At 71.2% G+C, this 114117-nt stretch carries 94 protein-coding genes and 9 pseudogenes (1 of these 103 only partly in view); 35 read left to right on the top strand and 68 right to left on the bottom strand.

Translation table 11 applies throughout. The features are described 5' to 3' along the window. The 5 genes and pseudogenes from OG736_RS04415 to OG736_RS04435 form a co-directional block, all read right to left on the bottom strand. On the bottom strand, positions 1-361 hold the 5' portion of the coding sequence (locus OG736_RS04415; protein ID WP_327181244.1) for a DUF5959 family protein. The gene continues 62 nt to the left of window position 1, outside the view; 361 of the gene's 423 nt are visible here — the first part of the coding sequence; it begins with the start codon at positions 359-361; its stop codon lies off the left edge, out of view. 193 nt (positions 362-554) lie between these two features. Continuing rightward, complete coding sequence (locus tag OG736_RS04420; RefSeq protein WP_327181245.1) at positions 555-1163, bottom strand: SMI1/KNR4 family protein; 609 nt, start codon at positions 1161-1163, stop codon at positions 555-557. Between the two features lie 18 nt (positions 1164-1181). Continuing rightward, the gene (locus OG736_RS04425) at positions 1182-11804 is read right to left on the bottom strand and encodes a LamG-like jellyroll fold domain-containing protein (protein WP_327181246.1); all 10623 of its coding nucleotides are present in this window, start codon (positions 11802-11804) and stop codon (positions 1182-1184) included. 330 nt (positions 11805-12134) lie between these two features. Beyond that, positions 12135-12272: a hypothetical protein gene (locus OG736_RS04430; protein WP_327181247.1), complete on the bottom strand. Its 138-nt coding sequence runs from the start codon at positions 12270-12272 to the stop codon at positions 12135-12137. Positions 12273-12988: 716 nt separating this feature from the next. Then, positions 12989-13180: pseudogene (locus tag OG736_RS04435) on the bottom strand (lamin tail domain-containing protein); the annotation flags it as partial. 856 nt (positions 13181-14036) lie between these two features. Between OG736_RS04435 and OG736_RS04440 the strand changes: the two are divergent. From OG736_RS04440 to OG736_RS04465, 6 genes and pseudogenes are all read left to right on the top strand, one after another. Further along, positions 14037-14474 carry a hypothetical protein gene (locus tag OG736_RS04440; RefSeq protein WP_327181248.1) on the top strand — a complete coding sequence of 146 codons (438 nt, stop codon included), beginning with the start codon at positions 14037-14039 and terminating at the stop codon, positions 14472-14474. After that, positions 14471-16549 carry an NACHT domain-containing protein gene (locus OG736_RS04445; RefSeq protein ID WP_327181249.1) on the top strand — a complete coding sequence of 693 codons (2079 nt, stop codon included), beginning with the start codon at positions 14471-14473 and terminating at the stop codon, positions 16547-16549. The genes OG736_RS04440 and OG736_RS04445 overlap by 4 nt, the downstream gene beginning before the upstream one ends. Positions 16550-16871: 322 nt before the next feature. After that, a complete protein-coding gene (locus OG736_RS04450) occupies positions 16872-17318 on the top strand; it encodes a hypothetical protein (RefSeq protein WP_327181250.1) in 447 nt (148 codons plus the stop codon). A gap of 165 nt (positions 17319-17483) precedes the next feature. Next, entirely contained in the window at positions 17484-19853 is a 2370-nt protein-coding gene (locus OG736_RS04455) for an NACHT domain-containing protein (RefSeq protein WP_327181251.1), read from the top strand. A 188-nt stretch (positions 19854-20041) separates the two neighbouring features. Next, a pseudogene (locus OG736_RS04460) lies at positions 20042-20263 on the top strand (NF041680 family putative transposase); the annotation flags it as partial. 43 nt (positions 20264-20306) lie between these two features. Beyond that, positions 20307-20795 carry a hypothetical protein gene (locus OG736_RS04465; protein WP_327181252.1) on the top strand — a complete coding sequence of 163 codons (489 nt, stop codon included), beginning with the start codon at positions 20307-20309 and terminating at the stop codon, positions 20793-20795. Here the strand turns inward: OG736_RS04465 and OG736_RS04470 are convergent. Beyond that, a protein-coding gene (locus tag OG736_RS04470) for an IS5 family transposase (RefSeq protein WP_442817157.1) occupies positions 20787-21622 on the bottom strand; the annotation gives its coding sequence in 2 pieces (ribosomal slippage) (positions 20787-21265 and positions 21265-21622; 837 coding nt in all). The genes OG736_RS04465 and OG736_RS04470 overlap by 9 nt on opposite strands. Before the next feature lie 39 nt (positions 21623-21661). Between OG736_RS04470 and OG736_RS04475 the strand changes: the two are divergent. Together OG736_RS04475 and OG736_RS04480 are read left to right on the top strand one after the other, a co-directional pair. Beyond that, a pseudogene (locus OG736_RS04475) lies at positions 21662-22422 on the top strand (transposase); the annotation flags it as partial. A gap of 8 nt (positions 22423-22430) precedes the next feature. Continuing rightward, positions 22431-22917 (top strand): annotated as a pseudogene (locus OG736_RS04480) (IS701 family transposase); the annotation flags it as partial. Here OG736_RS04480 and OG736_RS04485 read toward each other — a convergent pair. The 4 genes and pseudogenes from OG736_RS04485 to OG736_RS04500 form a co-directional block, all read right to left on the bottom strand. Next, positions 22901-23266 (bottom strand): VOC family protein, encoded by a 366-nt coding sequence (locus OG736_RS04485; protein ID WP_327181253.1) that lies wholly within the window; start codon positions 23264-23266, stop codon positions 22901-22903. The pseudogene OG736_RS04480 and the gene OG736_RS04485 overlap by 17 nt on opposite strands. Before the next feature lie 10 nt (positions 23267-23276). Beyond that, positions 23277-23918 (bottom strand): TetR/AcrR family transcriptional regulator, encoded by a 642-nt coding sequence (locus tag OG736_RS04490; RefSeq protein WP_327181254.1) that lies wholly within the window; start codon positions 23916-23918, stop codon positions 23277-23279. A 146-nt stretch (positions 23919-24064) separates the two neighbouring features. Next, positions 24065-24418: pseudogene (locus OG736_RS04495) on the bottom strand (helix-turn-helix domain-containing protein); the annotation flags it as partial. Positions 24419-24664: 246 nt separating this feature from the next. Continuing rightward, on the bottom strand, positions 24665-25138 hold the full coding sequence (locus OG736_RS04500) for an SMI1/KNR4 family protein (protein WP_327187515.1): 474 nt from the start codon (positions 25136-25138) through the stop codon (positions 24665-24667). On the opposite strand from OG736_RS04500, the gene OG736_RS04505 reads away from it, so the two are divergent. After that, complete coding sequence (locus OG736_RS04505) at positions 25022-25384, top strand: DUF6228 family protein (protein WP_327181255.1); 363 nt, start codon at positions 25022-25024, stop codon at positions 25382-25384. The two genes, OG736_RS04500 and OG736_RS04505, sit on opposite strands and share 117 nt — an antisense overlap. A gap of 131 nt (positions 25385-25515) precedes the next feature. Here OG736_RS04505 and OG736_RS04510 read toward each other — a convergent pair whose 3' ends face one another. From OG736_RS04510 to OG736_RS04530, 5 genes are read right to left on the bottom strand one after another with little or no spacing between them, the layout of a single operon-like run. Further along, positions 25516-25959: a DUF4279 domain-containing protein gene (locus tag OG736_RS04510; RefSeq protein WP_327181256.1), complete on the bottom strand. Its 444-nt coding sequence runs from the start codon at positions 25957-25959 to the stop codon at positions 25516-25518. Positions 25960-25969: 10 nt separating this feature from the next. After that, positions 25970-26380, bottom strand: a complete 411-nt coding sequence (locus OG736_RS04515) for a DUF4279 domain-containing protein (RefSeq protein ID WP_327181257.1) — start codon at positions 26378-26380, stop codon at positions 25970-25972. A 27-nt stretch (positions 26381-26407) separates the two neighbouring features. Further along, positions 26408-26878, bottom strand: a complete 471-nt coding sequence (locus OG736_RS04520) for a putative adhesin (RefSeq protein ID WP_327181258.1) — start codon at positions 26876-26878, stop codon at positions 26408-26410. 40 nt (positions 26879-26918) lie between these two features. Then, positions 26919-27755 carry a putative T7SS-secreted protein gene (locus OG736_RS04525; RefSeq protein WP_327187516.1) on the bottom strand — a complete coding sequence of 279 codons (837 nt, stop codon included), beginning with the start codon at positions 27753-27755 and terminating at the stop codon, positions 26919-26921. Then, a complete protein-coding gene (locus OG736_RS04530) occupies positions 27712-28101 on the bottom strand; it encodes a putative T7SS-secreted protein (RefSeq protein ID WP_327181259.1) in 390 nt (129 codons plus the stop codon). Before OG736_RS04530 ends, OG736_RS04525 begins: the two co-directional genes overlap by 44 nt. Positions 28102-28816: 715 nt before the next feature. Between OG736_RS04530 and OG736_RS04535 the strand changes: the two genes are divergently transcribed. Next, the gene (locus OG736_RS04535; RefSeq protein ID WP_327181260.1) at positions 28817-30559 is read left to right on the top strand and encodes an endo-1,4-beta-xylanase; all 1743 of its coding nucleotides are present in this window, start codon (positions 28817-28819) and stop codon (positions 30557-30559) included. Between the two features lie 361 nt (positions 30560-30920). Here OG736_RS04535 and OG736_RS04540 read toward each other — a convergent pair. After that, a pseudogene (locus OG736_RS04540) lies at positions 30921-31499 on the bottom strand (transposase). 72 nt (positions 31500-31571) lie between these two features. Here OG736_RS04540 and OG736_RS04545 point away from each other — a divergent pair. Beyond that, positions 31572-32219: pseudogene (locus OG736_RS04545) on the top strand (IS701 family transposase); the annotation flags it as partial. 26 nt (positions 32220-32245) lie between these two features. Here OG736_RS04545 and tnpA read toward each other — a convergent pair. The 8 genes and pseudogenes from tnpA to OG736_RS04585 all read right to left on the bottom strand — a co-directional run. Then, positions 32246-32494: pseudogene (tnpA, locus tag OG736_RS04550) on the bottom strand (IS200/IS605 family transposase); the annotation flags it as partial. Between the two features lie 39 nt (positions 32495-32533). Continuing rightward, a complete protein-coding gene (locus OG736_RS04555; RefSeq protein WP_327181261.1) occupies positions 32534-33454 on the bottom strand; it encodes an aldo/keto reductase in 921 nt (306 codons plus the stop codon). 52 nt (positions 33455-33506) lie between these two features. Then, complete coding sequence (locus OG736_RS04560; RefSeq protein WP_327181262.1) at positions 33507-34373, bottom strand: hypothetical protein; 867 nt, start codon at positions 34371-34373, stop codon at positions 33507-33509. Beyond that, entirely contained in the window at positions 34370-34936 is a 567-nt protein-coding gene (locus OG736_RS04565; protein WP_327181263.1) for a sigma-70 family RNA polymerase sigma factor, read from the bottom strand. The genes OG736_RS04560 and OG736_RS04565 overlap by 4 nt, the downstream gene beginning before the upstream one ends. Then, entirely contained in the window at positions 34933-35097 is a 165-nt protein-coding gene (locus OG736_RS04570) for a hypothetical protein (RefSeq protein ID WP_160160046.1), read from the bottom strand. Before OG736_RS04570 ends, OG736_RS04565 begins: the two co-directional genes overlap by 4 nt. Positions 35098-35382: 285 nt before the next feature. After that, complete coding sequence (locus OG736_RS04575) at positions 35383-36708, bottom strand: aldehyde dehydrogenase family protein (protein WP_327181264.1); 1326 nt, start codon at positions 36706-36708, stop codon at positions 35383-35385. 135 nt (positions 36709-36843) lie between these two features. Beyond that, positions 36844-38043: an RNA polymerase sigma factor gene (locus OG736_RS04580; RefSeq protein ID WP_327181265.1), complete on the bottom strand. Its 1200-nt coding sequence runs from the start codon at positions 38041-38043 to the stop codon at positions 36844-36846. Further along, positions 38043-38393: a YciI family protein gene (locus OG736_RS04585; RefSeq protein ID WP_327181266.1), complete on the bottom strand. Its 351-nt coding sequence runs from the start codon at positions 38391-38393 to the stop codon at positions 38043-38045. Before OG736_RS04585 ends, OG736_RS04580 begins: the two co-directional genes overlap by 1 nt. A gap of 97 nt (positions 38394-38490) precedes the next feature. Here OG736_RS04585 and OG736_RS04590 point away from each other — a divergent pair, with 97 nt between their 5' ends. Next, positions 38491-39519 carry an acyl-CoA dehydrogenase family protein gene (locus OG736_RS04590; protein ID WP_327181267.1) on the top strand — a complete coding sequence of 343 codons (1029 nt, stop codon included), beginning with the start codon at positions 38491-38493 and terminating at the stop codon, positions 39517-39519. 22 nt (positions 39520-39541) lie between these two features. On the opposite strand, the gene OG736_RS04595 is transcribed toward OG736_RS04590, so the two are convergent. The 7 genes from OG736_RS04595 to OG736_RS47220 all read right to left on the bottom strand — a co-directional run bounded on the left by OG736_RS04595 (position 39542) and on the right by OG736_RS47220 (position 45947). Beyond that, positions 39542-40612: a hypothetical protein gene (locus OG736_RS04595; RefSeq protein ID WP_327181268.1), complete on the bottom strand. Its 1071-nt coding sequence runs from the start codon at positions 40610-40612 to the stop codon at positions 39542-39544. Positions 40613-40840: 228 nt separating this feature from the next. Then, positions 40841-41281 (bottom strand): peptidoglycan-binding protein, encoded by a 441-nt coding sequence (locus tag OG736_RS04600; RefSeq protein ID WP_327181269.1) that lies wholly within the window; start codon positions 41279-41281, stop codon positions 40841-40843. A 157-nt stretch (positions 41282-41438) separates the two neighbouring features. Further along, the gene (locus OG736_RS04605; protein WP_327181270.1) at positions 41439-42584 is read right to left on the bottom strand and encodes an LLM class flavin-dependent oxidoreductase; all 1146 of its coding nucleotides are present in this window, start codon (positions 42582-42584) and stop codon (positions 41439-41441) included. Positions 42585-42689: 105 nt separating this feature from the next. Further along, positions 42690-43874, bottom strand: coding sequence for an SfnB family sulfur acquisition oxidoreductase (locus tag OG736_RS04610; RefSeq protein WP_327181271.1), 1185 nt, complete (start codon positions 43872-43874; stop codon positions 42690-42692). Positions 43875-43881: 7 nt separating this feature from the next. After that, positions 43882-44436, bottom strand: coding sequence for an NADPH-dependent FMN reductase (gene ssuE, locus OG736_RS04615; protein WP_020126164.1), 555 nt, complete (start codon positions 44434-44436; stop codon positions 43882-43884). Between the two features lie 161 nt (positions 44437-44597). Beyond that, on the bottom strand, positions 44598-45719 hold the full coding sequence (sfnG, locus tag OG736_RS04620; protein ID WP_327181272.1) for a dimethylsulfone monooxygenase SfnG: 1122 nt from the start codon (positions 45717-45719) through the stop codon (positions 44598-44600). A 144-nt stretch (positions 45720-45863) separates the two neighbouring features. Then, positions 45864-45947: a putative leader peptide gene (locus tag OG736_RS47220; protein WP_350760414.1), complete on the bottom strand. Its 84-nt coding sequence runs from the start codon at positions 45945-45947 to the stop codon at positions 45864-45866. 137 nt (positions 45948-46084) lie between these two features. Between OG736_RS47220 and OG736_RS04625 the strand changes: the two are divergent. Beyond that, positions 46085-46973 (top strand): annotated as a pseudogene (locus tag OG736_RS04625) (LysR family transcriptional regulator). Positions 46974-47266: 293 nt separating this feature from the next. Here OG736_RS04625 and OG736_RS04630 read toward each other — a convergent pair. Together OG736_RS04630 and OG736_RS04635 are read right to left on the bottom strand one after the other, a co-directional pair. Then, positions 47267-49393 carry an MMPL family transporter gene (locus OG736_RS04630; protein ID WP_327181273.1) on the bottom strand — a complete coding sequence of 709 codons (2127 nt, stop codon included), beginning with the start codon at positions 49391-49393 and terminating at the stop codon, positions 47267-47269. 174 nt (positions 49394-49567) lie between these two features. Beyond that, on the bottom strand, positions 49568-50074 hold the full coding sequence (locus OG736_RS04635; RefSeq protein ID WP_389047087.1) for a MarR family winged helix-turn-helix transcriptional regulator: 507 nt from the start codon (positions 50072-50074) through the stop codon (positions 49568-49570). A gap of 124 nt (positions 50075-50198) precedes the next feature. Here OG736_RS04635 and OG736_RS04640 point away from each other — a divergent pair, with 124 nt between their 5' ends. Both OG736_RS04640 and OG736_RS04645 read left to right on the top strand, forming a co-directional pair. Then, the gene (locus tag OG736_RS04640) at positions 50199-51716 is read left to right on the top strand and encodes an SDR family oxidoreductase (protein WP_327181274.1); all 1518 of its coding nucleotides are present in this window, start codon (positions 50199-50201) and stop codon (positions 51714-51716) included. A 103-nt stretch (positions 51717-51819) separates the two neighbouring features. Then, positions 51820-53193 carry a cryptochrome/photolyase family protein gene (locus tag OG736_RS04645; protein WP_327181275.1) on the top strand — a complete coding sequence of 458 codons (1374 nt, stop codon included), beginning with the start codon at positions 51820-51822 and terminating at the stop codon, positions 53191-53193. Between the two features lie 17 nt (positions 53194-53210). Here OG736_RS04645 and OG736_RS04650 read toward each other — a convergent pair whose 3' ends face one another. Beyond that, positions 53211-54158, bottom strand: coding sequence for a LysR family transcriptional regulator (locus OG736_RS04650; protein ID WP_442817158.1), 948 nt, complete (start codon positions 54156-54158; stop codon positions 53211-53213). 133 nt (positions 54159-54291) lie between these two features. Here OG736_RS04650 and OG736_RS04655 point away from each other — a divergent pair, with 133 nt between their 5' ends. Next, positions 54292-54987: a type 1 glutamine amidotransferase domain-containing protein gene (locus OG736_RS04655; RefSeq protein ID WP_327181277.1), complete on the top strand. Its 696-nt coding sequence runs from the start codon at positions 54292-54294 to the stop codon at positions 54985-54987. 109 nt (positions 54988-55096) lie between these two features. Here the strand turns inward: OG736_RS04655 and OG736_RS04660 are convergent, their stop codons facing one another. Beyond that, the gene (locus tag OG736_RS04660; RefSeq protein WP_327181278.1) at positions 55097-56062 is read right to left on the bottom strand and encodes a MerR family transcriptional regulator; all 966 of its coding nucleotides are present in this window, start codon (positions 56060-56062) and stop codon (positions 55097-55099) included. A gap of 139 nt (positions 56063-56201) precedes the next feature. Between OG736_RS04660 and OG736_RS04665 the strand changes: the two genes are divergently transcribed. The 3 genes from OG736_RS04665 (at position 56202) to OG736_RS04675 (ending at position 58292) form a co-directional block, all read left to right on the top strand. After that, positions 56202-56795 (top strand): sigma-70 family RNA polymerase sigma factor, encoded by a 594-nt coding sequence (locus OG736_RS04665; RefSeq protein ID WP_327181279.1) that lies wholly within the window; start codon positions 56202-56204, stop codon positions 56793-56795. A 163-nt stretch (positions 56796-56958) separates the two neighbouring features. Continuing rightward, positions 56959-57543: a sigma-70 family RNA polymerase sigma factor gene (locus OG736_RS04670; protein WP_327181280.1), complete on the top strand. Its 585-nt coding sequence runs from the start codon at positions 56959-56961 to the stop codon at positions 57541-57543. Further along, positions 57540-58292 (top strand): anti-sigma factor, encoded by a 753-nt coding sequence (locus OG736_RS04675; protein WP_327181281.1) that lies wholly within the window; start codon positions 57540-57542, stop codon positions 58290-58292. Before OG736_RS04670 ends, OG736_RS04675 begins: the two co-directional genes overlap by 4 nt. Positions 58293-58343: 51 nt before the next feature. On the opposite strand, the gene OG736_RS04680 is transcribed toward OG736_RS04675, so the two are convergent. The 5 genes from OG736_RS04680 to OG736_RS04700 are packed head-to-tail and all read right to left on the bottom strand — an operon-like array spanning position 58344 to position 63826. Next, positions 58344-59144, bottom strand: coding sequence for a DUF1295 domain-containing protein (locus OG736_RS04680; protein WP_327181282.1), 801 nt, complete (start codon positions 59142-59144; stop codon positions 58344-58346). Beyond that, positions 59141-60460 carry a class I SAM-dependent methyltransferase gene (locus OG736_RS04685; protein WP_327181283.1) on the bottom strand — a complete coding sequence of 440 codons (1320 nt, stop codon included), beginning with the start codon at positions 60458-60460 and terminating at the stop codon, positions 59141-59143. The genes OG736_RS04680 and OG736_RS04685 overlap by 4 nt, the downstream gene beginning before the upstream one ends. Continuing rightward, positions 60457-61743, bottom strand: coding sequence for a class I SAM-dependent methyltransferase (locus OG736_RS04690; RefSeq protein WP_327181284.1), 1287 nt, complete (start codon positions 61741-61743; stop codon positions 60457-60459). Before OG736_RS04690 ends, OG736_RS04685 begins: the two co-directional genes overlap by 4 nt. Beyond that, positions 61740-62507: a DUF1365 domain-containing protein gene (locus tag OG736_RS04695; protein WP_327181285.1), complete on the bottom strand. Its 768-nt coding sequence runs from the start codon at positions 62505-62507 to the stop codon at positions 61740-61742. The genes OG736_RS04690 and OG736_RS04695 overlap by 4 nt, the downstream gene beginning before the upstream one ends. Further along, entirely contained in the window at positions 62501-63826 is a 1326-nt protein-coding gene (locus OG736_RS04700) for an NAD(P)/FAD-dependent oxidoreductase (RefSeq protein ID WP_327181286.1), read from the bottom strand. Before OG736_RS04700 ends, OG736_RS04695 begins: the two co-directional genes overlap by 7 nt. 235 nt (positions 63827-64061) lie before the next feature. Here OG736_RS04700 and OG736_RS04705 point away from each other — a divergent pair, with 235 nt between their 5' ends. After that, positions 64062-64502 carry an SPW repeat protein gene (locus tag OG736_RS04705; protein WP_327181287.1) on the top strand — a complete coding sequence of 147 codons (441 nt, stop codon included), beginning with the start codon at positions 64062-64064 and terminating at the stop codon, positions 64500-64502. 99 nt (positions 64503-64601) lie between these two features. Here the strand turns inward: OG736_RS04705 and OG736_RS04710 are convergent, their stop codons facing one another. Continuing rightward, entirely contained in the window at positions 64602-65405 is an 804-nt protein-coding gene (locus tag OG736_RS04710) for an ArsR/SmtB family transcription factor (protein ID WP_327181288.1), read from the bottom strand. A 63-nt stretch (positions 65406-65468) separates the two neighbouring features. Here OG736_RS04710 and OG736_RS04715 point away from each other — a divergent pair, with 63 nt between their 5' ends. Continuing rightward, entirely contained in the window at positions 65469-66071 is a 603-nt protein-coding gene (locus tag OG736_RS04715; RefSeq protein ID WP_327181289.1) for a GNAT family N-acetyltransferase, read from the top strand. A gap of 25 nt (positions 66072-66096) precedes the next feature. On the opposite strand, the gene OG736_RS04720 is transcribed toward OG736_RS04715, so the two are convergent. The 3 genes from OG736_RS04720 to OG736_RS04730 form a co-directional block, all read right to left on the bottom strand. Continuing rightward, positions 66097-67539 (bottom strand): hydrolase, encoded by a 1443-nt coding sequence (locus OG736_RS04720; RefSeq protein ID WP_327181290.1) that lies wholly within the window; start codon positions 67537-67539, stop codon positions 66097-66099. 409 nt (positions 67540-67948) lie between these two features. Next, on the bottom strand, positions 67949-68725 hold the full coding sequence (locus tag OG736_RS04725) for a GNAT family N-acetyltransferase (RefSeq protein ID WP_327181291.1): 777 nt from the start codon (positions 68723-68725) through the stop codon (positions 67949-67951). Positions 68726-68765: 40 nt separating this feature from the next. Then, complete coding sequence (locus OG736_RS04730) at positions 68766-69164, bottom strand: MerR family transcriptional regulator (RefSeq protein ID WP_327181292.1); 399 nt, start codon at positions 69162-69164, stop codon at positions 68766-68768. 122 nt (positions 69165-69286) lie between these two features. On the opposite strand from OG736_RS04730, the gene OG736_RS04735 reads away from it, so the two are divergent. Then, entirely contained in the window at positions 69287-70498 is a 1212-nt protein-coding gene (locus OG736_RS04735; protein WP_327181293.1) for an MFS transporter, read from the top strand. Between the two features lie 34 nt (positions 70499-70532). Then, positions 70533-71009: a nucleoside deaminase gene (locus OG736_RS04740; RefSeq protein WP_327181294.1), complete on the top strand. Its 477-nt coding sequence runs from the start codon at positions 70533-70535 to the stop codon at positions 71007-71009. Between the two features lie 130 nt (positions 71010-71139). Here the strand turns inward: OG736_RS04740 and OG736_RS04745 are convergent, their stop codons facing one another. Further along, the gene (locus tag OG736_RS04745) at positions 71140-71847 is read right to left on the bottom strand and encodes a chaplin (protein ID WP_327187518.1); all 708 of its coding nucleotides are present in this window, start codon (positions 71845-71847) and stop codon (positions 71140-71142) included. 329 nt (positions 71848-72176) lie between these two features. Between OG736_RS04745 and OG736_RS04750 the strand changes: the two genes are divergently transcribed. Together OG736_RS04750 and OG736_RS04755 are read left to right on the top strand one after the other, a co-directional pair. Beyond that, on the top strand, positions 72177-73796 hold the full coding sequence (locus OG736_RS04750; protein WP_327187519.1) for an alpha/beta fold hydrolase: 1620 nt from the start codon (positions 72177-72179) through the stop codon (positions 73794-73796). Beyond that, the gene (locus OG736_RS04755) at positions 73797-75287 is read left to right on the top strand and encodes an FMN-binding glutamate synthase family protein (RefSeq protein ID WP_327181295.1); all 1491 of its coding nucleotides are present in this window, start codon (positions 73797-73799) and stop codon (positions 75285-75287) included. Between the two features lie 45 nt (positions 75288-75332). Here the strand turns inward: OG736_RS04755 and OG736_RS04760 are convergent, their stop codons facing one another. Next, positions 75333-76115: an alpha/beta fold hydrolase gene (locus OG736_RS04760; protein WP_327181296.1), complete on the bottom strand. Its 783-nt coding sequence runs from the start codon at positions 76113-76115 to the stop codon at positions 75333-75335. A 92-nt stretch (positions 76116-76207) separates the two neighbouring features. Next, on the bottom strand, positions 76208-76339 hold the full coding sequence (locus tag OG736_RS04765) for a hypothetical protein (RefSeq protein WP_327187882.1): 132 nt from the start codon (positions 76337-76339) through the stop codon (positions 76208-76210). Positions 76340-76482: 143 nt separating this feature from the next. On the opposite strand from OG736_RS04765, the gene OG736_RS04770 reads away from it, so the two are divergent. Both OG736_RS04770 and OG736_RS04775 read left to right on the top strand, forming a co-directional pair. Continuing rightward, a complete protein-coding gene (locus OG736_RS04770) occupies positions 76483-77577 on the top strand; it encodes a baeRF3 domain-containing protein (protein ID WP_327181297.1) in 1095 nt (364 codons plus the stop codon). 118 nt (positions 77578-77695) lie between these two features. Beyond that, the gene (locus OG736_RS04775; RefSeq protein WP_327181298.1) at positions 77696-78721 is read left to right on the top strand and encodes a Gfo/Idh/MocA family protein; all 1026 of its coding nucleotides are present in this window, start codon (positions 77696-77698) and stop codon (positions 78719-78721) included. A gap of 13 nt (positions 78722-78734) precedes the next feature. On the opposite strand, the gene OG736_RS04780 is transcribed toward OG736_RS04775, so the two are convergent. Next, positions 78735-79148 (bottom strand): SsgA family sporulation/cell division regulator, encoded by a 414-nt coding sequence (locus OG736_RS04780; RefSeq protein WP_327181299.1) that lies wholly within the window; start codon positions 79146-79148, stop codon positions 78735-78737. A 349-nt stretch (positions 79149-79497) separates the two neighbouring features. On the opposite strand from OG736_RS04780, the gene OG736_RS04785 reads away from it, so the two are divergent. Further along, on the top strand, positions 79498-80895 hold the full coding sequence (locus tag OG736_RS04785; protein WP_327181300.1) for a PP2C family protein-serine/threonine phosphatase: 1398 nt from the start codon (positions 79498-79500) through the stop codon (positions 80893-80895). A 24-nt stretch (positions 80896-80919) separates the two neighbouring features. Here the strand turns inward: OG736_RS04785 and OG736_RS04790 are convergent, their stop codons facing one another. Beyond that, the gene (locus tag OG736_RS04790) at positions 80920-82431 is read right to left on the bottom strand and encodes a DNA-binding protein NsdB (RefSeq protein ID WP_327181301.1); all 1512 of its coding nucleotides are present in this window, start codon (positions 82429-82431) and stop codon (positions 80920-80922) included. A 232-nt stretch (positions 82432-82663) separates the two neighbouring features. On the opposite strand from OG736_RS04790, the gene OG736_RS04795 reads away from it, so the two are divergent. Both OG736_RS04795 and OG736_RS04800 read left to right on the top strand, forming a co-directional pair. Further along, a complete protein-coding gene (locus OG736_RS04795; RefSeq protein WP_327181302.1) occupies positions 82664-83803 on the top strand; it encodes an aminoglycoside phosphotransferase family protein in 1140 nt (379 codons plus the stop codon). Positions 83804-84047: 244 nt separating this feature from the next. After that, positions 84048-85967, top strand: a complete 1920-nt coding sequence (locus OG736_RS04800; RefSeq protein ID WP_327181303.1) for an N-acetylmuramoyl-L-alanine amidase — start codon at positions 84048-84050, stop codon at positions 85965-85967. Positions 85968-85974: 7 nt separating this feature from the next. Here the strand turns inward: OG736_RS04800 and OG736_RS04805 are convergent, their stop codons facing one another. The 6 genes from OG736_RS04805 to OG736_RS04830 form a co-directional block, all read right to left on the bottom strand. Then, a complete protein-coding gene (locus tag OG736_RS04805; protein ID WP_062646030.1) occupies positions 85975-86472 on the bottom strand; it encodes a hypothetical protein in 498 nt (165 codons plus the stop codon). Between the two features lie 178 nt (positions 86473-86650). Beyond that, positions 86651-86893, bottom strand: a complete 243-nt coding sequence (locus OG736_RS04810) for a DUF397 domain-containing protein (RefSeq protein WP_327181304.1) — start codon at positions 86891-86893, stop codon at positions 86651-86653. 83 nt (positions 86894-86976) lie between these two features. Continuing rightward, a complete protein-coding gene (locus OG736_RS04815) occupies positions 86977-88143 on the bottom strand; it encodes a thiolase family protein (RefSeq protein WP_327181305.1) in 1167 nt (388 codons plus the stop codon). Then, positions 88140-89189: a thiolase family protein gene (locus tag OG736_RS04820; protein WP_327181306.1), complete on the bottom strand. Its 1050-nt coding sequence runs from the start codon at positions 89187-89189 to the stop codon at positions 88140-88142. The genes OG736_RS04815 and OG736_RS04820 overlap by 4 nt, the downstream gene beginning before the upstream one ends. After that, positions 89186-90127, bottom strand: coding sequence for a Zn-ribbon domain-containing OB-fold protein (locus tag OG736_RS04825; RefSeq protein ID WP_327181307.1), 942 nt, complete (start codon positions 90125-90127; stop codon positions 89186-89188). Before OG736_RS04825 ends, OG736_RS04820 begins: the two co-directional genes overlap by 4 nt. A gap of 154 nt (positions 90128-90281) precedes the next feature. After that, the gene (locus tag OG736_RS04830) at positions 90282-91082 is read right to left on the bottom strand and encodes a crotonase/enoyl-CoA hydratase family protein (protein WP_327181308.1); all 801 of its coding nucleotides are present in this window, start codon (positions 91080-91082) and stop codon (positions 90282-90284) included. 174 nt (positions 91083-91256) lie between these two features. Between OG736_RS04830 and OG736_RS04835 the strand changes: the two genes are divergently transcribed. Further along, positions 91257-92861, top strand: a complete 1605-nt coding sequence (locus OG736_RS04835) for an acyl-CoA synthetase (protein WP_327181309.1) — start codon at positions 91257-91259, stop codon at positions 92859-92861. Positions 92862-92887: 26 nt separating this feature from the next. Here OG736_RS04835 and OG736_RS04840 read toward each other — a convergent pair whose 3' ends face one another. Together OG736_RS04840 and OG736_RS04845 are read right to left on the bottom strand one after the other, a co-directional pair. Further along, positions 92888-94396, bottom strand: coding sequence for an esterase/lipase family protein (locus OG736_RS04840; protein WP_327181310.1), 1509 nt, complete (start codon positions 94394-94396; stop codon positions 92888-92890). Between the two features lie 44 nt (positions 94397-94440). Then, positions 94441-95310, bottom strand: a complete 870-nt coding sequence (locus tag OG736_RS04845; protein WP_327181311.1) for an alpha/beta fold hydrolase — start codon at positions 95308-95310, stop codon at positions 94441-94443. A gap of 209 nt (positions 95311-95519) precedes the next feature. Here OG736_RS04845 and paaK point away from each other — a divergent pair, with 209 nt between their 5' ends. Continuing rightward, positions 95520-96815 (top strand): phenylacetate--CoA ligase PaaK, encoded by a 1296-nt coding sequence (gene paaK, locus OG736_RS04850; RefSeq protein WP_327181312.1) that lies wholly within the window; start codon positions 95520-95522, stop codon positions 96813-96815. On the opposite strand, the gene OG736_RS04855 is transcribed toward paaK, so the two are convergent. The 4 genes from OG736_RS04855 to OG736_RS04870 all read right to left on the bottom strand — a co-directional run bounded on the left by OG736_RS04855 (position 96810) and on the right by OG736_RS04870 (position 102018). Then, the gene (locus OG736_RS04855; RefSeq protein ID WP_327181313.1) at positions 96810-98306 is read right to left on the bottom strand and encodes an acyl-CoA synthetase; all 1497 of its coding nucleotides are present in this window, start codon (positions 98304-98306) and stop codon (positions 96810-96812) included. The genes paaK and OG736_RS04855 overlap by 6 nt on opposite strands. 131 nt (positions 98307-98437) lie before the next feature. Next, positions 98438-99991 (bottom strand): acyl-CoA synthetase, encoded by a 1554-nt coding sequence (locus OG736_RS04860; RefSeq protein ID WP_327181314.1) that lies wholly within the window; start codon positions 99989-99991, stop codon positions 98438-98440. Beyond that, a complete protein-coding gene (locus OG736_RS04865) occupies positions 99988-101097 on the bottom strand; it encodes an NAD(P)H-dependent flavin oxidoreductase (protein ID WP_327181315.1) in 1110 nt (369 codons plus the stop codon). Before OG736_RS04865 ends, OG736_RS04860 begins: the two co-directional genes overlap by 4 nt. Positions 101098-101166: 69 nt before the next feature. Then, complete coding sequence (locus OG736_RS04870) at positions 101167-102018, bottom strand: helix-turn-helix transcriptional regulator (protein WP_327181316.1); 852 nt, start codon at positions 102016-102018, stop codon at positions 101167-101169. Positions 102019-102072: 54 nt separating this feature from the next. On the opposite strand from OG736_RS04870, the gene OG736_RS04875 reads away from it, so the two are divergent. After that, positions 102073-102906, top strand: a complete 834-nt coding sequence (locus OG736_RS04875) for an SDR family NAD(P)-dependent oxidoreductase (RefSeq protein ID WP_327181317.1) — start codon at positions 102073-102075, stop codon at positions 102904-102906. A 12-nt stretch (positions 102907-102918) separates the two neighbouring features. Here the strand turns inward: OG736_RS04875 and OG736_RS04880 are convergent, their stop codons facing one another. Together OG736_RS04880 and OG736_RS04885 are read right to left on the bottom strand one after the other, a co-directional pair. Further along, positions 102919-104535 (bottom strand): phytoene desaturase family protein, encoded by a 1617-nt coding sequence (locus tag OG736_RS04880; protein WP_327181318.1) that lies wholly within the window; start codon positions 104533-104535, stop codon positions 102919-102921. A gap of 42 nt (positions 104536-104577) precedes the next feature. After that, positions 104578-104739, bottom strand: a complete 162-nt coding sequence (locus OG736_RS04885) for a hypothetical protein (RefSeq protein ID WP_327181319.1) — start codon at positions 104737-104739, stop codon at positions 104578-104580. Positions 104740-104798: 59 nt separating this feature from the next. Between OG736_RS04885 and OG736_RS04890 the strand changes: the two genes are divergently transcribed. Beyond that, a complete protein-coding gene (locus tag OG736_RS04890; RefSeq protein ID WP_327181320.1) occupies positions 104799-105317 on the top strand; it encodes an NUDIX hydrolase in 519 nt (172 codons plus the stop codon). Between the two features lie 6 nt (positions 105318-105323). Here OG736_RS04890 and OG736_RS04895 read toward each other — a convergent pair whose 3' ends face one another. From OG736_RS04895 to OG736_RS04915, 5 genes are all read right to left on the bottom strand, one after another. Further along, on the bottom strand, positions 105324-107555 hold the full coding sequence (locus tag OG736_RS04895) for a serine/threonine-protein kinase (RefSeq protein WP_327181321.1): 2232 nt from the start codon (positions 107553-107555) through the stop codon (positions 105324-105326). Between the two features lie 223 nt (positions 107556-107778). Further along, positions 107779-109317, bottom strand: a complete 1539-nt coding sequence (locus OG736_RS04900) for a sensor histidine kinase (RefSeq protein WP_327181322.1) — start codon at positions 109315-109317, stop codon at positions 107779-107781. Further along, on the bottom strand, positions 109314-110057 hold the full coding sequence (locus tag OG736_RS04905; RefSeq protein WP_327181323.1) for a response regulator transcription factor: 744 nt from the start codon (positions 110055-110057) through the stop codon (positions 109314-109316). Before OG736_RS04905 ends, OG736_RS04900 begins: the two co-directional genes overlap by 4 nt. Positions 110058-110106: 49 nt before the next feature. After that, positions 110107-112308 (bottom strand): glycosyltransferase family 39 protein, encoded by a 2202-nt coding sequence (locus OG736_RS04910; RefSeq protein WP_327181324.1) that lies wholly within the window; start codon positions 112306-112308, stop codon positions 110107-110109. Positions 112309-112325: 17 nt separating this feature from the next. Continuing rightward, entirely contained in the window at positions 112326-113615 is a 1290-nt protein-coding gene (locus OG736_RS04915) for a bifunctional glycosyltransferase family 2/GtrA family protein (protein ID WP_327181325.1), read from the bottom strand. Positions 113616-113746: 131 nt separating this feature from the next. Here OG736_RS04915 and OG736_RS04920 point away from each other — a divergent pair, with 131 nt between their 5' ends. Further along, positions 113747-114028: a hypothetical protein gene (locus OG736_RS04920; protein ID WP_327181326.1), complete on the top strand. Its 282-nt coding sequence runs from the start codon at positions 113747-113749 to the stop codon at positions 114026-114028. Positions 114029-114117 lie beyond the last annotated feature (89 nt).

The raw sequence follows: 114117 nt of genomic DNA on the forward strand, positions 1-114117 counted from the left end.
AGCCCGAGGCGACGTCGATCGGTATACGCACCGCAATCTGCGTCGACGGCGAGTCGTGCACCGTCACCTCCACCGGGTCATCCGGAACCACGTCCACCCAGGCACTCCGGCCACCCGCCGGCCACTCGGCCCCCTCCTCAGCCTGAAGGGCATCGAGGCAACGCTCCCACTCGTCCAGATCCTCACGCGATACCTGCAGACGGACCCGCCCGTTGACGAAGCCGCTCTGCAGAACGATCTCGGCTGGGTAGTACCGCTCGTCACCCAACGTCAGAGGCGCACCGCAGCTCACCTCAACGGCGACACTCTGGGCCCGATCTGCGAACCGGAAGAGTTCGAACGTCTGCACTTCGTCAACCACAGCTGCCTCTTGAACGCGCTGGCCAAGACGACAGCCTCGGCCTGATATGCGGGACATCCCTTAACTTGATCTTTAACCTGTGCGGCGTGGTCTAGGCGCCGCCCTCAGGTGTGCTGACTCGTCGTTCACGATGCTGCACAAGGGGCGTTGACATGACTGCCGCCTCCGGGAACCGGCGCCCGGCATGCCTGTGTCAGTCGCCGAACATCCCTGCGTACGGATCCGGTTCCCCTGTCCAGGGGTCGAGACCGGAAGCACGCAGTCGCTGTTCCTCGTCTCGATGCAAAAAACGCGGCGCCGCGTTGCCCCAAAGTGTGAGTCCCCCGAGGGGACACTCGTCGAACTCCGCATCCAAAACACGATGGAGAAACTCGACCACACCGCACGGATACTCCTGCCAGACCACGTCATCCTGATTCCAGACCACGACAGGCCAGCCATCAGGATCGTCGCCCGTGATACGCCAGCACAGGATGTCCGCGCTGGAGTCCAAACCCCAGGCGATCACCCGATCACTACCGGCCCCTCCGGGACCTTTGGCACTCCAGAGCTGCTGCGCATTGAGCGTCTCCTCCTCCATCCCCTGGAAGGCAGGCTCCGCCCCGTCCTCGGCCCGGCACTCCGGCGAGAAAATGACCACATAGTCACTGATGGCTCCCGCTCCATAGCGGGCGATGAACTCTTTGTAGTCACCGGGGAACCGAGTTCCCCAACTCTGCTCCAACAGGCCCCAGTCGACTACGTCCCCGGCACCTGGGTGAGGCGGCATCAAGCGGGCGAGAAGTTCGATATTTTGTGTCATCTCGTGACTCCGGAGGGTTCAGGGCATCGAACCGGTGGGAACGGGATTGCCGTTGCGGCTGTCCGTGACAGTACCAAGGTTCTTCCAGCCTTTCTCAGGGCTGTAGATCGAATTGGGAACCGGCTGGCTGAAGGAAAGTCCGGCCGAACCGTCCGGCCACGTACCTCTTGCAGTCAGCTCGAAGGAGACAGGCACCGTCCGGGATCCGAGATAGCGGGGTGTCACCGCATAATAGACGACCTGCCCGGCGTCGACGGCGACCCTCACCTGTTCCTCATACGAGTACATGTGGTCATCGATCCTCCCTGTACCCCTTACGCTGGCGTTCGCCTGACGCGAGCAAGTGGCCAGGTTCCGCAGATCCGTTCCGGAGCCGCTCAGATCCTTTCCGAGCAGATGGCAGATGTTGATGGACGTCCGCGAGTCAAGGCCTCCAAGGTGCCCCACATAGCTCTTGCCCCAGAGATATCCCGGCGGCGAGACCTCCGACGGTTTGGTTTTCGTCCCCTCATTTTTCGGGTCGTCAAGATAGGCGCTGTCGAGACAAGATTCCATGCCTGTAGCCCGACCGCCGTGCGCGCTGTCTACATCGCCATATTCCACCCACCCCGCGCCGTCAGTCCGACAATCCCCACCTGTTCGACGACGCGTCACGGTTCCCGCCCCATCAGGCAGAAGTGCATTTGCAGCCACATTCCCAAGCGGGATAAATACGGTGAGTCCAGCCATGTCCGCTATCGCTTGAGAAGTCACCGTTCTACTTACGCCTTGATCAATTGTGTATGTAGCGTCCGTCTTCGCCCTCGGTACAGACCGTTTGGGTGCCGTCTTGGGACGCGGACCCTTGTTGGGGTTTTGCGGTGGGCGTGGCGTCCTGGGGGTCGTGGAGCCCTTGCCCTGCTTCGTCGTGGGAGTTGAACGCTTGGGAGCGGTGGGCTTTCCGTTCACCGGACGCCCGCTGGCTTTCCCCTTGACGGGGCCCTTCGGCGGCCGACCGTTGGTCGAACGGGTGGGGCCGCGGTTGGAGCCGAGGTTCATCTCTCTCTGCATTTTGCGGGCTTGTGCGCGGCTCGCGGTTCCTCTTCCCGTGCTACTGCTGCCGGCACGGCTACGTGAGGATGAGGAGCGGCGGGTGGTGAAGCGGCTGCTGCCGCGGAAGCCCATGGTTCCCGTGGAGCCCACTCCGCTTCCGATATCGCGTTGCCGTATGTGTCCCGTGGGGTCGGTCCCGTTCAGCGGTCCGCCGTTGACGTAGCCGTACCGGTTGGCTTCTCCGGAGGGTTCCGGGTCCAGTTGCCATGTGTCCCGCGATCCGAAGGACCCCGTCCCCGGCTGATACCAGCGGGCGGCCATGTTGACGTCCCCGCTCGCCGGGTCGGTCCAGCCGGACTGGTAGCCGACTGCCGGGGTGGAGCCGGTGGTTGCCGTCTCCTTGCCGAAGGGGTCGTAGGAGGTCGAGCCGCTGACCGATTTGCCGTCCGTGGTCAGGCCGGCGACCAGGTCGGTGTGCTGGTCGGTCAGGGCCCACTGCTTCGTTGTGCCGGTGGAGAGGGAGAGAAGGGTGCCGTCCGGGGCCCGGTTGTAGTCGGTCGTGCCGTCGCTTGCGAGGTTGTTGGAGCCTCCGTCGTAGGTGAAGGTCGTCGAGCCTCGGGTCTGGACGCGGTCCAGGGAGTCGTACGTGTACGTTGCGCCGCCGTCGGTGATCTTGCGTTCGAAGGCGTCGAAGGTCAGTGCACGGGCCGACCCGCTACCGGTACTGGTCGAGGACAGGGTGCCGCGTGCGGTGTACGTGTAGGTCGTCGTGCCGTCCGTCAGCTGGCGGTTGCGGGTGTCGAAGGTCGCCGTCATCGTGCCTGCTTTGGTGCGGTTGCCCGCCGCGTCCCACTCGTACGACGTGGTTGCCGTGGCGTCCTTCGTCCAGGACGTCATGCGGTTCGCGTAGTCGTAGGTGTAGGTGTTGGTGCCCGCGCCTGCCGTGCCCGTCGTCCTCTTCGACGTCAGGTTGTCGTCCAGGTCGTAGCCGTACGTCGTCGAGGCCACGCTGGTCGTGCCGTCCGCCGACGTGACGGCGTCGGTGTTCAGGCGGCCCAGTTCGTCGTAGCCGTAGGTGCGCCTGGCGGTGACCGTGTACGGCGCGGTGCCTGTCGGGCTGGTGGCGTACTGCTCCAGGCTGGGGCGGCCTGCCGCGTCGAAGTCGTACAGGACGTTGTTGCCGGTGATCGAGTCCCGGACGGTGTCGATGCGGCCGGCGGCGTCGTAGGTGTAGTCGGTGGTGCCTGCCGTAGTGGTGCGCTGCGTCATGCTGCCGTCGGCGTTGTAGGCGTACGCGGAGGTGCCGCCCGGGCCTGCGGCTGTGAGCAGCGCGCCTTGGTCGTTGTAGGTGTAGGTGTTGCGGGTCAGGCCGTCTGCGGTGCCGATCGAGGTCAGGCGGCCGGTCAGGTCGTAGCCGAGAGTGCGGGTCGCTGTCGTTGCCTCCGCGCCCGTGCCTGTCTCTCTCGTCAGGCGGCCGAGGCCGTCATAGGTGCGCTCACGCTTCACTCCGCCCGGCAGGAGCTCGGTCACCGGCTGGCCGGCCTTGTCGTAGACGGTCGTCCAGGTGCGGTCGGCGGTGTTCGGGTGTGCGGTCGTGGACGGCTCGATGGTCGATTCGGGCAGGCCCAGGCTGTTGAAGGTGTAGACGGTCTTGTTGCCGCGGCCGTCCGTCAGCCGGGTGAGGTTGCCTGCGGCGTCGTAGCCGAGTGTCGTCGTGATCGATGTCGTGGCGGTGACCGGTTCGGTCTGGGTCGTCGTGCGGCCCAGTGCGTCGTACGCGTACGTCGATCGGGCTTTGCTCCCGGCGGGGATCGCCGCCGTGCGGTTGCCTTCGACGTCGTATTCGGCGGTCGCCGTGCGCAGGGCGGTCGTGCCGGTGCCGTAGTCGGTGCTGGCCGTGATGTCGCCGAGGGCGTCGTAGGCCGTGGTCATGCGGCGGTTGGTCGCGTCCGTGGTCTCCGTCTGGCGGCCCAGGCCGTCGTAGTCGAACTTGGTGGTGCCGGCCGGGTCGGTCAGCGTTTTCGGCTCGCCGGCCGCGTTGTAGGTGCTCGTCGTGGTGATGCCCGCCGGCGTGGTCGACGCGGTCTGGTTGCCTGCGTCGTTCCAGGTGTAGCGGCTGACCAGGTTGGCGCTGGTCGGGTAGCGCTCGACGGTGGTTGCCGTCAGTTGGCGGCCCAGTTCGTCGTAGGTGGCTTCGGTGCGTGCGCCCATCGGGTCGGTGACCGAGAGCTGGAGGCCGGTGGGGGTCCAGGTGGTGCGGGTGACTCCGCCGCCGTCCGCGCTCTCGGGGTTGAGCAGGTCCGAGTCGGTTTCCGCCGCGACCGCTGTGGCGGCGTCGGCGGCCGGGTCCGTCTGGGCGGTCAGCTGCCCGAACTGGTCGTAGGCGTAGCGCGTGACGCGGCCCAGGGGGTCCGTCGCCGTCTGCGGCTGACCGAGCGCCGTGTAGGTGGTACGTGCAGTCGCTGTCAGGGCGGTCGAGGTGCCCGGCGGGGTGTAGTCGGGCAGGGTGACGGCGGTGGCGCGGCCGAGGCGGTCGACCTCGGTACGGGTCACCTTGCCGCGGGCGTCTCGTACAGCGGTGGCTTCGCCGAAGGTGTTGTATCCGGTGATCGTGGTCGGCTTTGCCGTGGTGGCTGCCGCGCCGTTCTCTTCGGTTTGGACGGTGGGGGCGGTCTGCTGCACCGGGCGGCCCAGCGCGTCGTAGCGGTAGGTGGTGGTGTATGCGGCCGGATCGGCGCCAGTGGCGTTGCCGCGCGGGCTGACCGATGTCAGCGGCAGGCTGCGGTCGTCGTAGGTGCCGGTGGTGATGTGGGTGGTGGTGCCGTCGGTGACGGTCTGCTTGGTGACGTTGCCCGCCGGGTCGTACTCGGAGGTCGTGGTGAGCTTCTTGGTCCCGGCGATCGTCTGGGTCTGTTCCTTGACGCGGTCGTCGCTGTCGTAGGTGTAGGTGGCGGTGCGGTTCAGGCCGGACGGGTCGAGCACACTCGTCTGGGTGCGGCCCAGAGCGTCGACCGTGAAGGTCTGGGTGGTCGTGCCGGCGCCGGTGACCTGCTTGGTGAGGTTGCCCGCCGGGTCGTAGGTGTCGGACTCCAGCACGATGTCGTGGCGGGTGCCGTCAGTCTGGGTGACCTGCTTGGCGGTGGTCGTGGCCGCGAGGCCGTCGTCGTAGTAGGTGTAGGCGGTCGTGGCGCCCATCGCGTCCGTGGTGGACGCCAGGCGGCCGGCCGGATCGTAGGCGTTCGAGACCAGCGTCAAGTCTCTGGTGGTACCGGACGGATCGCCTGTCCAGTCGTCCAGGACCGTGGTGGCGTGCTGGTCACCGGCCGTGTAGGTGTACGTGACGTGGGTGCCCGCCGGGTCGGTCGTGCCGACGGTCCGGCCCAGTTCGTCGTGCTCGTACTGGGTGGCGTTCTGCTCGGCGTCCGTGGCGCTGTCGTTGAGACCGTGGGCGTCGTAGTGGTAGGTGACGGTACGCTCCGGGTCGCCGCCGGTGGTGTCCTTCGTCGACTCCGACAGCAGGTTGCCGTCCTCGTCGTAGGCGCGGCTGGTCACGGCCGTGTGGGTGACCTGGGTGATCTCATTCTGTATGCCGGCGCCGGTCTCGGTGATGACGTGCGAGGCCGCGTCGTAGGCGTAGGTGGTGCTCACGCCGGTCGGGAAGGTGTCGGAGATCTGCTTCTCGGTGATCTGTCTGCCGAGTCCGTCGTAGGTGGACGACGTCACCAGCCCTGAGGGCGAGGTGACCTCGGCCAGGTCGCCGCCCGCGTAGTAGCGGTACGACGTCTTGGCGCCGCCCGGCGTCGTCTGCGTGAGCACCAGGCCGGCCGGGACCGTGCCGCCGCCGACTGCCGTCTCGGTGCCGACGGTGTAGGTCGTCGTCGCGGCCGAGGAGTCGGGGCGGGTCACCGTGGTGGGCAGGCCGAGCGTGCTGTAGGCGTACTGGGTGCGGTAGCGGGTGTCCTTGTAGTCGGTCGAGCGCTGGTCGCTGAGGGTCAGCGGTTTGTCGTTGCGCGGGTCGAGCGGGTCGCTGGCGTTGAGGTAGTAGGAGGAGAAGCTCGTCCAGCAAGAGTCGGCGTCCCGGCAGGTCGTGCTGGAGACGGCGTTGCCGCGTGCGTCGTGGCCGGTGACCGTGGCGTGCCCGTTGGGGTCGGTGACGGTGTGGAGGTTGCCGGCCGTGTCGTAGGCGTACGAGGTGAGCGCGCCGGTGGCGTCCTTCGCCGCGAGGACACGGTGGCCGCGCAGGGCGTCGTAGCTGGTGGTGCTGGTGTGCTGCTGCGGGTCGGTGACCTTGACCGTGGAGGTCAGGCCGGAGTCGGCGGCCTCGGCTTGAGCGCGGTAGTGGGCGGAGACCTGGTCGGCGGTCAGTGTGCCGCGGTAGAGGGCGGCTTCGTCGAGTTGGCCGTTGAAGTAGTAGGTGGCGGCGGGCTGATCCATCCAGCCGCCGTTGGCGTAGCCGCCGCCGAGGTAGGCGTAGGTGCGGCTCTGGTCGGCGACCGCGCCGTCGATCGATCCCAGCTTCACGCCGTCCAGGTAGAGGCTCTGGGTGGTGCTCGCCGCCGTCAGGACGACGTGGTGCCACGCGCCGTCGGTGACCGCGCTGGGCGAGGTGACGGGCGCGGGGAACACTCCACCGGTCAGATAGAACCTGCCGCGCAGTTTGCCCGCTCCATCGATGTTCAGCACCGGGAGAGCGGAGGTGGGTGTCTGACCGATGGTGGCGTTCTGGAAGGCGAGCAGGACGCCCGAAGCGGTGGTGGTGCGGAACCACAGCTCTGCGGACATGTCGGCGGTGCCCGCCAGGGTCGAGGCAGGCAGCTGCACGGTGCCGCCGCCGCTGAGTTTCACGGCCCGGTCGTCGCCCGCGCCGAACACGCCGCTCTGGTCGAGCTGCGAGGTGGCGCCGGTGTCCGGGCGGAAGGTGGCGTTCATGCCGGGGCCGCCGACCTCGCTGCCCAGGGCGGTGCCTTCGTCTTCGCCGAGGCGCCAGTAGGCGGCCGGGGCGTCGGCGAGTGCGACGCCGTCGTACTGGTCGCCGCGCCCGGCGACGAGGCTGCGGCGGGCCTGGATGTGCTGGTTGGGGGCGTCCGTCTGGCCCGCTGCCACGGGGACGTACTTCCACACGCCCGAGGTCTGCGTGAAGGTCACCAGCGGTTTGTCGTAGAAGGCGACTTCGTCGATCTGGCCGGTGAAGTTGCGGTAGCCCGAGACCTGGCCGTCCCAGCCGCTCGAGGAGTAGCCGCCGCCGACGAAGACGTGGGAGTAGCGGTCGGCTGGTACGCCGGTGGCTGTGGTGGTCTGGAGGGCGCCGTCCACGAACAGGGCTTGCATGCCGGCGTTGCCGGTGAGCAGGACGTGGTGCCAGGTGTCGTCGGTGAGGGTCTCCTTCGACAGCAGGCTGGTTCCGGTGCCCGAGAGACGGCCGCGGAGCTTGCCTGCGGAGTCGATCAGCAGCATGGGCCGCCAGCCGGTCGGGGTGTCGCCGAGGTCGGCGTCCTGGTTGCTGACCAGGACGCCGGGGCCGGCTGTCTTGAACCACAGCTCGAGCGACATGGCGGTGCTGGTGCCCAGCGATTCCGCCGGCATCTCGACCGCGCCGTCGCCGGTGAAGCTCGCCGCGGTGTCGTCGCCGTCGGCGAAGATGCCCGCGCTGCCGAGGTGTGTTCCGTCCAGGTAGCTGCCGGCCAGGTCCTCGCCCAGGGGGCTGGCGGCTTCGGCGCCGCCGCGCTCGCCCAGGCGCCAGTAGCCGATCGGGGTGCTGCGCTGGATGGTGTCCGCGTAGGTGGAGGAGGAGGTCGAGTAGGTGGGCGCGGAGACCTTCCAGGTGCCGCCGTTGTCGTCGGTGTGCTCGGTGAGGCGGCCGCTGACGGTGTCGTAGGTCGCGGTGGCGTGCTGTCGGCCGGACGGGAGCGTGACCTTCGTCAGCTGCCCCACGGAGGTGCGTGCGGCGTAGTGCTCGGCGACGGTCGCGGGGTCCAGGGTGTGGTCGTAGAAGGCCACTTCGTCCATCTGTCCCGTGAACGGGTACCAGGCGGCGGCCATGTCCATCCAGCCGCCGTTGGCGTAGCCGGCGCCGACGAAGGCGTACTCGCGGGACTGCTCGGCGATGACGCCGCTGATCGAGCCGAGCTTCACGCCGTCCAGGTAGAGGCTCTGGGTGTTGGCCGCGGCCGTCAGCACCGCGTGGTGCCATGCGCCGTCGGTGACCGCCTGCGGGGAGGTGATGGGGACCGCGGACGCGCCACCGGAGAGGTAGAAGCGTCCGCGCAGCTTGCCCGCACCGTCGACGTTCAGAACGGGCAGCGCCGTGGTGGGCTTCTCCCCCACGTCGGCGTTCTGGAAGCTGACGAGCACACCGGCCGCCGTGGTGGTCTTGAACCACACCTCGATGGTCGGGAAGGCGGACGTCTTCAGCGTGTCCGCCGGCAGTTCGACGACCGAGTCGGCGCCGTCGAAGCCCGCGGAGGTGTCCGCCGTGCCCGCGATCGCCGAGCCCGCGCCGAGCAGGGTGTCGCGGTGCACCGCGTCGTTCAGGCCGGTGCGTGAGACGGCCTCGCTGGCGGCCACGGAGCCCTCGGCCTCGCCGAGCCGCCAGTAGGACGTGGGAGCGGAGTCCAGCACGCCGCTGCGGTAGACCGAGCCGGTGGCGTACTCGTACATCGTGCACTTGGTCGTCGACGTCGGCGGGCACACCTTGGTGAGCTGATCACCGGTGTAGGTGTAAGACCAGGTCAAGCCCGGCGTGTTGGCGTCGATGGCGCTGGTGGTGACGGTGGTGACGTGCTGGCCGGTCCAGCCGAACGACAGGGAGCGGCCCGACAGGTCGTCCCTCACCTTCTTCACCGGACCGGCGGTCGCGGTCTCGTGCGTGATGCTCTGGCTGCGGCCCGCGACGTCGCTGATCTTGGTGAGGACGCCGCCGGCCAGGAAGCGGTAGGTGGCGCCGGAGCGTTCCCGCAGGATCCAGTCCGTGGACTGGCGGGCCAGGGTGAGCGAACCACCGGACGGGCCGGTGTAGGTGCCGTCGGCGTTCTTGCCGAACCTGGCCTGCGAGCCGTCGGACAGGGTGATGAGGACCGACGCGGTGGCCGGTTCCTCGCGCAGCTGCATGTCCCAGCGGGTGGACCAGCCGGTGCCGAAGGCTCCGCCGGTGCGCGGGTCGAGGGAGTTGTAGGTGCGGGTCAGCGACAGCTCGGGTCCCACGGTGGTCAGTGCGGCGTCGGTCGCGGCCGTGACGTAGTTGCCGTCACGGGTGCCGATCTCCTTGCCTTCGTCGGCGCCGCCGAGATGGCTTGTCACGGCGGGCTGCGGGACCTGTGTGGTCAGCAGCGCGGCGCCGGGGCGGGTGGAGGTGGCGGAGCCGTCGTAGGCGTACCCGTACCAGGCGTAGGTCTTGTCCCAGGACAGCCAGCCGGACGGCACCGCCCACTGCTGGCCGTCGCCGCGTGTGCCGGTCTTGCAGTTCTTGCGCAGGTTGCTGCCCTCGACCTCGCAGACCTCGAAGGAGTACTGGAGGGCGGCCTTCGGGTAGCGGTCCGCGTCGGTGGCCTTGGCCCACAGGGTCGGGGTGAGGGTGTTGACGGTGATGCCGCTGCCGGGCGATTCCGCCGTGAGCTGTGGTGGGATGTTCACTGCGGAGAGCCTGACCGCCGCTCCCGGTACGCCGGCGGCGGTGAAGCGGCTGACGCCGACTTCCTCCATGGTCCACTGGACGGTGTAGGTGGCGGGGGTCAGCAGGGCGACCTTCGCGTCCAGGGTGATGGACTCACCGGGCGAGATGGCCTGCGGCATCGCCGTCCAGCGGATCTTGGCGCTGTCGGTGATCTCCTTGCCCGCCGCGTCGAACAGGTTGTAGCGCAGCTTGTAGTTGCCGTTCGCGGGCCAGGTCGCCTGTCCCTGGTTGGTGACGGTGACCTTCTCGACGCCCTCGGTGGTGGCGGTGACCGGGGCGGTGAAGTCGCCGAGCGAGTAGGCGGCGCCGTACTTGGTCCAGGTGACGTCCAGGCTCGGCTTGCCGCCCGGGTAGTCGTCGGAGCCGAACTGCTTCCAGCTCTTGGAGTCGGTGGCCGACGCCTTCACGGCCAGGCCGTAGTTCTTCTTGCGGGCGTGCGTCCAGTCGTCGACCAGCTTGCGCCCCGCGGCGCCGAGCTTGATCGTCTCCCACGCGGCACCGCAGGACCACGTCTCCGCGCCCGAGGGCCGCCAGCCGTGCGCGAAGCTCTTCGACGCCAGCGAGGCACCCGTCGAGGGGCCCGGCCACTTCGACGTCGTGGACTCGGCCCAGTTCGAGGTGATCGGGTGCACGGTCACCGGCCGGGCGGTGCACGACTGCGACCAGGTGTTGTACAGCGCGAGGTTGGCGCTGACCACCCACGCGTTCTTCAGGGTGGTCTCGAGCCCCGCAAAGCGCAGGAACGCCGACGCCTTGTGGCTGCCTGCGTCGTAGGTGCCCACCTTCAGGACCGTGTCCGAGGCGAAGTTGGTGGTGTACGGATACTCCACGTACGTGCCCGAGGTGGCGGCCACACTCTGCACCGACGGGTCGACACGTACGGGAAAGACCCGCTCAGGCGCGGCCAGCCAGTTCTTGTCGAGCTTGACGACCAGAACCTGCCGACCGTCCTGAACGGCCAGGCTGTAGGTGACGCCGGAGGAGATCACGCCCTCGTTGGAGTCGGGGGCGAGGTTCGAGTCCTGCATCCAGCCGGCGGGGGTCCAGGCGCGGACGGCGCCCTCTGCGTCGACGAACACCACATTGCCCTGCGCATCGAGTTGCGCGGTGAGACCGTGCAGTTCCAGCGGGAAGCGCCACTCGGCGGGCGCGTCGGCGTCCTTGAGGACCAGGGTCTCCTTGACCGAGTCGCTGCCCGCGATGAACTCCACGTCCGCGTTGGGACGCGCGTTCTCGTAGGTGAGGGTGCTGTCCTCGGCCTGCCCGGCCACAGGGTGGGCGTCGTCCACGCCGTAGCCGACGGAGACCCCCTCGTCGACCTGCATCCGCACCACCGGGTCGGCGTCGGCCGTTCCGGCGAACTCGATCTGCGCCTCGGTCGAACCGGTCTCCCAGCCCTCCTCGCCCGCGCTCATCGTGCTGGGTCCTGATGACTCCTGGGGCACGAGAGTGGTGTCGATGGGCTTCCAGCTGCCGTCTGCGGCCTGGAAGTTGACGGGCTCCGTGTAGAAGCGGGTGGTGTACGTGCCGTCCGGGTTGAAATAGGTGCGCTCTCGCTCTGCCCGCTCCCCCACCACCTCTTTGCTGCGCTTGGCGTCGAAGCCCTGCGAAGTGACAGTTGCGGGCGACTCGACCTCGACGGCCGGTCCGGGCTGGGGTATCCGGGCGGTGCTGGGCAGACGCGTGACGCCGTCGGCCTGCTCGGCCGGGAGTTCACCCCGCCCGTGGAGTGCCCCGTCGCGCCCGCCTTTCGCGGAGGCGTCCGTCGCCTGCGCGGAGGCGGTGTGGCCCCGTCCCGCAGCGGAACCCCAGCGCTGGTCCGGAGCTTCCCCGGAACCGACACCCGCGGACTGACCTACAGCAAAAGCTACTTGCTCCGTCCCGGCCAACACCGCCAGGACGAAGACAACAGCAAGAACCAGCGGACGTGCCGGACGCACGGAATCCCCCCACCCAAAAGATCACGAGTGGGCAATTCCTAAAGGATCTCCAAACAAATCACAAGACATCCACAAGGCTTCACAAGGTCAAGTGAGCATGGTCACGCCACATTGCACGCAAAATGCGCTGGCCAGAGACCTGCGGTGCCATCACCAACTCGACACTCCCTGCGGGACGGCACGAAACTGAGCCGTTTCACCGAGATCCACCCGATCCGGCGCAACCGCAGATCGTTCGGCTCCGGAGGTCGACCTGCGCCCGACCACCGCGGAGTTGCCGCCGTACACATGGTGGTCGCGAGCTGATCATCAGCGGCACCAGCCGCGGACTCACTCCTTCAGATGCGGCGAGGCCCCTCCTGCTTCCGCGTACAGGTCCCGGACGTCGTCGGCGAGGCCTGCGTGGTCATGGAGGTCGATGTGGAGGGCATGGCCGATGAGGCCGAACAGCCCATACACGTACCTCACAGGCAAGAGCAGCCCGTGCGGCGGCCTGCCGCGCCTGAGCCTGGCCGCGTCGGCGCGACGGTTCCGCCAGGCACTCGACGAACTGCTCCGCCCAGCCCAACAGGCCGGCGGGGTCCGCACACTGACGTCAGCGCGGACGATGTCGCCGCGCTCACCGTCGGGTGCGCGACGATACGGGGCGCCCACCGCGACCGGAACAGCGGCACTCGCATGGTGCGCCTGGCGCTGGAGAGCCTGCGAAGTCCCGGATCCGTCACGGAAGGACGGGTGTTCGTGACGTGCCCGGCACGCTTCACGCGGCGCCACGGTGCGAGCAGTGCGGGGCCCGGCTCGACGCCCGGCCCACTGGCCGCCCGGCCCGCTACTTCGGAGCGACCTGCCGACAGCGAGCACGTCGCCGCCGTCTCGGACCGGCAAGATGCGGAGGATCGCTGGAATCGCCGAGAACCTCGGCGAAGGCGGCGGGGTACTCATCCTCGACGACACAGGTTTCATCAACTGCAGACAGGTACCAGATCGTGCGTTGGAGAGCGACCAGTGCCTTTGAGGCTGAGTCAGACAAGCGCGCGGTACGCCTGCGCTAACTCCCGCGCTCCGGTTGCGACGAGATCGAACGGTCGCGCCAACGAGAGCCGGATGAGGTGTGAACCGAGCGCCGGCTCGGCCCAGTAGAACCGAGCGCAGGGCAGCACGTGAACACCGCGGGCAAGTAGTTAATCCTTGTTCAGCGAGCGGTTCGAGCGGTCGTCGCGCCCCGGAGAGTCGTACTGGACGTCCGAGATCTCCTCCTTCGGGTGGTGCGGGCGGGCGTGGTCGGCCGCCGTCGCGGGCAGCGCCGCCACCGAGACCAGAGCACCGGCGGCGAGCGCGGCAGCGGCCAGGCGACGGGCAGTTGCAGAAGCGGTCAAGGAATCCCCCTGATGGCGCGGGCACCCTCCCGCCGGCGGCACACGCGGCCGGCGTGGAAGTCGGTGCGGTGTACGGGTGGCGACCGGACCGGCAGCACACCCACACTCTGTCCGCCCAGCGCAGGAATTGGCACGGAAAAATAGGCTATATTACTTATTGACCGTATTCCTGTAATTTTTGAATGCATCGTCCATTTATGCCGCGCATGCATGACGTTGACGCCCTGTCAGGGCAGGCATCCTTGCGGGCGCTGGCCGGGACGCCCTGCCTCACCCTGCAGCCACGCTGCGGGCCGACCCGGCCATCACTCGAAAGTGAGTAACACCGCGACGCCGCCGAGAACTCCGGACATCGGCGACCGGCCGGCCGGGCCCGCCGGTCACGACGATGACTTCCCTGGAATCGGACTGCTTGGCCTCCCTCACCCCGCGCATCACCAGCGAGTAGGCCACCTGCTGCTCATTGAGCAGGTTGACTGCGAGCGCTCCGAGCAGGGTGTGGGCGAGAGTGGGAAGACTGTTGCCCCACGACCGCACCGCTTCTCACTCGCCCCGGCCTCATAGCTGTAGGCGAAGCGAAAATGAGTCCCCAAACCGTCCACAAGCGAGCTGGCACTCGCCGCCTCAGCCAGAGCACGCGCACATACGCAGCAACGACACGAAGCAAGCTTGTCGTCGTGGCTCGTGCCAGCGGCTGCCAGTTGACGGGGCTCGGTACCCGCCGTGGTCGTCAAGTGGGGCGTGGTGCCCGGTCCGGGAATCGCGAAAACCATCTGGCTCGAGTGCGCGCCGCGCTAGGGTCCCTGTCCTGATTCAGGATGTTCAGGACGGTAAGGCTGGACTGGGGGGTTTGACGATGCTTGACGAGGTAATGACGGCGGCCGCCGCGGCCGGGGGTATCGCGGTGGTGGAGGCCGCCGGTTCGGACCTGTGGGCGTCGTTCCGGACACGGTGCGCCCGGCTGGTCGGCCGCGGTGACCCGGACCGGGAGGGTGAGGCGCTGGAGCAGCTGGACCGTACCGCCGCCAGGCTGGCGTCGGGCGAGGACAAGGGGGAACGGGAGTGGCAGCGCGAGGTGCAGGCACGCGTGTGGCGCGTGGAGTTCGCCGCGCTGCTGGAGAGTGTGGCAGCGGCGGAGCGGGACGAGCTGCTGGCCGGGCTTGTCGCGCTGCGGGCGCGGGCCGCGGCCGATGAGACCGGCGGGGCGGTGTCCGGGAACACCTTTCGCGGGCCGGTCGCCTTCCAGACGGGCGCGCGCTGCACCCAGGACATTCGCTTCGGGGCGGCGGGATGAGCGGGTCCGCTCCCGGGCCGGACGGGGTGAGCGGCAACGCCTTCCACGGGCCGGTCGCACTGCAGACCGGCGCCGGCAGCACGCAGCACGTACATCACCACCACGGCTCCGAGCCCCCGTCCCCGCTGGATGCCTCAGCCGACGAGCTGGCTCGCGCTGTGTGGACGCAGTGGCAGGAAGAGGCCGGGCTGCGGCAGCTGATGGAGCCGCCCCCGCTGCCGCCGCGCTGGCGGGTGACCGGCCGGGACCTGTCAGGCTCCTTGGGCGCGGCGACCGCCAAAGGTCGGTGGGCCCGGTTCGAACCGCTGCCCGGCCTGGCGGCGGTGACCCGGGAGCGGCTGCGGGCCGGCGGCGGACTGGACGAACTACACGCCGTTTACGGCGGGTTGGCCTCGGGCCGGCTGCTTCTGCTGGGTACGCCAGCGGTGGGCAAGACGGCCACCGCGGTGCTGCTGCTGCTGGCCGCGCTGCGCCACCGCGCCCGGCCGGACCTCAGTGCGAAGGAGCGGGCGCGAGTCCCGGTTCCGGTGCTGCTGACGCTCGACGGCTGGGACCCGGCCCGGGAGAAGCCGACGGAGTGGGCGGCGCAACGGCTGTCCCGGGAGTACACGCTGTTCGCTGGGCGGGGCGGGCGTGGGCGGGCCCGGCAGCTCCTGGAGTCAGGACGGGTGGCACTGTTCCTGGACGGGCTCGACGAGGTCGACGGCAACAAGCTGCGAGGCGCGATGGTGACCGCGCTGTCGCAGGCTCCGTGCCGGCTGGTGCTGGTCTCTCGGGCGCTGGAGGCCGTACTGACCGCGAAGAGGTCGGCCCGGCTGGGCAGCGCCGTGGCGCTGGAGATCCAACCCGTCGAGTCGGTCGAGGCCACCACATACCTGCTCGACCAGCTGCCCGATCCGGCGCCCGCCGCGTGGCGGGCGCTCACCGACCGGCTGCTGCACGCTCCTGACAGCGCGGTAGCCCGCGCCCTCGCCAAGCCGCTGGCGATCACCCTGGTGCGGGACATCTACGCCGACGACGGTCCGGTGGATGAACTCCTCGACAGCGCCCGCTTCAACACGTCCACCGAGGTCGAGAACCATCTGCTGGACCACGCCGTCACCGCCGCCTACACCCCGCGGCTCGGCACCCCCGCCCCAAGCTGGTCCGCAGAGACGGCGGAGCGGGCCCTGCGGTTCGTCGCGCGGCGCCTCGCCGACGAGGGGAGCCGGAACCTGCGATGGTGGCACATCACGGGGTGGGCTGAGGTCCGGCCCAGACGGCTCGCCATGTGGGCGCTAGTCAGCGTGGTGTGCGGGGTGCCTACGTTCGTCGTGATGTGGCTGGCCTCCCCCACTCTGTCCACCGTGCTGCTCGCGGTCCCGGGCGCGGTCCTGGGCGGCTGGGTGGCCGGCGACCGCTTCGCGGAACTCAGTGATCCGCAGCCGTTGCAGAGTGCCGGCTGGCGGGACATCTTCACTCCGGGAGCGATCGTCTCAGGCGTGGTGGAGTGGCTGGTCCTCGGCACCGCGGCGACACTGAGCGCCCCCTTGCTGCCGGGACCCGCGTGGCTCTGCTTCCTCACCACCCTGCCGCTCGGATACACCGGGATGCTGGTGACGGGCCGCGGCCACCAGATCGTGGCGGGCGTGCCGCTCCTGTCCGCCGGTGCGGGCTCCTGGTACGACGACGTACGGGAGCACTACAACCGCCCACCGTTGCAGGACACCCGTTCGGTCGGGCCCAGGGATGTGTGGCGGCACCACCTCGGACTGCGCCTCGTCCTCGGCCTGTTGACCGGGGTCGCGGTGGGACTGCTGGCCGGACCCCTGGTGGCCTGGTTCTTGGGCTCGCCCCTGGGCGCGCTGGCCGCGTTCTCGAGTGCGCTGCTGACGGCCGTCATGGCCGGCCCAGTCTGCAACACGGCCGTCGCCACCGCCGCCACCGCCCTTCAGCTCTCCGCCCGCGAGGGCACCCCGGTGCGCCTGATGGCGTTCCTGGAGGACGCCCGCCGCCGCAACCTGCTCCGGGCGACCGGCCCGGTGTACCAGTTCCGGCACGCCCGCCTCCAGGAACGCCTGGCGCGGCCTCGCTGATCAACTGGGTACTGGGTCCTTCACCGGCTGCTGGCCAGCCTCCAGTCCGATCCACAAGCGTCGTCGGAGCGGCTTCAAGCAGCTGCTTGCTTCGCTACTCGCTCAGCCCAGTCACTGACCGAATCGCCCGGACAAGGACGAGCCCCCGGCCTCCGCTCGAGGCCAACAGCACATCGAACTCTGGTTCCTCCACCATCCCCCCATCGGATGCAACCACACGGTCTGGTGGGCAGACCCCACCACGGGGTGTTGTTAGCTGCTCTGTGTCGATCCAGGCGGCGAAGTCAGGGAGATCGGTGCGGTCAAGATCGGCCAGTTCGGCATGACAGCACCGGCCAGGACGCCGCTACCGGACGACTTCGAGACCCTGGACGGAGACTTCTTCTCGCTCGGACTGAGGGACACCTACTACGAACAGCTGCGCGAGCTGGGTCCCGAGCTGCAGCGCACCGTCCTGCGGGCTCTCAACGACATCTCCTTCGATCTGGACCTCTTCTCCCGCGCCCGCACCGAGAGTGTGACGGGCACGTCCCTGCTCCGCACCGTTACCCCCGACACCGTCATCGGCCGCTTCAGGGGCGGCATCCACGCAGGACCATCGGCGACCATCACCGACGTCACCCGACGGCACCTGTTCGACGCGCTGAGCGGCACGGGGGCGAGCTGGTCGGGCAACCTGCACGAAGTCTCGTGCGCCACATCCGGTGCCAGTGTCGCGAACGGCACGCTGACGAGCAGAACACCGCCGCCCCCTGCGCCGCGGGCATAGGAGGATCACCGCACCCCCTGTACAACTGCGGTCCTGAATCGTCAGCCGTGGCTCCAACCAACCGCAACCGGGAGACGTCCCTGCCCATGCACCGTACGGCAGGCCGAAACTCGCACCCCTTCATCCCTTCTTCCCGATCGGTCATAAGTGACAAGCGTTTGATTCGTGAACCAGTATCGGCTTCTCGCCCGAAGCCGCATGGTGCGCGGGCACAATACCCGTATGTCGGGGGATTTTCGGTCGCGGCGTGCCGCGTGGGGGCGTACCACCGTCCTGCTGGCCGGCCTGGCGATGCTCGTCGGGCTCGCGATCTCTGTGGTCGTGGCGCTGTTGAAAGGGCCTGAGATCGGGGGGGTCGTGGCCGGGGTGGTCGCCACGGCATTGACATTCCCGGCGCTGGCCGTGTCCCTGTGGGCGTGGTGGCGTAGTGGTCTGCCCTCAGAATCAACCGCGCCGGGCCCAGTAGCCACGGTCAAGGAGCGGTTGGCGGGGATGGTGTCCGATGAGTGGTGGGAGGAGGAACGCATCCGGGAGCTGGACCGCCCCATGCCGGTTCGCTGGAGACTGATCTCCGATCCGGCGCTGACGGACCCCGCCGTCGCCGCTGACGGGACGGTCGCCTGGAGAGGGTCGAGTGACCGGCTAGCGGAACTGGCCGAGGGGTTCCGCGAGCTGCGACGCCGTCGCCTGGTTGTGCTCGGCGGCCCAGGAGCAGGCAAGACCACCTTGGCCACTCAGTTGCTCTGCGAGCTGTTGCGTGAGCGGCGCGGGGACGAACCGGTTCCTGTGCTCCTGCCGGTGGACAGGTGGGACCCTGCCGTACACCCTCGATTCCAGGACTGGCTGGCCGTCCGGCTGACTGAAGGGTATCCGTCGCTCCGCAGAAGAGGCGGAGGGCTGGAGACGTGCCGGGCGCTGGTCGACCGGGGAGACGTGCTGCCTGTGCTTGACGGACTGGACGAGGTGCCTCCGGCCGCACGCGTTGCGATCCTCGCCGCGCTGAAAAGGTCCTTGGGGCCCAAGGACCAGTTGATCTTGACGTGTCGCAAGGACGAGTACGCCCTGGCAGTCGCCGACGCGCATGTCCTGGCCTCTGCCACCGTGATCGAACCCGAGCCGCTGTCCCCCGCCGACGCAGCCGCCCATCTGCGCGCCTGCCTGTCCCCAGTTCCCTCTGCATGGCAGGACGTCCTGCTCCGGCTGAGCGATGGACGAGCGCCACGCCTGGCCGAGGCGACCGCCACGCCTCTCGGGCTGTGGCTCGTGCTCAAAACATACGTCGACACCGCCGCCGACCCGGTCGAACTCCTCGACTCAACCCGCTTTCCCACTGCCGCCGCGCTGCGCGGCCATCTGTTCGACCAGCTGATTCCGCAGATCATCCGCGCCTGCAAGGAGCACCGCTCCCGTCAACTGCGCCACTGCCGTGACGCAGAGGAGACCGCGCTGTGGCTCGGCCGTATCGCCGATCGCCTCCATCGCATTCCGGCCTGCGGCGAGCAGAGCGGCACCCGCAACTTCGCATGGTGGCACCTGGCCTGCCACTTCGCCGATCCGGACGCCTTGTGGCTTGCCTACCACCTCCTCGTTGGAGTCGGGCTGGGGAGCGTCGCCGGAACCATCACCGGCCTTATGACCGGGGCCATTGGGGGCTCCATCGCCGGATTCATAACCCTTAGCGCAGCCTTTGCTCTTCCTGCTCACGTCCGCGTGAGCGAAGCCGATACCGACACAGTCCCCGCTATCGCCTGGCAGTGCGACGATCCCGGCCACGCTGAGTTGACGCGTCGCGGCTGGTTCCCACGGATCAGAGCAGGCCGCCTGGGTGAACTCCTGACCGAAGCACTCGACGGAGACACGCCGACCAGCCTCTGGGCCGGCATGAGGGCTGACTTGTCGGTCGAGCTGTCACGCTTCCTTCGGCGCGTGAAGCGTTGGGCCAGTCTGTTGGGGGCATTGGCCTTGATCGCCGTTCTGGTAGGCCTTGTAGCAGACTTACTCGACTATGTCTTTAAGTTCCTGATCGTCTTGGTCGTGGGTTGCATCGTCGGTATCGCACTGGTGGCCTTCCTCTATGGGAGCATCCTGCTCCTGGGTGGTTCTGTAGCACTGTTATTCCTCGCCCCAGCGGCATGGTTGCCGACCTGGGAGGTTAGGAACGACAGGGCCAGCACCCCGATGGTCACCTGGCGCAGTGACAGAACGCTCAACCTCCTGCGGCCAGCTGTTCTTGGAAGCTTTGGAGCGTTCCTCGGCGGCCTGATCGGTCTCGTTGGTTGGACAGGGTTCTGGCTCGTGCTCGGGGTCACGGCCGGGTTGTTCACCAGCCTGGTGGTCAGCAAGCACCGTGCCTGGCTGAAATATCTGATGGTGACTGCTTGGCTCGCATACCGGCGAACCCTGCCCCGGCGGCTGATGCCGTTTCTCAACGAGGCACACCAGCTAGGCCTGCTGCGTGCAGTCGGCCCCGTCTACCAGTTTCGGCACTCCGAACTGCATGATCGTCTCGCGGCCCACGCACGCTCACAGCGCTGACCTTCGAGGACGCCCCTCTCACCTTGTCATGCAGGGCTCAGACACAGCGTCTGAGCTTGTCATCTAAGGTCCGGTGTCGAACGCGGCTCGAACTTGGTCGGTGTTTTCGCACAGCGGACGTGAGGGCGGCCTCCGTCTGATCCCTTGCTCCGTCACAGAGGCAGAGGAACAGTACGAAGGCCGTGGTCGTGAGTCTGGAGTACCCGGGTGTCCTGCGGGACGCGTTCGCGGAAGTGTCAGGCTTCCGGGCGGAGTTGTACGCGTGTCTGATCGCCCGGGGCGACGCACTGTTCGAGTTATGCGACGCCCCGTTGTGCACAGACGGGCCGGTGCGGACGCTCGTCGACCTGGCGCTCGCCCTGGAACATCGCCGCGGGCACGGGGCTCTCTACGGCGGCCTTAGAGGTCGTTTCTTTTGGCGGTTCTCGGGTCGAGCTGTGCAGGGATACTGCTGTGGTGCTGTTGACGTGGATTGCTGAGGTGGCGGACGAGCCTCTGGTGCTGGAGCCGGCTGACCGGCGGGTGGAGTGGGAGACCAACACCTGGTCGCTGGGGGCGGCTGACGAGGACAGGAGTTCGTTGTCCGTCGCCGAGGTGGTGGCGGCCTTCGAGCGGACTGCTGCTGCCATCCGGGAACGCATTCGCGATCTGCGCTTCTCCGGGCCGGCGACGTTCTATGTGTGGCACGACAAGCAGGCAGGACAGCTTCGGTGCTCGACCGGTTCTGTGCCCCCGGATGCGTTGCCGTTCAGCGGTAGCTATGTGGCTTCCGACGACCTCGGCTCGGTCGTCGAGGAATTTCTGGCCGACAGCGAGCCAGGCTTCATCGCCCGGTCGGACCTGGACGACGTGCAGAGCCTCTCGGAGCAGACCGAGACCGAGACCGAGCCGGAGATCAGGCCCTTCGGTGTCTGGGTCAGCAGTGTCGGAGCCTCACACTGACTGGTGATGCCCGTCCACACGGACGAGTCGGCGGTGACAGATGAGGGCTGCGGCTATGCCGGCGAAGGCGAGGAAATGTTCTGCCTTGCGTTCGTAGCGGCGGTGGAGCCGACGGCAGCCGGCGAGCCAGGAAACGGTCCTCTCAACAACCCATCGGTGGCGGCCGAGCCGCTGCGAGGACTCAATCCCTTTGCGGGCTATGCGGTGGCGGATGCCGCGCTTGCGGAGCCATCGGCGCAGGTGGTCATAGTCGTAGCCCTTGTCGGCGTGCAGCTTCGCCGGGCGGCGGCGACGGGGTCCGCGGGGAGAACGAATAGGCGGGATGCCACGCACGAGCGGCTGAAGATGACCCTGGCTGTCGTGCATGTTGGCAGCCGAGATACCCAGCGACAGTGGGAGTCCGTTCCGGTCCGTGATCAGGTGAATTTTCGATCCCAGCTTGCCGCGGTCGGTCGGATTCGGTCCGGTCAGTGGCCCCCTTTTGCTGCCCGGAGGCTGACGGAGTCGATCGCGCACCGCGACCAGCCGAGCTCGCCGCGGGCGCCGAGTTCGTCCAGGACGACACGGTGGAGCCTTGCCCAGACGCGGGCCCGGCTCCACTGAGCAAACCGTCGGTAGACCGTCTGCCAACTCGGACCGAACACCGGTGGGAGCTGCCGCCAGGTGCAGCCCGAAGTGGCCACGAAGATGATCGCGGCCAGCGCCTCGCGGTCACCGGCCCGCCGCCGGCCACCACCCTGCGGACGTATCACCTCCGTTGGCGGCACCACCCGCCGAAACAGCACCCACAACTCGTCCGGCACCAAACGCTCAACCAGATCCGTCATGCACGGTTCAACGAACGATCACGCCAAAAGAAACGATGCCTTAACCGGGGGCAGATCGACTTCGCCCCGCTGCGTCGAGCCCTGGTGTCGACGCCGCTACCGAGGGCTGCGGACGGCCGGATCGTGCTGGCCGCGGACGTCTCGCCGTGGCTGCGGCCAGACGCCAGCACCTGCCCTGACCGGGCCTTTTGCCACACCTTCGGCCGGGGCGAGGGCAAACACCAGATGGTGCCTGGCTGGCCGTATTCGATCGTGGCCGCGCTGGAGACGGGCCGCACATCGTGGACGGCGGTGCTGGACGCGGTCCGCCTGGAGCCCGGAGCCGACGTCGCCGCGGTGACCACCGTCCGGCTCCGCGAGGTCGTCGAGCAACTCGTCGAGGCTGGCCAGTGGAAGCCGGGCGACCCGCACGTCCTGGTCGTGCTGGACGCCGGATACGACGCGCCCCGCATCGCCCACCTGCTGGCCGACATGCCCGTCGAGATCCTCGGCCGACTCCGCTCGATCGGGTGATGCGGCGTCCGGCCCCCTCCCGTAAAGGGTTCGCCCTGGCCAATCCGAAAGGCGGTCGGCCGCCCAAGCATGGCGGCGAGTTCGTTTTCGGCGCCCCCTCCACCTGGGGTATCGAGCAGTCCGTGACGGTCACCGACACCCGCCTCTACGGCAAGGTAACCGCGCGGGCATGGGACCGGTTGCACCCGAGGCTGACCCGGCGGGCGGCCTGGATCGAGTACGACGGACCGTTGCCCCTCATCGAGGGCACCGTCATCCGCCTCGCCGTGGAGAAGCTGCCTTCCGGCGGGGCGAAGCCGTCATCGACCTCACCTATGCGGCACCGGGCCGCCACCGGCTGCTGATCCGCCGCAACCGCACCATAGGTGAACTCGCCTACTACCGCTGCCACTCCACCGCGCCGGCGTCCTTGGCCACTCTGGTCAAGGACGCAGGTTCCAGATGGCGGGTGGAGGAGACCTTCCAAAGTGAGAAAGGGCTGGCCGGGCTGGACGAGCACCAGGTCCGCCGCTACCCGTCCTGGGCCCGCTGGGTCACCCTCGCCATGCTCGCCCACGCATTTCTCGCCGTCGTCCGCGCCGACGAACACGCACACCGCCCCACACCGGACGACCTGATCCCGCTGACCTGCAACGAGATCCAGCACCTGTTCATCACTGTCGCTGTCCGACCCGATCACGGCCCGGCTCAGCTGGTCCGCCTGGCGGCGCCGCCATCAAGCCCGAGCCCGCGCCGGCCATTGCCGCCGACAAAGCCGGATGGCTCCTACCTGGGGGACATGACCTCGAAGAGGTTTCCGGCGTCATCGGTGAAGTACAGGCCGCGAGGGCACAACGGGTGGTCGATCCGGCCGTTGTCAGGCTCGCTGGGATCGTTGCCATAGGGCACCCCGGCGGAGTTGAGCCGGGCAAGGATCCCATCGAAGGACGACGGATCCACATCGAAGGCCAGGTGGTGGCCGACCGGATTCTCGACGGACATGAAGTCCAGCGTCAGGGAATTGTTGACCTGCACCGGCGCGAAATGCCGGTCTGCGCCTCGATAGTCCAGTCCCATGACGGAGGCGAAGAAGCGCGCTGCTGCCTCGTTGTCGACGGCTGGGACGATGGTGTGGTTCAGCGTGATGGACATGCGCTGTCTCTCAGATCTCGACTGGCAGGGACAGGACGCCGTGCAGGAAGACGTCGACGAGGTCGCGCACTCCCAATTGCGGCGCCGGATCCGTCGGCTCGCCTCCGGTTTGCGGCCTGCCGGCCCCGACGAACAGGAAACCCAGGAAGATCAATGCTGCCTGCTCGGGAGGCAACCGCAGCGACTCCCGCTCAGGCTCGAAGAGTTCGGCCAGCGCCTCCCGAACGGGCAGGGAACCGGCCGCACGATCAGGCGGGGTCCCTGCGCTGCCGGGACGACCGCTTCGTCCCCGCCCGCCCGTCGCATGAAGCGCCCCGACCACCGCGCCGACGCGGTCCAGGTGGGCGTGCAGCGCCGAGGCAGCCTCGGTCAGCCGGTCGGCAAGCGGCTGATCCATAGACACCAGAGCGAGTTCGTCGAGGGCGTGGGCCGGACTGAGCGCCTCGGTCACGCACGCGTCCAGGAGTTCCTCCTTGTCCGCGAAGACGCGGAAGATTGTGCCCTCCCCGATGCCTGCGGCCCGGGCGACCTGGCGTGTCGTCACCGCGCTGCCGTGCTCGATCACGAGCGGAAGCGCGGCACGAATGATCATCTCCCGGCGGCTGTCGGGGTCCATCGCCGGTGCTCTTCGTCGACTGGGTGCGGTCGTCATGGAGGCAAGTATCGGAGTGAGTGCTCACTCCGGTCAAGGTATCGCCGACGCGTAGCATCAACTCCGCTCGACCACGCTGCCGGACGTCTGAAGATCACGATCTACAGCTGGAGTATTAACGATCACGTTACCTACGGGGTGGCGGCCCTTGTGGAGTAGTCGGCCCGGCTGTCGCCGACTCGGTCACACTCTGCGAGCGTGCCGTCGAGCAGGACGTAGTCGGGGTCGGCTACACCGAGCACGCATCTCGGGCCGGGCGCACGGTCGACGAGCAGGCGGATCACCGCAGCGGTGTAGGCATGGGCCGTGCCGTCAGAGATGCCGAAGCCGGCGCCGATCTGGGCGAGAGTGTCGTGTCGGCGCAGGTACACCAGACCGACCACGGCACGCTGGAGCGGCGGGAGCTTGCAGCAGCGGTCACCCTCGCGGGTGACGATGAGCATGGTGACCCACTCGACCAGGGCATGGGGCAGGTCGAGTGCGGCAGGATGGAAGACCAACAGGTCTCCTGTGCCAGTGAGTTGAGACGTCGAACACCTCCCTCAACGACACGGGAGCCTTGTCTTTGCGTACGTCTACGTCGTCGCCCGATCAGACGCCACACTGAAAAGCCTCAGTGCCCAGAGTTCATCCGGCATGAACAGCAGTCTTGCCAATCCGGGAAGATCCGTTTCCCGAGCCGCCCAGATGCCCGCAACAACAGGTCGGCTGTCGAGACCTCTGCCCGCCACAAGCCGTCACCTACTTCACGGAGCGGCATCATAGAAGGGATCTGGAACCAGGTCGGCAATGGCGAATCCCTTCAACGTTGCATCAAAAAGCATCTCGTATGTGAATTCAGACATGGTCATCTCATACACCTTCCATTCACCACCCTCCTGCCGCGCCAGGACCGGCCAATCGCATGGCTGGATATCGTAACGAACGAGCCAGTAAAATTCGGCGGCCGTCTCCGAGATTCCCCAAGGAAGCAGCCCTCCTTCACCCGGGCGAAAGAGACCATACGGCTCGTAAACTCCTCGAACTACAGGATGCTGCTCCATAATTTGCCGGAAGCGGTCCAACCTTTCAAGGATTCCCAGATTATCTCCACCGGAGGATGAATGAACTTCAAGGTACCCACTGAACTGGCCGACCCCGAAGCACCGGCAGAAAGACTTAAAGTCCTCAGGAAGTTCGACGCCGAGACGCTGCTCGATCTCGCTCCACGAGATCTCCAGCTCCCTCGACTGCCACGAAACCCCTGCCGCAAGCCGATCAACCCAAACCATCATCCACTCCCAGCCTGTGTATTAAGGCACGTTATCCACCACTGGGGCGGCCATGTCCACCTGACCTGGGGCATTCACGACCGGCCCCTGTTCGAGGAGTGGCACATCAAGACCACCACGGTGCACGCGGCCGGCGAGGAGATGGGAAACCTTGCCGCCGAGATACTCACTTTCCTCACGAGCGTAGCGACGTAGCCGGAACTCATTCCCACGCTGGCCAGCAGCACGCGAGACCACGTCCTATGTGCGGAGTCGGCATGGAGAGCACCCTACTCGGCAAAGACCGCAGATTATGAGGCCGTAGCCGGGCTCAGCCACCCGGGGAGTCAGCCGAGCCAGGCGAGTGGGTCTTCCTCGTCCTCCCCGGATTCCCGGACCGTCGTAAAGGTGACAGGCACTCCCAACTCTGCAAGACCTGCGAGAACGGCTGGCGAGATGTGGAGCCCTGTACCTGATTCGGCGATGCCTGAAACATCGACCTTCACCGTTTTGCCCGCTTCCTTCAGCGCGTCGAGCGCCGGTTTGCGGGGGCTGAGGAGTCCGATGAGTTCCACGGCCTGTTCGTCGGCGCTTTCTGAGTGCCGCTCGTCAACGGTGAGTGTGGCCCAGCCGGGGCCGGAATAGATGTCCACACCGTCGGACGAAGAGAACTCCTGACTGGCGGCGAGTTGCAGCTCGGCAAAGAGAAGGGCGGAATCCACTTCCCGACCTGAGACAACCAGGGACGTGCTCAAGTTAGCCCACGGCTTCAAATTCGCTCCAGTTTCCATGACCGTTCTTTCAGCGTTCGTTCATATTGGCCGCGACCCGGAGAGGGAATCCCAGGAGTGCGATTCGCTTGAGTTCTTCCGGCTGGAGGGCGAGAGTACAGTCGTTCCCGGCGAATCCGTACACTTCGACGGTCACCTCATACCCCCGTCCGGCCAGTTGCGCGAGCTCGGTCCGCTTGCTTTCCATGATGGAAAGGATGTTGTTCATCTGCTCGTGAAAGTCCCGGCTGACGTGCTCGTCGCAGCTGATACTCCACAGTCCGTCGACGTCGCCCGGCCGAGCCCATTTGCTGGGACCCGGGTTGCGCACGCCAGTGGGCTCCAGCCCGAGAAGGGACGTCATCCCGGGCTGAAGACTTCCTCCACTGATCACGAGTGTCACATCCGTCAATACCCAGTCGCGCTTCTTTACTGCATCCATGTATGGCTCCTCACAGGTCGAGACGTCCTACTTGATCTCGCGGCATGCCGCCCAGTGAACATTTCCCATGCCTGGCTCCAATAGATCTTGCAGCGTGGCTCGTTGGCCGACGGTCGTCGAATTCTCAAACACACTGAAACCTCCGCCACCCATTGGAGCAGGAGGCCCTAGCGTGTAGTTCGGAATTACGTCTCCCGGTCCGAACGTCTCCACGTAACCTCCCGGGTAGACACCTCGCTCAACGGTAAGCCCGTTAAGTCCCGGAAGTGGGTCTCCGTGTTGCACGTAGAAAGATATATTGGTTCCCTCTGGTACCACGACGTCGCCGGCGTTGCGGGTGAGGTAGCCATGAACGGCGAAGACTTTCTCTCCGTCCGCGCGGCCACCGGCGAGACCCCGGTCCGCGTAGTAGCGGCCGTCAGTGTCCGGCCAGTCCTTCTTGACGACCTCCGGTTTGGAGTCACGCAGCGCCTGCATGACGTCGGCACGCTCGGGCATGGGGTCCCCGGCACCTCTGGCGGCCTGCCGCTCCAAGCCCTCACGCACTCCGCGTTGCGCCGCCGACTCCAAACCCTCTTTCGCCGCCAAACGCAGTCCGCCGCGGGCGAGGCCCAGCGCCTTTGGTGCCGATGAGTTCAGGGATGAGGCGGCCGACGAACTCGGAGGGGTCCTTCTTGAAGCCGTCGACGGCAGCCTGGACGACCCGTTCGGGATGTGAGGCGGTGGAGACCAGGCCGGCCAGCGTCATGTTCACGTTCTGCAGGTAGGCGGCCGGGTGGGTGAGGTTGTACGGGTCGGTGGGATTGAGGCCCCGGACGAAATTGAGCAGTCCGGCCGTGCCCTTGAGAGCGCCGCCGACGACATGCGTGAGTTCGGTGTTGACGGCCTGGTAGCCGTCCGCGAAGTCGTTGCCGAGGCGCTCCAGCGGCGGTGGTTCGGCGGGGGCGTGCGTGAGGGCCGCCTTCACCCTGCCCTGCGCCTCGGAGGCGGCCGTGTTGCGCTGCTTGCGAGCTTCGGCGAGCTTCTCGGCGGCGGCCTTGACGTCGGCCTTGCCGGGGTCCTTGAACGGTTCAGGCCTGGGCCCCGGGTCCTCGTTCGCCTTGATCCTGGCGTTGTACGCGTCGACCTTCTCGATATAGGCGTCGGCCGCGTCCTTGGACGCCTTCACGCCCTTCTTGTAGAGCTCCACGGCCTCCTTGGCCTGGCCCTGCGCCCACTTGACGGTACCCGCGTACGACTCCAGCGCTCCCGCCGCCGCCTCGCACGCCTCGGACGCCTGTACCCACTTGGCGGGATGGACGCCGAATTTCTCCCGGAACGCGTCGCCGCCCTCACCCAGCCAGCCAGCCAGCCAGCCAGCCAGCCAGCCAGCCAGAGGAGTCGACCTTCTTCAGTCCCGCATTCACCCTGTCGAAGGCGCCGTGGAAATCCTTCAGGTGCTTGGCACTCTCGCGGATCTTGTCCGGATCGCCGTGGACTAGCTCGTTGGCCTCCTCGGTCTGGCCGAGCTGCCGCTCGCCGGGGGTGGCGCCAAGGTCCGAGGCGACCTCGTCGCCCCAGTCCGCCACACTGTCGGCCCAGTCGTGCGCACCGACCTTGTCCAGGCCTTCGCCCAGTTTGTCCGTGGCCCAGTCGACGCCCGCGCCGAGCTTTTCCTTGCCCGCGTCGTAGAGGTCCTCCGCGCCGCCCAGGAGCGAGTTGGTGAGGTCTCCAAGTCCCATCAGCCCTCAGCGCCCTGCTGCTCGGCAGCCTCGGCTCGCTCCTCGGGAGAGGGACCGAAGGTGTCGTCCAGGAAACCGTCGTACTCCTGGTCCGACACGCCGAACGTGCCGTGCAGGTTCTCGGGGCGTTTTGTTCCGCCAGGGGCGTTTGATAAGGCGGCGAAGTTGAGTAGGTCACGGTCGCTCGAGAGGGTGGCATGTGGGATTCAATGCAGGTATGGAGAACGCCTTGTGGGATCGGCTGTCCGCGGCCGGAGCGGGCAGGAGCCTGCGATGCACCGAGCCTGCTTGGCGTTCTCGTCAGGCGTGGTGTCGGCGTGCAGGCAGTGCATCACCTATGTCGACACCAACAGCCCCGGCGCCGATCCCGGCCCGGTCGTCATCGCCTGTCACGACCAGCGCGTCAACTCCGTACGCTCAGCCTCGCTGAGTACCAGTTCTGACTTGTGGCGGCCCGGCCGCGGCTCGTCCGCCAGTCCCACCATCCGCCGGTCAGCGAACAGTGAGCGTACTTGCGTACCGTCTCCGTGGATACCCTGAAGTTCGCTGGCACACGCGTGTTTGATGCGCCTTCCGCGCAGGCCGCAACGATCCGGGCCCGCTTCGCCACACGAGCTGGGACGTGCCACACAAGGCCGCCGTACCTCATACGTGATGAACTGTGGCCCGGCTTCGAGACGTTGATCTCGTCTCGAACAAGAGAGTGGGAGGGACCGTGGACCTTGGTGGGGGGACGTGGCAGCGACTGACCGCCGTGGTGCTCGTCATGGCGGTGGCGGCCGGGTGTACGGGGCAGGGCGAAGGCGCGGGCGGCGGAAACGACGAAGACCTGCTGCGGAACCACGACTGGACGCAGATGCCGGGCACCACCGCGCGGAACGACATCCTGCGGGTCAGCGCATCGGATCGGTACATCGTGGAGCAGGACTCCTCCGGCGGCCAGCCCAACCCCCCGCTGAACCTGGCCGGCCCGCATCTTAGGTCCGATGGCGACTTCACCGTCACCGCGCGCATGTCCGGTGTGGGTGACGATGACGGCGACTCATGGCTGCGGCTGTACGGACGGGTACCGGTCATCTACGACGAGTGGCGGCAGGAGCGGCCCTCACTCCGTGTCGGCGTGACCGCCGACGGACGAGTGAAGGTACAGATATGGGACGGCGAGGGCGATGAGCCGGCCACCTCCAAGGATTTCGACTGCGGCTGCTCCGGGACGGTGACGCTCGCCGTGTCGAGCATCGGTGACACATTCCGCGTAAAAGCCGACGGGCGGCGGCTGGGAACCGTGCAGGACCCGGGGGTGTTCGCCGAGGGCACAGTCTGGTTCGGTCTGGAGGCGGACGCGGGCGAAGACGAGCGCCGCGAGGGATGGCGTCTGACGCAGCTGATCGCCCGGGCAGAGAGCGGTGACTCGCTCCGCGTGATCAAGGCGCCGCAGCTACGCCAGGAGCAGTCCGACGACTCGCTGCGTGCGCGGGCCGCAGACGTGGGGCGGCCGTTCGACGTCGGCACCGCCCTGGCCGAGAACCCGCTGCTCACCGACTCACGCTACCGGGCGCTCGCGGGGAGCCAGTTCTCCATGCTCACTCCGGAGAACGCGTTCAAGCCACAGTTCCTCCACCCACGCCGGGGCGTCTACGACTTCCGCGACGCGGACCTACTCGTACGCTTCGCCCGCGCAAACGACATGAAGGTGCACGCGCACACCCTCGTCTGGCACGAGGCTCTGCCCAACTGGATGCGGGAGAACGACGACCCCGAGGAGGTGCGCCGGACCATGCTCCGGCACATCGCCATGGTCGCCGGGCACTTCAAGGGAGAAGTCGCGGAATGGGATGTGGTCAACGAGCCCATGTCCGACGACGAGAAGAGCTACACCAACGGGGATCTCGGTCTGCGCTCCGAGCAGAGCCCGTGGTTCGAGGCCATGGGCGAGGAGTACATCGACGAGGCGTTCAGGGCGGCCCACCGGGCCGATCCGAAGGCACGGCTGTTCCTCAACGAGTACGGGGTCGAGGAGGAAGGCGAGCGGTGGGACGCCCTTTACGGTCTGGTCAAGCGGCTCAAGGAACGCGGCGTACCGATCGACGGCGTGGGTTTCCAGAACCATGAGTACGCACCCGGCGACCGCATCGACCCGGAGACCTTCCGCAGCCATGTGCGGGATCTGGCGGAGCTCGGGGTTCAGGCGCGGGTGTCGGAGATGGACGTCCCCATAGGTGAGGACGAGGAGGACGGGCGGCAGACCCAGGCTGATGAGATGGCGGGCAAGCTGCGGGTCTGCCTGGAGGAGCCGAACTGCACATCGTTCTCCACATGGGGATTCACCGACCGGTACGGTTCCACCGCCGACACCAAGATCTATCCTCCGCGCACGGCCGATTCCCTGCCGTGGGACGCGGCCCTGCGGCCGAAGCTGGCGTACGAGCGCCTGCTCGAGGCCTTTGACGAGGCGTGAGGAATCGAGGTGCGATCTCTCGGTTTGGTGTCGATGGTAGTGAGAGTCAAAGAGCGTCTTGTTCCGCCAGGGGCGTTTGATAAGGCGGCGAAGTTGAGTAGGTCACGGTCGCTCGAGAGGGTGGCACGTGGGAATCAATGCAGGTATGGAGAACGCCTTGTGGGACCGGCTGTCCGCGGAGGTCCGCCTGGAGGTGGACAGCCTCGTTTCGGCCGGTCGAAACGTGCAGGCCATTGCCCTGATGCGTGAGCATGCCGGCCTACCAACGCCGCATCTGCATGATTGCGTCGATGCAGTGGGCCAGCGATTCAGCGTATTGCGGCATAGGCCGGCGAGCTCGTGACAGTGCTTTACACCGTGGTCACGCGTGGCGCCAGTTCGGGGTCGATTCGCGAGTGAGCCTACGGCTCATGAGGCCGATCATGGCGAGGTGGACCATGGCTTCGGACCGGTGAGGGAGGGCCTCGTAGTCGCGGGCCAGGCGGCGGTGATGCATGAGCCAGCCGAGGGTCCGCTCGACAACCCAACGCCGCGGAATCACCTTGAAGCCCTTCTGGGCGGGATCGCGGCGAGTGACTTCCACATCAATGCCGAGGCGGGCACCATGGTCGATGACTTTGATCCGCTAGCCGTTGTCGACGACGAGGCGTCGGAGCAGGCCGTTGAGATGGTCGAAGACCGCGTGCTTCTGCCAGGCGGCGAAGTACCCGTAGACGGTCTCCCACGGAGCGAAGTCGTGGGGCAGATAACGCCAGGGAATTCCGGTCCGGTCGACGTAGAGGATCGCGTCCATGATCCGGCGCAGGTCGTGCTCGGGCGGCCGGCCTATGTCTAAGCCTTTCCCTCTGCGTTCGGCACGCCAGGCTGTCAGAGTGGGCTCAAGAAGTTCCCAACGGGCGTCGGACAAGTCACTCGGACAAGGCCGCTGCCGGCTAGACATGTCTCAGTAGTACTGATGCGCGTCGTCTCTCCATAGGGCGCAAACAGGGGTGACTGGGGGCATGTTGGGATTAGACAGGAGCGAAGGAGGCGAATGATCGGCCGGTTCCTCGACGCCGGACACCGCGTGGACTGGGTCACGGGCGACGAGGTCTACGGCGGCAACCCGCGTCTGCGGACCGCACTTGAAGAGCGTGGGGTCGGCTTCGTGTTGGCCGTCGCCTCCTCGGCGGACGTCATCACTGGTGCGGGCAGGTTCCGGGCCGACGCGCTGGCCGCGAAGGTGCCCAAGCGGGCCTGGCAGAAGCTGTCGGCCGGGGTCGGCGCCAAGGGGCACCGCTTCTACGACTGGGCGGTCATCGACTTGGCCGACTCCGGACCGATCCACCACCACCAACTGCTGATCCGCCGCAACCGCACCACCGGCGAACGGGCCTACTACCGTTGCTTCTCGCCCGTTCCGGAACCCCTTGCCACGCTGGTCCGCGTCGCCGGGTTGAGGTGGCGAGCCTTCCTGGCGGTCATCCGTGCCGCAGAACATGCGCGCCATCCCGCCCCGGACGGGTTGATACCGCTCACCTGCAACGAGATCCAGCGACTGTTCACGGCGCTCGTCGGACCCACGCCCGAGGCGGTCCACCGGCTGCGCTGGTCCCTCTGGCGGCGCCGCCACCAGGCCCGATCCAGGACCAGCCACTACCACCGACAGGCCGCCGATCGGACATCAAGATCACGATCTACAGCTGGAGTATTGACCAGGCTGGCAAGTGCGACCTTCGGCGGGTAGTGCACGAGCAGGTGGACGTGGTCGGTTTCGCCGTTGCACTCCTTCAGCTCTGCTTCGAAGTCCTCGCACACCTTGCGCATGACTTCTTCGCAGCGCGTCAGCACCTCGTCGTTCATGACTCCGCGCCGGTACTTGGTGACGAACACCAAGTGTGCGTGCAGGCTGTATACGACTGTTCGACCCCCTCCGGCGGGCAGCAGGGACAGCAGGGCGGCATGCCGCTCGTCGCGGATCAGTTCGTCGGTGGATCAGTTGGCCGGTGGGCCGTCGGCGCCGCGGTGCGTGGTGTTCAGGCGGTGGAGTTCTTCGGCCGTAAGGCGCAGCGCGCCCGCCGCGACGTTCTCCGTGAGGTGGCGGAGGTCTCCGGTGCCCGGGATGGCCAGCACATGCGGCCCCTGGGCGAGGGTCCAAGCGAGGCGGACAGCGGCGGGGGACGTGTCGTGGGCGCGGGCGACGGCGAGCACCGCCTCGTCGTGGGCGGTGGTGGCGCCCTTCGCTCCGCCGTCGCCCGCGATGGCGAAGAATGGCACGAAGGCGACGTCCTGTTCGCCGCAGACGCGCAGGAGTTCATCGGTCGCGGGGTTGTGGTGGCCGAGGCCGTAGCGGTTCTGCACGCTGACGACGGGGGCGATGGCCTGCGCCTCGGCGAGATGGCGGGGTTCGACGTCGGAGACGCCGAGGTGGCGGATCAGTCCAGCGGCGCGCAGTTCGGCGAGGGCGCCGAAGTGCTCAGCGACCGAGTCCTGGCGCATCCGGCGCAGGTACACCAGGTCGAGGTGGTCGCGGCCGAGTTGGCGCAGGTTCTCCTCCACGTGGCCGCGCAGGTCCTCGGGGCGGGCCGAGGTGCCCCACTCCCCCGACCAGTCGCGGAAGGGGCCGACCTTGGTGGCGATCAGCAGGTCGTCCGGGTACGGGGCGAGCGCGCTGTTGATCAGCTCGTTGGCGGAGCGGAGGGCGGAGAAGTAGAAGGCGGCGGTGTCGATGTGGTTCACGCCGAGTTCGATCGCCTTGCGCAGAACGGCGATCGAGCGGCCGCGGTCGCTCGGCGTGCCGAGGTGGAAGGCCGCGCTGCCGGTCAGCCGCATCGCGCCGAAGCCGATGCGGCCGACCGTCAGGCCGCCGATGTCCCAGGTGCCCGCGGCGTCCGCGGTGATCGTTGCGGAGGTCATCCGGGCAGTCTCGCACGCGCCGCGCAGCGGCACGAGCCGGTGTCACGGGCCCTCAACAGGCCACGGTCTCCTCACACTTGCGCAGCGCTTCCTGGACGTCGCGGCTCCAGGGCCGGGCCGTGCGCGGGGTGGCCGAGGACACGGTGTGCACGGCCGGCTCCCGGCGTTCGGGCAGCGCGCCGGACCTGGCGCGCCGGCGCTCTTTGGCGGGGGGTGTGCCATGGGCGACGACCTCCTCCACGATCTCGGCCAGATCGCCGTCGGGGAGGGGGAGTTCGAGGTCGTCGTCGACGAAGCCGACCACGGCCGGCACGTACTCGACGAGCGCCCGCAACGCCCTGGGCAGTCCTCTCCCGCCGCGGCGCAGACCGCTGAGCACATGCAGCGCCGTGGCGATCTCCAGTTCGGTGGCCTCCCGGCTCAGCGTGGCGGGGGTGATCTCCGTGTGGCGCAGCCACCAGTCGGCCTCGTCGTCCTCCCCCATCGAGCGGTGGTGGAGGTAGAGGCAGTACCCGGAGACGGTGTCCGATGCCCCGGCGCCGTACTGCCACCAGAAGCGGGCGCTGTCCTCGCAGTCCGCGAGGTACAGGAGGCTGCCGAGGATCCGTGCGCCGGAGGGCTCGGGCAGCGAGCTGCCCAGGAAGTTGCCGAGGCCCGTCAGGGCGCCGGGGCGGGTCAGCAGCGCCTCGCAGAGCGCTCGGAGGTCCCGCGCCGCGGGGTGCACCCGCGGGGGCCTGTGGGCCGCCGCGGCGCGCTGCGGGCACACCCGCGCCGCGGGCCCGTCGGGGCCGCCCGCCGCGACCCGGGCGGCGATACGGGCCTCGGCGGCCTCGATGTCCGAGCGGCTGTAGGGGGCCGTGGGTATCAGCCGCGCCCCGGCCAGCAGGGTGTCGATGTCGCTCACGGTGTCGAAGGTCATGACCGCTCCGCCTCCTCCTCGGCGCACGATGTGTAGATCTCCCGCAGTCGGCGTTTGGCGTAGCGCTCGGTGGAACGCACCCCGGCCTCGGTGATTCCCAGCTGGAACGCCACGTCGGCGGTGCTGTAGCCCTCGCAGTAGCGCAGCCGGATGACGTCCCGCTGGCGCTCGGGGAGGGCGGAGATCGCCCGGAACAGCCGCAGGTTCTGCTCGATCACCTCGAAGGCGTCCTCGGCGCCCTGGAGCGTGACCGTCTCGAAGACGGCCGTGTCCATCAGCGTGGCGCGCCGGCCGCGGGCCCGGGCGTGGTCGATGACGCGGTTCTTCATCACGCGCCAGGCGTAGGCGGCGGGGTTCTCGGCGCTCAGTATCCGCGGCCACTGCCGGGCGAGTTGGACGAACGCCTCGTCCACGGCCTCCTCGGCGTCCGCGCGGCAGCGCAGACAGCGCTCGGCCTCGCGGACGTAGCGCGGGCGGTGCATCTGGTGGAAGGCGCTGAAGTCCAGGGGCAGCTTCTCCGGCGCCCGCGGGTTGCCCGCGGGCCGCAACTCCTCCTGGGTCACCGATCGCCTCCCGGGAGGCGATGGTCCATTTCCCGGACGCCCACCCGCACGAGTGCGGCGACGAACCGACGCGCGAGGGTGAGGACCCCGGGTCCGAAGACCCGGAGGGCGAGTACGGACAACGCCACGTCGCGGGCGAGCTGTTCGAACTGGTCGTTCACGGACCCTTCGGTCCTTCCGCTGGCTGTGCGGGGCTCAGGGACCCCGGAAGGCATCGGTCACACCTTCTGCCTCCACGGCGTCCGGCGGTGCCGTTTCGTGCACTCCGGATTCGAAAGTCCGATGGAATTGGCCGTTTCGGACTACGGACCGTGCCGTTCCGGGCTAATACCGCTTCCCCGGCTGCCGCTTGGCGGGCTACTTCCGCTCACTCCCGTCCGTTTTCGCCCGCCCGATCCCACTGCCCGGGCCCGCCGTCCGCACCCGCTGCCCGCGCCTCGCGCGGTTCAGTGCAGCGGCTTCGCCAGCACCGCCTTGCGGTGGCTGAACGTCTCGATGGACCAGCGGCCGTGGTAGTTGCCCATGCCGCTCTCGCCCACTCCGCCGAACGGCAGGTCGGAGACGGTGAGATGGGCGAGGGGCAGGCCGTAGCCGAGGCCGCCGGAAGAGGTCTCGGCGGCGATGCGGCTCCGGGTCTCGCCGGACTCGGTGAAGACGTACAGGGCGAGGGGCTTGTCGCGGTCGTTGATGAAGCCGATCGCCTCGTCCAGGCCTTCGACGGTGACGATCGGCAGGATCGGGCCGAAGATCTCCTCCCGCATCACGGGGGACCCGGGATCAACGTCGGCGAGGACGGTGGGCGCGAGGTACTTGTCCGCACGGTCGTTGCCGCCGCCGACCACGATCCGGCCGGAGTCGAGCAGAGCTGCGAGCCGGTCGAAGTGGCGTTCGTTGATGATGCGGCCGTAGGCGTCGGAGGCCTGCGGGTCGGTCCCGTAGAGCGTCTCGACCGCGCGGGTCAGCAGGGGTTCGAGGGCGGCGGCCGTCTCCGGGTCGGTGAGGACGTAGTCGGGGGCGACGCAGGTCTGGCCGGCGTTGAGGAACTTGCCGCGGGCCAGCCGGTCGGCGACGACGGAGAGATCGGCGTCGCGGTCGACGAACGCCGGGGACTTGCCGCCGAGTTCGAGAGTGACGGGGGTGAGGTGCTCGGCGGCGGCGCGCAGGACGACGCGGCCGACGGCGCCGTTGCCCGTGTAGAAGATGTGGTCGAAGCGCTCGGCCAGCAGGGCGGTGGTCTCCGGGATCCCGCCCTCGACGACGGCGACGGAGTCGGTGTCGAGATACGCCGGCAGCAGCCGGGCCAGCGCGGCGGAGGTGGCGGGCGCGAGCTCGCTGGGCTTGACGACCACCGCGTTTCCGGCGGCGAGGGCGCCGACCAGCGGGGCGAGCAGGAGCTGCGCGGGGTAGTTCCAGGGCGCGATGACGAGGACCACGCCGAGCGGGTCGACCTGCGTCCACGCGGTGGCGTCGGCGCCGAGGTGGGCCGGGACCGGAGCGGACTCGGGGCGCAGCCACGCGTCCAGGTGGTCGAGGGTGTGGTCGATCTCCCGGACCGTGAAGTCGATCTCGGTGCGGTACGCCTCGGCGGAGCTCTTGCCCAGGTCGGTGTGGAGGGCGTCGGCCAGGTCGGCGCCCCGCTCGGTGAGCAGCTCGCGCAGGCGGCGCAGCTGATCCTTGCGCCAGGCGACGGGCTTGGTGCGGCCGGTGCGGAAGGTGGCGCGCAGCCTGGCTACGACGTCGGCGGGCTGCTCGGGGGTGGCGGGGGTGGTCACGGTGCCTCGCTGGGGTGCGCGGGCCTTGCGGCCCTGGGGTCTCGGTGCGAGCGGTCGGCTCGTTCTCGGTGCGAGCGTCAGCTCGATGTATATGCCAACCTTTCATGCACCAAAATACATTCCCGGTGGCGCCGACTACTCCCCGGCCTCTTCGGTGAGCGCGTGTCTGCGCTCGTCGAGGAAGGCCCGTTCCGCCGGGCTCTCGCTCAGCGCGCGGGCCGCCTCGTAGGCCCGCGCGGCCTCGGTGACCCGGCCCAGGCGGCGCAGCAGGTCGGCGCGGACCGCGTGCCAGACGTGGTAACCGTCGAGGTCCAGCGCGTCGACGAGGTCGAGGGCCCGGCCCGGGCCTTCCGTCTCCGCCAGGGCGACCGCCCGGTTCAGCGCCACGACCGGGCTCGCGACGAGCTCCATGAGCTGGTCGTACAGGCGCAGGATCTGCCGCCAGTCGGTGTCGGCGGCGGTCGGCGCATCGCTGTGGACAGCCTGGATCGCGGCCTGGATCTGGTACGGCCCCGGCCGGTCGCGGCGCAGACAGCGACGGACGAGCGACTGCCCCTCGCTGACCAGGTCCCGGTCCCATCGGCCGCGGTCCTGCGCGGGCAGCGGTACGAGCGTGCCGTCTGCGTCCTCCCGCGCGGTCCGGCGAGAGTGGACGAGCAGCATCAGCGCCAGCAGTCCGGTGACCTCGGGCTCGTCCGGCATCAGCTCGGTGAGGAGCCGGCCCAGGCGCAGGGCCTCGGCGCACAGGCCCGGGTCGCCCCCGTACCCCTCGTTGAAGATCAGGTAGACGACGGCGAGCACGCCGTTCAGCCGGTCGGGCAGGTCGGCGTCGTGCGGCACGCGGTACGGGATGCGCGCGTCCCGGATCTTCGCCTTGGCGCGGACCAGCCGCTGGGCCATGGTCGGCTCCGGGACGAGGAAGGCGCGGGCGAGCCGGGCGGTGGTGAGGCCGCCGAGGAGGCGCAGGGTCAGGGCGACCTGCGCCTGCGGCGCCAGCGCGGGGTGGCAGCAGGTGAAGATCAGACGGAGCCGGTCGTCGCGCACGGGGCCCTCCTCCACGGGTGGCTCGGTGGCGTACAGCAGGGAGGCCTCGGCGTGCCGGGCGTCCCGGGTGGCCTCCCGGCGCAGCCGGTCGACGGCCCGGTTGCGGGCGGTGGTGATGATCCAGCCCGCCGGGCTCGGCGGCGCACCGGTCCGCGGCCAGCTCCCGACGGCCGTGGTGAAGGCGTCCTGCACCGCCTCCTCGGCGAGGTCGATGTCACCGAGGAAACGGACCAGGACGGCGACGGCCCGGCCGTACTCCGCACGGAACACGGCCTCGACGTCGACGGACATCAGGCCTCGCCCATGAAGGGGCGCACCTCGATGGGAAGGGTCGTCGCCCAGGTCGCCCGGCGCCCCCAGTGCAGGGCGGCGTCCAGATCCGGCGCCTTGATCAGACAGATCCCGCCGAGGTACTCCTTGCCCTCGGCGTACGGCCCGTCGGTGACGAGGACGTCGCCGCCGCCCGGCCGCAGCACGGTGGCCGTCTCCGGCCCGTGCAGCCCTCCGGCGAACACCCAGGCGTCGGCCTCGCGCAGCTCCCGGTGGAACGTCTCGAGGTTGCGGTTGATCTCCGCCATCCCCTCGGCCGACGGGGGTTCGCCCTCGGTGGGCGTGATCACGCTGAGCAGGTAGTACTTCATGACGTCCTCCGTGTCGCATGCCGTTGTGTCACCTCCTACACGAACGGCGGCCCGCCGGATCGACACCCCGCGCCACGGAACCGGAAGAATCCCGCCCATGACCGCACCGCACCCCCTCGTCACGCGCGCCCGCAGCCTCGCGGACGGACTCCTCGCCCCGCACGCCGAACAGGTCGACCAGGAAGAGGTCCCCACGAGCCACCTCGCGGAGATCAGGCGCTCGGGCCTGCTCGGGCTGAACGCGCCGAAGGAGTACGGCGGGGCCGCGGCACCCGGTGCGGTGCTGCGCGAGACGACGGAGATCCTGGCCGGGGCGTGCTGCTCGACCTGGTTCGTGCAGGCGCAGCACCACACGCCGGTACTGACCCTGGCCAGGAACGAGGGCCCGGCTCGCGAGCGCCTGCTGGGTCCGCTGGCGACCGGTGAGCTGCTCTCGGGAGTGGCGTACGCGCACCTGCGGGCCTACCCGCGCATCCCCGTCCGGGTCACCCGGGAGCGGGCCGGCTGGCGCTTCGACGGGACGGTCCCCTGGTACACGGGGTGGGGCCTCAACGACGTGCTGCTGCTCGCCGGACTCACCGACACCGACGAGGTCCTGTTCGCCTTCACCGAGGCGCGGGAGCAGCCGGGTCTGCGGGCCTCGGCCCCGCTGCGCCTCGCCGCCCTCACCGCGGCCCGCACGGTCTCCCTGGAACTGGACGGCCTGTGGCTTCCGGAGGAGGCGGTCGCGCTGCGCACCCTGCGCGAGCGCTGGTCGGCGGCGGACCGCCTCAACACGGTGAACGCCAACCCGGCGGTCTTCGGAATCACCGAGGCGGCGCTGACCCTGCTGGACGAGGACACGGCGGCCCCGCTGCGCGCCCGTCTCACGGAGGTCCGCACCCAGGCCTACGCCCTCACCGACGGTTCGGCTCCCCATGAGCACCTGGCGGACCGCCTCGCCCTGCGGACACAGGCGTCCGAGGTGATGCGGACGGCCACCACGGCGGCGGTGGTGACCGGCGGCGGCCGCTCCATGCTGCTGACGAACAAGGCCCAACGCCTGGCGCGGGAAGCCCTGTTCCTCATGGTCCAGGCCCAGACGCGGGAGTCACGCGCGGCTCACCTCGACGCTCTGACCGCCTGACGGGGCACGCACGCGATCCGGTTCACCGGTCGGCTTCCCGTCCGGGTCGCGTCACCGTCGTCTCCGCCGCCGGGCCGCCGTCCGTGTGCTCGCCCGGGTCACCGGGGGATCCGGCGCCGGCTCGCTCCACGGCAGCAGGTGGTCCCGTCGTCCCGGCCCGCCCGGGCCCGTCGTCCTCCAGGAAGGCGGCCTTCTCCCGGTCGCCCACCACTCCGGTCGGTCCGCCCACCTCCGACAGCGTCAGCTGCGCCCGATCGTCGACCAGGCGGGTCACCAGGTGTTGGGCGGCGCCGAAGACCGCGGCCCAGGCGAGAACCTGCGCCCTGCTGTCCAGGTCGCTGAGCCCGGGCACGAAGGCGCCCCTGATCAGCAACACCCCGAGGAAGGCCGACAGGGCGCCGGTCGGGAACTTCAGCGCCGCCGACGCCAGCGGGAGCATGTAGGGGGCGCTGGTGCCCCGGATGCGTCGCAGCGAGGCGATGACGGTGAGTGCCGCGCCGACCAGCCCGGCGATCTCGACCGTGAGGATGTCCTGCGGCCGGGCGAGGTCACTGGGAACGGTGTTCGCCGTTCTGTCGTGGTACTCCGCGCTGGGGCAGACGACATGCATCTGGTTGGGGTCACCGGCACTGGCCTTGGGCGCGAAACACAGGCTGAGCGAGCGGGGGTCCAACCAACCGTAGAGCGCAAGGCCCGCCACACCGACGAGGACGAGGACCGTCGCGGTCCAGAGCATGTTGCGCAGGCTCCGGACCCGGGCCAGTTCGGCGTCCAGGTTGCTGTACGCGCTGTCGAGCGCCCGGGCCAGCAGTTCGCGGTCGCCCGGCGTCAGCTCACCCGCGACGATGTGCCGGATCCGTTGGGCGAGCCTGACGCGCCGTGGGTCGCCCTCGTCCAGATGCCGCTCGACCAGCGCCATGACCTCGCTCGCGCGGCCCACGACCTCCGCGTCGGGCACCAGTCGGAGCAGCAGCACGTCGGCGCCGCGCAGATTCGACCAGACGCCTTCACGGGCGATCGAGCCGGACCAGGGCCGCCGCCACCCGAACACCTCGTCGGCCGCGGAACGGGCCTTGTCGAGATGACCTTTCACGCCGTCGAGGTAAGCCCTGCGGCAGTCGTCGCACGGTCGCCTGGTCTCTTCTCGTCTCAGCTGTACCTCGAGACAGGCGAGTCGCGCTTTCGCCAGGGCCCGCCATCGCGACCGCGGTGGCCGGGTACGCGGTCCGAGAGCGAGGCGTCGGGCACTGCCCCGGGTACTGTCCCCGGCCGCCAGGGAAATGCCCATTGCCGACCTTCCTTCGTCAGCGCCGTGGGCGGGCTATTCACTCATGTGGAGAGCGGGTACATGGAGCTTCTCCCACGAGCCCCGCCCCGGAATGCCGTCGGCGTCACTTCCGGTGAAGCCGAGTTTCTGCTGCCACTTGGCGTAGGACCTGCGATCGGCCTCGCTCCACTGGAGGTCTGGCTCGTCGGGGTACGCCGAGCAGCCCTCCTCGATGAGACGCCAGCCCATGACCTCGATGATCGGGCTGCTCACGGACGGCTGGAAGAAGTCCTTGCCCGGGAAGGGCTCGAACTCGCCGTCCGGCTCCTCACTCGGTGCGACCACGCGGACGCGGTCTCCCGGGTGGATGAGGTTGAAATTCTTGATCTGTGGGTTCCACTCCTTGATCTGGGCCAGGGACACATGGAACTTGGCCGCGATTTTGGCGAGCGAGTCGCCCGCCCTTACCACGTAGAACTCCGGTGTCGCATTCATACGGACTATGTTAATGACGAATCGAGAAGAATTCGACACGGACAGCCCCTCGGGCAAAGCCCGTTGAATGTTCGCCAGTTGAATGTTCGCCAGTTGAATGTTCGATTGAATTGCTCACCGAATTCCCGTGCGGTCGCGGCGCGAGCGGAAGGCCCCCTCAACTCGCGAAGGGAACCTGCGCCGAGTGAGCGACGTCCGTACGGAACGGATGCCGCCACAGCCCCTCCCCGGCCAGCCGGGGCAGCACACCCTCCCCGAACCAGTACGCCTCCTCCAGATGCGGATACCCCGAGAGCACGAACTCCTCGATCCCCAGCGCCGCGTACTCCTTGATGAGCCCGGCGACCTCCTCATGGCTGCCCACCAGCGCGGTCCCCGCGCCGCCACGGACCAGGCCGATCCCGGCCCAGAGGTTGGGATGGATCTCCAGCCCGTCCCGGCTGCCGCCGCCGTGCAGCGCGAGCATCCGCTGCTGCCCCTCGGACTCACTGCGCGCGAGCCCGGCCTGGACGGACCGCACGGTCTCCGCGTCGAACCCGGCGAGCAGCCGGTCCGCCTCCGCCCAGGCCTCCTCCGAGGTGTCCCGGGTGATGACATGGAGCCGGATGCCGAACCGGAGCGTCCGCCCCTCCTTCGCCGCGAGCCCCCGGATCCAGGCGATCTTCTCCGCGACCTGGGCCGGCGGCTCGCCCCAGGTGAGGTAGACGTCGACGTACTTCGCGGCGATCTCACCGGCGATCGGCGAGGACCCGCCGAAGTACACCTCAGGCACCGGGTCCGGCACCCGGGCCAGCTTCGCGTCCTCGACCCGGAGGTGCTCGCCCTCCAGGTCGACGGTCTTGCCCTCCCACAACTCCCTGACGATCTGGAGGAATTCACCGGTCCGGCGGTAGCGGTCGTCCTTGTCCAGGAAGTCGCCGTAGGCCCGCTGTTCGTGGCTCTCGCCGCCGGTGACGACGTTCAGCAGGAGCCGTCCGCCGGTCTGCCGCTGGAAGGTGGAGGCCATCTGCGCGGCGAGCGTCGGCGAGACGAAGCCGGGCCGGAACGCGACCAGGAACTTGAGCCGCTCGGTGTGCTGGCTGACCATGGCCGTGGTCAGCCAGGCGTCCTCGCACCAGGCCCCGGTGGGGGTGAGCACGCCCACGAAGCCGAGGTCCTCCGCGGCGCGGGCGATCTGGCTCAGGTAGGCGACCGTCGGCGGCCGGTCCCTTCCGGAGGCGGTGGCGGGGGTGCCGTGGCCGCCGCCGACGACATGGCGGCTGTCGCCGTTGGTGGGAAGGAACCAGTGGAAGGTGAGGGGCACGTGGGGTCTCCGATCAGGAATGTCCGTCGGCCGGTCTGCCGGGCTGCCGGTCTGCTGCGTTGCCGAGCTGCTGGTGGGCGGGCGGGCTGAGGCGGTCGTTGCGGGCTAGAGCAGGCCGTGGCGCGGCGGCCGGGTGCCGTTCAGCACGAACCGCCCGAGGTGCTGGATCTTCCAGCGGGTCGGATCGTGCAGGGTGTGGGTGCGGGCGTCGCGCCAATGCCGGTGCAGATTCAGGGAGTCGAGGGCCGACCGGGTCCCGGACACCTCGAACAGGGCGCTGGAGACCTCCACCGCCGCCCGTGCCGCCTGTACCTTCGCGGCGGCGACCGCGAGGGAGGCCTCGGCGGCCGTGTCGTCGGTGAGATCGGCGCGTGCCGCGTCGACCGACCGGGCGGCTTCGCGCAGCAACGCCTCCGACGCCCGCACCTCCAGGTCGAGTTCACCGAACCGCTGGATCAGCAGCGGATCCTCGGCGGCCGTCTCGACGCCGCTCTCGAACCACGGCCGGCTCTTCGTCCGCACGAACTCAGCCGCCTCGGCGAGCGCGCCCGCAGCGATCCCCGCGTCGATCGCGGAGTGCAGCAACTGGGCTACCGCTCCGTGGAGTTGCGGCCCCTCGAAGGTGAGGTGGTGCGGCAGGACCCGGTCACCCGGCACCGGCACGCCGTCCAGGCGGACGGTGCCGCTGGCCGTCGTCCGCTGGCCGAGCCCGTCCCAGTCGTCGATCACGGTGAGGCCGGGCGCGTCGGACGGCACGTACGCGACGTGCAGCCTGTCGTCCTCGGCCCGGGCCAGCACCGGGATCCAGTCGGCGAAGAGGGCGCCGGTGGAGTAGTGCTTGACACCGGTCAGGACGTACGAGCCGTCCGGCCGGGACTCCAGACGGGTGCGGATGTCCTGGACGTGCTTGCCGCCGGCCTCCGACTGGGCGTTGCCGAAGCGCCGGCCGACGAGCAGCTCGGCGAAGAAGAACTTCCGCTGCTCCTCGGTTCCCTGACGGCGGATCACATTGACGTAGGCGAAATGGCTCTGCGGGATCTGGGCGAGGCTGCCGTCGGCGGTGCCGAGCAGACGGAAGATCTCCGCGAGGGTCAGGGCGCTCACGTCCGCCCCGCCGTGGTCGGCGGGGACGGTGACGGCGAGCAGACCGGAGGCCGACAGCTTGTCCAACTCGTTTCGCGGCAGGTGCCGTTCGGTGTCGCGTGCGGATGCTCCGGCACGGAACTCCTCGGCCAGCGAGGCGGCGACGGCGAGGGCCTCGGCGTCGTCGGCGATGACATGGGCGGACATCGTGCGCTCAGCTCGCAGCGGCCAGGTACGGCGTCCGCCCGAGCGCGGCCGAGAACTGGTCGACGACGTGGGTCAGCGCCTCGGTGGCGGTCGGGGCGACCGTGACGGAGCCGTCCTCGTGGGCGGTGATGTCCTTGTCCAGGGTGAACCAGCCCTGCACGATGTGGGCCGCGCCCATGGAGTTGAGCACGGGGCGCAGGGCGTAGTCGATGGCGAGGACATGGGCGGTGGATCCGCCGGTGGCCAGCGGCAGGACCGTCTTGCCGGTGAGCGCGTACTGCGGGAGCAGGTCGAGGAGCGCCTTGAGGACACCGGAATAGGACGCCTTGTAGACCGGGGTGCCCACGATGACACCGTCGGCGCGCGCGAAGAGCTCGGTGGCCTCGACGATCGCGGGGTGGCGGAAGTCCGCGCCGAGCAGGGCCTCGGCCGGGATCGTACGGACGTCGAGCGGGATCACCTCGTGCCCCTGGAGGGCGAGCCGCTGGTCGAGGTGGCGCAGCAGACGGCCGGTGCGGGAGGAGGCGGAAGGGCTGCCGGAGACGGACAGGACGGTGGCCATGGGTCCTCTTTCGAAGGAGCCCGGGGCACCCCGGCAGGGCGGGGCGCTCCGGTGGGAGCGGTCAGGAGTACCGGGCGGGTTCGGGCAGTTCGCCCGCGAGGACCCGGCGGCCGACCTCGCGGCGCTGGTGGGCGCCGGGGTCGTGGAGCGTGCGGGGACGGTCAGCCCTGCGCGGGGACGGACTCCTCCCGGGTGTCCGGGAGCTGCGCCTCCAGCTCGCGGACCAGGGGCAGGACGCGCTTGCCGAAGTACTCGACCTCCTCGTGGTAGTGCAGGAAGCCGAGGAGGAGCAGGTCGACGCCGAGCTTCTTGTAGGCGACGATGCGCTCGGCGATCTGCTCCGGGGTGCCGATGAGGCCGGTCCGGAATCCGTCGTTGTACTGGACGAGGTCCTCGAAGCCGGAGTCCTGCCACATGCCCTTGCCGTCGGCGGTGGACGCGCCGGCCTGCTTGACGGCGGTGCCGAAGCCCTCGACGGCCTCGCTGTCGGCCTGGGCGACGATCTCCCGGAGCGTGTCGCGGGCCTCGGCCTCGGTGTCCCGGGCGATGAGGAAGGCGTTGAGCCCGAACTTCGGTGCCCTGCGGCCTGCCTGTTCGGCCGAGGCGCGCACGTCGGCGATCTGCTCTACGACCCCGTCGAAGTCCTTGCCGTTGGAGAAGTACCAGTCGGAGACCCGGCCGGCCATCTGCCGGGCGGCGGTGGAGTTGCCGCCCTGGAAGATCTCGGGGTGCGGGCGCTCGGGGGTGTTGAGGGGCTTGGGCTTGAGGGAGAAGTCGCGCAACCGGTAGAAGTCACCGGCGAGTTCGGTGTGGTCCTCGGTCCAGATCTGGCGCAGGGCGCGGATGAACTCCTCGGAGCGCCGGTAGCGTTCGTCGTGCTCCAGCCAGGGCTCACCCAGTGCGGTGAACTCGCCCTTGAACCAGCCGGACACGACGTTCACGGCGAACCGGCCGTTCGAGAGGTGGTCGGCGGTGGCGCCCAGTTTGGCGAGCACTCCGGGGTGCCACAGGCCGGGATGGACGGCGGCGATCACCTTCAGGCGCTGGGTGGCCAGGAGCAGGGCGAGACTGAAGCTGGTCGACTCGTGCTGGTACTCGGCGCCGTAGCTGGCCATGTAACGGACCTGGCTGAGGGCGTAGTCGAAGCCGTTGTTCTCGGCGAGGACGGCGAGTTCCCGGTTGTAGTCGTACCCCCAGTCGGTGCGCTGCTCGATCTTGCTGGTGACGAGTCCCCCGCTGACATTGGGGACCCAGTAGGCGAATTTCACGGGCGCGGCGGGCATGCGGAACTCCTGGTGCGGAATACTTTCGGGCACGCCGAATTCACGGGGCACGGCGGCACCGACGGGCTGCGGACGCCAAGAGGTGGGCGGGCGCGGTGAATTCAGGCGGGGAAAAGGAAAAGCGCGGCGGATCGCGAGGAAGGATCAGGCCGCGGCGCAACAGGAGGCGCTGGAGACGCGCGCGAGGTCGACATGGCGTCGCCGCGTGAGGTCCAGTCGCATCTTCATGTCCTCGATCGTGGCAGCCGTCTGCGACGGCAGTCAAGGCAAACCCGACCGGTCTCGTATCGCGGACCATTGAATTTCACGAAGGTGTGACAGGGAAACCCTTGAACGGGCGCCGGACGGGCCCGCATTCTTCCGTCGTGCGTACGGAACAGCTGGAATACATCGCGGCCGTCACCCGGCTCGGTTCGCTGCGTCGGGCCGCCGAGGAACTACGGCTTTCCCAGCCCGCGTTGAGCGAGACGGTGCGGAACCTGGAGCGTGAGCTCGGGGTGGATCTCCTGGAGCGCAAACGGTCCGGTGCGACCATGAGCGCGTCGGGCCGGGAACTCCTGCCGCACATCATCGGGGTGCTGGACGCGGTGGACCGGCTGCGCTCGGCGGCGGGCGAGCGGCACCGGATCAGCCGGATGGTGCGGGTCGGCACGGTGAACGCGGCGACCGTGCCGCTGCTCATCCCGGTGGTCCGGGAGTTCCGCGCCGCGCATCCCGTCACCCAGGTGGAGGTGGTGGGCGCCCAGCAGACCGACATCCACCGGACCCTGCTGGAGGGCGGGTTCGACCTGGGCCTGGTCAACCATCTGGAGGGCGACGACGTGCCCGCCGAGTTCGAGTCCACCGAGCTGCTGCGCGGCCGGCCGGTGGTGTGCATGCGCCCCGACAGCCCGTTGGCCTCCGCGCCGTCGGTGTCGGTGGAGGACCTGCTCGACGTACCGCTGATCGGGATGCGGTCGGGCTATGTCATGCATCGCTACGTCCATCGGCTGCTCGACGGGCGCGGTCTGTCCTTCGCGTACTCCACCGACGGGGCGGAGATGGGCAAGCTGATGGTGGCCGAGGGGCTGGGCGCGGGATCCGCTGGAGCGGCGCGGGGCGCTCACCCACCGGCCGATCAGCGGCGACACGACACAGGTGCTGCTGATGCTGCAACGGCGGCGGGCGGAATCCGTACCCCAGGCCGCTCGGGACCTGCACGAGGTCTTCGTGCGCACGGCACGGACGCTGAGCGCGGCGCCCGAGGCGCCGTAGGGACGGCCTGGGGGTGGCCGTCCCGTCGCGCCCGGGCAGCGCGTGCCCGCCGGGGGCTCAGTCCTCGTCGCCGAGCGGGACCACGACGAGGAAGGCGTCCGACTTCAGGTCCATGACCACGGTCGCGGGCTCCCCCTCGGCCCGTCGCCGCGCCGCATACTCCTCCGCCGGCCACGACCCTCGCGGGGATCCTGCGGGGAAACGCTCCAACACCTTCGCGCCCATAGCGGCGGACACCTCCCGATGCGAAACGGTCAATCTCTCTGGGATGCGCTTGCCCTGGATCCGCGCCGTCATGTTCCGGTCCTCACCGACGGCTCGACCGACGGCTCGTCACCTGCCTTGTCGCCGCCGCGACCGAGCCGGCCGGGCCACCAGGCGGGGGCGCCGATGTCCCGCACCAGCGCGGGCACCAGCAGCGAGCGCACCACGAGCGTGTCGAGCAGCACGCCGAAGGCGACGATGAAGGCGATCTGGGCGAGGAAGGCCAGCGGGATCACCCCGAGCGCGGCGAACGTGGCGGCGAGCACCACCCCGGCCGAGGTGATGACGCCGCCGGTGGTGACCAGGCCCCGCAGGACGCCCTCGCGGACGCCGTGCCGCAGGGACTCCTCACGCACCCGGGACATGAGGAAGATGTTGTAGTCGACGCCCAGCGCCACCAGGAAGACGAAGCCGTACAGCGGCACGGACGGGTCGGTGCCGCTGAAGCCGAACACGTGCCGGAACACGAGACCGGAGACGCCCAGCGTGGCGAGGAAGTTCAGCGCCACCGTGGCCACCAGCAGCGCGGGCATCAGCAGCGAGCGCAGCAGGGCCGTCAGGATGAGGAAGATGATGGCGAGGACGACGGGGACGATGAGGGTGCGGTCGCGTTCGGCGGTGCGCAGGGTGTCGTACCGCTGGGCCGTGTAGCCGCCGACGAGGGCGTCCGCGCCGGGGACGGCGTGCAGGGAGGTGCGCAGGCGCGCCACGGTCCGCAGGGCCGCGTCGCCGTCGGCGGCGGAGTCGAGGGTGACATCGACCCGGACCCGCCCGTCGACCACCAGGGGTTCGCCGCCGGGCCGGCCAGAGGCGGTGGCGCCTGCCGCCGAGGCGACGCCCTCGGTGTCCCGGGCCGCGCCGAGGACCTGCGCCAGCCGGTCGGCGTTCGCGACGACCACGGTGGGGTTGCCGGAGCCGCCGGGGAAGTGCCGGCCGAGGGTCTCCTGCGCCGCGACGGAGGGTGCGTCGTTGACGAAGGTCTCGTCGAGGGGGACGCCCTTCGAGGCGAGCGTCGGGGCGAAGGCGGCCCCGGTCAGCAGGACGGCGAGTGTCACCGCCCAGACCCGGCGCGGCGCCCGGTCGACGAGGCCGGCGACGCGCCGCCAGACGCCGTGGCCCGCGCCGCCCGTCGTCATCCGGGCGGGCCAGTACGCGGCCTTGCCGAGGAGGACCAGGACGGCGGGCAGGAAGGTCAGCGTGCTGAGCACGGCGCAGCCGATGCCGATGGCGCCGACCGGTCCGAGGGCTCGGTTGTTGGTGAGGTCGCTGAGCAGCAGGGCGAGCAGTCCCAGGGCGACGGTCGCGGCACTGGCCACCACGGCGCCCCAGGACTTGCGCAACGCGGCCGTGATGGCGGCGAACCGGTCGGTGCGCGCGGCGAGTTCCTCCCGGTAGCGGGCGGTGAGCAGCAGGGCGTAGTCGGTGGCGGCGCCGATCACGAGGATCGAGAGGATGCCCTGGACCTGCCCGTCGACGCGCACCACGTCGTGGTCGGCGAGTGCGTAGACGACCGCGCACGCGAGGCCGAGCGCGAAGACCGCGCCGAGGATGATCACCAGCGGGAGCAGCACGCTGCGGTACACGAGCAGCAGGATGACGAGGACGGTGGCCAGCGCGACGGCGAGCAGCAGTCCGTCGATGCCGGCGAAGGCGTCGGACAGGTCGGCCTGGGTCGCGGCCGGTCCGGCCAGTCGGACCGTCGTGCCGGGGACGCGTTCGGCGGCGGCGCGGATCCGGTCGAGGGTGGCGGCGAGGTCGTCCCCGAGGTCGGGGCGCAGGGGCACCACGCCCTCGACGGCCTCCCCGTCCTCGGAGAGCAGTGCGGGCGACACGTCGCCGGACACGCCCCGGTCGTCGGCGAGGGAGGCGAGCGCCTGGCCGGCGGCGTCCAGCCGGTCCTCGATCCCGGTGCCGCCGGCTCCGGTGCCCGCGGTCCAGACGACGATCGCCGGGAGGGTCTCGTTCTGCCGGAAGGCGCGTTGCGCGGTGATGACCTCCGTGGACTCGGCGCTGCGGGGCAGGAAGGCGGCCTGGTCGTTGGTGGCGACCTCGCCCAGCCGTCCGGCGTAGGGACCGAGGACGCCGCCGACGCCGAGCCACACGGCGACGAGGAGGACCGGGACGAGCCAGCGGGCGCGTCGGGGGGTGGTGGACATCGTTCTCCAGCTCCGGAAGGAAAGGGCTCGGGCAGTGGCAGGGCCAGCTCGACGGGAAAGATATCTCAACAACAAACAATCTCAATGATTGAGTAGGTTTCCGCCGAGTGATCTTAGACGTTGCCTGTCCTTCTGCCCTCGGCCGGTCGCCGGATGCGACGGACCGCGGCTTTTTCAGCGGCCGGGAGGAGTGATCCCGGACAGTTCCTCGCCCATCGCCGTGAGGAAGCGCAGCACCACCGACAGCTCGTCCTCGGTGAACCGCGAGCGCGCGGCCCGGGTCGCCTCGGCCAGCGGCCGGAAGTAGGTGCGGGCCACCGACTTGGCGTCGGCCGCGTAGTACAGGTGGACCACCCTGCGGTCGGCGCTCTCCCGGACCCGGCGGATGTGCCCCGCGCGCTCCAGCCGGTCCACGCACGCGGTGACGGCGCCGGAGGTGAGCCCGAGATGCTCGCGCAGTCGCTTCGGGGTCATCGGCCCGTCGGCGTCCAGGATCGCGGCGAGTGCCTGGACGTCCGTCGCGTGCAGCCCCTGGTCGCCCGCGAAGCCGTGCACCAGCCGGTTGATCTCGCCGTTCATCCGCCGCAGCCGAACCGCGAAGGCATGCAGGTCGGTCGGCGTCCCGGACGCCTCGGACGGCTGTCCCGGCACCCGCCCCTCACGGTCGTTCGCTGTGGCCACGGGGCCAGCGTAGTCGCCGTCCGCGATCACTCGTTCGTGCGCACAAGTCCCTGCCGCATCCGCGGCCCTCCCGCGCGTGGAAGCGATCTGCGAGAGGGCCACCGACGCGAAGGAGCGAGGACTCATGACCGCAGACGGCCGGGGCACACTGTGCCTGGTGACCGGCGCCACGGGATACATCGGCGGCCGGCTCGTCCCGGAGCTGCTGGCGGCGGGCCACCGGGTGCGCTGTCTGGCCCGCTCCCCCGACCGGCTGCGCGACCACGAGTGGGCCGGCGACGTCGACCGGGTGCGCGGCGACGTCACGGACGCCACGTCGGTCGCGGCGGCCCTGCGGGGCGTCGACGTCGCGTACTACCTGGTGCACGCGCTGGGCACCGGTGAGGACTTCGAGGAGACCGACCGACGGGCGGCACGGATCTTCGGGGAGCAGGCGCGGGCGGCGGGCGTGCGCCGCATCGTCTACCTCGGCGGCCTCACCCCGGCCGGGGTGCCCGAGCGGGAGCTCTCGCCGCATCTGCGCTCACGGGCCGAGGTGGGGAGGATCCTGCTGCACTCGGGGGTGCCCACCACCGTGCTGCGGGCCGCGGTCGTGATCGGCTCGGGCTCGGTCTCCTTCGAGATGCTGCGCTATCTGACCGAGCGGCTGCCGGTGATGGTCACCCCGAGCTGGGTGCACACCCGGATCCAGCCCGTGGCCGTCCGCGACGTGCTGCGCGCCCTCGTCGGCTCCGCCGGGATGCCGGACGACGTCAGCCGGGCCTTCGACATCGGCGGGCCGGACGTCCTGACGTACCGCGAGATGATGATCCGCTACGCCGTCATCGCCGGACTGCCCCGCCGGCTCATCCTGTCCGTGCCGGTGCTCACCCCGCGGCTGTCCAGCCACTGGGTCGGGCTGGTGACCCCGGTGCCGGCCTCGATCGCGCGGCCGCTCACCGAGTCGCTGCGGCACGAGGTGGTCTGCCACGAGCACGACATCGCCCGGTACGTGCCGGACCCGCCCGGCCATCCGCTCGGCTTCGACGAGGCGGTCCGGCTCGCCCTGCGCAGTGTGCGGGAAGCACGGGTCGCCACCCGGTGGTCCTCCGCGTCCTTCCCGGGCGCCCCCAGCGACCCGCTGCCCACCGACCCCGGCTGGGCGGGCGGAAGCCTCTACACCGACGTCCGCGAACTGGTCGTCGACGCTCCTCGGGAGTCCCTGTGGCGGGTGATCGAGGGCATCGGCGGCGACAACGGCTGGTACTCCTTCCCGCTCGCCTGGGCCGTCCGCGGCCGGCTCGACCGGCTGGTCGGCGGGGTGGGGCTGCGCCGCGGCCGCCGGGACGCAGCCCGGCTGCGGGTGGGCGACTCGCTGGACTTCTGGCGGGTCGAGGAGATCGAACGCGGACATCTGCTCCGGCTGCGGGCCGAGATGCGGCTGCCGGGCCTGGCCTGGCTGGAGATGTACGCGCAGACCGACGCCGGTGGCCGTACCCGGTTCCGACAGCGCGCTCTGTTCCATCCGCACGGGCTGCTCGGCCACGCCTACTGGTGGAGCATCTCCCCCTTCCACGCCCTCGTCTTCGGCGGCATGGCCCGCAACATCGCCCAGGCGGCGGTGGCCGACGCGGTGGCGCGCGAGGGGGAGCCGGTCGGCTGACCGACCGTGGGCGGCGGCCCGCCCGCCGCCCACCCCCTGCATCCGCCGGGCGCCGCTTGCCGGAATCAGGTGACCGTCCGAACCCCTGCCCCGGAGCCCTGCCATGAACGTCTCGGTCGTCCTGTTCACCGCGGACCTGCGTCTGCACGACCACCCGCCGCTGCGCGCGGCCCTCGACGGGGCGCGGCAGGTCGTCCCGCTGTTCGTGCGCGACCGGGCCGTGGACGGTGCCGGGTTCGCCGCGCCGAACCGGCTGGCGTTCCTCGCCGACTGTCTGCGCGATCTCGACGCGGGGCTGCGCGAGCGGGGCGGCCGGCTCGTCGTGCGCTCGGGCGATCTGGTCGAGCAGGTGTGCCGGGTGGCCGCCGAGGCCGAAGCGGACGAGGTCCACCTGGCCGCCGACGGGAGCGCGCACGCCCGGCGCCGGGAGGAACGGCTGCGGCGCGCGCTGGAGTCGGAGGGCGTACGGCTGCATGTGCACGACGCGGTGACGACCGCCGTCGGTCCCGGTGCGGTGACCCCGGTCTCCTCGGACCACTTCGCCGTCTTCACGCCGTACTTCCGGCACTGGTCGCAGTGGCGGCTGCGCGAGCCGCTCGGCGCGCCGCGGACCGTGCGGGTGCCGGACGGGGTCGGTTCCGAGGAGCTGCCCACCCGGAAGGGGCTGGCCGGACTGTCGCCGGGGCTGGCCCCCGGGGGCGAGGAGGAGGGCCGCGAGCGGGTCACCGCCTGGCTGCGGTCGGGCATCGACGCCTACGAGGACCGGCACGACGACCTGGCGGGCGACGCGACCTCCCGGCTCTCGCCGCATCTGCACTTCGGCACCCTGTCCCCGGTGGAGCTCGTGCACCGGGCGCGCCGCGCGGGCGGGCCGGGAGCCGAGGCGTTCGTGCGGCAGCTGGCCTGGCGCGACTTCCACCGCCAGGTGCTGGCGGCCCGGCCCGCCGCGGCGAGTGCCGACTACCGCACCAAACACGACCGCTGGCGTTCGGAGCGGACGGCGGGCGAGGACGTCGAGGCCTGGCGGGCGGGCCGTACCGGCTATCCGGTGGTGGACGCGGCGATGCGGCAGCTGAGCCACGAGGGGTGGATGCACAACCGGGGCCGGCTGCTCACCGCGAGCTTCCTCACCAAGACGCTGTACGTCGACTGGCGGATCGGCGCCCGGCACTTCCTGGATCTGCTGGTCGACGGGGACGTGGCCAACAACCAGCTCAACTGGCAGTGGATGGCGGGGACCGGCACCGACTCGCGGCCCAACCGGGTCCTCAACCCCGTCACCCAGGCGAAGCGGTACGACCCCGACGGGCGGTACGTACGGCGCTGGTTGCCGGAGCTCGAGGGCGTGGCGGCGCCCGCGGTGCACGAGCCGTGGAGGCTGCCGGGCCCGGACCGGGCGGCGCTCGACTACCCGGATCCGATCGTCGAGCTCTCCGAGGGACTCGCCCGCTTCCGGCGGGCCAGGGAGCGCTCCTGAGCGCTCGCCGCCCTTCCTCACCAGGCCGGTGCCGCGGCCAGCAGGAGATCGCGGACCCGGATCACGTCCCCGTTCTCCACCGCGCCGGGGCGTTGGACGAGGAACGCCGTGTTGATCGGCGGGTCCGGTGGCTCGTGCAGCGGGACGAGGGCGCCGGAGTCCAGCTCGCCGAGACAGAGGTAGCGGGGCAGCACGGTGATCCCCGCCCCCGCGACGACCGCGGCCAGCACACCGCGCAGGTCGGGCACGGTCACCGCGGCGGAGCCCGACAGGCGGCGGCCGAAGACGTGCCGCCAGTAGCGGCGCGCGATGGGCAGGTCCTCGGCGTAGGTGACCAGCGGGACGCAGTGCAGTGCCGTCGGCCCGTCGGCGGCCAGCGGTCCGCGCAGCCGGTCGGCCCACACCGGGGCGGCGACCAGCACGAACTCCTCGTCCATCAGCGGGACCGCGGTCAGGGTGCGGCCGCGCGGCCTGGTGGTGGCGATGACCAGGTCGTGCCGTCCCGCCCGCAGTTCCTCGAGCAGCGGGTCGGTCAGGCCGGTGGCGACGCGCAGCCGGACTCCCCCTGCCACCAGCGGCGCCAGCGCCGGGATCACGCGGGTGCACAGCAGTTCGGCGGGGCCGGCGAGGTGCACCGGGTCGGCCCGGCCGGCCGCCGGGTCCGGACCGGCCACGGTGGCCAGCTCGTCGAGCGGCGCGGAGACCCGGGCCGCGAGCTCGTCGGCCACGGCGGTCGGCGAGACGCCCCGCGGGAGCCGCTCGAAGAGCTCGCGCCCGGCCTGCCGCTCCAGCGCGCGCATCTGCGTCGTCACCGTCGGCTGGGACAGGCCCAGCAACTGCGCCGCTCCGGTGAACGAGCCCGAGCGGTACACCGCGAGGAAGGTGCGCAGCAGGTTCAGGTCCAGATGCTCGGCGGGGCGGCCGTCGGTATGTTCCACCTGGCCCAGTATTCCTCCCGCACCCATAGGAAGCCCTATGTCGGGCATTGGAATCCTCATTGGATCCCTATGCCTCGACCGCCTAGGTTCGACAAGGCACCACACGCGCCGGCGGTCCGCGATTCGCGAACCCCGGCACCGACACTTCCGGAGTTCACCCATGGCCAAGATCCTCTTCGTGCTGACCGGCGCCGACCACTGGACGCTCGCCGACGGCACCCTGCACCCCACCGGCTTCTGGGCGGAGGAGGCCGTCGCCCCGTACGAGGCGTTCCGGGCGGCCGGCCACGAGGTCGTCGTCGCCACGCCGGGCGGTGTCGTCCCCACCGTGGACCGGGGCAGCCTGGCCGCGGAGGTCAACGGCGGTCAGGAGGCCGCCGACCGGATCGCCGCCGCGCTCGACGCCATGCCGGAGCTGCGACGGCCGGTGCGGCTGGAGGACGTGGACCTGGGCGACCACGCGGCCGTCTTCTACCCGGGCGGGCACGGCCCCATGGAGGACCTGGCGGTCGACGCCGTCTCCGGTCGGCTCCTGGTAGACGCCCTCCGCTCGGGCAAGCCCCTGGGTGTCGTCTGCCACGGCCCCGCCGCGCTGCTCGCCGCGGTGACCGAGGACGGCTCCAACGCCTTCGCGGGCTACCGGGTCGCCGCGTTCACCAACGCGGAGGAGCTCCAGGCCGGCCTGGGCGACAAGGCCAAGTGGCTGCTCCAGGACCGGCTGACCGAGGCGGGCGTCGAAGTCCGGGTCGGCGAGCCGTGGGCACCGCACGTGGTGGTGGACCGCAACCTGATCACCGGCCAGAACCCGGCCTCCTCGGCCCCTCTCGCCGCGGAACTCCTGAAGCACCTGGGCTGACTCGCCCGCCGCCCCGCCGAGCCCGACCACCCCACCGGGCCCACGCGGGGCAGGCGGGGCGGGTGCGGCACCGGGCCCGCGGATCCGCGCGGCGGGTGGGCGCCGCTCGTCAGGGGGCGTGGGTGCCGGCCAGGACGGTCAGGGCGTCGCTCAGGCCGGTCGGACGGGGCAGGCCCGGGACGGGGCGGCCGGCCCAGCCGGGGCCGGCGAGCATCACGGTCGGGGCGCGGCGGGCTCCGGTGACGCCCCAGCGGGTCTCGGCGATGTGCCGGGCGAGGGGCAGGCTCGCGGTGGAGCGGGCCTGGGCCCACAGGACCACGGCGACCGGGCCCAGCCGCTGCACGGCCGCGGTCAGCGCCTCGACGGGCACGGCCGCCCCGAACATCCGGGTGGGGACGTCGAGTTGACCGAGCCCCGCGTTCAGTGCCTCCAGCGGCAGGCTGTGCTGTTCGCCCGGCACACAGGCCAGCACCACCGGCCCCGGCCCGCCCGCCGCGTCCCCCGCCACGACAGGGCGGGTGGCCCGGCGCAGGGCGGTGGAGACGTGCCAGGACAGCAGGTGCTCCACCTCGACGTACCGGTCGCCGGACGAGGCCCACTTGCGTCCAACGGCGTGCAGCGTGGGGACCATCACCTCCTGCCAGGCGACGGTGAGTCCGTGCCGTTCGACGGCCGTGGCCAGCTGCTCCGCGACGGCCGGCGCGTCGAGCCGCACGGCGGCGCGGGCCAGCCCCCGGCACTCCTGGCGGACGTCGCCGCCGAGCGGCAGCGCGCCCGCCGCGGCCGGCCGCTCGGCCACCGCGCGCGCCGGTTCGGCAGCAGGCCGGAGCACCCCCTCCTTCGCCGCCCGGGCCGCGTCCGCGGGGGGCACACCGGACGCGGTGAGCCGGCACATCGTCTCCAGTACCGCCACGTCCGTCGCCCGCCAGCGCCGGTGCCGCCCGTCGGCGCGGACGGCGGGCCCGATGCCGTACCGGCGGTCCCAGGAACGCAGGGTGGTGGGCGCCACGCCCAGTCGGCGGGCCAGCGCCCCGGTCGTCAGGCCGGCCTCGTCGGGGCTCGCGAATGCGCTCATGGGGCGACGATACGACGCAGAAACGATGCATGTTGAGGCGCCTGGTGTGCGGCTCGCAGGATGAGGTGACCGGGGCCCGCCCCGGAGCACGTCCCGGACCGGCCTGAGCGCAGGCCGCCCGACGCGAGGAGCCGTCGTCATGAGCCCGCAGCCGACCGCCGAACCCCGTCCCGCCCCGACGCAGGAGTCGCTCGCCGACGAGGAACTCGCCCGGGGCCTGGCGTCGGGGGACGAGGCGTCCCTGGCCGCCGTGTACCACCGCTGGCGCGCCCTGGTGCACTCGCTCGCCTGGCGTTCCCTGGGCGACGCCAAGGAGGCCGAGGACGTCACCCAACAGGTGTTCCTCGGCGTGTGGAACGGGCGTGCGGGCTACCGGCCCGAGCGGGGCGCGCTCGGCGGCTGGATCGTGGGCATCACCCGGCGCAAGATCGCCGACGCGCTGGCCGCCCGGACCCGCCGCCAGGAACTCGTCGCCTCGGCCGGCTCCTGGCTGACCCTGCGCGACCCGGGACGCGGTCGCCCCGAGGAGGTCCTGGACCGCGTCCTGGTGCGCGGCGAGCTGGCCCGGCTCCCGGCACCCCAGCGGCAGGTGCTGCGGCTGACCTTCTACGAGGACCTGACACAGACGCAGATCGCCGAGCGCACGGGCTGGCCGCTGGGCACGGTCAAGAGCCACGCCCGGCGCGGCATGCTGCGGCTGCGCGGCCGCCTGGAGCCCGGGCCGTACGGCTGAGGCCCCCCGGCCCCCTTCCGCACGCGCGTTCCCCGGGCGAACCGAAATTCGACGCACAAACGCTGCATTCGAGTCGGTCGAGGAACAGCGGGCGCGGACCAATCCCCCGCCCCTCGTGCACCGGATTACGTCCGGGCCAGCCGCACTCCCGAAGGATCCCCCCGTGAAAGAAGCCGTCCACATCGTCCGGAACCCGGCCTCCCAGCCGGATCCCCAGGAACTGCTGGGCGCGGTGGCCCTGGGCGACCAGGAGGCCTTCGCCGGTCTGTACGACATCGTCGCGGGGCCGGTGCTGGGGGTGGTGCGCGCGGTGCTGCGCGACCGGGCGCAGTCCGAGGAGGTGGCCCAGGAGGTGCTGGTGGAGGTGTGGCGCTCGGCTCCCCGGTACCGCCCCGAGCGCGGCTCGGCCGTCAACTGGGTGCTGACCATGGCGCATCAGCGGGCCGTCGACCGGGTCCGGTCGGTGCAGGCCGCGGCGGCGCGCGAGCACCGGGCCGCCCTGCTCGACCACGCGCCCGAGTACGACGAGGTCATCGAGCAGGTGGAGGCCCGGCTCGAACGGGAGCAGGTCCGGCGCTGTCTGCGCACGCTGACCGAGCTCCAGCGGCAGGCCGTGGAACTCGCCTACTACCGGGGGCTGACCTACCGGCAGGTCGCCGAGGCGCTGGCGGTGCCGCTCGGCACCGTGAAGACCCGCCTCCGCGACGGGCTGATCCGGTTGCGCGACTGCCTGGGGGTGAGCTCGTGATCACGTCGGATCTGCACACGCTGTCGGGCGCGTACGCCCTGCACGCCCTGGAGGACGACGAGCGCGCCGCCTTCGAACGCCATCTCACGGACTGCGAGGCCTGTGCCGATGAGGTCGGGGAGTTCACCGCGACGGCCGCCCGGCTGGGGCTGGCGGTGTCGGTGCGGCCGGCGCCCGGCGGGCGGGACCGGGTGCTGCGGCGGATCGCCGAGGTCCGGCAGGACACCCCGGCCCGGACACCCTGGGGCCGCTCCGGACGCAGGGCACGAAGGGCGTGGTGGGCGTCCCGCTGGATCCTGGCCGCCTGCCTGGCGGCGACGGCCGCGCTGGGCGGCACGACGGTGTGGCAGTACCAGCGCGCCGAGGACGCCCGGGCCGAGGCAGGCCGCTCCCAGCGCGCGTCCGCGGAACTGTCCGCGGTGCTCGCCGCGCCCGACGCCCGCTCGCGCACGGTCCGGCTGGCGGACGGGGCCGAGGGGACCGTGGTGGTGTCCGCCGGCCGCGACCGTGCCGTGTTCCTCGCCGCCGGGATGGCCGAACCGCCCGGCGGCAAGGTCTACCAGTTGTGGTTCGACGAGCACGGCGTCATGCGCGACGCGGGGCTGATGGACCCGCGTCGCACGAGCCAGGCGGTGGTGCTGCGGGGGACGGTGGACGGCGCGTCCGCGATGGGCATCACGGTCGAGCCGGCGGGCGGCTCGAAGGAGCCCACCTCGCAGCCCGTCGCGCTGCTGCCGTTCCCCACCTGACCCGGGCGGCCGCCCGGGTCGGCGCCCGGTCGACGCCCGGTCAGCGCCTGGTCAGCGCCTGGGCGGAAGCGGGAAGAAGCCGCTCGTCCGCGAGACGTACTCGGCGTAACCGGGCCGCTCGGCCATGTGCCGTTCCAGGAGCGGCTTTCCGCTGCCCCTGATCAGCAGGAAGCTCATCACGAGCGGCGAGACGAGAGCGACCAGGGCAGAGGCGCCGGAGTCGCACGCGATGAGGAACAGGCCCCACCAGACACAGAAGTCCCCGAAGTAGTTGGGGTGCCGGGTGTAGCGCCACAGACCGCGGTCCATGACCCGGCCCCGGGTGGCCGGATCCGCCTTGAACCGGGCGAGCTGGGCGTCGCCCACCGCCTCGAAGAACATGCCCACCGCCCACAGCGCGGTGCCGGCCCAGGCGAACGCGGTCATCTGCGCCGGCACGTACTGCGCGGTCTGGACCGGCAGCGACACCAGCCACACCAGGGCGCCCTGAAGCAGGTACACCATGCGCAGCGCGTACAGGTTCCGGCTGCCGGGCGCCTTCGCGAGCATCGCATCGTAGCGGGGGTCCTCTCCGTGGCCGCGGCCGCGGCGCGCGATGTGCGCGGCCAGCCGCAGCCCCCAGACGGCCGTCAGGACGGTCACGAGGACACGGCGCCCGGTGTCGCCGTGCCCGGCGGAGACCACGCAGGTCACGAGGGCGACGGCGGCGAAGGCGAGTCCCCAGGCGACGTCCACGAGACGGTGTACGCCCTTGCGTACGGCCAGGGCGAAGGTGGCGAGCAGGACGGCGAGCACGGCCACGGCGGACCAGGCGAGGTTGAGCGCGAACGCGCCCCAGGGGAACCCGCTCATGACCGCTCCAGCCCCGCGTACCAGCCCTCAGGACTGCCGGGCATCCCGCTGTCCCCCAGCGAGGTCGGCCGTACGCAGAGGATCTGGTCGACGCCCATGCGGCCCTCCTCGAAGGCGAGCGCCCCGCCGACCAGACGGAGCCGCCACACCCGGGCCGTCTCCGCACCGACGAGCCGCACCGCGTCGGCCCAGCGGTCCTCCAGCGTGCGGTGCCAGGCGGCGACGGTGCGCGCGTAGTGCTCGCGCAGCGACTCGGCGGACCGCACCTCGAGACCGGCGCCCTCCAGGAAGGTGACGGTCTCGCCGAGCGGCCGCATGTGCAGGTCGGGGGCGATGCAGGCCCCGATGAACGGACCGCCGCCGGGCGCGCTGCGCCCTCGCGACATCTGCTGCACGAGCACCCGGCCACGCGGGCGGACCAACCTGCGCAGCGCGGCGGCGAAGGCGGGGTATTCGGCGTCCCCGACGTGTTCGCCCGTCTCGACGGTGGCGACGGCGTCGTAGGCCCCGCCGTCGATGTCCCGGTACTCCTGGCACACCACCTCGACCCGGTGCTCCAGACCCCGTTCGCGCACCTTGCGCCGCACGTACGCGGCCTGTTCGTGCGCCAGGGTGACGGCGGTGACCTGGGCCTTGTGCCGCTCGGCGGCGTACAGGGTGAGCGAGCCCCAGCCGCACCCGATGTCGAGCAGCCGCGCGCCGGGGACGACGGCGAGCTTGCGGCAGACCAGTTCCAGCTTGGCGTACTGGGCCTCGGCGGGTGTGCGGTCCGGGTCCTCGTCCGCCCAGTAGCCGCACGAGTGGGCCATCGGCTCGCCGAGAAGCAGGCGGTAGAAGTCGTCGGACAGGTCGTAGTGGTGGCTGATCGCGGCCCGGTCCCGGGCCCTGCTGTGCAGGCCGCCGCGCAGCCGGGCCCGGGCGGCGGGCGGCGCCGGGCGCGGTCCGACGGCGCCGAGCCGCAGCGCCTCGGCCGCGGCGCGGGTGCGGTCGGCGAGGCCGGGCCGCGGGGCGTGCGGGCCCCGTTCCCGGGCGGCCGCCCCGAGGGTGCGCAGCGCGTGCCCGAGGTCGCCCTCGATGTCGAGCTCGCCGGTCACATAGGCCTGGGCGAGGCCGAGTTCGCCGGGTTCCCAGAGCAGCCGGCGCAGGGCGCGGCGGGAGCGTACGACCACGACGGGGCCGTCCGCCGGCCCCGCCTCGCTGCCGTCCCAGGCGCGCAGCCGGAGGGGCAGGGCCGTGCCGAGCGTCTCCTCGACGAGAGCGGCGAGCCGGTGGGCGGCGCCGGGCCGCGCGGCGCGGGCGGTGCGCACGTCGGTCATCGGGTCGGGTCCTCCTTGGCGAACAGGTACTGCTGGACGTCGAGGTAACCGGAGCGGAAGCCGGCCTCCGAGTAGGCGAGGTAGAGAGTCCACATCCGACGGAAGGTGGCGTCGAAACCGAGGGCGGCGACCTCGTCGGCGCGCTCGGTGAACCGTTCGCGCCACAGCCGCAGCGTCTCGGCGTAGTGCGCGCCGAAGCCGTCGCGGCGGGCGACGGTCAGCCGGGTGTGGTCGCGGACCGTGCGCTCGACGGCCTCGACGGAGGGCAGCAGGCCGCCGGGGAAGATGTACTTCTGGATCCAGGTGTGGGTGTCCCGGCTGGCCAGCATCCGCTCGTGGGGCATGGTGATGGCCTGCAGGGCGGCCCGGCCGCCGGGGGCGAGTCGGTCGTCGAGGGTGCGGAAGTAGACCGGCCAGAACTCCTCGCCGACGGCTTCGATCATCTCGACGCTGACGACGGCGTCGTAGCTCCCGCGTGCCTCGCGGTAGTCGCACAGCTCGACCGAGACCCGGTCGGCGAGGCCCGCGTCCCGGATCCGGGCGAGGGCCAGGTCGCGCTGTTCACCGGAGAGGGTGAGCGAGGTGACGTGGGCGCCGCGCGCCGCGGCCCGGAGCGCCAGTTCGCCCCAGCCGGTGCCGATCTCCAGCAGCCGGGTGCCGCGCCGGACGCGCGCGAGGTCGAGCAGCCGGTCGATCTTGCGGTGCTGGGCGGCGGCGAGCAGGTCCCAGCGGGCGGGGAAGCCGCGGAAGAGCGCCGAGGAGTAGGTGAGTGTCTCGTCCAGGAACAGGGTGAAGAGGTCGTTGGACAGGTCGTAGTGGCGGCTGATGTTGGCGCGGGCGTTGTCCGGGGTGTTGCGCCGGTGGTGCGGCTGCCGCGGGGCCCACCGGCCGCGCAGGCGCTGCAGCGGGGCCGGGATCAGGTCGGCCGCGTGGGCGGCGAGCACGGTGAGCGGGGCGACCAGGTCGGGCGCGTCCCACTCGCCGGCCATGTAGGACTCGCCGAAGCCGATCAGGCCGTGCGCGCCGATCCGGGCGTGGAAGGCGCGCGGGTCCCGGATCTCCAGCAGCGGGCCGCCCCGGCCCACGGAGGTGCCGTCCGCGTAGCGTGCCCGCAGCGGCAGCCGGTCCAGTGCCCGGCGGACGACGGCGCCGGTCACGGCGGTCCGGACGCGGGCGGCGGACGGCGGGGCGGCCACGCCGGGCCGGTGTGCGGCGTCCGTGTGCGGGACGGCGTGGCAGTCACCCCGCCGCACGGTGGTGGGGCGGGGCTCGACGTACGTCATGGGTTGTTCTCTCCGGTGCGGTGGTCGGGACGGGGTCGGACTGGCAGGCCGCGCAGGTAGAGGCGGATGCCGTGCAGTCGGATGGCCGCGGAGACGGCGACGGTGGACCACGGGCGGCGCAGCGCCTGGCGCAGCAGCCGCCCGTTCGTTGCTTCCCTTCGCGTGCCCCGCACGGTTGCGGTGAAGGGGCGCCCGCCGGCACGTTCGAGGTGCACGGTGAGGTCGAGCCGCTCGTCCGGCCTGGGCAGCCGCATGCGGTAGTGGCCGTCGACGGGGAAGAACGGCGAGACGTAGAACTCCTTGTCGGTCCCCGCCCTGCCGTCGGCGTCCGTGTCGAGCAGATAGCAGTGGCGTTCGCCGTAGGTGTTGTGGACCTCGGCGACCACGCAGCGCGGCTCGCCGTCGGGGCCGTGGCACCAGTAGACGGTGAGCGGGTTGAAGACGTGTCCGAACACGCGGGCCTGGGTGAGCATGAGCACCGGGCCGCCCGCCAGGTCGACGCCGTGCGCCGCCAGGAAGGCGTCCAGGCCCGCCCGGATGCCGGGCTCGTCGCCGGTGAAGTGGTCGCGCGCGTCGAAGCGGGTCAACGCCCTCAGCGGACGCGGGAGTTCGGGCGGGTGGTCGACGTCGACCAGCCACAGGTGGGTGCGGTGGCGCAGCACGTACCGCAGGGGTGCGGTGCGCACATGGGTGATCGTGCAGGGGTACAGGGCGGGCGTCGGGGTGACCACCCGGTCGGCCGGCGCGCTCCGGGGGGTCACCATCGCACCCCCAGTGCGGCCGCCGCCGTCACGCCGGACCGGCAGCCGTCCTCGTGGAACCCCCAGCCGTGGTACGCGCCCGCGAACGCGGTGACGGTGGTGTTCAGACCGGGCAGGTCCCGCTGGGCGGCGACCGACTCCGGGGTGTAGACGGGGTGTTCGTAGGTCATGCGGGCGAGGATCCGGCCGGGGGCGACCCGGTCCTCGCCGCCGAGGGTGACCACGTACGGCTCGGCCGCGTCGAGCCGCTGGAGCCGGTTCATGTCGTAGCTGACCCGGACGTGGTCGGCGCCCGCGGCGCAGGACGGCATCAGGTAGTTCCAGGAGGCCCGGGCGCGACGGGCGCGCGGGAGGACCGCGGTGTCGGTGTGCAGGAGGGTGACGTTGCGCGCGTAGCGGAACGCGCCGAGCACCTCCTTCTCCCGCGGGGTGGCGTCGGCGAGCATGCGCAGCGCCTGGTCGGGGTGGACGGCGATCACCACGGAGTCGTAGGCCTCGCTCAGGCCGTCGTCGGTGGTGATCTCGGCGCCGTCCGCGGTGCGCCGCACGGCCCGTACGGGGGCCCCGGTGCGGACGGTGTCCAGGCGCTCGGCGACCCGGTCGACGTACTCGCGCGAGCCGCCGGTCACCGTGCGCCACACCGGGGAGCCGCCGATCGCGAGCATCCCGTGGTGCTCCAGGAACCGGAACAGATAGGCCGCCGGGTAGCGCTGGGCGGTGGCGGCGTCGCAGGACCAGACGGCCGCGACGACCGGCGTCATGAAATGCGCGCGGAAATAGGCGGAGAATCCCTCGCGGTCGAGGAAATCCCCCAGCGTGAAGGTGTCCTCGGCTCCGTGGGCCAGCAGTCGGCGGGCCGCGCGGTGGAAGGCGGGGACCTCGGCGAGCATGCGCAGGTAGGGGAGGCGCACGGCGTTGCGCGGCCGGGCCAGGAGGCCGGCGGGGCCGCGGGCGCCGGTGTACTCGAGCCCGCAGCCGTCGCAGCGTACGGACATGCTCATCTCCGACTCCTGGGTGGAGACGCCGAGATCGTCGAAGAGCCGCAGCAGGTGGGGGTAGGTACGGCGGTTGTGCACGATGAAGCCGGAGTCGACACGGTGGATCCGGCCGTCCGGTGCGGTGAGGTCGTGGGTGTGGGCGTGTCCGCCGAGCCGGTCGTCGGCCTCGTAGAGGGTGACCCGGCGGTTTCCGCGACGCAGCACATGCGCGGCGGTCAGCCCGGCCACCCCGCTGCCCACGACCGCCGTCCGCCGTCGCCCGTCGGACCCGGCTCCGGGTCCCCCGCGCGGCTCGCCGCCGGCCGCCGCTGTCGTCCGCACCATCGTCCGCTCCTCCCGCCCGGCCCCGGGGCGGGGCCGTCGCGTGTAATCCGAGGCCGCGGCCGGAGCGGATTGGCACGAGGCCGGAATTCTTTGCCGGAGGGACGAATGATCGGATAACCGAACAGTACATAGGAGCTCTACACATAAAGAATAAATAAGAGCAGAATGGACACGCGCGGCACTTACCGCACACCGCTCCGCAGCGGTCGGGCCCGAAAGTCGAAGGAGACGCGTCATGGCCAACGTCTCGCCCACCAGAGGTGACATGTCGACGCACCCCGATGTTCCCGAGATGCAGGCGCGGTACGCCCGCATGCTCGGCGGTCGTGATGTGGCGCTCGTGGACGGACCGGTGTTCCTGCTCGGTCTGTACTGCGCCGTGTCCCCGTGGATCCTCCACTACACCGCCAGCCAGCCGGCGCTCATGACCCACAACCTGATCGTCGGGATCGCGATCGGTCTGCTGGCCCTCGGCTTCACCGCGGCTCCCGCGCGGATGTACGGCCTGAGCTGGGCCATGTGCGCGCTGGGCATCTGGATGATCATCGCGCCATGGGTCGTCGGCGACAGCCCGGACGCCGGCGTCGTGGTCAACAACATCATCATCGGCGCCCTGGCCCTGATCCTGGGGCTGATGTGCACCGCCACCGCGGCGAAGAGCACCCCGCAGCCGTAGAGAGCCTGTCGCACCCCGGACGACGGCCGGGTCGGCCCGCGCGTGCGGGCCGACCCGGCCGTTCGTACCGTGCGTCGCCGGTGTCCTCTCGCGGGTCCTTCAGGGACCAGGCACCAGCCACGGTTCCCGGGACAGCGTCCGGCCCGTCTCCAGGAGCGACTTGAGGTTGGACAGAACCGCCGGCCAGCCGCCCGACGCGTCGGAGAGTTCGCCCTCGCCGTCGAGGTCTTCGTGGGTCACGGTGAGCCGGACGATGTCGGCGTGCGGCAGGATGTCGAAGGTGACCCGGGAGTGCCGGTCCGGCCGCCCCTCGTCGTCAGGCGCGGCCCAGCCGGTGACCAGCCGGGTGGGGCGCTCGCTCCCGACGACGGCGCCCACGACGTCCGCGATCCCGGAGCCGTCCGTGCGCACGTGCTCCCAGCGGAATCCGGGCCGCCAGTCCGACACGTTGGCGTGCCCCCAGTAGGCCGCGGTCAGATCGGCGTCGGCGAGCGCGTCCCAGACCTTGTCCGGCGTACTGGCGATGTAGGTGACGTACACGAAGGCGGGCTTGTCGGTCATGGCTTCATCGGCTCGTCGCTCGACGTCGGAGAGCACACGCGGCCGCGGGCGCCCGAACTTGTCGATCCACCGTTCCCGGATCTCGTGGAGCGGGACCGGATCGAGGTAGTGCAGCTTCTCCCGCCCCCGCCGCACCGCCGTGACCAGGTGGGCCGCCTCCAGGACGGCCAGGTGCTGGGTCACCGACTGGCGCGCCATGTCGATGTGCGCGCACAACTCGCCCAGCGTCTGGCCGTTGCGTTCGTGCAGCCGGTCGAGAAGCCGTCGGCGCGTGTCGTCGGCCAGCGCCTTGAAGACCTTGTCCGTGCCCGGGCCCGCCCCCGGGCCCTCTCCCGATCGCACACTTCACGTTAGGCAGGCAATTACCTGCATGTCAATCGGACCGCCGCCGCCCAGGATCGACCCATGCAGACCAAGGGGAGTTTCGTCGTGCCGCCCGCACCGCTGCGGCTCGAAGGGGTGGGGATCACCCTGCGCGAATGGACCGATGACGACCTCGACGCCCTGGTGGAGGTGTACGACGACCCCGAGATCGCCCGGTGGACTCCGGTCGTCTCCCCCTTCGACGCCCGGGCGGCCCGCGCCTACCTCGACAAGGCGCGGACTAGCCGGGCCGAAGGGCGCACCGCGCAGCTCGCGATCACCACGGACGGCGGGCGCCCCAAGGGCGAGGTGCTGCTGTTCCGCAGCGCGTCGGACGAGCGGGACGCCGAACTCGCCTACGGGGTCGGAGCCGAGCACCGCGGGCAGGGTCTCGCCGGCCGGGCGGTGCGCCTGGTCGCGGACCACGCGCTGCGCGAACTACGGCCACGGCGGCTGGTGTTGTGCATCGAACAGGGGAACACGGCGAGCGAGGCGGTCGCCCACGCGTGCGGCTTCGCACTCGCCGACCGGCCGCCCGTATCCCGTCAGGCCAAGGGCCGCGAAGTCCTGCTGCGCACCTGGGCCCTCCGTCCGGAGGGCACCGACCGGTCGGGTCGCCCGGGAGGAGCGGCCCGACCGGCCTGACATCAGCTGACGTTGCGACCTGCCGTCAGGTGACGTCGAGCGCGGTGTCGTCGATGACGAACGAGGTCTGGAGCTTGGAGCCCTCGGTGCCGGTGAACTTGATCGTGACCGTCTGTCCGGCGTACCCGCTCAGGCTGAAGCTGCGCTGGGTGTATCCGGAGGCCGCGTTGAGGTTGGAGTACGAGGCCAGGGTGCCCAGGACCGTGCCGGAGCTGTTGAGGACCTGGACCTGAAGGGTGTCGTAGGCGGTGCTGGTGGTCGTCTCCGCGGTGTCGATGTGCAGGTGGAGACCGAGTGCGGCGGAGCAGCCGGACGGGATGGTCACCGACTGGGAGAGGGTCTCGGTCCCGGCCGTGCCGTTGCCGCCGAGCCAGGCGTAGTAGGAGCCCGTACGGGCGGCCTCGCTGCTGGAGTTGGTGATGACGCCGCTCGTCGCGCTCCAGGTCGTGGCGCCGGACTCGAAGCCGGCGTTGCCGAGCAGCTGGGTGTCGGTGCAGTCGGTGCCGCCGTCGTCGTCGCCTCCGCCGCCGCTCGCGCCGGAGAGCCACTCGGTGGCGTTCAGGGCGAGGGCGGCGTTGGTGGCGCCGGTGTCGTTCCAGCCGTCGTAGAGGGTGTTGCCGGACTGGCCGGTGCCGTCGTCGATGGGTGAGCTGTCGCCCCAGAAGGCGACGCGGCCGCTGCCGAAGGTGCTGGTGGCGAAGAAGGCGCCGGTGTTCCCGGAGTAACCGCTGCGGTACAGCAGGCCCTTGACGGAGGAGTTGTCGGCCGGCTTGAGCGTGGCGGTGGTGCCGGAGGCGATCAGGCTCTTGGTGACGGTGCCGAAGGAGCCGTGCAGGACGGGGTCGGCGCTGTCGCTGATCGCGGCCGGGTAGCCGGAACTGATGGAGAGGGAGTCGACGGAGAAGCCGAACGGGTCGGTGGAGTCGACGCTGTTGTCGGTCATCAGATCGTTGAAGATCTCGACCGCGTCCTCGCCGTCGTTGTTGCGGTCGGCGCCCGTGTGGTCGGAGACCATGAACAGGCCGCCGCCGTTCTTCACGAAGTTCATGATCGCCGTCTTCTCGGCGGTGGTGAACAGCGTGTTGGGCTCCGGCAGGACCAGCGTGTCGAAGTTCGACAGGTCGGTGGCGGCCGAGCCGCCGTAGGTGAGGGCGCTCGTGGCGGTCTTGAGGCTGTAGTCGCCGGTCTTCTGCAGGGCGACGCCCCACGACGACAGGGCGCCGGTCCAGTCCGTCTCCGAGGACGGGTAGGAGTCCTGGGAGAGCGGGTCGGGCTTGCTGGTCGAGATGATCCAGTCGGCGTTGCCGGCCTCCTCCGCGTGGCCGTCGTCGAACAGGATGCGGTGGGGGGTGGCCGCGTGGGCGGGCGTGGCGCTGGTGCTGACCTGAAGGGCCGCTCCGGTGACGAGCAGCCCGAGACCGGCCAGGACGGTGGTGACCTTGCGGCGGGATCTCTGTGATCCGAGCATCCGGCGAACCTCCGTGAGATGGGGGGACACGAGGCGGGTGCGGGCGCCAAATCTGCGCGCGTAGATACCGCATTCGAGGGTTCTACCCGCGTGGAACGATTGAAAGGTACATGGCATGACTGAGCGGTGAACATCAAACGCGGGCAATAACGCGGGCGAAAACGTCGACACCCGGGCGCCACGGCCGTAGCGGGGCGGCTCGTCGTCCCGGTCCGCCGACGCATCGCCGTACGTCGTCGACGGTCGCCGTCGGTCTCCTGGCCGCGCCCTTCGGACCGTCACTCGCCGCGGCGTTCGGCGAGGACGACGCCGAGGGCGACCGTGTCGAGCGGCCGCCCGTCCGGATCGAGATCGGCCGGGCCGCCGTGGGCGCGGGCCCTGCCGCCCTGCCGCCCTGCCGCGTGCCGCCCTACCGCGTGTACACGTACGGCGTCGTCGTGCTCAGTGGCGCGAAGCCCAGGCGTTCGAGGATGGGGCGGCTCTGGGCGGAGGCGTCGACCTGGAGGTAGCGGTAGCCGCGGTCGGCGGCGATGCGGGCACGGTGGGCGATCAGAGCGCGGTAGACACCTCGGCCGCGCCAGCCCTCGACGGTGCCGCCGCCCCACAGGCCCGCGAACCTCGTCCCGGGGATGAGCTCCATCCGTGCCGAGCTGACCGGCACGTCCCCGGCCATCGCGACCAGGGCCACGATCGCGTCCGGGTCGGCGGCGAGACGGGCGCGCAGAAGATCCCGCAGCCACGAGCCGTCGTGACCGAACGCCCGCTCGTTAGCCTCGACCATGAGCTCGATCCCCGCCCCGTCCGTGACGGGGACGATGCGGACACCCTCGGGCGGTCCGGCGTCGACCAGCTGGTCACCGGTCTCGCCGATCATCAGGGTCTCCTCCGGGTCGGCGGTGAAACCGGCCGCCGTGAGCCGCTGCCCGAGGTCGGCCGGGCGGTCGTGCCCGTGCAGCTTCCACTCGAACTCGTGGCCGAGTCCGGTGAAGTAGGCGACCTGTTCCGCGATCACCGCGTCGGCGTCGGCGGAGTCCAGGTCCGACCAGAGCACCCCGCTCCAGCCGCCCTCGCCGCCGACATGGCGGACCACCGCCCCGGTCCGCTCGACGCGCGCGTCGGAGCTCTCGGGGCGCGCGCCTTCGCGCATGTCCCGGTCGTACAGGGCGAGTACCGCGGCATGATCCATGCGCCCACTCCAGCACCCCCGCCCGGCCGCGACAACGGATTTATGGGTGCGGGGACGAGCGGGGCGCCGCCACGCCGTCCGGCCGCACCGCCGCAAGGTACGCGCTCAGCCGGTCGCGGTTGCGGGCCAGACAGTCGATCCGGGCCTGGATGCGGTCGATGTGCCCCTCGAGGAGGGCGGCGGTCTCCGGGGTGAGGTGCTCGGCGGGCAGGACGATCTCGTAGGGGCCGGACAGATACGGCAGGATCGCGCGGATCATCTCGGTGGTGAGGCCGGAGTCGAGCAGCCCGCGGATCTGCTGGACGTCCCGGACGGCCGCCTCCCCGTAGGAGCGGTAGCCGTTCTCCCCGCGGTCGGGGTGCAGCAGGTCCTGTTCCTCGTAGTAGCGCAGCAGCCGGGTGGGGACACCGGTGCGGCCGGAGAGGTCGCCGATCTTCATGCCGCGCTCCGATCTTCGCTCACCGTCGCCGCTCGGCGTCGCCGCTCCCTGCCGTCGCTCCGCGAGCGGCGCACAGGGCCACGCTTGCCTTCACACTGATGTGAATGTTCGACCATGGTGGCATGTCCACCACCTCCATGGTCAAGGGCACCGCCGTGCCCGCGTCCCTGCCCTGGCCGGGGCTGCTCGCCCTGTCCACGGCCGCCTTCACCGCCGTGGTGACCGAGCTGCTGCCCGCCGGGCTGCTGCCGCGCATGGCGCCGGCCCTCGGCGTCCCCGAGGCCCGGGTGGGGTTCCTGGTCACCGGGTACGCGGTGGCGTCGTTCGTGGCGGCGATCCCGGTGACCGCGCTGCTGCGCGGCCTGCCGCGCCGGCCGGTCCTCGTCGGCACCCTGCTGGGCTTCGCGCTGAGCAACGCGGTGGTCGCGCTGTCGTCGTCGTACGGCCTGACCTTCACCGCGCGCCTGGTCGCCGGTGTCATGGGCGGCACGCTGTGGGCGATGCTCGCCGGCTACGCGGCCCGGATGGCGCCGGCCGAGCGACGCGGCCGGGCGATCGCGGTCGTGCTCGCCGGCATCACGCTCGCGCTGTCGCTGGGGGTGCCCGCCGGGACGGCGCTGGCCGAGGTGGTGGGCTGGCGCGCGGCGTTCGGGCTGCTGTCCGGACTGGCGGTGCTGCTGGTGGGCTGGGTGCGGTGGCGGGTCCCCGACTTCCCGGGCGAGGCACGGGGCGAGCGGGTGCCGTCGGCCCGGGTCGCCCTGCTGCCGGGGCTCCCGGTGATCCTCTCCGTGACCCTGTTCCTGCTGCTGGGCCACCAGATGCTCTACACGTACATCGCGCCCTTCACCGAGCACGCGGGGTTCGGACGTACGGACGTGGTGCTGCTCGTCTTCGGGGCGTCCACGGTCTCCGGGATCTGGGGGACGGGCCTGCTGGTGGACCGGCGCCCACGGGCCACGCTGCTCGGCGCGCTGGCCCTGTGCGCGGCGGTCATGCTCGCCCTCGGCCGGTACGCCGACGCGCCCGCCGTGCTGCTGGTCTCCGTCGCCCTGTGGGGAGTGGCCTTCGGCGGGGCGCCGACCCTCATCCAGACGGCACTGGTGAACGCCTCGGGGCCCGCCGCCTCCGACGTGGCGACCTCGCTCCAGACGACGGTGTACAACGCGGGCATCGCGGGCGGCTCGCTGACCGGAGGGGTGGTCCTGGGGGCGCTGGGCGCGGGGGCCCTGCCGTGGACCGCACTGCCGCTGGTCGCGCTGGCCCTCACCGCGGTCGCGCTGGGCCGCCGGCACGCCTTTCCGGACGCGCGGAGCCGAGCCCAGGCCGGGCGGTGAAGCCCGGGTCGACCGTCGAGGAGGGCCGTACGCCATGGTCGAGGCCGCCGAACTGCCGTATCTGCGCCGCTGCGTGGGACTCGCCGCCGAGGCGCTGCGGGTCGGCGACGAGCCGTTCGGTTCGGTACTGGTGGGCGCGGACGGCACGGTGCTCGCCGAGGACCACGGCCGGGTGGCCTCCGGCGACCGCACCCGGCACCCCGAGTTCGAGCTCGCCCGCTGGTCGGCGGCCCGTCTGTCGTCAGCGGATCGGGCCGCGGCGACGGTCCACACGTCGGGCGCACACTGCCCGATGTGCGCGGCCGCCCACGCGTGGGTGGGCCTGGGCCGGATCGTGTACATCGCCTCGTCCGAGCACCTCACGACCTGGCTGGGCGCGTGGGGTGTGCCCGCCCCACCGGTGCGGACCCTGCCGGTGCACGAGGTCGCCCCCGGTGTGACGGTGGAGGGACCGGCTCCCGAGCTGGTCGAGGAGGTAGACGCCCTGCACCGGCGGTTCCACGGCGGCTGAGGCGGACCCAGCCGCCCGCACCCCGCGCTTCGACGGCCCCACCCGGGCGGCGCGCCGGACCGCTGCAGGCCCCCTGCCCCGCCCGACATGACCGAGGGGGCCTGCACGTTCCCGCTCCGAGGAGGGTGGCTCAGCGCTCCGTGTGCGGGCGGAACCGCCGCTGGAGTGCCAGACCGCCGAGCAGCAGAACCGCGCTGCCGGCGACGGCGGGCAGGGTGGCGTCGGCCCCCGTGTGGGCGAGCGAGGACGCGGCCTCGGGAACCCCCCTCTGGGGCGCGACGGCCGGCGTCTGCGGAACGGTCCGCGGACCGGGATGCTGCGGCTCCACGGGCGGGTCGTGCCGGGTCGGCGGCTGCGGCTCGTGCTCGACGGGCGGCGGGGGCTCCTCGTCGGACACGTTGACGGACTCGTTGCCGACCGCCGGGTTCGCGATGCCGACGACGTTCACGCTGTTGCCGCTGACGTTCACCGGGAGGTGGACCGGCAGCTGGACACCGTTGCCGGAGACGACGCCCGGGGAGTCCTGCGTGGTGCCGTGTGCGGTGGCCCCACCGCCGGACGACGCGCCATGTGCGACGCCCCCACCGCCGGACGAAGCGCCGTGCTTCCCGGGAGCGGCCGTCGCGCCCTTGTTGGCGCAGGTGTTGCCCGCGGCGGGGTTCAGCACGCCCACCACGTTCACCGTGTTCCCGCACAGGTTCACCGGGAGGTGCACCGGCAACTGGACACCGTTGCCGGAGATCAGTCCGGGTGAGCCGGCCGCTGAGCCGTCCGCCGCGGAGTCGGCGTGTGCGGGCAGTGTCACAGCCATCGCGCCGGAAACTGCGGCGACGGCCATCACACCGGATCGGGTAACCCGTCTCATGGGTCCCTGCCTTCCAGACTTGAATCGCGGGCACTCGCCCGCACCCGGTAGAACGTCGTCGCGCCGTCCGAGTTATGCCTGAAAACCCTTTCACCCCATCGGGTCACCTTTGCGATCCCCCTTCGGCCCCCTCGTCGAACTGGTGTCAGCCCCGGCGCACGGGCCTCGCGGGGCGCCCCGGGCGCGACGCGCGAAGGGGCGCGGGGTGGCCCACGTCCGTCCGGAGGCGGGTCGTCGGCAGGCCGCCTATCGTGAGCGAGGGCGCCGTTCCCGGACCGCTGCGGGCGTCCCTGGAGGCACTGATGCTGGCCAAGCTGCCGACGCGGCCCGGGCTGCGACGCTGCGCGCTCGCCGCCACCGCCGCACTGACCCTGGTGGGCGCGGGCCTGCCGACGGCGACCGCGAACCGGAACGCCGCCGGGGACGACCGTCCCGGCCTCTCCCGCTTCTACGGCCAGAAGGTCACGTGGTCGGCGTGCGACGGCGACGGCATGCCCGAGGACCTCCAGTGCGCCGACCTGACCGTCCCCCTCGACTACGGCCACCCCAAGTCCGGCACGCTCGACCTCGCGCTCGCCCGCTACCGGGCCACCGGCGACAAGCGCGGCTCGGTGGTGCTCAACTTCGGCGGTCCCGGCGGCCCCGGGGTTCCTGAACTCGCCTATGCCGGCAAGGAGTTCATGGACCTCACCGACGGCTACGACGTGGTCACCCTCGATCCCCGGGGGGTCGGCCGCTCCTCCCCCGTCAGCTGCGGGGACGGTGCGGACAGCGGACTGGCCTCCCTGGACGACGACTCGGCCGTCGCCGATCCCCAGGCGCTCCTCACCCGGTTGAAGCGGGTGGCCGCCGACTGCGCCGAGCACTCAGGGCCGGTGCTGCCGCACATAGGAACCGTCGACGCGGCACAGGACCTGGACGTGCTGCGCGCGGCAGTCGGCGACAAGAAGCTCAACTACCTGGGGTTCTCGTACGGCACCCGGCTCGGCGCGGTGTACGCCGCCCGGTTCCCCGACAAGGTGGGCCGGCTGGTCCTCGACGGTGTCGACACCCTGACCGAGCCGCTCACCGAGCAGGGCCTCGCGGGCGCCCGGGGGCAGCAGGTGGCGCTGGACGACTTCGTCGGCTGGTGCACCAAGGACATCGCCTGCCCGTTCGGGCAGGATCCGCGCGTGGCCCGCGAGGAGGTCGTGCGGCTCGTGCGCTCGCTGGACGAGGACCCGGTGCCGACCGACTTCGGCGACGACTTCTCCGGCCAGGATCTCGTCGGCGCGCTCGGACAGGGGCTGTACAGCAAGGAGCTGTGGCCCCTGCTGGAACGGGCGCTGGCGCAGCTCATCGAGAGCGGTGACGCCAGCGGGGTCCTGAGCTTCGCGACCGGCGGCTTCGCCCTGCCGCTGCCGTTCCCGCTCCGGGACGCGGGCCGCGGCGAGCCCACCCCCGGGGCGCTCGTCGACGAGGAGGACATCCCCCTCGACAACCTGCCGGCGGCGCTGATGGCGATCAACTGCGCCGACGATCCCGACCGCCCCACGGCCGCGCAGATCTCCGCGGACCTCAAGCGGCTGCGCGCCGCGTACGACAAGGCCTCTCCGGTCTTCGGGCAGTACCGCCTCACCGAGGTCCTGATGTGCTACGGCCGCCCCAGGGGAACCGACTTCATCCGGGACGAGGTGAAGGACCTGAGCACCCCGAAGATGCTGCTGGTCGGCACGCGCGGGGACCCGGCGACGCCGTACCGCTGGACCGTGGAGACGGCGAAGCGTCTCGGTGCTCCGGCCGTGGTGCTCGACAACAAGGGCGACGGCCACACCGGATACGGGTCGTCCAAGTGCGTGCACCGCAAGGTCGACGACTTCCTTCTCTACGGCTCCCTCCCGCCCAGCGGCAGCTCCTGCGGGCCCGACGAGGACGACGGCTGAGTGCGCCGGCTCCTGCCGCTGCTGATCGTCTGCCTCCTCGCGGCCGGGACGACGGTCGCCTCGTCCGTCCGGTCCGCCTGGTGGTGGCTCGCGGCCGGACCGCTGCTGGCGTCGGCCTGTCTGGGGGGCTGGGACCTGCTCCAGCGCCGCCGCGCCGAACTGCGCAACCACCCGCTGGTCGGGCGGCTGCGGTATCCGACGGAGCAGGTACGCGCGCGTGCCTGGAGCGGCGACGCGCGGGAGCCGTTCGGCGGTGACCGGGAGACGTACGAGTATCTGGTGCCGTCGCTGCGGCCGGTCGAGCCGGCCGAGGAGCCGCCGGTGGTGCGGGTGGGCGGGCCGGACTGCTCCCAGCCCTACGACATGGCGCTGCTGAACGTGTCCGCGATGAGCTTCGGGGCGCTGTCGTCGCGCGCGGTGCTCGCCCTCAACAGGGGCGCGGCGCTGGGGCGTTTCGCGCAGGACACGGGAGAGGGCGGGCTGTCGGAGCACCATCTGCGCGGCGGCGGCGACCTGGTCTGGGAGATCGGGACGGGGTACTTCGGCTGCCGCGACGCCGACGGCGGCTTCGACGCACGGGAGTTCGCGGACAAGGCGGCGCTGCCCGAGGTGAAGTGCGTGTCGTTGAAGCTGTCCCAGGGGTCGGCGCCGGGCAGTGGCGGGGTGCTGCCCGGGGTGAAGGTGAGCGCCGAGATCGCGCGGGAGCGGAAGGTCCCGGTGGGCGAGACTGTGGTGTCGCCGCCCTTGCACCGGGTCTTCTCGACGCCACGTGAACTGGTGCTGTTCCTGGCCCGGCTGCGTGAGCTGGCGGGCGGCAAACCGACCGGGTTCAAACTGTGCGTGGGCGCGCGGCGGGAGTTCCTCGCGGTGTGCCGGGCGATGGTGGCGGAGGGTCTGACGCCCGACTTCGTGGTGGTGGACGGGTCGGAGGGCGGCTCCGGCGCCGGGCCGACGGGGTTCGCCGGGCACCTCGGTATGCCGCTCACCCAGGGGTTGATCACCGTGCACAACGCCCTGGTCGGCGTCGGGCTCCGGGACCGGGTCCGGATCGGGGCGAGCGGCAGGGTGGCCACCGGCGCGGACATCGTCACCCGGCTCGCGCAGGGCGCCGACTACACCAACGCGGCCCGGGCGATGATGCGCGCCGTCGGCTGTGTCGGCGCGCTGCGGTGCCACACCGGGACCTGCCCGGCCGGCGTCGCGACCCAGGATCCGCTGCGGGCGCGCTCGTTGCACGTGGCCGACAAGGCCCGACGGGTCCGGCGCTACCAGCGGGAGACGGTGCGTGACGCCGTCCGGATCATGGCGGCGATGGGCATCCGCGAGCCGGCCGAGCTCACTCCCGGCCATCTGGTCCGGCGGACGCGGCCGGGCACGGTCCGTTCGTACGCGGAGCTGTACGAGTGGCTGGCGCCGGGCGAACTGCTCGCCGGACCACCGCCGTCCTGGGAGGCGGACTGGAAGGCCGCGGACCCGGACAGCTTCGGCTGACGCCCCCGCGGCCGCCGGCCACGAGGCCTGCAACGGCCGCGACGGCTATGCGGGCTTGACGGCGACGAAGGCGTCGATCGCCGCCGTCAGCTCGGCCGGCTTCTCGACCGGGAGTTCGTGGCCCGCGTCGAGGATGCGGACGGTGGCGTCCGGATAGGCCTTGGCCATGCGCAGCATCTGCTGCACCGGGAGCTGGATGTCGTGGTAGCCGTGGATCATCAGGGTCGGGGCCTGGATCTCCCCGACCCGGTCCAGCACGTCGAAGGCACGCATGGCGCCGTACACCGTCATGACCACCTCGCGCGGGGTGTCCGCGGAGGACTTGATGTACGCGCGGATCTCCTCGCGGGGGTAACCGGGAGCGAAGGCCCGCTGGATGTTGGCGGCGACGAACAGCTTGAAGGGGACGAGGGTGGAGACGCCCATCAGCAGGCCCCTGCCCCGGCTGTAGGTCATCCGGCCGATGGAGTTCACCAGCACCATGCGCTCCACCCGTTCGGGGTGGGAGAGGGCGACGGTCTGCGAGATCATCCCGCCCATCGAATGGCCGACCAGCACGAACCGCTCGATCTCCAGGTGGTCGAGGAGGGCCAGGAGGTCCGTCGCCAGCTCCGCGACCGTCTTCACGCCCGCACCGCCGCTCTCGCCGTGCCCGCGCAGGTCGAGCCGGATCACGCGGCGCCGCTCGGCGAAGTGCGCCACCTGGTGGTCCCAGCGGTGCCGGTTGGCCGTCCAGCCGTGCACGAACACCAGGGGCACCCCGTCGCCGTCGCGCGGGCCCTCGTCGTCGTACGTCAGTGCTGCGCCGTCGACTTCGAGCTGCGGCATGCGTGCCTCCTGCGGTGCGGTCCCGGTTACTGACGCGTACGGTAACCGGCCGCGGGGGTCGCCGTCACCGTCGGGCGCCCACGGGATCGCGCTCAGAACTCCACGGAATCGCACACCAGGGGGCAGTTCATGCAGTGTCCGCCGCCGCGTCGGCGGCCGAGCCCGGCGCCCACGACGGTGAGATGAGTGAGGGCCGGCCGGAAGGTGCGATCGCTCGTGCCCATCAGCACCACGTTCGCCCCTGCGGCCGGGAACGTCCGCCGACCGGCGCTGCGGCCGGGACCGCGACCGCAACGACGCAGGCGACCGGAGATGTGTTGCCATTGCCCCAAATGCCTGAACGGCAATTGGGACCTATCGTGCTGATATGGAGCACGCACTCAGCCCAGCGACCCTCTCCGAACTGCGCCGCCCGCGCCCCTATCCCGCGGTGTCCGTGCTGACGCCGACGCACCGGCGGGAACCCGAGAACACCCAGGACCGGGTCCGGCTGCGCAATGTCGTGGCCGAGGCGAAGAAACAGCTGGAGACCGATCCGGCGGTCAGCCGCGAGCGGCGCGCCGACGTCGCCGACCAGCTCGACCTGGCCCTGGCCGAGGTCGACCTTGCGCACACCGAGGACGGCCTGGTCATCTACGCCGCCCCGGGCGAGCACCAGGTGTGGTCCCTGGCCCGTGCCGTCCCCGAACGCGTCGTGCTCTCCGACACCTTCCTGACCCGCAACCTGGTCTCGGCCCAGGCCGCCGAACGCCCGTTCTGGGTCCTGTCCGTCTCCCCGGACCGCGTCACGTTGTGGAACGGCGGCGCCGACCGGGTCACCGAGGAACACGCCGGCGGCTTCCCGCTGGTCAGGAGCCAGCCGAACTTCGACGCCGAACGCATGGAGCGGATCGGGGACCTGCCCAGCACCTTCCGCGACGAGGACACCCGCCACTTCCTGCGCGAGGCCGACACCGCCCTGGGCAGGCTGCTGCGCGACGACCCGCGACCGCTGTACGTCACCGGCGAGCAGGCGGCCCTGTCGCTCCTCGACGAACTGGGCGGAGCCACCCGGGACGCGGTGCACCTCCCGCACGGCGGACTCTCCCACGGCACACCCGACGCCGTGTGGCAGGCCGTGCGGCCGCTGCACGACGCGGAGGCCCGCCGGAACACCGCGGCCGTCGCCCGGGAGCTCGACTCGGCCCGTGGACACAAGACGTTCGCGGCCGGCGTCGACGAGCTCTGGCAGAGCGCGCGGGAGGGCCGGATCCGGCTGCTGGCCGTCGAGGAGAACTACCGGATCACGGTCCGCGACGGCGGCGACCATCTCGTCCCCGCCGTGAGCGGCGATCTCGACGCCCGCGAGGACATCGTGGACGAGATCGTCGAGCAGTGCCTGGAAACGGGCGCCGAGGTGCGCTTCGTACCCGACGGCGCGCTGGGCGACGCGGACGGGATGGCAGGCGTGCTGCGCTACTGACCCCGCCGGGCGGCGGCCCGGCCGGTCGCGCGGCGTCGCGCCGGCCGGGGCCCCCCGCAGCGGCTTTCACCGGCGGCGTACGCTACGGCGTGATCGTCCACCGGGAGGGTGAGTACGCGTGAGTGACCTGCTGGGCGTGGCCGTGCTGGGTGCCGGACACATGGGGGCCGACCACATACGCCGCCTCGATCGCGTGGTCAGCGGGGCCAGGGTCGCCGCCGTGGCCGATCCCGATGCCGCGCGCGCCGAGGAGGCCGTGGCCGGGATCGAGGGGGTGACGGTCCACGCGGAGGTCGAGGCCGCGCTCGACGCGCCCGGCGTCGAGGCCGTGCTGATCGCCTCGCCCGGCCCCGCACACCGGGAGGCGCTGCTCGCGGCCTTCGCCCGCGGGCTCCCGGTGCTGTGCGAGAAGCCCATGGTGCCGGACCCGGCCGGGGCGCTGCGCGTGCTGGAGGCGGAGGCCCGGCTGGGGCGGCGGCTGACGCAGATCGGGTTCATGCGGCGCTACGACGCCGGGTACCGCAGGCTCAAGGCGCTGCTGGACGAAGGGCGGCTCGGGCGGCCGCTGATGCTGCACTGCGTGCACCGCAACGTCTCCTCACCGCCGGGCTTCACCAGCGCGATGCTGATCGACAGCTCGGTGTCGCACGAGATCGACGCGGCCCGCTGGCTGCTCGGCCAGGAGCTGACCTCGGTCACCGTGCGGCGCCCGCGTCCCTCCGCCGGCGCTCCGCAGGGCCTGCTCGACCCGCAGTTCGTGCTCTTCGAGACCGACGGGGGCGCCCTGGTCGACGTGGAGGTCTTCGTCAACTGCGGCTTCGGGTACCAGGTGCGCTGCGAGGCCGTGTGCGAGGCGGGCAGCGCGCGCATCGGCGACGACCAGGGAATGCTCGTCACCACGGGGGGCGCCGCCGCCGCGGACGTGCCCCAGGACTACCTCGTGCGGTTCGTCGACGCCTACGACCGCGAGGTGCAGGCCTGGGTCGACGCCACCCGGCGCGGTCTGGTCACCGGCCCGACCGTCTGGGACGGCTACGCGGCCTCCGTCGTCGCCGAGGCCGGGATCCGGGCCCTGGAGAACGACACGCGTGTCGCGGTCGAACTCGCCCCGCGCCCCGGCCTGTACACCGCGGGCGGTCACTGACACCCGGCGGGTCTCAGGCACTGCCGAGCAGGGCCTCCAGCCCCTGGTCGACGGCGGCGCCGACATCCTCGCGGCCCGCCGCGACCACGGCGTAACTGCGCAGCAGGAACCGGCGCAGGGCGCCCGTCTCGAACTGGAGCAGGGCCAGGCCGAGCGGGGAGTGGAACTCCACCACCGTACGGAGCGGCCCACAGGGCCAGATGTGCACGTCTCCGCTCCCGGCCGGACCGCTCACGCCCTGCTCCAGCAGGGCCCGGCCGAAGGTCCAGGTGACGGCCTCACCCGCGAGGGAGACCTCCGGCGGGAAGTCGACGTGCACGGCGAACGGGTCGGTGGAGTCGTAGCGGAGCGTGGCGGGCACGGGCAGCTCCTGGTCCTCCGCGGTGATCAAGCGGGCGCGGACGGGTTGTTCAAGAGTGATGTCCATGCATGTACGACCTCGAGAGGGCCTCTTGCATTACGCGAAAGCGGTCTCCAATTCTTGTGACCTGCGTCACAGTGGCCGTTGCCTGGAACATCAGCCCGGCGAACATGTGAACGATGGTCACCTCGGCCCCCTCAGGAGTCCCCCAAGTCACGTACGTCACCTACGACTTGACCCCCTCGCGACGCACGCCGACCACCTCCCGCCACCCCTCCTCGAAGACACTGGCATATGCCAGAAGCACCACCGAATCGTGTGTTGCCAAATCCCTTACACGCCGTCGCAGGCTGTGCAACAGTCGTAACGGCCCTTGTGTCAGCCTTCGCCGTACCGTCCCGCATCGGAGTGCGTCATGCCGCCCCATGTCTCTGCGGACCGCTCAGCCGCCCAGCCGCCGGGGCGCGGCTCGGTCGACGCGCTGATCACGCAGACACGACGGCTCAAGGGCGACATGGACGCCGTTCGGCAGGACACCCGGAACGACGCGGCGGACCCGCAGGGACGCTGGCAGCGCGCGCTCTGCGATCTGGCGCTGCACCAACTCGACGACCTCGACACCCACTTGGCCCAGCTGCGGGACGGCCCGCCGCCCGTGCCGGCCGCCGAGCCCGCGCCCGCCGCACCGGTCGCCTCCCGGCGCGAGTCACTGCTGAGCCGCGTCGGCAGCGCGGAGTGGAACCTGCTGACGGACGAGGCCGTCTGGTCCGAGGAGCTCTACGGGATCCTCGGCCGCGATCCCGCCGCTCCCCCGCTCACCCTCGACGAACTGCCCGCGCTCGTCCTCGACGAGGACCGGCCGAAGCTGACGGCGATGGTCACGGACTGTCTGATCGACGCCCGGCCCATCGACGGCGAGTTCCGCGTCGTGCGCCCGGACGGCGAGCACCGCACGGTGCACATGATGGGCGAGCCCGTGCTCGACGCCGAGGGCGGCACCACCTCGATGTGGGCCGTGCTGCGGGACGTCAGCGAACTGCGCCGCAGCCAGCGGGCGGTGCGCGAGAGCCGCGACTCGCTCCAGCGGCAGCGGCACCGGGCCCAGACCGAACACCGGCTCGCGGTGGAGTTCCAGGAGGCCGTGCTGCCGCCGTGGCGGGGCTCCCCGCGCCTGCCGCACCAGGGCCCCCGCTCCCTCGACCTCGCCGCCCACTATCTGCCGGCCGCGACGACCTCGCAGATCGGCGGCGACTGGTACGACGCGCTCGAACTCTCCGACGGGCAGACGCTGCTGAGCGTCGGTGACCTCACCGGCCACGGCCCTACCGTCACCTCGACCACGGCGATGCTGCTGGGCGCCCTGCGCGGAATGGCCATGGCGGGCACCCGACCTGCCCAACTGATGGTCTGGCTCAACCAGTTACTGGACGCCACGGTCCAACCGGCCCTGGGCAGCGCGGTCTGCTGCCGCTACCGGCCGGACACCCGCACCCTGCTGTGGGCGCAGGCCGGACACCCCGTCCCGTTGCTGTTCCGCGACGGGACGGGACGCCGGCTGGACGCACCGGAGGGCGTGCTCCTCGGAGCCACCGCACGCGCCGCCTACGGGCAGGCCGAAGAAACCCTCGAAGAAGGCGACCTCCTTCTGCTGCACACCGACGGGCTGGCACCCGCCGACCGCCTCCTCGGCCTGGCCCCTCGTCTGGACAGGGCGCGCACCGCACAGGAGTGTGTGCGGATGGTCGTGGAGGAGTGCGGCGAGAGCGAACGCGCCGACGACGCCTGCGTGCTGGTCGCCCGGGTCACCCGGTGAGTGGACCGACCGACGACAACCCGCTCACACCTGAGTGCCGTTGCCCCCCTTGCTCCCCCTGCTGCCCTTCTGCTTCGGCAGCGCCAGCCTGATCTCCTCCCGCAGTTCGCTGATCCTCGGGTAGCCCGCGTACTGCGCGGTGAGCCGGTACATCTGGCTCAGCCGGTCCCAGGTACGCCGGGAGGAGTTCGAGCCCATCGACATCAGGGCCAGCCGCGCGAACCGGTCCGCCTGCTCGGGGTCGTCGGCGATGAAGCAGGCGGACGCCATGGACAGATGGTCGAAGATCTTCGACCGTTCCCGTCCGTCGACGCGCAGCGCCAGCGCCTTCTCCGCGTAGTACTGGGCATGCGCGGCCGCCTGTGGCTCGAACTCGGCGAGCGTCCGGTAGGCCAGCGCCTGCATCCCGTACAGATCCTCGTCCTTGAAGGTCTGCATCCAGGACGGCGGTGTGATGTCGCCCTTGTCGGAGACGAAGAGGTCCTCCGCCTGGCCGAGGGTACGGCGCATGGCCTGGCTCTTGCCCATCGAAGCCTGCGCCCAGGCCTCGATGGTGTGGAACATCGCCCGGGTGCGCGCGGTCACGCTGTCGCCGGATCCGGACTGGGCGAGTTTCATCAGGTCGAGGGCCTCGTCGGGCCGCCCGAGGTGGACCATCTGACGGGCCGCCCGGGAGAGCGCCTCGCCGGCCCGTGGGCGGTCACCGCCCTCTCGCGCGGCATGGGCGGCGATGACGAAGTACTTCTGGGCCGTGGGCTCCAGACCGACGTCGTGCGACATCCAGCCCGCGAGGACGGCGAGGTTGGCCGCGACGCCCCACAGGCGCCGCTGGAGATGGGAGGGGTGGTGGTAGGCGAGGATGCCGCCCACCTCGTTGAGCTGTCCCACCACGGCCTTGCGTTGCAGCCCGCCTCCGCGGGCCGCGTCCCAGGCCCGGAACACCTCCACCGAGCGCTCGAGTTCGTCCACCTCCTCCGTTCCGATGGGGGCGGCCTCGTAGCGGTCGAACCCGGCGGGGTCGGCATGGTGCAGGAGGGGATGGTCGATGACAGGAGCGTCGGAGGAGAGGGTGGGGTCGGTGTGCAGCCACTCGTACATGGCACTGCTGAGAGCTGATCCCGCGGCGAGCGCGGCACCCGCGCCCACCAAGCCGCGTCGGTTGAGCATGAGGTCCATTCCCGTGAATTCGGTGAGGACCGCAGCAGTCCGTTCGGGCGCCCACGGCACATCGTCGGGATGTTCCACACTCCCGCCGCCGGGCCGATTCCCTGTACGCCCGTGCCGGACCAGACCGAGGTCCTCGATGGTCACGACACGGCCGAGACGCTCGGTGAACAGAGCCGCCAGCACCCGCGGTACCGGATCGCGCGGGATCTCTCCCATGTCGATCCACCGCCGCACCCGGGAGGTGTCGGTCGACAGCTGGGGGTGGCCCATGGCCGCCGCCTGCCGGTTGACCAGCCTCGCGAGTTCCCCCTTGGACCAGCCGGCCAGGCCGAACAGGTCCGAGAGGCGGGTGTTGGGTTGTCCGCTCACGTCAAGCCCCCAGGTTCTCGGCTGAGTTGACAGTAGCCCGGTGAAAGTTGCCGGGCGACTATTCGCCAGGGTTCGCCAGGGTTCGCCAGATGGTGTGCCACTGGGCGATGGGTGTCAGGTAGGAAAGCGCCACCCCGACCCGGTCGCCGAGGGACATTCCCCAGGGTGTACCCGAAAGGACCGGTCGGGGCAGCGTTCTGACGTCCGGCACACGAAGGGATCTGTTTCTCCCATGTACGCAGCATCGTCCTCCGTGTCCGCCCCGCCCCGGTCGCTGCACACCCGCCCGGGCGGCGGCGGCCCCTACCTCGACCCCGCCGCGCGGTCCTCGGGTCCCGTACTCGGCGCCGGTCCCGCCCGGCGCCCCGCGGGGCTCGGCACCCAACCGCTCAGCGGGAGACTCGACCTGTCCGGCCCCCAGGGCGCCCAGCTGCGCACGGCGATCGCGTCCGTGCACCGGATCTGCCCGGAGTTCGCGCCGGTCCAGGTGCTGCGCCGCAGCGGACGCTCGGTGCTGCTGGTCGGTACGACCGGCCGCAGCACGGCGGTCGCCAAGTGTTTACTCGACCACTCCCCCGTGTGGGCCGAGCAGATCCGGCACGAAATAGCCGCGTACCGCACGTTCGTCCGGCACCGCCCTCCGGTGCGGGCGCCGAGACTGATCGCGGCGGACCCGGACAACTGCACACTGGTGATCGAGCGGATGCCGGGCCGGGTGGCGGCACTCCAGCGGCACCCCACCGAGGCCCCGCCGCGGGCCGACGTCCGGGCGGCACTCGGCGCGGTCTGCCGGCTCAACGCCTGGCGGCCGCCGGCGGGGACGTTCGACGCCCCGCTGGACTACGCCGCCCGTATCTCCCGCTATCACGAGCTGGGTCTGCTCACCGACCGGGACCTGGGCGACCTCCAGAAGCTGCTGCACGGCATCGCGGCCACCGCGGGCCGGCAGGGCATGGGCCAGTTCTGTCACGGCGACGCCCTCCTGTCGAACATCCTTCTCTCACCGGCCGGTCCAGTGCTGGTGGACTGGGAGCACGCGGGTTGGTATCTGCCGGGCTACGACCTGGCGACGCTGTGGTCGGCGCTGGGCGACGCACCGGTGGCACGCCGTCAGATCAGCCAGATCGCCCAGACGGCGGGCCCGGCGTCCCGGGACGCCTTCCTGGTGAACCTGATGCTGGTTCTGACCCGCGAGATCCGTACCTACGAGACGGCCGTGCAGCGTTCGATGCACGACGTCAACCCGGCGGCTCCGGGGGGCCATCCGGGTGGCGCTCCGTCCGGCGAGGAACAGCGCCTGCTGCTGCGACGGCTGCACGACGACTGCCAGCTGGCCCGCCGGGCCGTACGCGCCGCGGTCGGCACCCGCTGAGGGGTCGGGGGTCCGCGGTTGCGCCTGAACGGCGGCGCGCCGTGGGCCCCCGGGGTGCGTCAGCGGTGTCTTGACGAGGGAAATCTCCTGTCTGTGGGCATGATTGACGGGTTGTCGGCAAGCCGGTGACAGATGGCTCATGTCCGGCCCCGCACGCCCCGCCCGCTCGTCCCAGGAGGCCGCATTGCGAAAACCCGTCACTCACCCCGGACCTGGCAGACACACCCGTAGAGCCGCAGGCGCCATGGCGTCGGCGGCTCTGCTGCTCCCGCTGCTCGGCGCGGCCTCCCCGGCCGAGGCCATCGATCCCTCGACCTCCCGGGCTGCCGGGGCGACCAGCCTCCGGCGGGCCTTCACCGTCGCGGCGGCCGAGTACCACGTGCCACGGAGCCTGCTGCTGGGCGTCTCCTATCTCCAGTCCCGCTGGGACACGCACGGCGGAGCGCCGAGCGTGACCGGCGGCTACGGACCGATGCACCTCACCGACGCGCGTACGGCGCTCGCCGCGGCACCGCACCACAGCCAGGGCGCGGAGGACGCCCGCGGCGACTCCGCCCGCACTCCCCGTGTCCCGCAGACGCGGCTCCCGGCCGACGAGGAGCTCCCGGCCCGGCTGCGCACCCTGCCGAGGGCGGCGGAGCTGACCGGCCTGAGCGCGGAGGAGCTGCGCACGGACCCCGCGGCCAACATCGCGGGCGGCGCCGCGCTCCTGGCCGCCGCGCAGCGCAGCCTGGGCGAGCCGCTGAGCGGTGACCCGGCGGACTGGTACGGCGCGGTGGCGCGCTTCTCGGGCGCGGACGACCGCGCGACGGCCGCCGACTACGCCGACGATGTCTTCGACGTGCTCCGCACCGGCGCGGAGCGCATCACGGACGCGGGTGGGCCGGTCGCCCTGGCCGGCGTGCCGGACCTGGCCCCGCGGACCGCCCAGCTGCGGGAGACCGGCCTGCGCACGGCCTCCACGGCCGGCACCGAGTGCCCGACGACGGTGTCCTGCGAGTGGATCCCGGCGCCGTACGAGCAGTTCGGCGACAACGACTACGGCAACCACGACCTCGGCGACCGGCCCGCCGCGCCGAGCATCAAGTACATCGTCGTGCACGACACCGAGGGCGGCTGGGAGGGGGTGCTGAACATGGTCCAGGACCCCACCTATGTATCCTGGAGCTACACCCTGCGCTCCACCGACGGGCATGTCGCCCAGCATGTGAAGGCCAAGGACGTGGCCTGGCACGCGGGCAACTGGTACGTCAACGCCAAGTCGATCGGCCTGGAGCACGAGGGCTTCCTCGCCCAGCCGGACTCCTGGTACACGGAGGCGATGTACCGGTCGTCGGCGCGTCTGGTGAAGTACCTGGCCGCGCGGTACGGCATCCCGCTGGACCGGCAGCACATCCTGGGCCACGACAACGTGCCGGGGCCGACCACCGCGACCGTCTCCGGGATGCACACCGACCCGGGCCCCTACTGGGACTGGCGGCACTACTTCGAACTGCTGGACCGGCCCTTCGCGGCGACGGCCCGCAGGAGCGGCGGCCTGGTCACGATCCGGCCCGACTACCTCGCCAACCAGCCGGTGTACACGGACTGTGTCACCAAGGGCGCGCCGTGCGCGGCGCACGGCTCCGGCGCGGTGCGGCTGTACTCCGACCACGACGAGAAGTCGGCCCTGATCAAGGACATCGGCCAGGGCTCGGCCCCGACCACGGGCGTGAACGACATCTCCTCGCGGGTGTCCACCGGCCAGCAGTACGCGGTCGCCGACCGGTGGGGTGACTGGACGGCGATCTGGTACCTGGGGCAGAAGGCGTGGTTCCACAACCCGAAGGACCGGCCGGCGGCGGTACCCGCGGCGGGCCAGGTGATCACCCCGAAGGACGGCCGCGACAGCGTTCCGGTCTACGGCCGCGCCTACCCCGAGGCGTCGGCCTACCCGGCGGGCGTCCCGGCCCAGGCGGTGTCACCGCTTCCGTACACCCTGCCGAAGGGCCAGAAGTACGTGGTCGGTGACAAGGTGCCGGGCGAGTACTACTACGCGGTCACCTTCGCCACCGGATCGCACCGGGTGGTGATCGGTGAGGACCAGTACTACGAGATCCAGTACGGCCACCGGGTGGCGTTCGTGCGGGCCGCGGACGTGAAGCTGATGTCGGCCACGTCGTAGCGGCGCCTCAGCCCTGCTGGAACAGCTCCGCCGGGAGCGGTTTCAGCAGGGCGTACAGGTCGTCGGTGATGGGGCGGTCCCAGGCGGCGATGGTCACCAGGACGTTGTCGCTGCGGTCGAACTGCACACAGGAGATCCGGCCCTCGGAGAGCTTGAGGCGGCGCACGATCAGGAGGTTGTCGCCCTGCATCACCGGCATGTCCTCGGTGCCGACGACGGTCACCTCCTCGTCGTTCTCCAGCGCGAGCAGCAGCTGGGCGACCTCGAAGGGGACCTCGCCCTCCTCCACCTCGCGGGCCGGGGAGCCCTCGGGCAGGTTGCCGATGATCATCGCGGGGCCGCGGCCGCCGAAGAGGTCGTAGCGCAGGAAGACGCCCTGGCAGCTGCCGTCGGGGGCGGGCAGCAGCCCGGCACCCAGATTGCCGGGCCAGTCGCCCGGATCCATGGCCAGGACGTCGAAGTCGGGCCCGGCGGGAGTGGCGCTGCGGCGGCGGAGGAACGACATGCCGCCATGGTACGTGGACAGCGCCGTCCGGCGACCGCCGGGAGGGACGCGGTTTCGTCGTCCCGGGGTGCCGTCACTTCCCCGGGTGGTGGCGGCCGGCGCCTGTTCGCCCGGTCCCCGCGTCGGGTCCCCTCGTCCGGGCAGGCTCCCGGTGCCGGCCGTGCGGCCGACACCGGTCTCAGGTCAGGTCGAACTCCCCCTCCCGCGCCCCCGACACGAACGCGCCCCACTCGGCGGGCGTGAAGATCAGGGAAGGGCTCTGGGGGCTGCCGCTGTTGCGCATCGCGATGAATCCCTCGACGAAGGCGATCTGGACATCCCCCCGCCCCTGGCTGCTGGACTGCCACTCGGCGTTGCTGAGGTCCAGCTCCGGCTTGTCCCAGCCCGTGAGCGGCTGCTGCTGGATGGTGCTCTCGGCCACGTCCGTGCTCCTCCCGGTTCGTCGTCCGCGGGTCAGCCTAGCGATCGGTCACGGACGCCGACAGAGCACGTGAGGGGGACCTTTCAGGACTGAGGTGGCCGCGCTCCCACGAGCCACATGGAGAAGAACTGCGAGCCACCGCCGTAGGCGTGCCCGAGGACCTTCCCGGCCCGCTCCACCTGGTGCTCCCCGGCCTGGCCGCGCACCTGGAGCGCCGCCTCCGCGAAGCGGATCATGCCGGAGGCTCCGATGGGGTTGGTGGACAGGACGCCGCCCGACATGTTGACGGGCAGGTCGCCGTCGAGCTCCGTCACTCCGGCCTCGGTCAGTTTCCAGCCCTCGCCCTCGTCGGCGAAGCCGAGGTTCTCCAGCCACATGGGCTCGTACCAGGAGAACGGCACGTACATCTCGACGGCGTCGATGTCGCGGCGCGGGTCGGTGACGCCGGCCTGCCGGTAGACGTCGGCGGCGCAGTCCCGGCCCGCCCGCGGGGACACGGCGTCCTTGCCCGCGAACAGGGTCGGTTCGCTGCGCATCGCGCCGCCGAGCATCCAGGCGGGCGGCCGGGGCGCCCGGGCGGCCCCGGCCCGGTCGGTGAGGATCATCGCGCAGGCGCCGTCGGAGGAGGGGCAGGTCTCCGAGTAGCGGATCGGGTCCCAGAGCATGGGCGAGGCCTGGACCTTCTCCAGCGTGATGTCGTGCTCGTGCAGGTGGGCGTAGGGGTTCTTCAGGGCGTTGCGCCGGTCCTTGTACGCCACCAGCGAGCCGACGGTGTCCGGGGCGCCGCTGCGCCGCATGTACGCCCGCACATGCGGCGCGAAGAATCCGCCCGCCCCGGCGAGCAGGGGCTGCTGGAAGGGGATCGGCAGGGACAGTCCCCACATGGCGTTGGACTCGGACTGCTTCTCGAAGGCGAGGGTCAGCACGGTGCCGTGGACGCGGGCCGCGACGAGGCCCGCGGCGACGAGCGCGGTGGACCCGCCGACCGAGCCGGCCGTGTGCACCCGCAGCATCGGCTTGCCGACCGCGCCGAGCGCGTCGGCGAGGTAGAGCTCGGGCATCATGACGCCCTCGAAGAAGTCGGGGGCCTTGCCGATGACGACGGCGTCGATGTCGGCCCACGTCAGCTCGGCGTCGTCGAGGGCGCGTCGGGCGGCCTCGCGGACCAGCCCCGCGATCGACACGTCCCGGCGGGCCGCGACGTGCTTGGTCTGGCCGATCCCGACGACGGCCACGGGCTCCTTGCTCATCGCGGTTCCCCTTCGAGTACGGCGACCAGGTTCTGCTGGAGACACGGGCCGGAGGTGGCGTGGGCGAGGGCGCGGTCGGACTCGCCCCGGTGGATACGGGCGGCGGCCTCGCCGACGCGGATGAGGCCGGCGGCCATCATCGGGTTGGCGGCGAGGGCGCCGCCGGACAGGTTCACCCGCACGCTGTCGTCGAGCCGCAGCGCCTTGCGCAGGACGACCTCCTGGGAGCTGAACGGAGCGTGCAGTTCGGCGGTGTCGACGGGCCGTTCGAAGACGCCGGCCTGTTCCGCGGCCAGGCGGGTGGAGGGCGAGTCGGTCAGGTCGCGCACGCCGATCGAGTGGGCCTCGATCCGGTGGTCGATGCCCCTGATCCAGGCGGGCCGGGAGCACAGTTCACGGGCCCGCTCCCCGGCCGCGAGGATCACGGCGGCGGCGCCGTCGCCGACGGGCGGACAGTCGCCGGTGCGCAGCGGCCGTACGACGTAGTCCCCCTGGGGGACCGCACCACGGAGCTGTGCACGGGAGTTGAGGGTCGCGACCCGGCGGCTGCGGGTACCGATCGCGGCGAGTTCGCTCTCGTCGGTGTCGCCCGCGTCGATCAGGGCCTGCGCCTGGAGGGCGGCGAGGGCGACGGAGTCGGGCCACAGCGGGGCGACGTAGTACGGGTCGAGCTGGCGGGTGAGCACGTCGCGCAGGGAGCCGGGTGAGGACTTGCCGTAGGAGTAGACGAGCGCGGTGTCGGCGTCGCCGGTGAGCAGCTTGGTCCACGCCTCGTAGAGGGCCCAGGCGCCGTCCATCTCGACATGGGACTCCGAGATGGGCGGCCAGGCGCCGACGCCGTCGAGGGCGAGGGTGAAGGAGAAGGCCCGGCCGGCGAGGTAGTCGCTGGAGCCGGAGCAGGTGAAGCCGATGTCGGCGGTCTTCAGGCCGGTGCGGTCCAGGACACTGTGCAGGACCGGCATGAGCATCTCGACCTCGGAGAGCTCGTCGGTGGTGCGCAGGACGTCGGTCTGCGCGAAGGCCACCACCGCGATGTCCCGGGTCATAGCAGCTCCTTGTAGGCGTCGTAGTCCGCGTCGGGTTCGCCGGTCGGCCGGTAGTGGTCGGGGTAGCGGGCGCCGTCCGTCCACACGGGTTCGACGCGCAGGCCCATGCGCACCTGGTCGTAGGGGATGCCGCCGATGCGGGCGTGCAGCGCGAGGTCGGCGCCGTCGAGGGCGATGTGGGCGTAGACGTAGGGCACCTCGATGTCGAGGTTCTTCGCCTTGATGTTGACGATGCAGAAGGTGGTGACGGTCCCGCGCGGCCCGACCTCGACCTGCTCGGCGGTCGGGACGGCGCAGGTGGGACAGGCCCCGCGCGGCGGCACGTACACCTTGCGGCAGGACGGGCACCGCTCGCCGACGCTCCTGCGGTCGGCGAGGGAGTTGATGTAGGCGGTCTGGGCGCGGCCGGGCGAGTAGGTGTAGTCGAGCCGGGCAGCGGCGACGATGCCGCCGACCGGGTCCGCGAACTCGCCTGTGGTGCCCGTGAGTTCGGCCGGCTCGCCGTCGTGCGGCTCGAAGCAGGCGATGTCGGTGATGGCGCCGGTGCGTTCCTCGGCCCAGCGGATCCGGACGCGCATTCCGGTGTGCACGGCGTCGGGGCCGGGGGCGTCGAGGGCGTGCAGGAGGGCGGTGTCGGCGCCGTCGAGCCGGACCAGGGCCCAGGCGAAGGGGGTGGTGAGGGGCTGTCCGCGGCGGGGGGCGTGGTTCCAGGCCCAGGTGGTGACCGTGCCGGTGGGGGCGACCTCGACCAGGTCACGCAGGTCGTCGGCGGTGACCGGGTCGTACTCGACGGGCGGCACGAGGGTGCGCCCGTCGGTGGTCGTCACCCCGAGGACGACCCGCTCGCGCAGACCGGTGAGAAAGGCGCTCTGGACGGGCCCGAGGGACCGGGTGAAGGGGAACTCGACGACGAGCGGGGCTTTGAGAACTTCGGGCATCGGGGCTGCCTCCCTGGGAAGCCGACGTCAGCAACAGCGCCCCCGAAGGGGCGCGGGGCGATTACATGTGCGGCTCCGCCGCGCGGGCGCGACCAGCCACAACGGACCCGCAGTACGGCGAACAGCGCTTGCCGTCCCCTCACCCGGCGGAGCGTCACGCACGCCTGTAGACCGGCGCCCGCTTCTCCGCGAAGGCACGCGCACCTTCCTTCGCGTCGTCCGTGTCGAACACCGGCCAGCCCCGGACGAGTTCGGCGGCGAGGCCGTCGGTCTCGGTCAGATCGGCGGCCTCGTACACGGACGCCTTGACCGCTTCGACGGCCAACGGCGCGCATGCGTTGACGCGTTCGGCGATCTCCAGGGCCTTGTCCAGGGCGGTGCCGTCGGGGACGACATGCCCGATCAGCCCGATCCCGGCGGCCTCGCGGGCGGTGTAGGGCCGGCCGGTGAGCAGCATCTCCAGGGCGTGGGTGCGCGGGATCTGGCGTGGCAGCCGGACCGTCGAGCCGCCGATCGGGAAGAGGCCGCGTTTCACCTCGAAGAGTCCGAAGGTGGCGGACTCGCCCGCGACGCGGATGTCGGTGCCCTGGAGCATCTCGGTGCCGCCCGCCACGCAGTACCCCTCGACGGCGGCGATCACCGGCTTGCGGGGGCGGTGGTGGCGGAGCATCGCCTTCCAGTGCAGGTCGGGGTCGGCCTTGAGCCGGTCGCGGTGCTGTTCGCCCTCCATGCCGCGGCCGGCCAGGGCCTTGAGGTCCATGCCGGCACAGAAGGAGCCGCCCGCGCCGGTGAAGACGATCGAGCGGACCGAGTCGTCCGCGTCGGCCTCGAGCCAGCCGTCGTACAGGCCGACGAGCATGGCGATCGAGAGCGCGTTCCTGGCCTCCGGTCTGTTGAGCGTGAGCACGAGTGTGGCGCCTTCGCGGCGCACGGTGAGGTGTTCGGTGCCGCCCATCGCAGGTCTCCCCTCGGAAGGAACGAGAACAGGTTGCAGGAGGCGTGATGGCAGTTCAAGGGTTTTCTGACAGTCAGTCAGATTTATTGGCGCGAGCCCTTCCCACTTGCCGCCCCCTTTGCTCAGATGACCGACGAACCGTCGGAGAACCAGGCCCCCCGGTCAGGAGGAGCGGTGGAGTACAACCTTGCCGACCTGTTCGAGTCGGTCGTCGACGTGGCGGCGGACCGCGAGGCCCTCGTGTACGTCGACCACCCCGGCACGGGCGCGGAACGCCGTCTGACGTACGCGGAGCTGGACGCCGCGGCCAACCGCGTCGCGCACCACCTCCTCGGCAGCGGGATCCGCCCCGGCGAGCACCTCGGCCTGCATCTGTACAACGGCGTCGAGTACCTCCAGACGGTGCTCGGCTGCCTCAAGGCGCGGATCGTGCCGGTCAACGTCAACTACCGCTATGTGGAAGAGGAGTTGGTCTACCTCTACCGGGACGCGGATCTGGTGGCGCTCGTCTTCGACGCGGAGTTCACGGACCGGGTGGCGGCGGCGCTGCCGCAGACGCCGGCGCTGCGGCACCTGATACGGGTGGGGCCGTCGGGCGAGGGCATCACCTCCTTCGCGGACGCCGAGGCGGGCGGTTCGCCCGAGCGCGGCTTCCCGGCCCGTTCGGGCGACGACCAGTTCATCATCTACACCGGCGGCACGACCGGCCTGCCCAAGGGGGTGATGTGGCGTCAGGAGGACCTGTTCTTCTCGGGGCTGGGCGGCGGCTCACCCACCGGTGAACCGGTGAAGAAGCCGGAGGAGATCGCCGAGCGGGTCGCGGCCGGCGGTACGGGGATCACCTTCTTCCCCACCCCGCCGCTGATGCACGGCACCTCCACCCTCACCGCCTTCATCGGCTTCAACTTCGGTCAACGTGTGGTGATCCACCGCAAGTTCGTGCCCGAGGAAGTACTGCGGACGATCGAGCGGGAGAAGGTCACCAGCATCTCCCTGGTGGGCGACGCGATGCTGCGGCCGTTGATCGACGCGCTCGAAGGCCCGCTGAGGGGCACGGACTGCTCGTCGGTGTTCAGTGTGTCCTCGTCCGGCGCGATCATGTCGGACACGGTCCGCCGCCAGTTCCGGGCACTGATGCCGAACGCGATGCTGCTGAACAACTTCGGCTCCTCGGAGTCCGGGTTCAACGGCACGGCGACGGACGACTCGGGACCCGAGCGCGGCTTCCGCGTCCGCGTCAACTCCCGTACGCGAGTGGTCGATCCGGCCACCCACGAGCCGGTCGCAGCGGGCGAGGTCGGGCGGGTCGCCCAGTGCGGCCACGTGCCGCTCGGCTACTACAACGACCCGGCGAAGACGGCCGAGACCTTCTTCCGCAAGGACGGCGAACGCTGGGTGCTGCTCGGTGACATGGCGACCGTCGACGAGGAGGGCGTGGTCGTGGTCCTCGGGCGCGGCTCGCAGTGCATCAACACCGGGGGCGAGAAGGTGTACCCCGAGGAGGTCGAGCAGGCGCTGAAGTCCCATCCGGACGTGTACGACGCGTTGGTGGCCGGGGTGCCGGACCCGACGTGGGGCAACCATGTGGCGGCAGTCGTTCAGGTGCGCAGCGGCGCCGCGCGGCCCTCGCTGGAGGACATCCAGCGTCATTGCCGCTCCCGGCTCGCCGGTTACAAGATCCCGCGTCAGCTGGTGGTCGCGGAGGCCATCCGCCGCTCGCCGAGCGGGAAGGCGGACTACCGGTGGGCGCGCGAGGTGGCGGTCGCCGAGGACCGCTGACCCGGCCGGGCGTCGGCCGCGGGGTGTCAGCCCCAGGGCGTGACCGTCAGCCGGATGCTCGCCCCCTCCCCCAGGATCGGCGCCGCCGTCCCGGGGAGGGGGATGTGGGCCAGCCAGACGCCGCTGCGGGGGTCTTCGTCGCCGCACGGCGTACCGGTGGGCCGGTGTTCCCAGATGGCGCCGGGGAGGTCCGAGTTCCAGACGGCCCAGACACCGGGGCCCGGCTCGGCGGAGCCGACGTCGACGACGAGGATGTCGGCGAAGTCCGCGGTCTGTTCGAGGTGGTCGGTGAAGCGCAGGATCCCGTCCCGCTCCCGCAGCGACAGGATCCGCAGGTGCAGCGCGTAACGCAGCGTGGGGCTCTCCGGGGGCCGGGGCGCCTTGCTGTTGAGGAACGTCGTCGCCAGTGGGACGGGCTCGGCGGCCGCGCCGTCGCCGTGCGGCTCCGGCAGCTGGATCGGACACCAGTGGGCGGCCAGCTGTTCGTGCATCACGCTGGGCAGCCCGCGCACGGCCAGCCGTACCTCGGCCTGCCAGCTGGTGCCGCGGCTCTCCCGGGGCAGCCGGAGGCCGACCAGTTCGGCCTGGACCCGCAGGTCGCCGAAGAGGAAGCGCTGGAGGTTCTGGTAGCCCTCCTCGGAGTTGACGAGTCCGTAGCGTCCGCTGTGACTGCGGTGGACGAACGCCCGGTGCGCGTGGGGCACCTGGGCGTTGTCGATCTGCACCAGCCCGTCGCTGCGAGCGCCGACGGCACGCGCGGACAGGCCGTGGGCGACGTCGTAGTCGGTGGGATCCGTGCCCACCAGGCAGAAGACCCGGTGCGGCGGGAATCCGCCCTCGGGCATCTCCCGCGGGTCCCAGTCCTTCGGCGGACCGCCGTCCTCCCGCAGCGAGTCGGGCGTGAGGTACTCGTACATGCGCCGGGGGGCGAAGACGTCGGCGCCGCTGATGCCGGTGGCGGCCATCAGCCGCTCGACGAGACCGAACCCGACGTCGAAGGCGATGCCTCCGTGCGGTGTGCCGTAGGTGAAGAACCTGTCCACGTGGTCCGCCGGGTCCTCGCCCAGCTCGGGGAGGATCTTCTGGATCAGACAGCGGCAGACGAGGCCGCCCATGGAGTGGGCCACGAGGTGGACCCGCGGCGCGCCGCTCTTCTCCTTGAGCTTCCTGACGAGGCGGAGCAGGTCCTCGGCCGCGTCCTCGAGGCGGAACTTCCTGGGGCTCGTGCTCCAGGTGCTCGCCGAGGCGTCGTAGAAGCGGTGGATCCAGATGCTGTCGGACGGGATCGCGTCGTGCGTGTCCAGGTAGGTCTCCTGGCCGCCCTGCACCAGGATCCGGTACCCCTCGTCGAGATGCAGTCGCAGCAACGGGCTCTCGAACTGGTGGAACGCGGGTTTGTCGTCCGGTCCGACGCGCACATGCGTCGATCCCTCGTTGAAGCCGTAGAAGGGGTCCTGGACGACGTTGTTGATTCCCGAGGTGTCGCCCGCGAATCCCCTCACGTACACGATGGGGAGCTTCGGCTGGTCGGGCATGGCCCACTCCGCGGCTCGAGTTCGCTGGTGGAGGCACCCTCAGTTTAGGCGGGCGGCACCGAACCGGCGACCGGTGTGCCGGCGAGGAAGGCGCCGGCGCGTCCGGCGAACCACTCCGGGTCGTCCAGCCACGGATAGTGGCCGGCACCGGGCTGCACGGCGAACTCGGCGTTCGGGAAGGCGTCGGCGAGGAGCCGGGCGAGTTCGGGCCGGGGACCGCCGTCCACCTCGCCGGCGAGCACCAGCACCGGGGCGCTCAGGTCCGCGAGGGCGGCCCGCAGGGCGGGCGGGTCGAAGGCCTCCGGGTCCAGGAACGCCGTCTCCGCCTCGGAGTTGGTCTGCTCGTCCGCGGCGGCGTCGTGGGCGCGGGCGGCGGCGTCCCACCGGCCGTGGAAGAAGGCGCCGACGACCTCCCAGTCGGGATCGCCGCCGCCCGCGAGCCACGCCTCGAACGCCGGGTACGCCGTGCCGAACCAGGGTTCGTCCGTGCGCAGCCGAGCCGCCGTCAGCCGGTCCTCGGCCGTGGCCGGCCGGCCCAGGGCCCACGGCGTGGCGGTGATCAGCGCGAGCCGCGACACCCGGTGCGGGTACCGGGCGGCGTACAGCAGCGCGAGACTGCCGCCCGCCGAGTGGGCGAGCACGTCGATCCGCTCCTGTCCCAGATGGAGGCGCAGCGCCTCGACGTCGTCGACCTGCCGGTCGCAGCGGTATGTCGCCGGGTCGGCCGGGACGGCGGAGTCGCCGGTGCCGCGCAGGTCGAGGAGGACGAGGCGGCGGCGGGCGGCGAGACCGCCGAGGTCGCCGAGGTAGGCGGAGGCGCGCATGGGGCCACCGGGCAGGACGACGAGCGGCTCGCCCTCGCCCCGTACGTGGTAGGCGAGCTCGGTCCCGTCCGGGGCGGTGAAGGTCGGCATGCCCCGATCCTCGACGCGGGCAGGACCGGTCCGCAACGGAGTTCCCCAGGGCGAAAGTCACGGCCGCCCTCTTGCCTGCGGCCGGCCGGCCTGGATTACTGATCCCGAGGAAGATCGACCGAATGATCGGTCGCCCGTATTGGCATGGTTCGATGGCCGTGTCGGCGTGGTCCGACGAGGGTGACCGGGGTGACGAGGGAGAAGGTCCCATGACGGACGCGAGGAACCTGCTGGACGAGGGCGAGCGCCTCGACGAAGGCGCCCTGCGCGCCCTGCAGTTGGAGCGGTTGCGGGCCTCGTTGCGCCACGCGTACGCCCACGTGCCCTTCTACCGCGAGTCCTTCGACAAGGCCGGGGTCCACCCCGACGACTGCGGCGAACTCGGCGACCTGTCCCGCTTCCCCTTCACCACCAAGGCCGATCTGCGCGAGCACTACCCGTACGGGATGTTCGCCGTGCCCCGGGACCGCATCCGCCGCATCCACGCCTCCAGCGGCACCACCGGCCGCCCCACGATCGTCGGCTACACGGACGCCGACCTGGCCATGTGGGCCGACATGGTGGCCCGTTCGATCCGCGCCGCGGGCGGCCGGCCCGGCGACACGGTCCATGTGGCCTACGGCTACGGCCTGTTCACCGGGGGTCTCGGCGCCCACTACGGCGCCGAACGCCTCGGTTGTACGGTGATCCCCGCGTCCGGCGGCATGACGTCCCGTCAGGTGCAGCTGATCCTGGACCTCGAGCCCCGGATCATCATGGTGACCCCCTCCTACATGCTCACGTTGCTCGACGAGTTCGAGCGCCAGGGCGTCGACCCGCGCTCCACCTCGCTGCGGGTGGGCGTCTTCGGCGCCGAGCCGTGGACGGAACGGATGCGCCAGGAGATCGAGGACCGGTTCGCGATCGACGCCGTCGACATATATGGATTGTCGGAGGTGATCGGCCCCGGGGTCGCGCAGGAGTGCGTGGAGACGAAGGACGGCCTGCACATCTGGGAGGACCACTTCTATCCCGAGGTCGTCGACCCGATCACCGGTGAGGTGCTCCCGGAAGGCGAGGAGGGCGAGCTGGTCTTCACCTCGCTCACCAAGGAGGCGATGCCGGTCGTCCGTTACCGCACCCGGGACCTGACCCGGCTGCTGCCGGGCACGGCCCGGGTCTTCCGGCGGATGCGGAAGGTGACCGGCCGCAGCGACGACATGGTCATCCTGCGCGGGGTGAACCTCTTCCCCACCCAGATCGAGGAGATCGTGCTGCGCACGCCGGGCGTGGCGCCCCACTTCCAGCTCCGCCTGACCCGCGAGGGCCGCCTCGACGCCCTCACGGTCCGCGCGGAGGCCCGCCCCGACGCGAGCCCCGAGGTCCGCGACACGGCCGCGCACACCATCGCGGCGGCCGTGAAGGACGGTATCGGTGTGTCGGTCGCCGTCGAGATCGTCGATCCGGAGTCGCTGGAGCGGTCGGTGGGCAAGATCAGGCGGATCGCGGACCTGCGGCAGTCATGACCCGAACCGTTCCCGCAGCTCCCGCTTGAGGATCTTGCCGCTGGCGTTGCGTGGCAGCTCCGCCACGAACAGCACCCGCTTGGGCGCCTTGAAGTGAGGAAGGTTCTCGCGGGCGTGGGCGACGAGTTCCTCCTCGGTGACCTCGCCGCGCGGGACGACCACGGCCGTGATCACCTCGATCCACTTCTCGTCGGGCAGTCCGATCACGGCGGCCTCGGCGACGGCGTCGTGGGTGTACAGCGCGTCCTCGACCTGGCGCGAAGCGACCAGCACCCCACCGGAGTTGATGACGTCCTTCACCCGGTCGACGATCGTGAAATAGCCGTGGGCATCGCGCACGGCGAGGTCGCCGGAGTGGAACCAGCCGTCGCGGAAGGCGGCCGCGGTCTCCTCGGGCTTGTCCCAGTAGCCCTCGCACAACTGCGGGGACCGGTAGACGATCTCGCCGGCCGTGCCGTCGGGCACGTCCTTGCCGTTCTCGTCGACGACACGGGCGTCCACGAACAGGACCTGGCGCCCGCAGGAGTCCAGCCGGCCCTTGTGCTCGTCGGGGGCGAGGACGGTGGCGAGCGGACCGATCTCGCTCTGCCCGAAGCAGTTGTAGAAACCCAGCTTCGGGAGGCGTTCGCGCAGCCGCTCCAGCACGGGCACCGGCATGATCGACGCCCCGTAGTACGCCTTGCGCAGCCCGCTCAGGTCACGGGTCGCGAAGTCGGGGCGGTTGGCCAGGCCGATCCACACGGTCGGCGGCGCGAAGAGGCTGTCGACGCGGTCCGCCTCGATCAGGTCGAAGAGACGGTCGCCGTCGGGCGCGTCCAGCACGAGGTTCGTCGCGCCCACCGCGAGATAGGGCAGCAGGAACACGTGCAGCTGCGCCGAGTGGTACAGCGGGAGGGAGTGCGCGGGGCGGTCGCCGGCGCTCAGGTCGAGGGCGGTGATCGCGCTCAGGTACTCGTGCACCAGGGCGCGGTGGGTCATCATCGCGCCCTTGGGCAGCGCCGTGGTGCCCGAGGTGTAGAGCAGCTGCACCAGGTCCTCGGAGCGCGGCTCGGGACCGTCGTACACGGGAGTCGCGGGCAGTCGGGCGAGGAGCGAGTCGTCCGCGTCGCGCAGCGCCAGCGTCCGGGTGCCGGCCGGGAGCCGGCCGGCCAGGTCCGGGTCGGTGAGGACCAGCGCGCTGCCCGACTGGCGGACGATGTACGCCAGGTCCTCGCCGGTCAGGTTCTGGTTGACGGGGACGTGCACCAGGCCCGCGCGGGCGCAGGCGAGGAAGGCGATGAGGTAGGCGTCGGAGTTGTGGCCGTAGGCGCCGACCCGGTCGCCGGGGGCGAGACCCTCGCCGCGCAGGACGCTCGCCGCACGCGAGACGGCCTCGTCGAGTTCCTCGTAGGTCCAGGTGCGGTCGCGGTACTCCACCGCGACGCGTGCCGGGGTGCGGCGGGCGCTGCGCCGCAGCACCCCGTCGACCGTGCTGCCATGTCCGGGCGTCATGACTCATGATCCTCGGGCGGCGGCCGGGACGGGTCAAGTCGTCGGCGGTCCGGGATGCCCGCCGGGCCGTCGTGGTGGCGTCCCCTCCGGAGAAGGGACGGCACACGCGTCACACGCCGCCTGGGCCCCGCTCAGACGGGCCGGGTCCGTCCCTCCCAGTACGGCTCCCGCAGCCGCCGCTTGTAGAGCTTGCCGTTGGGGTCGCGGGGCATCTCGGTGATGAAGTCGATGCTCCTGGGGCGCTTGTAGCCGGCCAGCCGTTCGGCGCAGTGGTCGAGGAGGGCCGCGGCGAGGTCGGGTCCGGGGGCGTGGCCGGGGGCCGGTTCGACCACCGCCTTCACCTGCTCGCCCCAGTCGTCGTGCGGGATGCCGAAGGCGGCGGCGTCGGCGACGGCGGGGTGGGCGAGCAGCGCGGACTCGATCTCGGCGGGGTAGATGTTGACGCCGCCCGAGATGATCAGGTCGATCTTGCGGTCGCGGAGGAAGAGGTAGCCCTCCTCGTCGAGCACGCCGAGGTCACCGACGGTGAAGAAGTCGCCGATGCGGTTCTTCCGCGTCTTGTCGGCGTCCTTGTGGTAGGCGAAGCCGCCGGTGGTCATCTTCATGTACACCGTGCCGAGTTCGCCGGGCGGCAGACGGTTGCCGTCGTCGTCGAAGACCGCCAGTTCGCTGATGGGCCAGGCCTTGCCGACCGTGCCGGGCTTCTTCAGCCAGTCCTCGGCCGTGGCGAAGGCACCGCCGCCCTCGCTGGCCGCGTAGTACTCCTCCACGCAGGTGCCCCACCAGTCGATCATCGCCCGCTTCACATGGTCGGGGCAGGGCGCGGCACCGTGGATGGCGTGCCGCATGGACGACACGTCGTAGCGCGCCCGGACGTCCGCCGGGAGGGCCAGCAGACGGTGGAACTGGGTCGGGACCATATGAGTGTGGGTGCACCGGTGCGTGTCGATGAGACGGAGCATCTCCTCGGGCGTCCATTTGTCCATCAGGACGAGTGGGTGGCCGATGTGCAGGGACGCGCCCGCGAACTGGAGCACCGCCGTGTGGTAGAGCGGCGAGCAGACGAGATGCACGTTGTCGTCGAAGGGCCGGACGCCGAAGATGCCGAGGAATCCGCCGAGGTAGGCCTCCTCGGGCAGCTTGCCGGGCAGCGGACGCCGGATGCCGCGCGGGCGGCCCGTCGTGCCCGAGGTGTAGTTCATGACCCAGCCGAGGGTGCGGTCGGCGGGCGGCGACTCCGGTTGTCCGTCGAGGAGTTCGGCGTACTGCCGGAAGCCCTCGACCTCGCCGACGGCGTACCGGTGGGTGGTGGGGAGACCGGCCTCGTCGGCGGCCCGGCGCGCCTGGTCGGCGAACCGCTCGTGGGCGAGGAGGACCTTGGCGCCGGAGTCGGAGACGATCCAGGCGATCTCGGGGCCCACCAGGTGGTGGTTGACGGGGACGAGGTAGAAGCCGGCCTGGGTGGCGGCGAGATGGGCGGTGAAGAACTCGGCCGAGTTGGGCAGGACGACGGCGAAGGCGTCGCCGCGCTCCAGACCGGCGGCGCGCAGTCCGTGCACGAGCCGGTTGGCGGCGGCGTGCAGACGTCCGGCGCTCCACTTCTCCGCGTCCGGCGCGATCAGGACCGTGCGGTCGGGGTCCTGGGCCGCCTGGGCCCAGAAGCCCGCGGGGGGTGTGCTGGTCATGTGCCGCTCCTTCCGGCGATGCGGTTGACGCGGTCCACGGCCCGCTCGAAGCCGCGGGTGAGGTCGTCGAAGACGGCCTGGACGCTGCGGACGTCGTTCATCCGGCCGACGATCTGGCCGACGGGCGTGCCGAGCAGGGGGTCGACCTCGTACTTCTGGATGCGCGAGACGGCCTCGGCGACCAGCAGGCCCTGGAGCGGCATGGGAAGGGTGCCGGGCCCGTCGTCGGCGTCCCAGGCGTCGGTCCATTCGGTGCGCAGCTGGCGGGCGGGTTTCCCGGTGAGGGCGCGGGAGCGGACCGTGTCGCCGGAGCCGGCCGCGAGGAGCTTGCGGGTGAGGGCGGACGAGTGCAGATCGGCCTCGGCGGTGGTCAGCCAGACCGATCCGAGCCAGACGCCCTGGGCGCCCAGGGCGAGGGCGGCGGCGACCTGCTGTCCGCTGCCGATGCCTCCGGCGGCGAGGACCGGGAGCGGGTCGACGGCCTCGACGACCTCGGGGGTGAGCACCATGGAGGCGATCTCGCCGGTGTGACCGCCCGCCTCGTAGCCCTGGGCGACGACGATGTCGATGCCGCCCTCCTGGTGTTTGCGGGCGTGCCGGGCGCTGCCGGCGAGGGCGGCGACGAGCACGCCCTGTTCGTGGGCGCGGGCGACGATGTCGGCGGGCGGGGAGCCGAGGGCGTTGGCCAGCAACCGGATCGGGTAGTCGAAGGCGACGTCGAGCTGGCTGCGGGCGACCTGTTCCATCCAGCCGGTGATCCGCCATCCGGACGCCTCGCCCTCGGCCAGCTCGGGCACCCCGTACTTGGCGAGGGTCTCCTGCACGAACTGCCGGTGCGCCGCGGGGATCATCGCTTCGACGTCCGCCTCCGTGACGCCTTCGACCTTCTTCGCGGGCATGACGACGTCGAGGCCGTACGGCTTGCCGTCGACATGCGCCTCGATCCAGTCGAGGTCGCGTTTGAGGTCGTCGGGCGCGGTGTAGCGGACCGCGCCGAGCACGCCGAAGCCGCCGGCGCGGCTGATGGCCGCGGCGACGGCGGGGAACGGCGTGAAGCCGAAGACGGCGTGCTCGACTCCCAGTTGCTTGCTCAGCTCCGTCTGCATGGGCGCAGGATGCCGCAGCCGGTGCGACGACGGAAGCCTCTTTCTGATACTCCGTCAGATTTGCTGTCCTCAGCCGGGCACGTTCATCCGCTGGGTGCCCACGACCGAGAGCAGCCGCAGCGCCTCCTCGGACGGCGAGCCCGGGGCGGCCGTGTAGACGACCACCCGCTGGTCGCGGTCGGTGATGTCCAGGACGTCGCAGTTCACGGTGACGAGACCGACGAGGGGGTGGTCGAAGGTCTTGCACAGGGTGGGCCGCGCGGCCACCTCGTGGGCCGCCCACAGTTCGGCGAACTCCGCGCTGCCGGCGAGCAGTTCGTCGATCAACGCGGTCAGTTCGGGGTCGCCCGGGTAGCGGCCGGCGGCGCCGCGCAGGTGCTGGGCCGCGGTCCGGGCGAACTCGTCGGCGTCGGACACGCTGTACAGCCTCGTACCGCCGGGCCAGGGCTCCAGGAAGGCCCGCCGGACCAGGTTGCGGTCCCGCCGCGGCAGGGCGGAGAAGTCCTCCATGAGGGCGGCGGCCAGCGCGTTCCACGCGATGACCTCGTAGGTCGCCGACAAGACGATCGCCGCGGCCTGCGGCAGCCGGTTCAGCAGGTCGACGATGCTCTGCCGCACCTCGCGCGAGGGGCCGGGCGGGGGTCCGGGCGGTGTGCCCGCGAGGTGGTGGAGGTGGTCGCGCTCGGCGTCCGACAGCCGCAGGGCCCGGGCGATCTGGGCCAGCACCTCGCGGGACGGGTGCGGGGCGCGCGCCTGCTCCAGGCGGGTGTAGTACTCGGTCGAGATGAACGCCAGCTGGGCCACCTCCTCGCGGCGCAGCCCGGGGGTGCGCCGACGCGACCCGGCGGGCAGCCCCACGTCGGCAGGGGTGATGCGTTCGCGTCGGCCGCGCAGGAAAGCAGCCAGTTCTCGTCGGTCCACGCCTCCAGTGTGCGCGGACCGCCGTGCGCTCAACCAGGTACCGGCTGTGCCTGGATGAGCGGCGCGGCCGGGCGCAGGCTCGTCGGCATGACCCACAACACAACGACCAGCACCACTTCCCACCCGGCTTCGGGCCTGCTCGCCGACAAGGTCGCCTTCGTCAGCGGCGCCGGTCGCGGCATCGGCGCCGCCGCTGCACGGCTGTTCGCCCGGGAAGGCGCCCGGGTGCTCCTCGCGGCCCGCACGGAGACCCAGCTCAAGGCCGTGACCGAGGAGATCCGGGCAGCCGGCGGCACCGCGGAGTACGTGCGCTGCGACCTGGCCGAACCGGCGAGCGTCCGTGCCGCCGTCGACCGGACCGTCGAGCTGTACGGCAGGCTCGACGTGGCCTTCAACAACGCGGCGACCATCCAACAGCCGGGCCCCATGGAGGAGCTGCCGGAGACCGAATTCGACCATGTCCTCGCGGTGAACCTCAAGGGGCCCTGGCTGGCGATGAAGGCGCAGATCGCCGCGATCCGCGCCACCTCGGGGACCGGCGCCATCGTGAACACCTCCAGCGTCGGCAGCCTGATGGCCAACCCGGCGCTGCCCGTGTACGGCGCGGCGAAGCGGGCGCTGAACAGCCTCACCGCGTCGGCCGCCGCCACCTACGGCCCCGAGGGCATCCGCGTCAACGCCATCGCGCCCGGTACGACGCTGACGGAGATGATCGACGCCTGGGAGGCGAGCACTCCGGGAATCGTCGGCCACCTCAACGCCCTGACCCCGCTGGGCCGCGCCGCCGAACCGGACGAGGTCGCCCAGGCCGCGGCCTGGCTGCTGAGCGACCGGGCGTCCTACGTCACGGGCACGGTCCTGCGGGTCGACGGCGGCATGCGGGCCTGACCCCGGGGCCGCTCAGCCGGTGGCCGGCTCCTCCAGCACCGCCATCGCCGCGTTGTGTCCCGGCACCCCGCTGACCCCTCCCCCGCGCACCGCGCCCGCGCCGCACAGCAGCACGTTGGCGTGCCGGGTCTCCACGCCCCAGCGGCCGACGCCCTCCTGGGCGTACGGCCAGGCCAGGTCGCGGTGGAAGATGTTGCCGCCGGGCAGCCCGAGGTCGCGTTCCAGGTCCAGCGGGGTCCGTGCCTCGATGCAGGGGCGGCCGTCGGCGTCGGTGGCCAGGCAGTCGGCGAGGGGCTCCGCGAGGTGGGCCTCGAGCTGGGCGAGGGTCGCCCTCAGGAGCTCCTCGCGCACGGCGTCGTTGTCCCGCTCGAAGAGCCGGGCGGGTGTGTGCAGACCGAACAGGGTCAAGGTCTGGTAGCCCCGCGCCGCGAGGTCCGGCCCGAGGATGGTGGGGTCGGTCAGGGAGTGGCAGTAGATCTCCGAGGGCGGGGCGGCGGGCAGTTCACCGGCGGCCGCCTGGGCGTGGGCGGTGGCGAGCTGCTCGTAGCCCTCGGCGATGTGGAAGGTGCCGGCGAACGCCTCACGCGGGTCGACGGAGCTGTCCCGCAGCCTGGGCAGGCGCTCGAGCAGCATGTTCACCTTGAGCTGGGCGCCCTCGGCGGGAGTGGGCGGCGCGTCGCCGGTGAGCTCCGCGAGCGCCTGCGGGGAGGCGTTCACCAGGACGTGCCGGGCGGTGGCGACGCCCTCGCCGTCGGCCGTACGGTAGGCGACCTCCGCCGTACGGCCGTCCGTGTCGATGCGTACGGCCTCGTGCCCGGTGGCCAGGACGGCGCCCGCCTCCCGGGCGGCGGTGGCGAGGGCGTCGGTCAGTGCGCCCATCCCGCCCACGGGTACGTCCCAGGCGCCGGTGCCGCCGCCGATCACGTGGTAGAGGAAGCAGCGGTTCTGCTTCAGGGAGGGGTCGTGGGCGTCGGCGAAGGTCCCGATGAGGGCGTCGGTCAGGACCACACCCCGCACCAGGTCGTCCGTGAAGCGCTCCTCGACGGCGACGCCGACGGGCTCCTCGAACAGGGTCCGCCAGGCCTCCTCGTCGTCGACGCGGCGGCGCAGTTCGTCCCGGGTGGGCAGCGGTTCGGTGAGGGTGGGGAAGACCCGCCGGGCAAGGCGCCCGGTCATGCCGTAGAAGCGCTCCCAGGCCGCGTACTCGCGCTCGCCGCCGGTCAGCCGTGCGAACGCCTCCCGGGTGCGTTCCGCGCCGCCGCCGACGAGCAGTCCGGTGGGCCGCCCGCCGCGCTCCACGGGGGTGTACGAGGAGATGGTGCGGCCCTGGACGCGGAAGTCCAGCCCCAGGTCCCGCACGATCTTCTGCGGCAGCAGGCTGACCAGGTACGAGTAGCGGGACAGCCGGGCGTCCACACCGGTGAACGGGCGGGTGGAGACGGCGGCGCCGCCGGTGTGGTCGAGCCGTTCCAGCACCAGCACGGACCGGCCGGCCCGGGCCAGATAGGCGGCGGCGACCAGGCCGTTGTGGCCGCCGCCGACGATCACGGCGTCGTAGGCGCGGTGTCCCGGGTGATCCGCGTGTCCCCGGTGGTCCTCGTGTCCCGCGTGTCCCTCGTGTTCAGGCATGGTTCTTCGTAACACGAGCCGATCAAGGTCGGCCAGAGGTGGTCACGGCCGGCGCAGCCGCACCGCCAGGAAGGTCGGCGTGCGGTGGGTCCTCTCGTACCTGCGCGGATCGACCGCCCACGCCTCCTCCGTGGCCCGCGGCTCCTTGACCCGGGCGGCGAACTCCTCGCCCATCTCTCCGTGATAAGCGGTCGCGGCTCCCATACGATCATGATGGCCTCAAGTACGCGGCACCGCACCCGTGTTGGACCCGAGGGGGACGCATGACCACCGAGCCCGAGCCCGGACCCGAGCCCCGCGCGACCACCGCGCCCACCGCGCCCGCCGCGGGGCCGCCCGCACGGCCGAGCGTCCTCAACGTCGTCGGCGTGCACCTCTATCTGGAGCGCGACGGCAGGATCCTGCTCGGTCTGCGCCACCCCGACTCGCCCTTCGCGCCCCTGCACCACCACTTCCTGGCCGGGCACTGCGAGCAGGAGTCCGCCGTCGCCTGTCTGATCCGCGAGGCCCGGGAGGAGGCCGGCCTGGAGATCGCGGCGGCGGACGTCGAACTGGCGCATGTCGTCCACGTCGTCGACTCGCCCGGGACCCGGCCACGGATCCAGCTCGTGTTCCGCGCGCGGCGGTGGCGGGGCGAGCCGCGGCTGTTGGAGCCGGACAAGTGTCTCGGCTGGGACTGGTGGCCCCAGGACGCGCTGCCGGAGCCGATGGTGGGGTACGCGCGGGCGACGGTCGCCGGGATCCGTGCCGGGCGGCTGTACACGGAGCTGGGCTGGGCCTGAGGAGACCTACGCTCCGCCCGCCGCGCGCTGCTGCTGCAGCACCGCCACCCTCCGGTACAGCTCGACAGCCTCCTGGCCCCGGCCGAGCCGTTCCAGGCAGTGGGCCTCGTCGTTGCGGGCGGCGAGGGTGTCGGGGTGGTCGGCGCCCAGCAGGTGCTCGCGGGCCACGGCCACCCGCCGGTACTCGGTCAGGGCGTCGGTCCAGCGGCCCAGCCAGCCCAGGCCGACCGCGACCTCGCGGCGGCTGACCAGCGTGTCGGGGTGGTCGGCGCCGAGCACGCGCTCCCGGATGGCGCACACGTCCCGGGACTCGGCGAGAGCCTCCTCCCAGCGGCCCAGCCGGCCGAGGTTGACACCGAGACCGTGGCGGGCCCGCAGGGTCTCGGGGTGCGCCGGGCCGTGGATGCGGGCGCGGTCGTCCACGAGGTCGCGGTAGAGCCGGAGCGCCTCCGCGCTGCGGCCGAGGCGGCCCAGGCTGATGCCGGTCTCGTAGCGGGCGGCGAGGGTGTCGGGGTGGTCGGGACCGAGAGCCTGTGCGCGGGCCGCGGCGACCTCGCGGTAGGTCTGGAGGGCCTCCGTCCAGCGGCCCAACTGCCCCAGGGCGTAGGCGACCTCGTAGCGGGTGACCAGGGTGTCCGGATGGACGGGGCCCAGAACGCGGCCGCGCGCGACGGCCACCTCGCTCGCCATCCGGTAGGACTCCTCCAGCCGGCCGAGTCTGCTGAGGTTGAAGGCGAGGTTGTGGCGGCAGCGCAGGGTGTCGGGGTGGTCGGGGCCCGCCGTGCGCACCCGGGCGGCGAGGACCGAGGCGTACACCTGGTGGGCGTCGAAGTGGCGGCCCAGCCGGCCGAGCACGTAGGCCATCTCCTGCCGGGTGGCGAGCGTGTCGGCGTGGTCGGCGCCGAGCACCCGGGTACGGGCGGCGGCCACGTGCTGGTACTCGCGCAGCGCGTCGGCGGCACGGCCGGTGCGGCTCAGGGTGAAGGCGACCTCGTAGCGGCTGGCGAGCGTCTCGGGGTGGTCCGCGCCGAGCAGGTGCGCGCGTTCGGCGGCGACGGCGCGGTGCACCTCCCCGGCCTCCGCCCAGCGGCCGAGCCGCCCCAGGCTGAGGCCGGCGCTGTGCCGTCCGGCCAGCGCGGTGAGCGCCTGCGGGGACGGCGTGTCCGGAGCCGACGGGGCGGGGACCGCCCCGAGCGCCGGCCGGGGGATCCACTCGCCGGTCAGGGCCGCCGCCGCGTCCGGCGGCGTGACCCGAAGTGCGGCGCCGGTGGCCTTGTGGCCGGTCGTCATGCCCTGCGTCCAGGACGGCAGCCGCGGCTCGCGGCCGGCGGGTCCGGGCGGCCGCAGCTCGGGCCGGGGCGTCACCAGGGTCGGCACGTACGCCGGTGCGGTGCGGCCCGCGGCGATGCGCCGGACGATCTCACGGGCGTCCTGGGGGCGCTCGTCGGGCCGTTTCGCCAGCAGGTCCAGGATGATCCGGTCGAGGTGGTCGGGCAGGACGGGGCGGAGTTCACGCGGCGGCCGGGGCGGGGTGTCCCGGTGGCCGACGAGGATCGCCCAGGGGTCGTCCAGGTCGAACGGCGGGGCCCCGGTGGCGATCTCGTACAGCACACAGCCCAGCGAGTAGAGGTCGCTGCGCTGGTCGACCTCCTCCCCGCCGATCTGCTCCGGCGACATGTAGTGCGGGGTGCCCATGGCTATGCCGGTGCCGGTGAGACGGGAGGTGAAGCCGATGTCGTGACCGAGGCGGGCGATGCCGAAGTCGCAGATCTTCACCGTGCCGTCGGCGAGCCGCACGATGTTCGCGGGCTTCAGGTCGCGGTGCACCACGCCCTGCCGGTGCGTGTAGGCGAGGGCCGCGGCGACCTGGTCGGCGACCTCCACGACGTCGGCGACGGGCAGCGGCCGGCGCTCGTTGTCGTCCAGCAACTGGCACAGGTTGCTGCCGTCGAGCAGCTCCATGACCAGGAAGAGGACACCCTCGCTGTCACCGAAGTCGTGGACGACCGTCACCCCGCGGTGCTGGAGCGCGGCGGCGACGCGGCCCTCACGCCGGAAGCGTTCCCGCAGGACGCGCCCGGAGGCCGGGTCGTGGTGCGGGGCGATCGGTTTGAGGCACTTCACGGCCACCTGCCGACCGAGGGACTCGTCACGGGCCCGCCACACCTCGCCCATGCCACCGCGCCCGATCCGGTCCAGCAGCCGGTACCGGCCCTGGATCATCCTGCTCTCCGCCATAGTGCGCCGCCGCCCCCGTTGCTTTCCGGCCCTCCCCTGGCCGGTCCAGTATGGCGGCCTATCGCCCGACTTTGAACGGGGCCGGGCGAGCTTCGGGGCCGAGCCTCGCCATCGCCCGCCGGACGTGTTCGGGAAGGTGGGTCGTCCTCCCGGTCCCGTCCATATGTCCGGGGAGCCGCTGTCGCTCTCGGTCCCTGAGGGCCGCACACCCGTACGCGCGGGATCAGCGGGCTTCCCGGCCGAAGTCGGCTGCGGGCAGAACCAGCCGGAAGGTGCAGCCGCGGCCGGAGACCGTGTCGAGTTCGAGGCGCCCGCCGTGGCCCTCGGCGATGGTCGCGGCGATGGCCAGGCCGAGGCCGCTGCCGCCGTGGATGCGGGAGCGGGCGGGGTCGGCGCGGTAGAAGCGCTCGAAGACGAGTTCGGCGTCGGCGGGTTCGAGGCCCGGTCCTTCGTCGGCCACCTCGATCACGGTGATCGGCAGGCCCTCCGGCAGAGGCGGTGAAGCGGTGGTGCGTCCGGGTCGCTCCGTCCCTCCGGTTCCGGCACCCGCCTCGGTCGTGCCGACGCGAACGTGGACGCGGGTGCCCGGTGGGGTGTGGGTGCGGGCGTTGGAGAGCAGGTTCTCCACGATCTGACGCAGACGGTGCGGGTCGCCGACGGTCTCCGCGACGTCGAGTTCCTCGGCTCCGGTGGGATCGGCCGGGGTGTGCAGCGGGCCGAGGTCGACGGGGTGGGCCTCGCTGTGGACGGCGGCGGCGCTGACGGCGTCCGCCGCGAGGGTCAGCAGGTCGACCCGGTCCGTGCGGTAGGAGGGTTCTTTGTCCAGGGTCGCGAGCAACTGGAGGTCGTCCACGAGCAGACTCATGCGTTCCGCGTTCTGCGCGATGAACCGGTCGGCCTCGTTTCGGTCGAGGGCCGAGCGCGGTTCGGGACGGAGGGCGAGCTGGGCGTAGCCCTGGATGGCGGTGAGCGGAGTGCGCAGTTCGTGCCCGGCGTCGGCGACGAACCGGCGCAGGCGGGCCTCCGAGGCCTCTCGGGCCAGCAGCGCCTTCTGCAGGCGGTCGAGCATGGAGTTCAGGACCTGGCCGAGTCGTCCGATCTCGGTACGCGCATCGGTGTCGGTCAACCGCAGATCGAGTCGGCCTGCGGTGATGTCCTGAGCCGTCCGTTCCATTCTGGTCAGGGGCAGCAGTCCCAGACGGACCACCCACCGGCCCAGGGCGATCAGGGCGACGATCGTGACGGCGAGCAGCACGGCGTTCAGCCACAGAAGCTTCGATGTGGCGCCGTCGACGGTCTCGAGCGGAAGGGCGACCACCGCTCCCATGCCGTCCGGACCGGGGTTCAGCAGCACCCGCCAGCGGCCGTCACCACTGATGGCGGGCACGGTCTCGGGGTGCCCGTCCTGCAGCCCGAGGTCCTCCGCCTGATCGGCCAACCGAGGCCCTGGCCTGGTCTCGGAGCCCAGGGAGCTGTTCAGACGGCGCCCGGAGGAGTCGTAGAAGTAGATGTGGAAGTCCGAGGGAAGCACGTCCGGACGTGCTCCCGAGTGCGGGAGCCTGCCTCGGAGCGCGTCGTAATAGGCGGGAGCCGGCGGATGGAACCCGACGAGCTGCTCGTCGACGCGGTCCAGCAGCCAGGAGCGAAGCACCACAAAGCCGATCGCCTGGGAGGTCAGGACTGCCACGGTGGCGAGCAGAGCGGCGCCGAGGACGAGGCGCCGTCGCACCGACCTGGGCGGCCGGGGCAGGAACCGGGTCACTGGTCCGACGTCCCTGAGTGGTCGCGGGGAAGCCTCAGGCAGTAGCCGACGCCACGCACGGTGTGGATCAGTGGCGGCTCGAAGCAATCGATCTTCCTGCGCAGGTACCTGACGTACGTTTCGATGATCCGCGAGTCGCCCGCGAAGTCGTAGCTCCAGACGTGGTCGAGGATCTGGACCTTGCTCACCACCTGGCCCGCGTTCGACAGGAGGTATGCCAGGAGCTTGAACTCGGTCGGAGACAGGGCGATGTACTGCCCTGCGCGGTGCACCTCGTGGGCGCCCTCGTCGAGTTCGAGGTCGGCGTAGCGCAGAACACTCTGCACCGCCTGCCATGCGGCGGCCGGCGCCGTGCGACGCAGAATGGCCTCGATGCGCAGCAGCACCTCCTCGATGCTGAAGGGTTTGGTGACGTAGTCGTCCCCGCCGGCACCGAGGCCGGTGATGCGATCGTCGGTGCCTGTGCGGGCGGTAAGGAACAGGATCGGACAGTCGTCGCCTGCCGCCCGCAGCCTGCGGGTCACCTCGAAGCCGTCCAGGTCGGGCAGCATCACGTCCAGCAGCACCAGATGCGGTTTCAGGCGTTCGACCTCCAGGAGGGCCGTCTGTCCGGTGTCGGTGCTGCTCACCTCGTATCCGGTCAGGCGAAGCGTTGCCTCCAGCAAGGTGCGAATGCTGGGCTCGTCCTCGACCACGAGGAGCCGATGTCGCGGCCGCGCGGTTGCGGGCTGCTCGGTCATGGATCTGCTGGTCCGTTCTGCCGTGTCGCGAACGTCGCTCGGGCGTCGGCTACTCGGCGGCGCAGTCGTAGAGCACGTTACTTCCTCCGAATCCCCTCGCACCGCCGCCGTTGTTCTGTGACGACGTACCGGAGTCGCCGCCGTATGCCGACGCCGGAACCTCGGTGCAGTGGCCGGCGATCCAGTCGGAGCGCTGCTCGGTGTATCCGCCGGACAGGCCCGGCACGCCGCCGCCGTTCGTGTCGGAGCCCAGGATGTAGCGTAGTTCGCCGTTCCTGGTCCACTCCTTCAACTGGGCCACCGAGGGCGCATTGTCGCTGTTCGTGAAGCCACCCATGCCGATGACCGTCTCGTCGGTGCCCAGGATGAAGGCGCCGGCGGACAGGGCGCCGCCCTCGACGGCGAGCTTGATGCGTGCGTCGGGTGCGTGCTCGACAGCGTACTGAAGGATCTTCCGCTGATCAGCGGTGAGTTCCCCATCGCCGAAACCGCCGCGCCCGCCTGGGGCGCTCCCGGAGCCTTGGGACGTACCGGGCATGCCGTTCGGTCCCCCCGTGGGCATGCCGGAGGGCATTCCGCCGGACAGGGGTCCACCTGACCGGCCCGAGGACTCGTCACCGCCGGGGAGGCCCGGCATGTTCGACGGCATCCCGGACGGCATGCCCGACGGAAGGTCGCCGCCGTTCCCACTCTGCCGGGGCATGCCGCCGCCGAGGCCGAGCGTCTGCGGACCGGCCATCGGGTTGGAGCCGCCCATGCTGGGGGAGCCGGGCACGCTCAACGCCCAGGCTCCCGGGGCCACCAGTACCGACGCCAGCGCTGCGCCCACCGCAGCCGTCAGCAACCGGCCGTGCCGTCGTGAGAGCACCAGCAGGACGACGGCGGCGCAGCCCACGAGCAGCACCGGCCACACCAGCCAGCCGTTCCAGTCGGGTTCGCGGCGGATCAGCACCACCGCCCAGACCACGCTCACCGCGACCCCGGCCACGCCGGCCAGTGGCGCCCAGCGCAGGCCCGCACGGTGCACGCGGGCCAGGCCGGCCGTCAGTCCGCCGCACAGAGCGGCGATGGCCGGCGCGAGCTGGGTGGTGTAGTAGGGGTGGAAGATGCCCTTCTGAGTCGAGTACACGGCGGCGCAGACCACCAGCCAGGTTCCCCACAGCAGCCAGCCGGAGGCCGGCAGCAGGGCGGAGGCGGGCAGCCTCCCACGTCGGCGCAGCACCGCCGCGGCGACGGCGACGGCCAGAGCCAGCGCGCAAAGCGGCAGCAGCCAGCTGATCTGACCGCCCACCTGCGTGGCGAACATCCGGCCCGGGCCGGACTGGCCGCCGAACCCGCCGGCGAAACCGCCCCCGCCCCCCATGCCCTGGGGCGTTCCGTCGCTGGAACCGAAGACCCTGCCCAGTCCGTTGTAGCCGATCACGAGGTCCCAGGCCGAGCCGTCCTCGCTGCCGCCGATGTAAGGGCGGTCGCCAGGCCACAGGGCCACCATGGCGACCCACCACAGAGAGGACGCCGCCAGGATGGCTCCCGCGCCCAGCAGACGCCGCACTCGCGGTATCCAGGGGCAGCTTCCTCCCACGAGCCAGGCGACGGCGAACGCGGGAACGACCATCCAGGCGGCGAGCATTTTGGTGAGGAATCCGCACCCGATCAGGAAGCCGCTCGCGCACAGCCACCAGGTCGCGGCCCGGCCCTCGGCCTGCAGCGCACGGGTGAGCGCGTACGCCGCCGACACCAGCAGCAGGACCAGCAGCGTGTCCGGGTTGTTGTCCCGGTTGATGGCCACGGTGATGGGCGTCAGGGTGAGCACCAGAGCCGCGATCAGCGCCGCTCCCTCCCCCGCCCAGCGGCGCACGGTGCGGTGCAGCACGAGCACCCCGGCCACACCTTCGAGCACCTGCGGCAGGATCAGCGCCCAGCCGTGCATCCCGAATATCCTGCTGCTGATCACCTGCGGCCACAGCGCGGCCGGGGGCTTGTCGACCGTGATCACGCCCGCCGGGTCGAAGGAGCCGAAGAGGAAGTCGGTCCAGCTCTTCCCCATCGACTTCACGGCCGCCGAGTAGTAGCTGTTGCCCCACCCCAGGGAGCCCAGTGCCCAGCCGTACAGGACGGCCGCGAGCACGAGGACGGCTCCGAGCGCCGCGGGTGCCGCCCAGGTGGGGAGCGAGCGGACGGACGTACTCGTGTGCCTCCCCTCGTGTGCCGATGCCGCCGGTGCGGGCCTGATGTGCGCGGAGTTGCTCATGTCGGAATTCGCTCTCGTCAACGGGTACGGCTACGGGGGTCGGCGAAGACGGCCAGCCGCAGTACGGCGAAGCGCACGCAGGTGACCGCGACCGACGCCGTGGCGAGGACCGCGGTCTCCGCGGCCGGCGAGGCACCGGGATCGAGCCGCTTGAACCACAGCACCGCGGCGGAGGTGACCAGATAGCCGAGGAGGAACAGGCCCCCGGCACCGAGGTGCGCCCGCGCGGGCGGGGTGGCGGCGTACCGGAAGGTGAGGCGGCGGTTCGCCTCGGTGTTGAGGACGGTGAGGCCGAACAGCGAGATCAGGTTGGCGACGGCCGGAGACCACCAACCGCGCAACAGCCAATACAGCAAGGCCTGTCCGACCGTGGAGACGACACCGATCGCGAGGAAACAGCCGACCTCCCACGACAGCACACCGCGCCGTGCGGAGGGGGCGAGGACGGCGTCGGGGTGTTCGGCGGCCGGCTCGGGGCGCGCCCGCACCTCGACCCGGGCGTCACCGGACGCCTTGAGCCGCGCCATGCGCCACAGGCCCCGCAGGTCTTCCCTGGCGGTGCTCACCACATCCACCCGGGTGTCGATGTCCTCGACCCAGTCGACCGGGACCTCGTGGATACGCAGCCCGTTGTGCTCGGCGAGCAGGAGCAGCTCGGTGTCGAAGAACCACGCGTCGTCGCGGGTCACTTCCAGCAGCGGCCGGAGCACGTCCGTGCGGGCCGCCTTGAACCCGCACTGGGCGTCGGTGAAGCGGACTCCGTGGGTGAGCCGGATGATGCCGTTGTAGCAGCGGGAGACGAACTCGCGGCGCGGGCCGCGGACCGTGCGTGCGCCGGAAGCCAGCCGGGAGCCGATCGCGACGTCCGAGTGGCCGCTGGCCAGGGGCGCGACCAGCGGGAGCAGTCCGTCGAGGCCGGTGGAGAGGTCCACGTCCATGTACGCCACGATGTCCGCGTCGCTGGCGCCCCAGACGGTGCGCAGCGCAAGTCCACGCCCCTTGCGGTCCAGGTGGACGACGCCGACGCCGGGCAGCTCGTCCGCGAGGCGGCGGGCGGTGGCGAGGGTCTCGTCGGTACTGGCGTTGTCGGCGACGGTGATCCGCCAGGGGAAGGGGAAGCCCTGGGACAGCCGGGCATGGAGCGTGCGCAGGCAACCGGGCAGTGCTCGTTCCTCGTTGTATACCGGAACGACGATGTCCACCGTCGCGGTACCGGCGTGCGGGAGAAGCGAATGTTCCACGGGCTGGAAGGGGGCGGGGCGCTCCACGCGGGCGGCGAGTTCGGTGAGGTGGGGGGTGGGGGTCATGGTTTCCTCAGGCATGAGGGGACGGCAGACTGCGGCTCACAGGCCCTGGTCCAGGGCCTGTGAGCTCACTGTTGCCGCCCCGCCTGTGGGGGCAACGGGAGAATCGCGAGAACTGACGGGGAGTCAGATCAATGGCCGAAAGCGCTCTCTCGATCCACCGTGAGCTCGTCCGCCTCACGGCGTTGCGGGCCCGGAGACCGCCTCATCTCCCCCATGCGCCCCCTGCACGATCGCCTCGCGCCGACGGGGCGGTCGCCGGGCCGGCCGAGGGACCGCTTCAGCACGTGGTCGCGGCGGTGAGCGTGGCCGCTCTCGCCTCCCGGGTCTGCCCGGAGGCCGGGACGGAGATCGCCCAGAAGGCCCTCGCCACAGCAGGAGAGATCAGCGACCGGATGGCCCTCGTCGCGGGGTGACCCCGCCCCGAGCACCGGCCCACCCGGACGCGGATCGCGTCGATCACGGTCAGCGACTCGGGTGTTGCCCCATGCTCGACCCAATTGAC

The organism is Streptomyces sp. NBC_01334 (assembly GCF_035983595.1).
In the GTDB taxonomy this organism is placed as follows: domain Bacteria; phylum Actinomycetota; class Actinomycetes; order Streptomycetales; family Streptomycetaceae; genus Streptomyces; species Streptomyces coriariae.

Excerpts from the sequence above, each read along its gene's own strand:
- OG736_RS04915 (WP_327181325.1), bottom strand. The coding sequence starts at position 113,615 with ATGACCCCCACCCCCCACCTCACCGAACTCGCCGCCCGCGTGGAGCGC.
- OG736_RS04765 (WP_327187882.1), bottom strand. The coding sequence starts at position 76,339 with ATGGGCACGAGCGATCGCACCTTCCGGCCGGCCCTCACTCATCTCACC.
- ssuE (WP_020126164.1), bottom strand. The coding sequence starts at position 44,436 with ATGGCCACCGTCCTGTCCGTCTCCGGCAGCCCTTCCGCCTCCTCCCGC.
- OG736_RS04580 (WP_327181265.1), bottom strand. The coding sequence starts at position 38,043 with ATGTCCGTCGACGTCGAGGCCGTGTTCCGTGCGGAGTACGGCCGGGCC.
- OG736_RS04860 (WP_327181314.1), bottom strand. The coding sequence starts at position 99,991 with ATGACCAGCACACCCCCCGCGGGCTTCTGGGCCCAGGCGGCCCAGGAC.
- OG736_RS04555 (WP_327181261.1), bottom strand. The coding sequence starts at position 33,454 with ATGACCTCCGCAACGATCACCGCGGACGCCGCGGGCACCTGGGACATC.
- sfnG (WP_327181272.1), bottom strand. The coding sequence starts at position 45,719 with ATGCCCGCCGCGCCCGTGAAATTCGCCTACTGGGTCCCCAATGTCAGC.
- OG736_RS04815 (WP_327181305.1), bottom strand. The coding sequence starts at position 88,143 with ATGAGCAAGGAGCCCGTGGCCGTCGTCGGGATCGGCCAGACCAAGCAC.
- OG736_RS04490 (WP_327181254.1), bottom strand. The coding sequence starts at position 23,918 with ATGACGACCGCACCCAGTCGACGAAGAGCACCGGCGATGGACCCCGAC.
- OG736_RS04885 (WP_327181319.1), bottom strand. The coding sequence starts at position 104,739 with ATGGGAGCCGCGACCGCTTATCACGGAGAGATGGGCGAGGAGTTCGCC.
- OG736_RS47220 (WP_350760414.1), bottom strand. The coding sequence starts at position 45,947 with ATGAAGATGCGACTGGACCTCACGCGGCGACGCCATGTCGACCTCGCG.
- OG736_RS04560 (WP_327181262.1), bottom strand. The coding sequence starts at position 34,373 with ATGACCTTCGACACCGTGAGCGACATCGACACCCTGCTGGCCGGGGCG.
- OG736_RS04515 (WP_327181257.1), bottom strand. The coding sequence starts at position 26,380 with ATGGATGCAGTAAAGAAGCGCGACTGGGTATTGACGGATGTGACACTC.
- OG736_RS04585 (WP_327181266.1), bottom strand. The coding sequence starts at position 38,393 with ATGAAGTACTACCTGCTCAGCGTGATCACGCCCACCGAGGGCGAACCC.
- OG736_RS04805 (WP_062646030.1), bottom strand. The coding sequence starts at position 86,472 with ATGTCGTTCCTCCGCCGCCGCAGCGCCACTCCCGCCGGGCCCGACTTC.
- OG736_RS04750 (WP_327187519.1), top strand. The coding sequence starts at position 72,177 with ATGCTGGCCAAGCTGCCGACGCGGCCCGGGCTGCGACGCTGCGCGCTC.
- OG736_RS04890 (WP_327181320.1), top strand. The coding sequence starts at position 104,799 with ATGACCACCGAGCCCGAGCCCGGACCCGAGCCCCGCGCGACCACCGCG.
- OG736_RS04645 (WP_327181275.1), top strand. The coding sequence starts at position 51,820 with ATGAACGTCTCGGTCGTCCTGTTCACCGCGGACCTGCGTCTGCACGAC.
- OG736_RS04760 (WP_327181296.1), bottom strand. The coding sequence starts at position 76,115 with ATGCCGCAGCTCGAAGTCGACGGCGCAGCACTGACGTACGACGACGAG.
- OG736_RS04845 (WP_327181311.1), bottom strand. The coding sequence starts at position 95,310 with ATGCCGACCTTCACCGCCCCGGACGGGACCGAGCTCGCCTACCACGTA.
- OG736_RS04450 (WP_327181250.1), top strand. The coding sequence starts at position 16,872 with ATGACAGCACCGGCCAGGACGCCGCTACCGGACGACTTCGAGACCCTG.
- OG736_RS04905 (WP_327181323.1), bottom strand. The coding sequence starts at position 110,057 with ATGACCGAGCAGCCCGCAACCGCGCGGCCGCGACATCGGCTCCTCGTG.
- OG736_RS04880 (WP_327181318.1), bottom strand. The coding sequence starts at position 104,535 with ATGCCTGAACACGAGGGACACGCGGGACACGAGGACCACCGGGGACAC.
- OG736_RS04820 (WP_327181306.1), bottom strand. The coding sequence starts at position 89,189 with ATGACCCGGGACATCGCGGTGGTGGCCTTCGCGCAGACCGACGTCCTG.
- OG736_RS04855 (WP_327181313.1), bottom strand. The coding sequence starts at position 98,306 with ATGACGCCCGGACATGGCAGCACGGTCGACGGGGTGCTGCGGCGCAGC.
- OG736_RS04440 (WP_327181248.1), top strand. The coding sequence starts at position 14,037 with ATGCTTGACGAGGTAATGACGGCGGCCGCCGCGGCCGGGGGTATCGCG.
- OG736_RS04825 (WP_327181307.1), bottom strand. The coding sequence starts at position 90,127 with ATGCCCGAAGTTCTCAAAGCCCCGCTCGTCGTCGAGTTCCCCTTCACC.
- OG736_RS04695 (WP_327181285.1), bottom strand. The coding sequence starts at position 62,507 with ATGGTGACCCCCCGGAGCGCGCCGGCCGACCGGGTGGTCACCCCGACG.
- OG736_RS04680 (WP_327181282.1), bottom strand. The coding sequence starts at position 59,144 with ATGAGCGGGTTCCCCTGGGGCGCGTTCGCGCTCAACCTCGCCTGGTCC.
- OG736_RS04705 (WP_327181287.1), top strand. The coding sequence starts at position 64,062 with ATGGCCAACGTCTCGCCCACCAGAGGTGACATGTCGACGCACCCCGAT.
- OG736_RS04800 (WP_327181303.1), top strand. The coding sequence starts at position 84,048 with ATGGCGTCGGCGGCTCTGCTGCTCCCGCTGCTCGGCGCGGCCTCCCCG.
- OG736_RS04780 (WP_327181299.1), bottom strand. The coding sequence starts at position 79,148 with ATGGACATCACTCTTGAACAACCCGTCCGCGCCCGCTTGATCACCGCG.
- OG736_RS04770 (WP_327181297.1), top strand. The coding sequence starts at position 76,483 with ATGGAGCACGCACTCAGCCCAGCGACCCTCTCCGAACTGCGCCGCCCG.
- OG736_RS04875 (WP_327181317.1), top strand. The coding sequence starts at position 102,073 with ATGAGCGGCGCGGCCGGGCGCAGGCTCGTCGGCATGACCCACAACACA.
- OG736_RS04785 (WP_327181300.1), top strand. The coding sequence starts at position 79,498 with ATGCCGCCCCATGTCTCTGCGGACCGCTCAGCCGCCCAGCCGCCGGGG.
- OG736_RS04725 (WP_327181291.1), bottom strand. The coding sequence starts at position 68,725 with ATGGATCATGCCGCGGTACTCGCCCTGTACGACCGGGACATGCGCGAA.
- OG736_RS04660 (WP_327181278.1), bottom strand. The coding sequence starts at position 56,062 with ATGAGCGCATTCGCGAGCCCCGACGAGGCCGGCCTGACGACCGGGGCG.
- OG736_RS04895 (WP_327181321.1), bottom strand. The coding sequence starts at position 107,555 with ATGGCGGAGAGCAGGATGATCCAGGGCCGGTACCGGCTGCTGGACCGG.
- OG736_RS04445 (WP_327181249.1), top strand. The coding sequence starts at position 14,471 with ATGAGCGGGTCCGCTCCCGGGCCGGACGGGGTGAGCGGCAACGCCTTC.
- OG736_RS04650 (WP_442817158.1), bottom strand. The coding sequence starts at position 54,158 with ATGGGTGCGGGAGGAATACTGGGCCAGGTGGAACATACCGACGGCCGC.
- OG736_RS04920 (WP_327181326.1), top strand. The coding sequence starts at position 113,747 with ATGGCCGAAAGCGCTCTCTCGATCCACCGTGAGCTCGTCCGCCTCACG.
- OG736_RS04715 (WP_327181289.1), top strand. The coding sequence starts at position 65,469 with ATGCAGACCAAGGGGAGTTTCGTCGTGCCGCCCGCACCGCTGCGGCTC.
- OG736_RS04600 (WP_327181269.1), bottom strand. The coding sequence starts at position 41,281 with ATGAATGCGACACCGGAGTTCTACGTGGTAAGGGCGGGCGACTCGCTC.
- OG736_RS04685 (WP_327181283.1), bottom strand. The coding sequence starts at position 60,460 with ATGACCGACGTGCGCACCGCCCGCGCCGCGCGGCCCGGCGCCGCCCAC.
- OG736_RS04830 (WP_327181308.1), bottom strand. The coding sequence starts at position 91,082 with ATGGGCGGCACCGAACACCTCACCGTGCGCCGCGAAGGCGCCACACTC.
- OG736_RS04795 (WP_327181302.1), top strand. The coding sequence starts at position 82,664 with ATGTACGCAGCATCGTCCTCCGTGTCCGCCCCGCCCCGGTCGCTGCAC.
- OG736_RS04640 (WP_327181274.1), top strand. The coding sequence starts at position 50,199 with ATGACCGCAGACGGCCGGGGCACACTGTGCCTGGTGACCGGCGCCACG.
- OG736_RS04720 (WP_327181290.1), bottom strand. The coding sequence starts at position 67,539 with ATGCTCGGATCACAGAGATCCCGCCGCAAGGTCACCACCGTCCTGGCC.
- OG736_RS04505 (WP_327181255.1), top strand. The coding sequence starts at position 25,022 with ATGAACTTCAAGGTACCCACTGAACTGGCCGACCCCGAAGCACCGGCA.
- OG736_RS04590 (WP_327181267.1), top strand. The coding sequence starts at position 38,491 with ATGACCGCACCGCACCCCCTCGTCACGCGCGCCCGCAGCCTCGCGGAC.
- OG736_RS04630 (WP_327181273.1), bottom strand. The coding sequence starts at position 49,393 with ATGTCCACCACCCCCCGACGCGCCCGCTGGCTCGTCCCGGTCCTCCTC.
- OG736_RS04665 (WP_327181279.1), top strand. The coding sequence starts at position 56,202 with ATGAGCCCGCAGCCGACCGCCGAACCCCGTCCCGCCCCGACGCAGGAG.
- OG736_RS04730 (WP_327181292.1), bottom strand. The coding sequence starts at position 69,164 with ATGAAGATCGGCGACCTCTCCGGCCGCACCGGTGTCCCCACCCGGCTG.
- OG736_RS04485 (WP_327181253.1), bottom strand. The coding sequence starts at position 23,266 with ATGTCCATCACGCTGAACCACACCATCGTCCCAGCCGTCGACAACGAG.
- OG736_RS04700 (WP_327181286.1), bottom strand. The coding sequence starts at position 63,826 with ATGGTGCGGACGACAGCGGCGGCCGGCGGCGAGCCGCGCGGGGGACCC.
- OG736_RS04735 (WP_327181293.1), top strand. The coding sequence starts at position 69,287 with ATGTCCACCACCTCCATGGTCAAGGGCACCGCCGTGCCCGCGTCCCTG.
- OG736_RS04690 (WP_327181284.1), bottom strand. The coding sequence starts at position 61,743 with ATGACGTACGTCGAGCCCCGCCCCACCACCGTGCGGCGGGGTGACTGC.
- OG736_RS04520 (WP_327181258.1), bottom strand. The coding sequence starts at position 26,878 with ATGCCCGAGCGTGCCGACGTCATGCAGGCGCTGCGTGACTCCAAACCG.
- OG736_RS04865 (WP_327181315.1), bottom strand. The coding sequence starts at position 101,097 with ATGCAGACGGAGCTGAGCAAGCAACTGGGAGTCGAGCACGCCGTCTTC.
- OG736_RS04740 (WP_327181294.1), top strand. The coding sequence starts at position 70,533 with ATGGTCGAGGCCGCCGAACTGCCGTATCTGCGCCGCTGCGTGGGACTC.
- OG736_RS04745 (WP_327187518.1), bottom strand. The coding sequence starts at position 71,847 with ATGGCCGTCGCCGCAGTTTCCGGCGCGATGGCTGTGACACTGCCCGCA.
- OG736_RS04840 (WP_327181310.1), bottom strand. The coding sequence starts at position 94,396 with ATGCCCGACCAGCCGAAGCTCCCCATCGTGTACGTGAGGGGATTCGCG.
- paaK (WP_327181312.1), top strand. The coding sequence starts at position 95,520 with ATGACGGACGCGAGGAACCTGCTGGACGAGGGCGAGCGCCTCGACGAA.
- OG736_RS04530 (WP_327181259.1), bottom strand. The coding sequence starts at position 28,101 with ATGGGACTTGGAGACCTCACCAACTCGCTCCTGGGCGGCGCGGAGGAC.
- OG736_RS04655 (WP_327181277.1), top strand. The coding sequence starts at position 54,292 with ATGGCCAAGATCCTCTTCGTGCTGACCGGCGCCGACCACTGGACGCTC.
- OG736_RS04510 (WP_327181256.1), bottom strand. The coding sequence starts at position 25,959 with ATGGAAACTGGAGCGAATTTGAAGCCGTGGGCTAACTTGAGCACGTCC.
- OG736_RS04420 (WP_327181245.1), bottom strand. The coding sequence starts at position 1,163 with ATGACACAAAATATCGAACTTCTCGCCCGCTTGATGCCGCCTCACCCA.
- OG736_RS04610 (WP_327181271.1), bottom strand. The coding sequence starts at position 43,874 with ATGTCCGCCCATGTCATCGCCGACGACGCCGAGGCCCTCGCCGTCGCC.
- OG736_RS04910 (WP_327181324.1), bottom strand. The coding sequence starts at position 112,308 with ATGAGCAACTCCGCGCACATCAGGCCCGCACCGGCGGCATCGGCACAC.